The 111,440-nt window shown below is 70.9% G+C and carries 110 protein-coding genes, 2 pseudogenes and 1 riboswitch (1 of these 113 only partly in view); of the genes and pseudogenes, 68 read left to right on the top strand and 44 right to left on the bottom strand.

Annotated features, from left to right (window positions below; all coding sequences use genetic code 11):
• Positions 1-180: 180 nt before the first annotated feature.
• The gene (locus P8A20_RS32750) at positions 181-603 is read right to left on the bottom strand and encodes a secondary thiamine-phosphate synthase enzyme YjbQ (RefSeq protein ID WP_147962602.1); all 423 of its coding nucleotides are present in this window, start codon (positions 601-603) and stop codon (positions 181-183) included.
• Positions 604-676: 73 nt separating this feature from the next.
• Here P8A20_RS32750 and P8A20_RS32745 point away from each other — a divergent pair, with 73 nt between their 5' ends.
• Complete coding sequence (locus P8A20_RS32745) at positions 677-1,753, top strand: NAD(P)-binding domain-containing protein (RefSeq protein ID WP_147962601.1); 1,077 nt, start codon at positions 677-679, stop codon at positions 1,751-1,753.
• A 160-nt stretch (positions 1,754-1,913) separates the two neighbouring features.
• On the opposite strand, the gene P8A20_RS32740 is transcribed toward P8A20_RS32745, so the two are convergent.
• Positions 1,914-3,749, bottom strand: coding sequence for an ABC transporter ATP-binding protein (locus tag P8A20_RS32740; protein WP_147962600.1), 1,836 nt, complete (start codon positions 3,747-3,749; stop codon positions 1,914-1,916).
• Between the two features lie 171 nt (positions 3,750-3,920).
• Here P8A20_RS32740 and P8A20_RS32735 point away from each other — a divergent pair, with 171 nt between their 5' ends.
• From P8A20_RS32735 to P8A20_RS32710, 6 genes are all read left to right on the top strand, one after another.
• Complete coding sequence (locus P8A20_RS32735; RefSeq protein WP_147962599.1) at positions 3,921-4,367, top strand: MarR family winged helix-turn-helix transcriptional regulator; 447 nt, start codon at positions 3,921-3,923, stop codon at positions 4,365-4,367.
• A 46-nt stretch (positions 4,368-4,413) separates the two neighbouring features.
• Positions 4,414-7,359: an FAD-binding and (Fe-S)-binding domain-containing protein gene (locus P8A20_RS32730; protein WP_306104794.1), complete on the top strand. Its 2,946-nt coding sequence runs from the start codon at positions 4,414-4,416 to the stop codon at positions 7,357-7,359.
• Positions 7,360-7,854: 495 nt separating this feature from the next.
• A complete protein-coding gene (locus P8A20_RS32725; protein ID WP_147962598.1) occupies positions 7,855-9,315 on the top strand; it encodes a Gfo/Idh/MocA family protein in 1,461 nt (486 codons plus the stop codon).
• A 181-nt stretch (positions 9,316-9,496) separates the two neighbouring features.
• On the top strand, positions 9,497-11,335 hold the full coding sequence (locus P8A20_RS32720) for an ABC transporter transmembrane domain-containing protein (RefSeq protein ID WP_147962597.1): 1,839 nt from the start codon (positions 9,497-9,499) through the stop codon (positions 11,333-11,335).
• On the top strand, positions 11,332-13,113 hold the full coding sequence (locus tag P8A20_RS32715) for an ABC transporter ATP-binding protein (protein WP_147962596.1): 1,782 nt from the start codon (positions 11,332-11,334) through the stop codon (positions 13,111-13,113). The genes P8A20_RS32720 and P8A20_RS32715 overlap by 4 nt, the downstream gene beginning before the upstream one ends.
• A gap of 154 nt (positions 13,114-13,267) precedes the next feature.
• Positions 13,268-14,629 carry an NAD(P)/FAD-dependent oxidoreductase gene (locus tag P8A20_RS32710; protein WP_147962595.1) on the top strand — a complete coding sequence of 454 codons (1,362 nt, stop codon included), beginning with the start codon at positions 13,268-13,270 and terminating at the stop codon, positions 14,627-14,629.
• Between the two features lie 91 nt (positions 14,630-14,720).
• Here P8A20_RS32710 and P8A20_RS32705 read toward each other — a convergent pair whose 3' ends face one another.
• Both P8A20_RS32705 and P8A20_RS32700 read right to left on the bottom strand, forming a co-directional pair.
• On the bottom strand, positions 14,721-16,256 hold the full coding sequence (locus P8A20_RS32705) for an ATP-dependent DNA ligase (RefSeq protein ID WP_147962594.1): 1,536 nt from the start codon (positions 16,254-16,256) through the stop codon (positions 14,721-14,723).
• Positions 16,257-16,311: 55 nt separating this feature from the next.
• Positions 16,312-17,103: a metal-dependent hydrolase gene (locus P8A20_RS32700; RefSeq protein ID WP_147962593.1), complete on the bottom strand. Its 792-nt coding sequence runs from the start codon at positions 17,101-17,103 to the stop codon at positions 16,312-16,314.
• Between the two features lie 156 nt (positions 17,104-17,259).
• Here P8A20_RS32700 and P8A20_RS32695 point away from each other — a divergent pair, with 156 nt between their 5' ends.
• Both P8A20_RS32695 and P8A20_RS32690 read left to right on the top strand, forming a co-directional pair.
• The gene (locus P8A20_RS32695; RefSeq protein WP_306104793.1) at positions 17,260-19,773 is read left to right on the top strand and encodes a DEAD/DEAH box helicase; all 2,514 of its coding nucleotides are present in this window, start codon (positions 17,260-17,262) and stop codon (positions 19,771-19,773) included.
• A gap of 34 nt (positions 19,774-19,807) precedes the next feature.
• A pseudogene (locus tag P8A20_RS32690) lies at positions 19,808-20,682 on the top strand (acyl-CoA thioesterase).
• A 14-nt stretch (positions 20,683-20,696) separates the two neighbouring features.
• Here the strand turns inward: P8A20_RS32690 and P8A20_RS32685 are convergent.
• Positions 20,697-20,927 (bottom strand): DUF6011 domain-containing protein, encoded by a 231-nt coding sequence (locus P8A20_RS32685; protein WP_147962590.1) that lies wholly within the window; start codon positions 20,925-20,927, stop codon positions 20,697-20,699.
• Positions 20,928-21,250: 323 nt separating this feature from the next.
• Between P8A20_RS32685 and P8A20_RS32680 the strand changes: the two genes are divergently transcribed.
• The 3 genes from P8A20_RS32680 to P8A20_RS32670 all read left to right on the top strand — a co-directional run bounded on the left by P8A20_RS32680 (position 21,251) and on the right by P8A20_RS32670 (position 25,236).
• Positions 21,251-22,201 carry a DUF389 domain-containing protein gene (locus P8A20_RS32680; RefSeq protein WP_306104792.1) on the top strand — a complete coding sequence of 317 codons (951 nt, stop codon included), beginning with the start codon at positions 21,251-21,253 and terminating at the stop codon, positions 22,199-22,201.
• 137 nt (positions 22,202-22,338) lie between these two features.
• Entirely contained in the window at positions 22,339-23,769 is a 1,431-nt protein-coding gene (locus P8A20_RS32675; RefSeq protein WP_147962588.1) for a DUF2252 domain-containing protein, read from the top strand.
• 135 nt (positions 23,770-23,904) lie between these two features.
• On the top strand, positions 23,905-25,236 hold the full coding sequence (locus P8A20_RS32670; RefSeq protein ID WP_147962587.1) for a chloride channel protein: 1,332 nt from the start codon (positions 23,905-23,907) through the stop codon (positions 25,234-25,236).
• On the opposite strand, the gene P8A20_RS32665 is transcribed toward P8A20_RS32670, so the two are convergent.
• Positions 25,193-25,624 carry a DUF7144 family membrane protein gene (locus P8A20_RS32665; protein WP_147962586.1) on the bottom strand — a complete coding sequence of 144 codons (432 nt, stop codon included), beginning with the start codon at positions 25,622-25,624 and terminating at the stop codon, positions 25,193-25,195. The genes P8A20_RS32670 and P8A20_RS32665 overlap by 44 nt on opposite strands.
• A gap of 143 nt (positions 25,625-25,767) precedes the next feature.
• On the opposite strand from P8A20_RS32665, the gene P8A20_RS32660 reads away from it, so the two are divergent.
• From P8A20_RS32660 to P8A20_RS32650, 3 genes are read left to right on the top strand one after another with little or no spacing between them, the layout of a single operon-like run.
• Positions 25,768-26,343 (top strand): helix-turn-helix domain-containing protein, encoded by a 576-nt coding sequence (locus P8A20_RS32660; protein WP_306104791.1) that lies wholly within the window; start codon positions 25,768-25,770, stop codon positions 26,341-26,343.
• A gap of 19 nt (positions 26,344-26,362) precedes the next feature.
• Positions 26,363-26,902, top strand: coding sequence for a GNAT family N-acetyltransferase (locus P8A20_RS32655; RefSeq protein WP_147962584.1), 540 nt, complete (start codon positions 26,363-26,365; stop codon positions 26,900-26,902).
• Positions 26,903-26,945: 43 nt separating this feature from the next.
• Positions 26,946-27,434, top strand: coding sequence for a glutathione peroxidase (locus P8A20_RS32650; RefSeq protein ID WP_147962583.1), 489 nt, complete (start codon positions 26,946-26,948; stop codon positions 27,432-27,434).
• 56 nt (positions 27,435-27,490) lie between these two features.
• Here P8A20_RS32650 and P8A20_RS32645 read toward each other — a convergent pair whose 3' ends face one another.
• Positions 27,491-28,717, bottom strand: coding sequence for an acyl-CoA dehydrogenase family protein (locus P8A20_RS32645; RefSeq protein WP_147962582.1), 1,227 nt, complete (start codon positions 28,715-28,717; stop codon positions 27,491-27,493).
• A gap of 173 nt (positions 28,718-28,890) precedes the next feature.
• Between P8A20_RS32645 and P8A20_RS32640 the strand changes: the two genes are divergently transcribed.
• Positions 28,891-29,541, top strand: coding sequence for a TetR/AcrR family transcriptional regulator (locus tag P8A20_RS32640; protein ID WP_147962581.1), 651 nt, complete (start codon positions 28,891-28,893; stop codon positions 29,539-29,541).
• A 20-nt stretch (positions 29,542-29,561) separates the two neighbouring features.
• On the opposite strand, the gene def is transcribed toward P8A20_RS32640, so the two are convergent.
• Complete coding sequence (gene def, locus P8A20_RS32635; RefSeq protein ID WP_147962580.1) at positions 29,562-30,116, bottom strand: peptide deformylase; 555 nt, start codon at positions 30,114-30,116, stop codon at positions 29,562-29,564.
• A gap of 114 nt (positions 30,117-30,230) precedes the next feature.
• Here def and P8A20_RS32630 point away from each other — a divergent pair, with 114 nt between their 5' ends.
• The 5 genes from P8A20_RS32630 to P8A20_RS32610 all read left to right on the top strand — a co-directional run bounded on the left by P8A20_RS32630 (position 30,231) and on the right by P8A20_RS32610 (position 34,730).
• On the top strand, positions 30,231-31,469 hold the full coding sequence (locus P8A20_RS32630; protein ID WP_014157625.1) for a Mur ligase family protein: 1,239 nt from the start codon (positions 30,231-30,233) through the stop codon (positions 31,467-31,469).
• A 34-nt stretch (positions 31,470-31,503) separates the two neighbouring features.
• Positions 31,504-32,232, top strand: coding sequence for a type 1 glutamine amidotransferase (locus P8A20_RS32625; RefSeq protein ID WP_147962579.1), 729 nt, complete (start codon positions 31,504-31,506; stop codon positions 32,230-32,232).
• A gap of 184 nt (positions 32,233-32,416) precedes the next feature.
• On the top strand, positions 32,417-33,442 hold the full coding sequence (locus P8A20_RS32620) for a 6-phosphofructokinase (protein WP_147962578.1): 1,026 nt from the start codon (positions 32,417-32,419) through the stop codon (positions 33,440-33,442).
• A gap of 111 nt (positions 33,443-33,553) precedes the next feature.
• Positions 33,554-34,504: a cytochrome c oxidase assembly protein gene (locus P8A20_RS32615; RefSeq protein ID WP_147962577.1), complete on the top strand. Its 951-nt coding sequence runs from the start codon at positions 33,554-33,556 to the stop codon at positions 34,502-34,504.
• A gap of 67 nt (positions 34,505-34,571) precedes the next feature.
• Complete coding sequence (locus tag P8A20_RS32610) at positions 34,572-34,730, top strand: hypothetical protein (protein WP_107103313.1); 159 nt, start codon at positions 34,572-34,574, stop codon at positions 34,728-34,730.
• A gap of 8 nt (positions 34,731-34,738) precedes the next feature.
• On the opposite strand, the gene P8A20_RS32605 is transcribed toward P8A20_RS32610, so the two are convergent.
• Positions 34,739-35,287, bottom strand: a complete 549-nt coding sequence (locus P8A20_RS32605) for a 2'-5' RNA ligase family protein (RefSeq protein ID WP_147962576.1) — start codon at positions 35,285-35,287, stop codon at positions 34,739-34,741.
• 180 nt (positions 35,288-35,467) lie between these two features.
• Here P8A20_RS32605 and P8A20_RS32600 point away from each other — a divergent pair, with 180 nt between their 5' ends.
• From P8A20_RS32600 to P8A20_RS32585, 4 genes are all read left to right on the top strand, one after another.
• On the top strand, positions 35,468-35,731 hold the full coding sequence (locus tag P8A20_RS32600; RefSeq protein ID WP_147962575.1) for an HU family DNA-binding protein: 264 nt from the start codon (positions 35,468-35,470) through the stop codon (positions 35,729-35,731).
• Between the two features lie 6 nt (positions 35,732-35,737).
• On the top strand, positions 35,738-36,124 hold the full coding sequence (locus P8A20_RS32595; RefSeq protein ID WP_371606620.1) for an SRPBCC family protein: 387 nt from the start codon (positions 35,738-35,740) through the stop codon (positions 36,122-36,124).
• A gap of 610 nt (positions 36,125-36,734) precedes the next feature.
• The gene (locus P8A20_RS32590) at positions 36,735-37,445 is read left to right on the top strand and encodes a lysophospholipid acyltransferase family protein (protein ID WP_147962574.1); all 711 of its coding nucleotides are present in this window, start codon (positions 36,735-36,737) and stop codon (positions 37,443-37,445) included.
• Positions 37,446-37,510: 65 nt separating this feature from the next.
• Positions 37,511-38,560: an NAD-dependent epimerase/dehydratase family protein gene (locus tag P8A20_RS32585; protein ID WP_306104790.1), complete on the top strand. Its 1,050-nt coding sequence runs from the start codon at positions 37,511-37,513 to the stop codon at positions 38,558-38,560.
• Positions 38,561-38,659: 99 nt separating this feature from the next.
• On the opposite strand, the gene P8A20_RS32580 is transcribed toward P8A20_RS32585, so the two are convergent.
• The 8 genes from P8A20_RS32580 to P8A20_RS32545 all read right to left on the bottom strand — a co-directional run bounded on the left by P8A20_RS32580 (position 38,660) and on the right by P8A20_RS32545 (position 45,709).
• A complete protein-coding gene (locus P8A20_RS32580) occupies positions 38,660-40,237 on the bottom strand; it encodes an alpha/beta hydrolase (protein WP_187282341.1) in 1,578 nt (525 codons plus the stop codon).
• 153 nt (positions 40,238-40,390) lie between these two features.
• Positions 40,391-41,176 (bottom strand): urease accessory protein UreD, encoded by a 786-nt coding sequence (locus P8A20_RS32575; RefSeq protein WP_306104789.1) that lies wholly within the window; start codon positions 41,174-41,176, stop codon positions 40,391-40,393.
• A complete protein-coding gene (ureG, locus tag P8A20_RS32570; RefSeq protein WP_147962571.1) occupies positions 41,173-41,850 on the bottom strand; it encodes an urease accessory protein UreG in 678 nt (225 codons plus the stop codon). The genes P8A20_RS32575 and ureG overlap by 4 nt, the downstream gene beginning before the upstream one ends.
• A 73-nt stretch (positions 41,851-41,923) precedes the next feature.
• Positions 41,924-42,589, bottom strand: coding sequence for an urease accessory protein UreF (locus P8A20_RS32565; protein WP_147962570.1), 666 nt, complete (start codon positions 42,587-42,589; stop codon positions 41,924-41,926).
• A gap of 17 nt (positions 42,590-42,606) precedes the next feature.
• A complete protein-coding gene (locus P8A20_RS32560; RefSeq protein WP_147962569.1) occupies positions 42,607-44,328 on the bottom strand; it encodes an urease subunit alpha in 1,722 nt (573 codons plus the stop codon).
• Complete coding sequence (locus P8A20_RS32555) at positions 44,321-44,632, bottom strand: urease subunit beta (protein ID WP_147962568.1); 312 nt, start codon at positions 44,630-44,632, stop codon at positions 44,321-44,323. Before P8A20_RS32555 ends, P8A20_RS32560 begins: the two co-directional genes overlap by 8 nt.
• 14 nt (positions 44,633-44,646) lie before the next feature.
• Positions 44,647-44,949 (bottom strand): urease subunit gamma, encoded by a 303-nt coding sequence (locus P8A20_RS32550; RefSeq protein ID WP_104790628.1) that lies wholly within the window; start codon positions 44,947-44,949, stop codon positions 44,647-44,649.
• A gap of 139 nt (positions 44,950-45,088) precedes the next feature.
• Complete coding sequence (locus P8A20_RS32545) at positions 45,089-45,709, bottom strand: TetR/AcrR family transcriptional regulator (RefSeq protein ID WP_306104788.1); 621 nt, start codon at positions 45,707-45,709, stop codon at positions 45,089-45,091.
• Positions 45,710-45,818: 109 nt separating this feature from the next.
• On the opposite strand from P8A20_RS32545, the gene P8A20_RS32540 reads away from it, so the two are divergent.
• Positions 45,819-46,814 carry an ABC transporter permease gene (locus P8A20_RS32540; protein WP_306104787.1) on the top strand — a complete coding sequence of 332 codons (996 nt, stop codon included), beginning with the start codon at positions 45,819-45,821 and terminating at the stop codon, positions 46,812-46,814.
• A 294-nt stretch (positions 46,815-47,108) separates the two neighbouring features.
• Here P8A20_RS32540 and P8A20_RS32535 read toward each other — a convergent pair whose 3' ends face one another.
• Positions 47,109-47,408 carry a type II toxin-antitoxin system Phd/YefM family antitoxin gene (locus P8A20_RS32535; protein ID WP_147962565.1) on the bottom strand — a complete coding sequence of 100 codons (300 nt, stop codon included), beginning with the start codon at positions 47,406-47,408 and terminating at the stop codon, positions 47,109-47,111.
• 85 nt (positions 47,409-47,493) lie between these two features.
• Between P8A20_RS32535 and P8A20_RS32530 the strand changes: the two genes are divergently transcribed.
• From P8A20_RS32530 to P8A20_RS32520, 3 genes are all read left to right on the top strand, one after another.
• Positions 47,494-48,129, top strand: coding sequence for an ATP-dependent Clp protease proteolytic subunit (locus tag P8A20_RS32530; protein ID WP_306104785.1), 636 nt, complete (start codon positions 47,494-47,496; stop codon positions 48,127-48,129).
• 7 nt (positions 48,130-48,136) lie between these two features.
• A complete protein-coding gene (locus P8A20_RS32525; protein ID WP_147962563.1) occupies positions 48,137-48,445 on the top strand; it encodes a hypothetical protein in 309 nt (102 codons plus the stop codon).
• Between the two features lie 434 nt (positions 48,446-48,879).
• Positions 48,880-48,958: riboswitch (cyclic di-AMP (ydaO/yuaA leader) on the top strand.
• A gap of 28 nt (positions 48,959-48,986) precedes the next feature.
• Positions 48,987-49,457: a C40 family peptidase gene (locus P8A20_RS32520; protein WP_147962562.1), complete on the top strand. Its 471-nt coding sequence runs from the start codon at positions 48,987-48,989 to the stop codon at positions 49,455-49,457.
• Positions 49,458-49,740: 283 nt separating this feature from the next.
• On the opposite strand, the gene P8A20_RS32510 is transcribed toward P8A20_RS32520, so the two are convergent.
• Complete coding sequence (locus P8A20_RS32510) at positions 49,741-50,172, bottom strand: ATP-binding protein (protein WP_306104784.1); 432 nt, start codon at positions 50,170-50,172, stop codon at positions 49,741-49,743.
• A 233-nt stretch (positions 50,173-50,405) separates the two neighbouring features.
• Here P8A20_RS32510 and P8A20_RS32505 point away from each other — a divergent pair, with 233 nt between their 5' ends.
• Together P8A20_RS32505 and P8A20_RS32500 are read left to right on the top strand one after the other, a co-directional pair.
• Entirely contained in the window at positions 50,406-51,359 is a 954-nt protein-coding gene (locus P8A20_RS32505) for a helix-turn-helix domain-containing protein (RefSeq protein ID WP_306104783.1), read from the top strand.
• Complete coding sequence (locus P8A20_RS32500; protein ID WP_147962559.1) at positions 51,296-51,502, top strand: DUF397 domain-containing protein; 207 nt, start codon at positions 51,296-51,298, stop codon at positions 51,500-51,502. Before P8A20_RS32505 ends, P8A20_RS32500 begins: the two co-directional genes overlap by 64 nt.
• On the opposite strand, the gene P8A20_RS32495 is transcribed toward P8A20_RS32500, so the two are convergent.
• Positions 51,495-52,643 carry an 8-amino-7-oxononanoate synthase gene (locus P8A20_RS32495; RefSeq protein WP_147962558.1) on the bottom strand — a complete coding sequence of 383 codons (1,149 nt, stop codon included), beginning with the start codon at positions 52,641-52,643 and terminating at the stop codon, positions 51,495-51,497. The two genes, P8A20_RS32500 and P8A20_RS32495, sit on opposite strands and share 8 nt — an antisense overlap.
• 144 nt (positions 52,644-52,787) lie before the next feature.
• On the opposite strand from P8A20_RS32495, the gene bioB reads away from it, so the two are divergent.
• From bioB to P8A20_RS32475, 4 genes are all read left to right on the top strand, one after another.
• On the top strand, positions 52,788-54,005 hold the full coding sequence (bioB, locus tag P8A20_RS32490) for a biotin synthase BioB (RefSeq protein ID WP_306105224.1): 1,218 nt from the start codon (positions 52,788-52,790) through the stop codon (positions 54,003-54,005).
• Positions 53,998-55,302: an adenosylmethionine--8-amino-7-oxononanoate transaminase gene (locus tag P8A20_RS32485; RefSeq protein ID WP_306104782.1), complete on the top strand. Its 1,305-nt coding sequence runs from the start codon at positions 53,998-54,000 to the stop codon at positions 55,300-55,302. The genes bioB and P8A20_RS32485 overlap by 8 nt, the downstream gene beginning before the upstream one ends.
• A gap of 1 nt (position 55,303) precedes the next feature.
• Positions 55,304-55,993 carry a dethiobiotin synthase gene (gene bioD / locus P8A20_RS32480; protein WP_147962556.1) on the top strand — a complete coding sequence of 230 codons (690 nt, stop codon included), beginning with the start codon at positions 55,304-55,306 and terminating at the stop codon, positions 55,991-55,993.
• Positions 55,994-56,092: 99 nt separating this feature from the next.
• Complete coding sequence (locus P8A20_RS32475) at positions 56,093-56,788, top strand: class I SAM-dependent methyltransferase (RefSeq protein WP_306104781.1); 696 nt, start codon at positions 56,093-56,095, stop codon at positions 56,786-56,788.
• 19 nt (positions 56,789-56,807) lie between these two features.
• Here P8A20_RS32475 and P8A20_RS32470 read toward each other — a convergent pair whose 3' ends face one another.
• Positions 56,808-57,179 (bottom strand): hypothetical protein, encoded by a 372-nt coding sequence (locus P8A20_RS32470; RefSeq protein ID WP_014157596.1) that lies wholly within the window; start codon positions 57,177-57,179, stop codon positions 56,808-56,810.
• Positions 57,176-57,403: a hypothetical protein gene (locus tag P8A20_RS32465; RefSeq protein WP_014157595.1), complete on the bottom strand. Its 228-nt coding sequence runs from the start codon at positions 57,401-57,403 to the stop codon at positions 57,176-57,178. The genes P8A20_RS32470 and P8A20_RS32465 overlap by 4 nt, the downstream gene beginning before the upstream one ends.
• A gap of 114 nt (positions 57,404-57,517) precedes the next feature.
• Here P8A20_RS32465 and P8A20_RS32460 point away from each other — a divergent pair, with 114 nt between their 5' ends.
• From P8A20_RS32460 to P8A20_RS32445, 4 genes are all read left to right on the top strand, one after another.
• Positions 57,518-57,937, top strand: a complete 420-nt coding sequence (locus tag P8A20_RS32460) for a GNAT family N-acetyltransferase (protein ID WP_147962554.1) — start codon at positions 57,518-57,520, stop codon at positions 57,935-57,937.
• Positions 57,938-58,145: 208 nt separating this feature from the next.
• The gene (locus P8A20_RS32455; protein ID WP_147962553.1) at positions 58,146-59,483 is read left to right on the top strand and encodes a hemolysin family protein; all 1,338 of its coding nucleotides are present in this window, start codon (positions 58,146-58,148) and stop codon (positions 59,481-59,483) included.
• Complete coding sequence (locus P8A20_RS32450) at positions 59,480-60,499, top strand: hemolysin family protein (RefSeq protein WP_147962552.1); 1,020 nt, start codon at positions 59,480-59,482, stop codon at positions 60,497-60,499. Before P8A20_RS32455 ends, P8A20_RS32450 begins: the two co-directional genes overlap by 4 nt.
• Positions 60,500-60,660: 161 nt before the next feature.
• On the top strand, positions 60,661-61,497 hold the full coding sequence (locus P8A20_RS32445) for an SGNH/GDSL hydrolase family protein (protein ID WP_147962551.1): 837 nt from the start codon (positions 60,661-60,663) through the stop codon (positions 61,495-61,497).
• Between the two features lie 178 nt (positions 61,498-61,675).
• On the opposite strand, the gene P8A20_RS32440 is transcribed toward P8A20_RS32445, so the two are convergent.
• From P8A20_RS32440 to P8A20_RS32430, 3 genes are read right to left on the bottom strand one after another with little or no spacing between them, the layout of a single operon-like run.
• Entirely contained in the window at positions 61,676-62,023 is a 348-nt protein-coding gene (locus P8A20_RS32440) for a hypothetical protein (protein ID WP_261988918.1), read from the bottom strand.
• Entirely contained in the window at positions 62,020-62,652 is a 633-nt protein-coding gene (locus P8A20_RS32435; protein ID WP_306104780.1) for an Asp23/Gls24 family envelope stress response protein, read from the bottom strand. The genes P8A20_RS32440 and P8A20_RS32435 overlap by 4 nt, the downstream gene beginning before the upstream one ends.
• Positions 62,649-63,239 carry an RNA polymerase sigma factor gene (locus P8A20_RS32430; protein ID WP_147962549.1) on the bottom strand — a complete coding sequence of 197 codons (591 nt, stop codon included), beginning with the start codon at positions 63,237-63,239 and terminating at the stop codon, positions 62,649-62,651. Before P8A20_RS32430 ends, P8A20_RS32435 begins: the two co-directional genes overlap by 4 nt.
• Positions 63,240-63,447: 208 nt before the next feature.
• Here P8A20_RS32430 and P8A20_RS32425 point away from each other — a divergent pair, with 208 nt between their 5' ends.
• From P8A20_RS32425 to P8A20_RS32405, 5 genes are all read left to right on the top strand, one after another.
• On the top strand, positions 63,448-63,951 hold the full coding sequence (locus P8A20_RS32425; RefSeq protein ID WP_306104779.1) for an Asp23/Gls24 family envelope stress response protein: 504 nt from the start codon (positions 63,448-63,450) through the stop codon (positions 63,949-63,951).
• Positions 63,952-63,998: 47 nt separating this feature from the next.
• Positions 63,999-64,184: a DUF2273 domain-containing protein gene (locus P8A20_RS32420; protein WP_147962547.1), complete on the top strand. Its 186-nt coding sequence runs from the start codon at positions 63,999-64,001 to the stop codon at positions 64,182-64,184.
• On the top strand, positions 64,181-65,260 hold the full coding sequence (locus P8A20_RS32415; protein WP_306104778.1) for a DUF6286 domain-containing Asp23/Gls24 family envelope stress response protein: 1,080 nt from the start codon (positions 64,181-64,183) through the stop codon (positions 65,258-65,260). The genes P8A20_RS32420 and P8A20_RS32415 overlap by 4 nt, the downstream gene beginning before the upstream one ends.
• On the top strand, positions 65,257-65,853 hold the full coding sequence (locus P8A20_RS32410) for an Asp23/Gls24 family envelope stress response protein (protein WP_306104777.1): 597 nt from the start codon (positions 65,257-65,259) through the stop codon (positions 65,851-65,853). Before P8A20_RS32415 ends, P8A20_RS32410 begins: the two co-directional genes overlap by 4 nt.
• Positions 65,854-65,997: 144 nt before the next feature.
• The gene (locus P8A20_RS32405; protein WP_147962544.1) at positions 65,998-66,729 is read left to right on the top strand and encodes a CBS domain-containing protein; all 732 of its coding nucleotides are present in this window, start codon (positions 65,998-66,000) and stop codon (positions 66,727-66,729) included.
• A 54-nt stretch (positions 66,730-66,783) separates the two neighbouring features.
• Here the strand turns inward: P8A20_RS32405 and P8A20_RS32400 are convergent, their stop codons facing one another.
• Positions 66,784-67,356, bottom strand: a complete 573-nt coding sequence (locus P8A20_RS32400) for a DUF4383 domain-containing protein (RefSeq protein WP_147962543.1) — start codon at positions 67,354-67,356, stop codon at positions 66,784-66,786.
• Positions 67,357-67,778: 422 nt separating this feature from the next.
• Between P8A20_RS32400 and P8A20_RS32395 the strand changes: the two genes are divergently transcribed.
• Entirely contained in the window at positions 67,779-69,341 is a 1,563-nt protein-coding gene (locus P8A20_RS32395) for an SDR family oxidoreductase (protein WP_306104776.1), read from the top strand.
• 73 nt (positions 69,342-69,414) lie between these two features.
• Here P8A20_RS32395 and P8A20_RS32390 read toward each other — a convergent pair whose 3' ends face one another.
• Both P8A20_RS32390 and P8A20_RS32385 read right to left on the bottom strand, forming a co-directional pair.
• The gene (locus tag P8A20_RS32390; protein ID WP_306104775.1) at positions 69,415-71,553 is read right to left on the bottom strand and encodes a glycosyltransferase family 4 protein; all 2,139 of its coding nucleotides are present in this window, start codon (positions 71,551-71,553) and stop codon (positions 69,415-69,417) included.
• 247 nt (positions 71,554-71,800) lie between these two features.
• On the bottom strand, positions 71,801-72,814 hold the full coding sequence (locus P8A20_RS32385) for a MerR family transcriptional regulator (RefSeq protein ID WP_306104774.1): 1,014 nt from the start codon (positions 72,812-72,814) through the stop codon (positions 71,801-71,803).
• A gap of 146 nt (positions 72,815-72,960) precedes the next feature.
• Here P8A20_RS32385 and P8A20_RS32380 point away from each other — a divergent pair, with 146 nt between their 5' ends.
• From P8A20_RS32380 to mug, 3 genes are all read left to right on the top strand, one after another.
• Positions 72,961-73,563 (top strand): RNA polymerase sigma factor, encoded by a 603-nt coding sequence (locus P8A20_RS32380; RefSeq protein ID WP_147962540.1) that lies wholly within the window; start codon positions 72,961-72,963, stop codon positions 73,561-73,563.
• 262 nt (positions 73,564-73,825) lie between these two features.
• A complete protein-coding gene (gene purB / locus P8A20_RS32375; RefSeq protein ID WP_147962539.1) occupies positions 73,826-75,268 on the top strand; it encodes an adenylosuccinate lyase in 1,443 nt (480 codons plus the stop codon).
• A 19-nt stretch (positions 75,269-75,287) separates the two neighbouring features.
• Positions 75,288-75,848: a G/U mismatch-specific DNA glycosylase gene (mug, locus tag P8A20_RS32370; protein WP_306104773.1), complete on the top strand. Its 561-nt coding sequence runs from the start codon at positions 75,288-75,290 to the stop codon at positions 75,846-75,848.
• Between the two features lie 340 nt (positions 75,849-76,188).
• Here mug and P8A20_RS32365 read toward each other — a convergent pair whose 3' ends face one another.
• The 3 genes from P8A20_RS32365 to P8A20_RS32355 form a co-directional block, all read right to left on the bottom strand.
• Positions 76,189-76,626, bottom strand: coding sequence for a hypothetical protein (locus P8A20_RS32365; RefSeq protein WP_147962537.1), 438 nt, complete (start codon positions 76,624-76,626; stop codon positions 76,189-76,191).
• Positions 76,627-77,020: 394 nt separating this feature from the next.
• A complete protein-coding gene (locus P8A20_RS32360) occupies positions 77,021-77,758 on the bottom strand; it encodes an ABC transporter permease (RefSeq protein ID WP_187282363.1) in 738 nt (245 codons plus the stop codon).
• A gap of 10 nt (positions 77,759-77,768) precedes the next feature.
• Positions 77,769-78,707, bottom strand: a complete 939-nt coding sequence (locus P8A20_RS32355) for an ATP-binding cassette domain-containing protein (RefSeq protein ID WP_306104772.1) — start codon at positions 78,705-78,707, stop codon at positions 77,769-77,771.
• 107 nt (positions 78,708-78,814) lie between these two features.
• Between P8A20_RS32355 and P8A20_RS32350 the strand changes: the two genes are divergently transcribed.
• The 3 genes from P8A20_RS32350 to P8A20_RS32340 all read left to right on the top strand — a co-directional run bounded on the left by P8A20_RS32350 (position 78,815) and on the right by P8A20_RS32340 (position 81,927).
• On the top strand, positions 78,815-79,987 hold the full coding sequence (locus P8A20_RS32350; protein WP_306104771.1) for a sensor histidine kinase: 1,173 nt from the start codon (positions 78,815-78,817) through the stop codon (positions 79,985-79,987).
• Positions 79,988-79,991: 4 nt separating this feature from the next.
• Positions 79,992-80,642, top strand: a complete 651-nt coding sequence (locus P8A20_RS32345; protein ID WP_147962533.1) for a response regulator — start codon at positions 79,992-79,994, stop codon at positions 80,640-80,642.
• Between the two features lie 127 nt (positions 80,643-80,769).
• On the top strand, positions 80,770-81,927 hold the full coding sequence (locus tag P8A20_RS32340; protein ID WP_147962532.1) for an ROK family protein: 1,158 nt from the start codon (positions 80,770-80,772) through the stop codon (positions 81,925-81,927).
• A gap of 178 nt (positions 81,928-82,105) precedes the next feature.
• Here P8A20_RS32340 and P8A20_RS32335 read toward each other — a convergent pair whose 3' ends face one another.
• Both P8A20_RS32335 and P8A20_RS32330 read right to left on the bottom strand, forming a co-directional pair.
• Positions 82,106-82,873: a GntR family transcriptional regulator gene (locus P8A20_RS32335; protein WP_147962531.1), complete on the bottom strand. Its 768-nt coding sequence runs from the start codon at positions 82,871-82,873 to the stop codon at positions 82,106-82,108.
• A 307-nt stretch (positions 82,874-83,180) separates the two neighbouring features.
• The gene (locus tag P8A20_RS32330; protein WP_306104770.1) at positions 83,181-84,089 is read right to left on the bottom strand and encodes an RNA polymerase sigma-70 factor; all 909 of its coding nucleotides are present in this window, start codon (positions 84,087-84,089) and stop codon (positions 83,181-83,183) included.
• Between the two features lie 144 nt (positions 84,090-84,233).
• Here P8A20_RS32330 and P8A20_RS32325 point away from each other — a divergent pair, with 144 nt between their 5' ends.
• The 3 genes and pseudogenes from P8A20_RS32325 to P8A20_RS32315 form a co-directional block, all read left to right on the top strand.
• On the top strand, positions 84,234-85,064 hold the full coding sequence (locus P8A20_RS32325) for an alpha/beta fold hydrolase (protein WP_306104769.1): 831 nt from the start codon (positions 84,234-84,236) through the stop codon (positions 85,062-85,064).
• A 588-nt stretch (positions 85,065-85,652) separates the two neighbouring features.
• The gene (locus P8A20_RS32320) at positions 85,653-87,233 is read left to right on the top strand and encodes an alkaline phosphatase D family protein (RefSeq protein ID WP_147962528.1); all 1,581 of its coding nucleotides are present in this window, start codon (positions 85,653-85,655) and stop codon (positions 87,231-87,233) included.
• 223 nt (positions 87,234-87,456) lie between these two features.
• Positions 87,457-88,827, top strand: a pseudogene (locus P8A20_RS32315) (GNAT family N-acetyltransferase); the annotation flags it as partial.
• On the opposite strand, the gene P8A20_RS32310 reads toward P8A20_RS32315, so the two are convergent.
• Positions 88,778-90,082: a trans-sulfuration enzyme family protein gene (locus tag P8A20_RS32310; protein ID WP_147962527.1), complete on the bottom strand. Its 1,305-nt coding sequence runs from the start codon at positions 90,080-90,082 to the stop codon at positions 88,778-88,780. The pseudogene P8A20_RS32315 and the gene P8A20_RS32310 overlap by 50 nt on opposite strands.
• A gap of 59 nt (positions 90,083-90,141) precedes the next feature.
• Between P8A20_RS32310 and P8A20_RS32305 the strand changes: the two genes are divergently transcribed.
• The 3 genes from P8A20_RS32305 to P8A20_RS32295 all read left to right on the top strand — a co-directional run bounded on the left by P8A20_RS32305 (position 90,142) and on the right by P8A20_RS32295 (position 93,372).
• The gene (locus P8A20_RS32305) at positions 90,142-90,663 is read left to right on the top strand and encodes an Lrp/AsnC family transcriptional regulator (RefSeq protein ID WP_147962526.1); all 522 of its coding nucleotides are present in this window, start codon (positions 90,142-90,144) and stop codon (positions 90,661-90,663) included.
• Positions 90,664-90,740: 77 nt separating this feature from the next.
• A complete protein-coding gene (locus P8A20_RS32300) occupies positions 90,741-92,426 on the top strand; it encodes a DUF885 domain-containing protein (protein ID WP_306104768.1) in 1,686 nt (561 codons plus the stop codon).
• Positions 92,427-92,499: 73 nt separating this feature from the next.
• Complete coding sequence (locus tag P8A20_RS32295) at positions 92,500-93,372, top strand: ATP-grasp domain-containing protein (protein ID WP_306104767.1); 873 nt, start codon at positions 92,500-92,502, stop codon at positions 93,370-93,372.
• 27 nt (positions 93,373-93,399) lie between these two features.
• Here P8A20_RS32295 and P8A20_RS32290 read toward each other — a convergent pair whose 3' ends face one another.
• Complete coding sequence (locus tag P8A20_RS32290; protein ID WP_147962524.1) at positions 93,400-93,885, bottom strand: rhodanese-like domain-containing protein; 486 nt, start codon at positions 93,883-93,885, stop codon at positions 93,400-93,402.
• 93 nt (positions 93,886-93,978) lie between these two features.
• Here P8A20_RS32290 and P8A20_RS32285 point away from each other — a divergent pair, with 93 nt between their 5' ends.
• Positions 93,979-94,425 carry an Lrp/AsnC family transcriptional regulator gene (locus P8A20_RS32285; RefSeq protein WP_147962523.1) on the top strand — a complete coding sequence of 149 codons (447 nt, stop codon included), beginning with the start codon at positions 93,979-93,981 and terminating at the stop codon, positions 94,423-94,425.
• Here the strand turns inward: P8A20_RS32285 and P8A20_RS32280 are convergent.
• The 3 genes from P8A20_RS32280 to P8A20_RS32270 form a co-directional block, all read right to left on the bottom strand.
• On the bottom strand, positions 94,415-97,453 hold the full coding sequence (locus P8A20_RS32280) for an AAA family ATPase (protein ID WP_306104766.1): 3,039 nt from the start codon (positions 97,451-97,453) through the stop codon (positions 94,415-94,417). The genes P8A20_RS32285 and P8A20_RS32280 overlap by 11 nt on opposite strands.
• Positions 97,450-98,616, bottom strand: a complete 1,167-nt coding sequence (locus tag P8A20_RS32275) for an exonuclease SbcCD subunit D (protein ID WP_306104765.1) — start codon at positions 98,614-98,616, stop codon at positions 97,450-97,452. Before P8A20_RS32275 ends, P8A20_RS32280 begins: the two co-directional genes overlap by 4 nt.
• A 131-nt stretch (positions 98,617-98,747) precedes the next feature.
• Positions 98,748-99,374 (bottom strand): YigZ family protein, encoded by a 627-nt coding sequence (locus tag P8A20_RS32270; RefSeq protein WP_306104764.1) that lies wholly within the window; start codon positions 99,372-99,374, stop codon positions 98,748-98,750.
• A gap of 82 nt (positions 99,375-99,456) precedes the next feature.
• On the opposite strand from P8A20_RS32270, the gene P8A20_RS32265 reads away from it, so the two are divergent.
• The 3 genes from P8A20_RS32265 to P8A20_RS32255 all read left to right on the top strand — a co-directional run bounded on the left by P8A20_RS32265 (position 99,457) and on the right by P8A20_RS32255 (position 101,509).
• Complete coding sequence (locus P8A20_RS32265) at positions 99,457-99,873, top strand: CoA-binding protein (RefSeq protein ID WP_147961334.1); 417 nt, start codon at positions 99,457-99,459, stop codon at positions 99,871-99,873.
• 48 nt (positions 99,874-99,921) lie between these two features.
• Positions 99,922-100,731 carry an AAC(3) family N-acetyltransferase gene (locus P8A20_RS32260; RefSeq protein ID WP_306104763.1) on the top strand — a complete coding sequence of 270 codons (810 nt, stop codon included), beginning with the start codon at positions 99,922-99,924 and terminating at the stop codon, positions 100,729-100,731.
• Positions 100,732-100,822: 91 nt separating this feature from the next.
• On the top strand, positions 100,823-101,509 hold the full coding sequence (locus P8A20_RS32255) for a hypothetical protein (protein ID WP_147961335.1): 687 nt from the start codon (positions 100,823-100,825) through the stop codon (positions 101,507-101,509).
• Positions 101,510-101,518: 9 nt separating this feature from the next.
• Here the strand turns inward: P8A20_RS32255 and P8A20_RS32250 are convergent, their stop codons facing one another.
• The 3 genes from P8A20_RS32250 to P8A20_RS32240 all read right to left on the bottom strand — a co-directional run bounded on the left by P8A20_RS32250 (position 101,519) and on the right by P8A20_RS32240 (position 103,760).
• On the bottom strand, positions 101,519-102,073 hold the full coding sequence (locus tag P8A20_RS32250) for a YbaK/EbsC family protein (protein WP_147961336.1): 555 nt from the start codon (positions 102,071-102,073) through the stop codon (positions 101,519-101,521).
• Between the two features lie 31 nt (positions 102,074-102,104).
• Entirely contained in the window at positions 102,105-102,689 is a 585-nt protein-coding gene (locus tag P8A20_RS32245) for a helix-turn-helix domain-containing protein (protein ID WP_306104762.1), read from the bottom strand.
• Between the two features lie 192 nt (positions 102,690-102,881).
• Entirely contained in the window at positions 102,882-103,760 is an 879-nt protein-coding gene (locus tag P8A20_RS32240; protein ID WP_371606804.1) for an MBL fold metallo-hydrolase, read from the bottom strand.
• Between the two features lie 281 nt (positions 103,761-104,041).
• Here P8A20_RS32240 and P8A20_RS32235 point away from each other — a divergent pair, with 281 nt between their 5' ends.
• The 4 genes from P8A20_RS32235 (at position 104,042) to P8A20_RS32220 (ending at position 106,764) form a co-directional block, all read left to right on the top strand.
• Positions 104,042-104,248, top strand: a complete 207-nt coding sequence (locus P8A20_RS32235; protein ID WP_147962518.1) for a hypothetical protein — start codon at positions 104,042-104,044, stop codon at positions 104,246-104,248.
• On the top strand, positions 104,235-105,626 hold the full coding sequence (locus P8A20_RS32230; RefSeq protein WP_306104761.1) for an amidase: 1,392 nt from the start codon (positions 104,235-104,237) through the stop codon (positions 105,624-105,626). The genes P8A20_RS32235 and P8A20_RS32230 overlap by 14 nt, the downstream gene beginning before the upstream one ends.
• Before the next feature lie 109 nt (positions 105,627-105,735).
• A complete protein-coding gene (locus tag P8A20_RS32225) occupies positions 105,736-106,296 on the top strand; it encodes a TetR/AcrR family transcriptional regulator (protein WP_306104760.1) in 561 nt (186 codons plus the stop codon).
• A gap of 78 nt (positions 106,297-106,374) precedes the next feature.
• Positions 106,375-106,764: a hypothetical protein gene (locus P8A20_RS32220; protein WP_306104759.1), complete on the top strand. Its 390-nt coding sequence runs from the start codon at positions 106,375-106,377 to the stop codon at positions 106,762-106,764.
• 158 nt (positions 106,765-106,922) lie between these two features.
• Here P8A20_RS32220 and P8A20_RS32215 read toward each other — a convergent pair whose 3' ends face one another.
• Complete coding sequence (locus tag P8A20_RS32215) at positions 106,923-107,621, bottom strand: TetR/AcrR family transcriptional regulator (RefSeq protein WP_147962515.1); 699 nt, start codon at positions 107,619-107,621, stop codon at positions 106,923-106,925.
• A gap of 89 nt (positions 107,622-107,710) precedes the next feature.
• Here P8A20_RS32215 and P8A20_RS32210 point away from each other — a divergent pair, with 89 nt between their 5' ends.
• Positions 107,711-108,625 carry an SDR family oxidoreductase gene (locus tag P8A20_RS32210; RefSeq protein WP_306104758.1) on the top strand — a complete coding sequence of 305 codons (915 nt, stop codon included), beginning with the start codon at positions 107,711-107,713 and terminating at the stop codon, positions 108,623-108,625.
• A gap of 56 nt (positions 108,626-108,681) precedes the next feature.
• Entirely contained in the window at positions 108,682-109,353 is a 672-nt protein-coding gene (locus P8A20_RS32205) for a Rossmann-fold NAD(P)-binding domain-containing protein (protein WP_306104757.1), read from the top strand.
• 47 nt (positions 109,354-109,400) lie between these two features.
• Here P8A20_RS32205 and P8A20_RS32200 read toward each other — a convergent pair whose 3' ends face one another.
• Entirely contained in the window at positions 109,401-110,150 is a 750-nt protein-coding gene (locus P8A20_RS32200) for an acyltransferase (protein ID WP_147962513.1), read from the bottom strand.
• A gap of 147 nt (positions 110,151-110,297) precedes the next feature.
• Between P8A20_RS32200 and P8A20_RS32195 the strand changes: the two genes are divergently transcribed.
• Positions 110,298-110,831: a gamma carbonic anhydrase family protein gene (locus P8A20_RS32195; RefSeq protein WP_147962512.1), complete on the top strand. Its 534-nt coding sequence runs from the start codon at positions 110,298-110,300 to the stop codon at positions 110,829-110,831.
• 32 nt (positions 110,832-110,863) lie between these two features.
• Here the strand turns inward: P8A20_RS32195 and P8A20_RS32190 are convergent, their stop codons facing one another.
• Positions 110,864-111,440 carry the 3' portion of a DedA family protein gene (locus tag P8A20_RS32190; protein ID WP_147962511.1) on the bottom strand. It continues 86 nt past the right edge of the window, so the window shows 577 of its 663 coding nt (coding positions 87-663); its start codon lies off the right edge, out of view; its stop codon occupies positions 110,864-110,866.

The following is a 111,440-nucleotide window of genomic DNA, read 5'->3' as shown; positions in this document are numbered from 1 at the left end:
TGGCAGTGAACCGGGCAACACGGTGGCAGCCTGTGGCGGCAACACGACGTCCGGTTGCGGCGTCGACCAAATCGCTCTCGCACTCAACCGTGGCCGGCGGACCGGTGGGCATCCGTTCCGTTCGTACCAATCGGTTGGCACGGCCGGAATCCCCCTCTACATTCCCGCCGGAGCAACGCGCTATCCGAGGAAGCTCAGCCGCACCTGACGGTCCGTATTGTCGACGTTCGTGTCCACCAGACACACCGACTGCCACGTCCCCAGCTCCAGCCTCCCCCCGACCACCGGCAGCGTGGCATGCGGGGGTACGAGTGCCGGGAGTACGTGGTCGCGGCCGTGGCCGGGGCTTCCGTGGCGGTGGCGCCAGCGGTCGTCGGCCGGGAGGAGGGTCTGCAGGGCGGTCAGGAGGTCGTCGTCGCTGCCGGCCCCGGTCTCCAGGATCGCGATCCCGGCGGTGGCATGGGGTACGAAGACGTTGAGCAGGCCGTCCCTGCCGTGCGCGGTTCGGGCGAGGAACTGTGCGCAGTCCTCGGTCAGGTCGGCGACCGTTTCGGTGCGTCCCGTGGTGACGCTCAGCAGGTGTGTGGCAAAGGTGGCGGGCATGACCCCATTCTCCTGTCTCCGGGGCTGAACGCCCGCCGGGAAGATCCGGGGTGCGGCCAGGGTTGGTAGAAGCGTGAACAACTTTGGGACGCGTGAGCTGGACGTGGTCGTCATCGGCGCCGGGCAGGCCGGGCTGTCCGCCGCCTACCACCTGCGCCGCGCCGGCCTCGGGCCCGACCGGGAATTCGTCGTGCTGGACCACGCGCCCCGGCCCGGCGGCGCCTGGCAGTTCCGCTGGCCTTCACTGACGTACGGCAAGGTGCACGGGATGCACTCCCTGCCCGGTATGGAACTGACCGGTGCGGATGACAGCAGGCCCTCGTCAGAGGTGATCGGGGGCTATTTCGACGCCTACGAGCAACGTTTCGGTCTGCGCGTGCACCGCCCCGTCGAGGTGAGCGCCGTACGCGAGGGCGCAGATGGCCGACTGCTGGTCGAGACCTCCGAGGGCGTGTACGCAACGCGCACCCTGATCAACGCCACCGGCACCTGGGACCGGCCGTTCTGGCCCCGCTACCCCGGCCAGGAGACCTTCCGTGGAAGGCAGTTGCACACTGCGAACTACCCGGGGCCCACGGAGTTCGCCGGCCTGAGGGTGATCGTGGTCGGCGGCGGCGCGTCGGGCACCCAGCATCTGATGGAGATCGCCGAGGTGGCGTCGGAGACGTACTGGGTGACTCGGCGCCCTCCGGTCTTCCGGGAGGGGCCGTTCGGCGAGGTGCAGGGGCGGGCAGCGGTGGCCATGGTCGAGGAGCGCGTACGCCGCGGGCTGCCGCCGCAGAGTGTGGTGAGCGTGACCGGGCTGCCGCTGAACGACGCCGTGCGGCGTGCACGCGATGAGGGAGTACTCGATCGGCTCCCCATGTTCGAACGCATCACGCCGGAAGGCGTGGCCTGGCCCGACGGCCGCACGGTGGAGGCCGATGTCATCCTCTGGGCGACCGGCTTCCGGGCCGCCGTCGATCATCTCGCGCCGCTGAGACTCCGCGAGCCCGGCGGCGGCATCCGTGTCGAGGACACCCGGGCCGTGCGGGACGCGCGCGTCCATCTCGTCGGGTACGGCCCGTCCGCCAGCACGATCGGCGCCAACCGGGCAGGCCGGGAGGCGGTCCGTTCGGTGACCCGGTTGTTGGACGGCGTACCGGCCTGAGCCTTGCTCCTCCTTCGGGCCGGCGTCCCGGGGAGTTCCACTCCGGGCAGTGCTCTCATGGGCGGCGAGCATGCCGCACGCCAGGCGGCCGGATCTGCGGACGATCCCCGGACGACCACCGGGCTCATGTGGCTGCCGCAGCCATACGGCCGCGCCGGGTTCACGTGGCTGCCGGGGCCAGGTGGCTTTCGCTCGTGGCTGCCGGGGCCGGATGGCTGTCACGGCGGATCAGGGCGGCGTAGCGTCCGTCCTGCGCGAGCAGTTCCTCGTGCGTGCCACGCTCTGCCACACGGCCGTCGTCCAGGACGATGATCTGGTCCGCGTCCCTGACGGTGGAGAGCCGGTGCGCGATGGTGAGCGTGGTGCGCCCCTTCGACAGGGCGTCGATGGCCTGCTGTACAGCGTGTTCCGTACGGGTGTCGAGGGCGCTGGTCGCCTCGTCGAGGATCAGCACGGGCGGGTCCCGGAGAATGGTGCGGGCGATGGCCAGCCGTTGCTTCTCGCCACCTGAGAACCGGTACCCGCGTTCGCCGACCAGGGTGTCGTAGCCGTCGGGGAGCCCCGCGATGTGGTCGTGGATCTGCGCGGTGCGGGTCGCGGCCTCGATCTCCTCGTCGGTGGCGTCCGGCTTGGCGAAGCGGAGGTTCTCCGCGACCGAGGCGTGGAAGAGGTACGTCTCCTGGGAGACCACGCCGACGGCGCGGGCGAGGGTGTCGAAATCGAGGTCGCGCACATCGACCCCGTCGATCGTGACCCGGCCCCCTGTGACGTCGTACAGCCTCGGCACCAGATAGCTGAGTGTGGACTTGCCCGAACCCGTGGGTCCGACGACGGCCAGGCTGTTCCCCGCGGGCACGGTCACGTCGACGCCGCTCAGGGTCGGGCCGCTCTTCGCGTCGTAGCTGAAGGTGACGTCCTCGAAGGCGACCTCACCGCGGATCTTCTCGAGCCGGACAGGCTTCTCCGGTTCGGTGATGTCCACTTCGAGATCGAGGTACTCGAAGATGCGGGCGAACAGGGCGAGGGAGGTCTGCATCTGCACACCGGTGGAGAGCAGGCTCACGGCGGGACGGAACAGGCCCTGCTGGAGCGAGACGAAGGCGACCAGTGTGCCGATGGAGACAGCGGTGACGCCCGACTGGAGGGTGAGGCCCGCTGCCCAGTAGATGACGGCAGGCATGGCGGCCATCACGATCCCGATGGTGGACATCCTCCAGCGCCCCGCCATGCTGGAGCGCACCTCGAGGTCGACCAGGCGCTCCGACTCCTCGGAGAAACTCTGGGTGAGGGAGTCCGAGCGGCCCATGGTGCGGCCGAGCAGGATGCCGCTGACCGAGAGTGATTCGGTGACCGTGGCTGCCATCGCGGCCATCTGCTTCTGGCGCTGGGTGGTGATTTTCTTGCGTTCCCGGCCGACACGGCGGCTGATCCAGACGAAGACGGGCAGCAGGAGCAGCGAGACGACGGTGAGCCGCCAGTCCAGGGCGAGCATGGCGACCACGGTGGCGACCACGGAGGTCAGGTTGGAGACCAGGGAGGTCGCGGTGGAGGTGACCGTCGCCTGCATTCCGCCGATGTCGTTGGCGATGCGGGACTGGACCTCGCCGGTGCGGGTCCGGGTGAAGAAGGCGAGCGGCATCCGCTGGAGCTGGGTGTAGACGGCGGTGCGCAGGTCGTGCATGACGCGCTGTCCGACCGTCGTGGAGATCAGGGTCTGCAGGACACCGAAGACGCTGGTCATCACGGCCGTGAGGATCATGCCGAGTGCGAGCAGCGTGAGGAGACCCGTGCGGCCCTGGGGGATCGCGGTGTCCAGGATCTCGCGGAGCAGGAACGGTGAGGCGACCGACACCAGGGAGGAGGCGCCGACCAGCAGGCCCACCACGGTGAGTCTGGCCCGGTACGGACGGAAGAGACGGAAGATGCGGCGCAGCTCGGCAGGCGGCTGGCCGGAGTCTGCGGCTGGAGGTGTCCAGGCGGGTTCGTCGGGTTTCATGGGCTCCTTCGAAGGCGCGTGGGGAACAGGGACGAAAAAGGGACGCGAAAGGGGCTCGGGCTCACGGCAGCGGACACAGAGGTCTCGGAGGTGAAGGGCGAGCCGACCTTTGAGAGCTTAGCTCATTGTTACCCATCTTCACAATGAACCAGGTCCTGATATTGTTCCCTCATGGACTCCCCCGACTCCGACGGCATGCTCGCCGAGCAGCTCCTGCGACTCACGCGCCGCCTCCAGCGCATCCAGAGCCGCCAGCTGGAGCCGATCGGCATCACTCCGGCCCAGTTCCGCCTGCTGCGCACGACCGCGCACTACGAGGGCGCGCCCCGGATGGCCGATCTCGCCGAGCGGCTCGACGTCGTCCCCCGGGCGGTGACCACTCTGGTCGACGGCCTGGAGGCGAGCGGCAGGGTGCGGCGTGCCCCGGATCCGACCAACCGCCGGGTGGTCCGTATCGAGATCACGAAGGAGGGCCGGGAGGTGCTCCGTTCGATGCGCGCCGCGCGGAAGGCGGCCGCGGAGGAGATCCTGGCTCCATTGACCGCCGAACAGCGTGAGGTGCTCGGCGGCCTGCTCACCGCTCTGGTCGACGGGATGCCGGAGCGCCGCCGCTGCTGAGGCAGGCGGTGCGGCCACCGCACCGCGCCGTCGAGGGGACCCTGACATGCCGCTGCTGGAGCCGAAGCCGGAAGCCCTGCGCCCCGGTACGGCACGTGCCCCGTCCCCCGATCGGGTGCCCGGCTGGAAGGCGTCGGGGAGCCCGGCGGAACTGCGGGCCGGCCTGACCGCCCTGCTCGGTCCGGAGAAGGTGCTCTGGCAGATCTCGGACCTGGTGCGGTATGCCTCCGATGCGAGCCCGTACCGCTTCCTGCCGCAGGTCGTCGTGGTCCCCGAGGACCTGGACGACATCTCGGCGATCCTCTCCTACGCGCACGGCAACGGCCGCGGTGTCGTCTTCAGGGCCGCCGGCACCAGCCTCAACGGCCAGGCGCAGGGCGAGGACATCCTCGTCGACGTACGCCGGCACTGGACGGGGGTCGAGGTCCTCGACGGCGGTGCCCGGGCCCGGATCCGGCCCGGGACCACCGTCATGCGGGCCAATGCCGCGCTCGCCCGGCACGGGCGGGTCCTTGGCCCCGATCCCGCCAGTGCCATCGCCTGCACCGTCGGTGGGGTCGTGGCCAACAACGCCTCGGGCATGACCGCGGGCACCACCAGGAATTCGTACCGTACGGTCTCCTCGCTGACCTTCGTCCTGCCGAGCGGCACGGTGGTCGACACGGGTGAGGCGGACGCCGACGAGCTGCTGCGCCACGCGGAACCGCACCTGTGCGACGAGCTGCTGGCGCTGAAGGCCGAGATCGAGGCCGACGAGCGGCTCACCGCCCGGATCCGTGCCAAGTACGAGATCAAGAACACCAACGGCTACCGCCTCGACGCGTTCCTGGACGGATCGACCCCGGTGGAGATCCTGCGGGGCCTGATGGTCGGCTCCGAGGGCACCTTCGGATTCATCTCCGAGGTCGTCTTCGACACCCTGCCCCTGGACCGCCACGTCTCGTCCGCGCTCCTGTTCTTCCCCTCCCTCTCGGCGGCCGCGGCGGCCGTGCCCCGCTTCAACGAGGCGGGGGCCACCGCCGTGGAGCTGATGGACGGCAACACCCTGCGCGCCTCGGTCCGGGTCGAGGGCGTTCCCTCGGACTGGGCGGGGCTCCCGCAGGGGACGACCGCGCTGCTGGTGGAGTTCCGCGCCCCGGACGAAGACGCGCTGACCGTCTGCGAGCGGGCCGCGGCCTCGGTCGTCGACGGCATCGGTCTCGTGGCTCCTGCGGTCTCCGTCACCAACGAGTTCACGCGCGACCCCGGCGCCGTCTCGGGGTACTGGAAGGCGCGGAAGGCGTTCGTCACCGCCGTAGGCGGCTCCCGTCCCGCGGGCACGACCCTGATCACCGAGGACTTCGCAGTCCCCCCGTCCCGGCTGTCGGAAGCCTGCGAGGCGTTGCTCGCCCTGCAGGCCGTCCACGGCTTCGACGCCGCGGTCGCGGGTCACGCGGCGCACGGAAACCTGCATTTCCTGCTGGCCTTCGACGCCGCGGAGCCGGCCGACGTCGAACGCTACGCCGCGTTCATGGAGGAGTTCTGCACGCTCGTCGTCGACCGCTTCGACGGGTCGCTGAAGGCGGAGCACGCCACGGGACGGAACATCGCGCCGTTCCTGGAGAGGGAGTGGGGTCCCACCGCGACCGCTCTCATGTGGCGCACGAAGGAGGCCATCGACCCGGACGGGGTCCTGGCCCCCCGGATCGTGCTGGACCGGGATCCGGCGGCGCATCTGCGCGGGCTCAAGACCATCCCCAAGGTCGAGCCGGTCGCCGACCCGTGCATCGAGTGCGGCTTCTGCGAGCCGACCTGTCCCAGCGAGGACCTCACCACCACGCCGCGCCAACGGATCGTGCTGCGCCGGGAAATGATGCGCCAGCCGGACGGCTCCCCGGTGGAGGCCGGCCTGCTGGACGCCTACGGCTACGACGCCGTGGACACCTGCGCGGGCGACTCCACCTGCAAGCTCGCATGTCCCGTCGGCATCGACACCGGCGCGATGATGAAGGACTTCCGCCATCGTCGTCACTCCGCCCGTGAGGAGCGGGTGGCAGCTCTGACCGCGCGGCACTTCGGGTTCGTGGAGGCGTCGGCCCGGGTCGCCCTCGGTGTGGCCGACGTCGTGACCCGCCGTGCCGGCGACCGGCTGCTGGAGGCCGTGACCCGGCTCGCCCGCAGGGCCGTGCGTCCGGACCTGGTGCCGGAATGGCTGCCGGAGATCCCCGGCGCCGCGTCCCGCGCCCTGCCGCCCACCTCCCGGTCCGGTGCGCGCGCCGTCTACTACCCGGCCTGCGTGAACCGCATCTTCGCCGGACCCGGCGAGGACGCCGGAGCGCTGTCGCTCGCCGAGTCCGTCGTCTCCCTCTCCGCGCGGGCCGGCAGACCCGTATGGATTCCCGAGGACGTCTCGGGCACCTGCTGCGCGACGATCTGGCACTCCAAGGGATATGACGTCGCCGACGCGATCATGGCCAATCGCATCGTGGAGGCCGCCTGGGGCTGGACCGGAGGTGGTTCTCTGCCGCTGGTCGTCGACGCGTCGTCGTGCACCCTGGGCCTGGCCCACGAGGTGGTTCCCCATCTCACGGAGGACAACCGGGCGTTGCACCGGGAGATGACGTTCGTCGACTCCCTCGTCTGGGCCGCTGACGAGCTGCTCCCCCATCTGACGGTGTTCCGCCGGGCGGGTTCCGCCGTCCTGCATCCCACCTGCTCGATGGAGCATCTCGGCGACGTCCCCCACCTGCGCACGGTGGCGGAGGCCTGCGCCGAGGAGGTCGTCGTGCCCGACGACGTCGGCTGCTGCGGGTTCGCGGGCGACCGGGGCATGCTGCACAAGGAGCTGACGGACTCGGCGACCGCCAAGGAGGCTGCGGAGGTCAACACCCGTCCGTACGACGCCTATCTGTCGGCGAACCGTACGTGCGAGATCGGGATGGACCGTGCGACCGGCCACCGTTACCACTCGGCCCTCATCGAGCTGGAGCGGGCGACCCGGCCGGTCCTCTGAAGGCGGGTCAGCGGCGCGTCGCCGCAGGGGGATACGTCTGCCCCCGGGCGCCGGGCCGGGACCTCGCCCCCTCCTACCGGCCGGACGGCAGCGTCCCCCGCCGTCCCCTCGCCCACCGAGCCGGCTGCGGGTCCTGCCCGATCCTGCCGCCCGCCCCGCCCGGCCTGCCCGTCCCGCCCGATCCTGACCGCCCTGCCCGTCCTCGTGCGGCTCACCGTCGGCCGCCCGGAGCACCGCGTCATGGGACTGCCGCAGGGCCGTGGTCCACAAACGCACGGCGCGGGGGCCCTGCACGGACGCCGTGGTTCGTCGAAGCCCCGTTCACGGACGCGGTAGTCCGTCGGGGCCCCACACTGACGCCGTAGTCCGATCACTGCCTCTTGCGCAACACCAGCCCCACCCACCAAGGTCCTTGACGAGGTTCGGGGACCCGCCGTGTCCACGCGGGCCCCGGGAACCGTACGCGCACCGTCGACTCCCCTCTCTGGAGGCCAGATGAATGACGACGCACCACAGGACCGGAATTCGTGGGACCAGGACCCGCAGACCACGGACGACAGCTCGCTGAGCCGTCGTTCCGTCCTTCGCACCACAGCCGGCGCGGTGGGAGTCGCGGGCACCGGACTCGGACTCGGGGCGCTCGGCTCCGGCTCGGCATCGGCCGCCGAGCACCCCGCGGACTCCGAAGCCCTGTCCGTTCCGGCCCGCAGGGGCGCCACCATGGCCGGGGTCCGCTTCGACCGTCGTTCGACCGTGCGCGTCGGCATCGTGGGGCTCGGCAACCGCGGCGGCAGCATGATCGACCTCTTCCTCGCCGTCGACGGGGTGCGGGTCGTCGCCGTCTGCGATCCGGTGAAGGACAAGGCCGAGCGAGCAGCCGCGAAGGTCACGGCCGCGGGTCAGCCCGCACCCGCCGTGTACACCAAGGGGGAGGACGACTACGCGAACCTCTGCGCACGCGGAGACATCGACTTCGTGTACGTGGCGACGCCCTGGGACTTCCACTTCGAGATGGCCAGGACGGCCATGCTGAACGGCAAGCACGTCGGTGTCGAGTGTCCGATCGCACTGCGGCTGGACCAGCTCTGGGAGCTGGTCGACCTCTCCGAACGGACCAGGCGCCACTGTATGCAGCTGGAGAACTGCTGTTACGGGCGCAACGAGATGCGGGTGCTGCGGATGGCGCACGCCGGTCTGTTCGGTGATCTGCTGCACGGGGCGGGCGCCTACAACCACGACCTGCGCGGCCTGATGTTCGACCCGGACTACTACGAGGGCCCCTGGCGGCGGTTGTGGCACACGCGGCTGCGCGGTGACCTGTACCCCAACCACGGCTTCGGCCCGGTCTCCAACTACATGGACGTCAACCGCGGCGATCGCGCGGTCAGCATCACGAGTGTCGGCACGCCCTCGCTCGGTCTCGCCGCCTACCGCAAGGAGCACATGCCTGCCGGCGACGCGAGCTGGAAGGAGACCTACATCGAGAGCGACCGGACGATCAGTCTCGTCCAGACCGCCAAGGGCCGGGTGATACGCCTGGAGCACGACGTGTCGACACCTCACCCCTACTCGCGGATCAACAGCCTCGGCGGCACGAAAGGGGTGTTCGAGGACTACCCGGAGCGGATCTACCTCGAACCGGACCACTCGAACGACGAGTGGGCCGACTTCGGCGCGTACGCCGACTGGGACCACTGGCTGTGGAAGGAACACTCCGACCCGCCGGGAGGCCATGGCGGGATGGACTACATGATGGTGTTCAGGCTGATGCAGTGCATGCGGCTCGGGCTCGCCCCCGACTTCGACGTGTACGACGCCGCCACCTGGACCGCGCCCGTGCCGCTCAGCCACCTGTCGATCAAGGCCAAGGGTGCGCCGCAGCAGATCCCCGACTTCACCCGGGGCGAGTGGAGGAAGGCACGTTCCGGCGTGGACTCCGACCGACCCACCGAATAGACGGCCCACGCCCCGTCACCACGGCCGGTGGCGGGGCTCCTCCACCCACGGTGGAACCGGCCGTCCCGCCGGAATAAATCGGTTGCCCCGGACAGGGTCAGGAAGCGAACCTTGCACGGTTTGGTCCCCCACTGTTCCACGAGATCCACGACGGATCTCCGCTTCCGATCCTTGGGACGTCATGCAGATTCGCGATCTTCCGTACACGGATCCCGGCGATCCCGATGTACGGTCCGGCCCCCGCTTCCTGTTCTGGCTCGGGCGAAGTCAGCTCAACGGCCAGCTCAAGTCCCTCTCCTGGGGGCTGCTCCACCACTGCGCGATCGCCGGCCTCCCCCTCGCGGTCGGCCTGTCGGTGCAGGCCGTCATCGACCGTTCCGGCCGGGACCTCGTGACGGCCGGCGTCCTCCTCGTCGTCCTCGGCGTCCTCATCTCCGTCGGCGACACCATGCTCCACCGGACGGCGGTCACCAACTGGATCACCGCCGCGGCCCGGGTGCAGCAGCTGCTTGCCCGCAGGACGGCGGAGCTGGGATCGGCGCTGACCCGCAGGGTGGCCGCCGGAGAAGTGGTCGCGGTGTCCACCGGCGACGTCGAGAAGATCGGATGGTTCGTCGAGGCGCTGTCGCGCTTCCTGGCCGCCGCGACCGCCCTCGTGCTGATCTGTGTGGGCTTGGTCCTCTACCTGCCCTCGCTGGGCGTGCTGGTCGCGATCGCCACCCCGGTGCTGGCGCTGGCCGTCCTGCCGCTGCTACCCCGGGCCACCCGCCGGGCGGATCTCCAGCGCGAGAAGGCGGGACGCGCCACGGAGCTGGCCTCCGACACGGTCGCCGGGCTGCGGGTGCTGCGCGGCATCGGCGGCGAGGAGCTGTTCCTCGGACGCTACCGGCGTGCCTCCCAGGAGGTCCGTGAGGCCGCCGTGCGCAGTGCCCGGATGTGGTCCCTCATCTCGGCGATCCAGGTGTTCCTGCCGGGAGTTCTGCTGATCTCTCTGGTCTGGTACGGGGCGACGCTCGCCCGGGACGGCCGGATCGACGTCGGTCAGCTGGTCACCGTCTACAGCGCGGCGACCCTGATGCTGTTCCCGCTGCGCAACGTGGAGGAGATCGCCATGGCGTACTCCTTCTCGCGGCCCTCCGCGCAGCGCGCGGTCCGTGTGCTGTCCCTGCGTCGCAGCGTCCGCCCCCCGACGGCGGACGCCGAGGCGCCTCTGGGCGATCTGTACGACCCGGCGACCGGGCTGATGGCGCCGCAGGGCGTGTTCACCGCGGTGGTCTGCGGCGATCCCGACGAGGCCGGGCGGCTGGCGGAACGGCTCGGCGGACACGCCGAGCAGGACGAGGCGTCCCCACCGGTTCCCTCGGTGCTGCTGGGCGGGGTGGCGCTGGACGAGCTGCCGCTCGACACCGCGCGGACCGCGGTGCTCGTGCAGGACAAGGACCCGGTGCTGCTCTCCGGGACACTGCGGGAGCTGCTGGACGTGCCGTCCTCGGGCGAGGTGACGGCCCGGGACGCGCTCGCCGCAGCCCGCTGCGACGACGTGCTCGACGCGCTGGCCCAGGCCTCCGTCGACGCGGACGGCGACCCGATGAACACCCGGATCACCGAGCGCGGCAGGTCTCTGTCGGGCGGTCAGCGCCAGCGGCTCGCCCTGGCCCGTTCCCTGGTCACCGACCCGCAGGTGCTCGTGCTCGACGAGCCGACGTCCGCAGTGGACTCGCACACGGAGGCCAGGGTCGCCGCCGGCATCGAGCAGCTGCGCCGGGGCCGTACGACGGTGGCCTTCGCCTCGTCACCTCTGCTGCTCGACCTCGCCGACCGCGTCGTCCTCGTTCGCGGGGGCACCGTCGTGGCCGCGGGGACACACCGCGGACTGCTTCGGCACGAACCCCTGTACCGGGCCGTCGTGACCCGCGAGACCGAGGAAGAGGCCGTGGAAGCGGCCGCACAGGACGGGCTCGCCACGGTCGACGGTCTCCGGCCGGCCCGTGCGGCCGAGGAAATCGAGGAGCGCGCATGATCGGCCTGGCACCACCGGAGTACGACCCGGCCGCACCGGAGTCGGCGACGACCCTGCCGGTCGGCACGCCGACGACCGTGCGGGCGTACGTGAACGCCCTGCTGCGGCGTCACCGCAGACCCTTCACGGTGCTCGTCGCGGTCAACGCCGTCGCGGTGATCGCGTCGATCACCGGCCCGTACCTGCTCGGCGGACTGGTCGAGGACCTCTCGAACGGGGTCACCGACCTCCACCTGGAGCGCACCGCCGCGGTGTTCGCTCTGGCGCTCGTCGTGCAGACCGTGTTCACCCGGACGATGCGGTTGCGCGGGGCCATGCTCGGCGAGGAGATGCTCGCCGACCTGCGCGAGGACTTCCTCGTACGGTCGGTCGGGCTGCCGCCCGGGGTCCTGGAACGGGCCGGTACCGGGGACCTGCTGTCCAGGATCACGACGGACATCGACCGGCTGGCCAACGCGATGCGTGAGGCCGTTCCGCAGCTGGCGATCGGTGTGGTCTGGGCCGGGCTGCTGCTCGGCGCGCTGACCGTGACCGCCCCGCCGCTGGCACTCGCGGTGCTGATCGCGCTGCCGGTGCTGGTCGTCGGCTGCCGCTGGTACTTCCGGCGTGCGCCCTCCGCTTACCGTTCGGAGGCTGCCGGGTACGCGGCGGTCGCGGCCGCCCTCGCCGAGACCGTGGACGCCGGGCGGACCGTCGAGTCCCACCGGCTGGGGGCCCGGAGGGTCGCCCTCTCGGACCGGCGGGTCGCGGAGTGGACCGCCTGGGAGCGGTACACCCTGTTCCTGCGTTCGGTGCTCTTCCCGGTCATCAACACCACGTACGTGACGATTCTCGGCGCGGTGCTGCTGCTCGGCGGCTGGTTCGTGATGGAGGACTGGATCACCGTCGGGCAGCTGACGACCGGGGCGCTCCTGGCGCAGATGATGGTGGACCCGATCGGTCTGATCCTGCGGTGGTACGACGAGTTGCAGGTGGCCCAGGTGTCCTTGGCCAGGCTCGTCGGCGTACGGGAGATCGAGCCCGACGCGGGGGACGACCTCGTCGGCCCGGACGGCCGGGAGGTGAGGGCCGAGGAGGTGCGCTTCGGCTACCGCGCGGGCGTCGACGTCCTGCACGAGGTGTCGCTGGACGTGGCGCCCGGGACACGGCTGGCACTGGTCGGGCCGTCGGGCGCGGGCAAGTCCACGCTGGGCAGGCTGCTGGCGGGTATCTACGCGCCCCGTGCGGGTTCGGTGTCGCTGGGCGGCGCCGAGCTGTCGCGGATGACGGCGGAGCGGGTGCGGAAGCATGTGGCTCTCGTCAACCAGGAGCACCACGTCTTCGTGGGTTCGCTCCGCGACAACCTCCTGCTCGCCCGTACGGACGCCGAGGACGCGGAGCTGTGGGCCTCACTCGCCGCGGTGGACGCGGACGGCTGGGCCGAGGCCCTCGACGACGGCCTGGACGCGGAGGTCGGCTCGGGCGGTCTGGCCCTCACCCCGGCGCAGGCGCAGCAGATCGCCCTGGCCCGCCTGGTCCTGGCTGACCCGCACACGCTGGTCCTGGACGAGGCGACCTCGCTGCTCGACCCCCGGGCGGCCCGTCATCTGGAGCGTTCGCTGGCGCGGGTGCTGGACGGTCGTACGGTGGTGGCGATCGCCCACCGGCTGCACACCGCGCACGACGCGGACGTGATCGCGGTGGTGGAGGACGGCCGGATCAGCGAACTGGGCAGCCACGACGAGCTGGTGGCCGCGGACGGCGCGTACGCGGCGCTGTGGCGCTCCTGGCACGGCTGAGCGGCGGTTCCCCGCTCCTCCTCCTGTGCGGCGGCCCGCCGGCCGTCGCACAAGAGGCGGACTCCGTCCCCTGCGGTGAGGATGAGGGAGTGACTGGCTCCGGATACGGGGCAGGCGAGCGATGACCGCGTAAGCCCGAGAAGGGACGCACACCGTGGCACGACCCAGGATTCTCGTTGTCGGCGCCGGCTTTGCCGGGGTCGAGTGCGTGCGCCGACTGGAGCGCAGCCTCGCTCCCGGCGAAGCGGACATCGCGCTCGTCACCCCGTTCTCGTACCAGCTCTACCTGCCGTTGCTCCCACAGGTCGCCTCCGGGGTGCTCACCCCCCAGTCGGTCGCCGTGTCCCTGCGCCGCAGTCGGCGCCACCGCACCCGGATCGTGCCCGGCGGGGCCATCGGGGTGGACACGAAGGCGAAGGTCTGTGTGGTCCGGAAGATCACGGACGAGATCGTCAACGAGCCGTACGACTACATCGTGCTGGCCGCCGGCAGCGTCACCCGGACCTTCGACATCCCGGGGCTGGTCGACAACGCACGGGGTATGAAGACCCTGGCGGAGGCCGCCTACATCAGGGACCACGTCATCTCCCAGCTCGATCTGGCCGACGCCAGTCACGACGAGGAGGAACGCGCGTCCCGGCTGCAGTTCGTGGTGGTGGGCGGCGGGTACGCCGGCACGGAGACGGCCGCGTGTCTGCAGCTGCTGACCAGCAACGCCGTCAAGCACTACCCCCGGCTGGATCCCAGGCTGATCAAATGGCATCTGATCGACATCGCGCCGAAACTGATGCCGGAGCTCGGCGACAAGCTCGGTCTCAGCGCCCTGGAGATCCTGCGCAAGCGCGGTATCGAGGTCTCGCTGGGTGTGTCCGTGGCGGAGGCGGGGCCGGACAAGGTGACGTTCACGGACGGCCGGGTGCTGCCGTGCCGCACGCTGATCTGGACCGCGGGGGTCGCGGCGAGTCCGCTGATCGCCACCCTCGACGCCGAGACCGTGCGGGGACGGCTGGCGGTGACCCCGGAGATGAGCCTGCCCGGTGCCGACGGGGTGTTCGCTCTCGGTGACGCGGCCGCGGTACCGGACCTGGCGAAGGGCGACGGGGCGATCTGCCCGCCGACCGCCCAGCACGCCATGCGCCAGGGCCGCAAGCTGGCCGACAACATCATCGCGTCCCTGCGTGGCCGGCCGCTGGAGTCGTACGTCCACAAGGACCTGGGTCTGGTCGTGGACCTCGGCGGCAGGGACGCGGTGTCGAAGCCGCTGGGCATCGAGTTGAAGGGCCTGCCCGCCCAGGCCGCGGCTCGCGGCTACCACTGGGCCGCACTGCGGACCAACGTCGCCAAGACCAGGGTCATGACCAACTGGCTGCTGAACGCGATCGCCGGTGACGATTTCGTGCGGACGGGCTTCCAGGCACGTAAGCAGGCGACCCTGCGCGACTTCGAGTACACCGACGCCTATCTCACGCCGGACGAGATCCGCGCCCACACGGCGGGCGCGGACACCCGCGGCTGAGCCGCTCTTCCCGGCCCCCTCCCCCGGCCCACGCCGTGCGGGCGGGGGCCGGCGTCAGGCGGGGCGAGGAGTCGGGCGACGCCGTGACGGCTCATGCCCGGCGGGACAGGACCGTGCCGACCGTGTCCGCGTCCTCGGCGTTCTTGTCCTCGCGGTAGCGCAGGACGCGGGCGAACCGCAGCGTGACGCCCTCCGGGTAGCGGGTGGAGCTCTGGAGCCCGTCGTAGGCGATCTCCACGACCAGTTCCGGGCGCACCGTCACCACATGCCCGTCGTCGCCGGTGGCCAGTTCCCGGAGACGTTCCGTCTGCCAGCTGAGCATGGTGTCCGTGAGCCCCTTGAAGGTCTTGCCCAGCATCGCGAACGTGCCGTCGTCCCTGCGCGCCCCCAGATGCAGGTTGGAGAGTCTGCCGGTGCGTCTGCCGTGCCCCCATTCGGCAGCCAGCACCACCAGGTCCAGGGTGTGTACGGGCTTCACCTTCAGCCAGGAGGCGCCGCGCCGGCCGGCGCTGTAGGGCGCCGCGGTGCCCTTGACCACGACGCCTTCGTGGCCACGGGCCAGGGTGTCCTCGGAGAACGCCACCGCGGCGGCCCGCCGGGACTCGTCCCCGGGGTCGTCCACGACGAGGCGGCGCACCCGCATCGGCTCGGGGACAAGATCGGCCAGCGCCCGGTGGCGTTCGGTGAGGGGGAGGTCGAGGAGGTCGCGTCCGTCCACGGACAACGCGTCGAAGAAGACGGGGACCACGGGGACGGCGTCAGCCGCGCCGGCGACGTCGCGCCGGGATCCCACCCTGCCGGCGGTCTCCTGGAACGGCCTGGGCCTCCCGCCGGGTCCCAGGGCGATCACCTCGCCGTCGAGGATGAACCGTTCGTCGCGGAAGCCGGTCACCGCTTCCGCGAGCTCGGGGAGCCGGTCGGTGATGTCGTCGAGCGCGCGGGTGTAGACGCGCACCTGCGGTCCGTCCCGGTGCACCTGGACGCGGATGCCGTCGAGCTTCTCCTCGACGACGCAGGGACCGAGCCGGTCGATCGCTTCGACGACGGAGCGGGCGGTGTGGGCGAGCATGGGCTGGACCGGACGGCCGACGGTGAGGCGGAAGGCGGCGAGCGCCGCCGGGCCCTCGGACAGCAGCGTGCGGGCGACGGGCACCGACGAACCGGCGAGCATGACGGCACGCCGTACCTCCGCGCGCTGCGCCCCCGCGGCGTCCGCCAGGGCGTCGACGGCGAGGGAGTCCAGGGCTCCCTGGCGGACCTCTCCGGTGAGCAGCCCGCGCAGGAAGTACTGTTCGTCCGCGGTGGCCGCGCCGAGCAGGCGGGTCAGGCGTTCCCTGCGGGCTGCCTGCGAGCCCGTGCCGCTCAGGGCGCCGATGGCGCTGAGTTCGGCGTCCGTCCCCGCCACGGTCAGCGTGGGTTCGCCGGCGGGGGTGACCGGGACGCGCAGGGTGCTCCACCCGATCCCGAGCCGCCCCTGCGGGAGCCGGCCGGCGAGGTAGGGGATCACGACCGGGACGTCGTCCGGCTCGGCGTCCCGGAAGAGTCCGGCCAGCAGGGCGGTCTTCCGGGTCCGGGCCGAGGTCGCGGCGACCTCCAGGGACACGAGGGCGATCCTGGCGAGCAGCATGCGGCCATCGTGCTACGTCGAGGGGTTCGCCGCCCCCCGGGCGGTTCGAAGGCCGTCAGATGACGTTGAGGGCCGCGGCGGCGCCCACTCCCCCGAGGATCATGAAGACGGGCATCAGCACCTTGATCTCGACCCAGCTGCCGGCCCGGAAGCGCATGAACTTCGGCGGACCGAGGGGGTACCAGCGCTTGCGGCCCATCGGTATGGGCCACAGGATCGGGCAGCCGGAGACCGTGAGCGCGTCACCGATGTCGTGCACGAGGGCGCCGAGGACGATGGGCAGTCCGAGCCACATGTACTCCTGGCCGGGCGCGTCGAACAGCCAGCCGGAGCCGTTGCCGGGCTGGTCCAGCACGCCCGCCAGGATCCATGCGCTGGTGGCGCCGAGCAGCCAGACCAGGACGTCGCTGGAGACGCGGGCCGCGCGCCACAGCAGGCCCTCGACGGCGAGCACGAGGTGGACGAAGAGGATGGCCAGGACCGCCCAGCGGCCGCCGGTGATCGCCGCCACGGAGCAGCCCGCGCCTATCAGCACCGCCCACAGCCACGTATGGGTGAGGGTGCGGTGACCGCCGGTCCTGCGCGGGTCCCCGGCTCCCTTGGTCGCCTTGTAGACGGCGTAGGAGAGCTTGTCGACGACTTCGCAGAGTGTCTTGGAGACGGGGCCGAAGGCGCGCGAGATCGTGGCCGACTTGTGGTCGAGGTCCGGGGCGAGCGCCGCGCCTGCGGTGATCAGGGCCCCGACGACCAGGACGGGCCAGGGCATCGTGTGGCCCGCGGCGGCGGCCGCGGCACCCACCCCCAGCCAGGCTGCCGCCCCTGACAGTGAGTGTGCCGGTCCCATCATGGTTCTTCCCGCCCCCATCGTGATTCGGCCGGGCGTTCCGGCCGGGCCGCCATAGTCTTTGTGATGCGGCCGAGTTGAGTGGGCAGCGTATCGTCCGTGATCTTCAGCGGATGCTCCGGTTCCCTCATCCGGGCAGGAGGCAGGCAAGATGGGGGCGTGACCCTTATCGATCAGCTCCCGCCGACCGCCGACCCGGACGCCCTCTTCGAGGCCTTCTCGTCATGGACCGAATCGCAGGGGATCACCCTCTATCCGGCTCAGGAGGAGGCGCTGATCGAGGTGGTCTCCGGGGCCAACGTGATCCTTTCCACCCCCACGGGCTCCGGAAAGAGCCTGGTCGCCGCAGGGGCGCACTTCACGGCGCTGGCCCAGGACAAGGTCACCTTCTACACCGCCCCGATCAAGGCCCTCGTCTCGGAGAAGTTCTTCGACCTGTGCAAGCTCTTCGGCACGGAGAACGTCGGCATGCTGACCGGCGACGCCTCGGTCAACGCCGACGCCCCGGTCATCGCCTGTACCGCCGAGGTCCTCGCCTCGATCGCGCTGCGGGACGGCAAGTACGCCGACATCGGCCAGGTCGTGATGGACGAGTTCCACTTCTACGCGGAGCAGGACCGCGGCTGGGCCTGGCAGATCCCGATCCTGGAGCTCCCGCAGGCCCAGTTCGTCCTGATGTCGGCGACCCTCGGTGACGTCAAGATGTTCGAGGAGGACCTGACCCGCCGCACCGGCCGCCCCACCTCCGTGGTGCGCTCGGCGACGCGCCCGGTGCCGCTGAGCTACGAGTACCGGCTGACGCCGATCACGGAGACGCTCACCGAACTTCTGGACACCCGGCAGTCGCCCGTCTACATCGTGCACTTCACGCAGGCCGCGGCAGTGGAGCGGGCGCAGTCGCTGATGAGCATCAACATGTGCACGAAGGAGGAGAAGGAGAAGATCGCCGATCTGATCGGCAACTTCCGCTTCACCACCAAGTTCGGGCAGAACCTCTCCCGCTACGTGCGCCACGGGATCGGGGTGCACCACGCGGGGATGCTCCCCAAGTACCGGCGGCTCGTGGAGAAGCTCGCCCAGGCGGGCCTGCTGAAGGTCATCTGCGGGACTGACACGCTGGGCGTCGGCGTCAACGTACCCATCCGCACGGTGCTGTTCACCGCCCTCACGAAGTACGACGGCACCCGGGTGCGCACGCTGCGCGCCCGTGAGTTCCACCAGATCGCGGGCCGCGCCGGCCGGGCCGGCTTCGACACGGCCGGTTTCGTCGTCGCGCAGGCCCCCGAGCACGTCATCGAGAACGAGAAGGCCGTCAAGAAGGCGGGCGACGACCCCAAGAAGAAGCGCAAGGTGGTCCGTAAGAAGGCCCCCGAGGGATTCGTCGCCTGGTCGGAGACCACCTTCGACAAGCTGATCCAGTCCGATCCGGAGCTGCTGACCTCGCGCTTCCGGGTCACCCACACGATGCTGCTCTCGGTGATCGCCCGCCCGGGCAACGCCTTCGAGGCGATGCGGCATCTGCTGGAGGACAACCACGAGCCGCGCCGTGCGCAGCTGAGGCACATCCGCCGCGCCATCGCTATCTACCGGTCGCTGCTCGACGGCGGCGTCGTGGAGCAGCTCGACACGCCCGACGCCGAGGGCCGGATCGTGCGGCTCACGGTCGACCTCCAGCAGGACTTCGCGCTCAACCAGCCGCTGTCCACCTTCGCGCTGGCCTCCTTCGACCTGCTGGACGCCGAATCGCCGTCGTACGCCCTGGACATGGTGTCGGTCGTCGAGTCGACGCTCGACGACCCCCGGCAGATCCTGGCCGCCCAGCAGAACAAGGCGCGGGGTGAGGCCGTCGGGCAGATGAAGGCGGACGGCGTCGAGTACGAGGAGCGGATGGAGCGGCTCCAGGAGGTCACCTATCCCAAGCCGCTGAGCGAGCTGCTCTGGCACGCCTACGACGTGTACCGCACCAGCCACCCGTGGGTCGGTGACCACCCGGTGTCGCCGAAGTCCGTGATCCGGGACATGTACGAACGGGCCATGACCTTCACGGAGTTCACCTCGAACTACGAGCTGGCCCGTACCGAGGGCATCGTCCTGCGGTATCTGGCGAGCGCCTACAAGGCCCTCGAGCACACCATCCCCGACGACCTGAAGTCCGAGGACCTGGAGGACCTGATCGCCTGGCTGGGCGAGATGGTGCGCCAGGTGGACTCCAGTCTGCTGGACGAGTGGGAGCAGCTGGCCAATCCCGAGGTGGAGACGGCCGAGCAGGCGCAGGAGCGGGCCGACGAGGTCAAGCCGGTGACGGCCAACGCCCGCGCCTTCCGGGTGCTGGTGCGCAACGCGATGTTCCGCCGGGTGGAGCTGGCCGCTCTGGACCGGGTCCGTGACCTGGGTGAGCTGGACGCCGACGCGGGCTGGGACGAGGACGCGTGGGGCGAGGCGATGGACGCCTACTGGGACGCGCACGAGGAGCTGGGCACGGGCCCGGACGCGCGCGGCCCGAAGCTGCTGAAGATCGACGAGGACCCCGGGCACGGTCTGTGGCGGGTGTGGCAGGCGTTCGCCGACCCGGCCGGGGACCATGACTGGGGAATTCGTGCGGAGGTCGATCTCGCGGCCTCCGACGAGGAGGGCCGGGCGGTCGTCCGGGTCACGGCCGTGGGCCAGCTGTGACGGCACGCCGGCCAGGAGAGTGGAGAAGAACCGCATGACGAACCCCGCCGACAGCCTGGTCGATCTGCTCGACCTGGAGCGGATCGAGGTCAACATCTTCCGCGGCCGCAGTCCCGAGGAGTCCCTGCAACGGGTCTTCGGCGGGCAGGTCGCGGGCCAGGCGCTGGTGGCCGCCGGCCGTACCACGGACGGCGACCGTCCGGTGCACTCGCTGCACGCGTACTTCCTGCGTCCGGGCCGTCCGGGCGTGCCGATCGTGTACGACGTGGAGCGGGTGCGGGACGGCCGGTCCTTCACCACACGCCGGGTCACGGCCGTGCAGCAGGGCCGGACCATCTTCAATCTCACGGCGTCCTTCCACCGCCCGGAGGAGGCCGGATTCGAGCACCAGCTGCCGCCGGCCGTGTCGTGCCCGACCCGGCCGAGCTGCCGACGGTCGCCGACGAGGTGCGTGAGCACCTGGGCGGCCTGCCGGAGTCGCTGGAGCGGATGGCCCGCCGCCAGCCCTTCGACATCCGCTACGTCGACCGGCTGCGTTGGACGCGGGAGGAGATCAAGGACGCGGACCCCCGCAGCGCGGTGTGGATGCGCGCGGTCGGACCACTGGGTGACGACCCGCTCGTGCACACCTGTGCGCTGACGTACGCCAGCGACATGACGCTGCTGGACGCGGTACGGATCCCCGTCGAGCCGCTGTGGGGACCGCGCGGCTTCGACATGGCCTCGCTGGACCACGCCATGTGGTTCCACCGGCCGTTCCGGGCCGACGAGTGGTTCCTCTACGACCAGGAGTCCCCGATCGCCACGGGCGGCCGGGGACTGGCCAGGGGCCGGATCTACGACCGCCAGGGGCAGTTGCTGGTGTCCGTGGTCCAGGAGGGCCTCTTCCGCCGTCTCGACGGCGCGTAGGCCTGTCCTGGGGGTCAGGTACCGGGCAGCGTGTCCTGGTCGACCTCGTGACGGCGGGTCCGGATGTCCGGGCCCGCCGGATGCAGTTTGGCGTCGCAGGCGGGGCCGAGCCCGGTACGGCGCGATTCCGCGCCGGTGAGGGGCCGCCCGCACAGGGCGCACCGCACCGTGCGGCGGGTCCCACGGCGGCCGGCTTCCGGCTGCGGTGCGGAGAAGAGTTCGGGAAGGGGCTCGGAGGATTCCACGTACGGATCCTCTCAAGCGTGACGGTCATGCTCTCTGCCGGTCGAGCGCCTCGGCGAGGGTCCGGGCGGCCGTGATCCAGCTGGAGCTGCCCCGCGGCGGCGTTGCCCGGTCTCGCGGGGTGCGAGCCGCGGTAGCCCTCCAGGTGCCGGTCGACGACACCCTGCGCGGAAACGAGCGCGCTCGTCCGCAGGTCGCCCATCAGACCGTGCGCCGCCGTGGGAGCGTATCGATCCATGACCGCCCGAACTCTGGCATACCCCCGCGAAAGCCACTGTCCGACAAGCCGCTGCCGCCCGCTTCCCCGGCCCCGCGGGGGCGGCGCGTGGACGTGATCCATGTCCGCGCGGTCAGCCCGCCGGAGCTCACGGAGCGGGTCGAGGAGTTCCTCGCCGGCGATCCGTACGTCCTGAACCTGATCGTGAGCCGTGGCGCCGCGCGCAGCCCCGACGGCGACTCCGTGGCCTGCGACGTGTTGGCGGGAGCCGCCAATGAGGTGCTGCGCGGCTTGCGGGACCTGCGGGTCGACGTCGACGGGTCGCTCGTGATCCAGCCGGTCGACATGGCGTTCCCCGGGCGTGCCTCGGAGGCCGCGAGCCGGCGGCTCGGGGCGCTCACCGGCGCCCCGGTCTGGGAACAGGTGGAGGCACGCATCCGGTCAGGGGGGAGGTACGCGCCGAGCTTCTACCTCTACCTGGTCGTCGCGGGCCTGATCGGCTCGGTCGGCATCGTGACCAACTCCCAGATCCTCATCGTCGGCGCGATGGTCGTCGGCCCCGAGTACGGGGCGATCGTCTCCGTGGCACTGGGCATCGACAGACGCGACGGCGGCATGGCCCACCGAGGGCTGAACGCGCTGTTCAAGGGCTTCCTGCTGACCATCACGGTCACGTTCCTCTTCAGTCTGCTGATCCGCGGGTTCGGCTTCGAGTCGCGGGCCTTCAAGCAGGGGCTGCGCCCCGTCTCCGACCTGATCAACACGCCCAACTTCTTCTCCTTCGCCGTCGCGGCCCTGGCCGGCGTCGTCGGCATCGTGTCGCTCACCGAGGCCCGCACCAGCGCCCTGCTCGGGGTCTTCATCTCGGTGACGACCATCCCGGCGGCCGCGGCCATCAGCGTCTCCACGGCCTTCAGCAGCTGGTCCGAGGCATGGGGTTCCCTGATCCAGCTCCTGGTCAACATCGCGGTGCTGATCACGGTGGGCGCCCTGGCCCTCAGGTCCCAGCGCGCCATCTGGCGGCACGTGGGCCGGAAGCAGGAGGCGCGGAGCGGTTGACGCACCGGAGGCCGCAACGCCTCCCCCGGCCGGCGGGCAGGCGCGGGGCCGCCCGAGCGGCCGGAACGGGGCCGGGCCGGGATGATGGGAGGCAGGGGGCCGCCCGCACGGACCCGCACGCAGTCAGGAGGGCCGCCATGCCCCAGGAACGCATCTCGCCGCTCCGTGCCGTACCCGGCGCGACACCGCAGGAGCGGGCCGCTCTCGGCAAGGCGGCCCGCCGACGTGTCCCCAGGTCCAGCCATCACGCGTACGAGCCGCCGGCCGGGCGTCCGGACCCGCTGGCCCTCCTGGAGGCACAGTCCGCGGCCAGGGTGCCGGAACTCGTCCCGATCCGGTACGGGCGGATGACGGAGTCGCCGTTCCGCTTCTACCGGGGCGCCGCGGCGATCATGGCCTCCGATCTGGCCGGGACTCCGGCCTCGGGGATCAGGGCCCAGCTGTGCGGCGACGCCCACCTGCTGAACTTCAGGCTGCTCGCCTCTCCCGAGCGCCATCTGCTCTTCGACATCAACGACTTCGACGAGACGCTGCCGGGGCCCTGGGAGTGGGACGTCAAGCGGCTGGCCGCCAGCCTCGTCATCGCGGGGCGCGCGAACGGCTTCACGGACAAGGAGCGCGCCCGGATCGTAAGGGCCACAGTGCGGTCGTACCGGGAATCGATGATCCGGTTCGCGGACATGCGCAATCTCGACGTCTGGTACGCGAAGACCGACGAGGAGCGCCTGAGGGCCGTGGCAGCCGGAAAGCTGGCAGCCGCGGGCCGCAGGCGCGTCGCCAGCGCGACGGCGAAGGCCCGTACCAGGGACAGCCTGCAGGCGTTCGCCAAACTCACCGAGGTGACCGACGGGCGGCTCCGCATCGCACCGGACCCGCCTCTGGTCGTGCCGCTCGGGGACCTGCTGCCCGATGCGGAACGGCGTGTGACCGAGGAGCGGTTCCGCAAGCTCCTCCGGGGCTACGCCCGCAGCCTCCCGTCCGACCGGCGTTCCCTGCTCGCGGACTTCCGGCCCGTGGACATGGCCCGCAAGGTCGTGGGCGTGGGAAGTGTCGGTACCCGCTGCTGGATCTTCCTCCTGATGGGCAGGGACGGTGAGGATCCGCTCTTCCTCCAGGCGAAGGAGGCGGACACCTCGGTACTGGCGCCCTTCGCGGGGGCGAGTGCGTACCGGAACCAGGGCGAGCGCGTGGTGGCGGGCCAGCGGCTGATGCAGGCCGCGGGCGACATGTTCCTGGGCTGGGAGCGGGTCGACGGGTTCGACGGGAAGCGCCGGGACTTCTACGTGCGGCAACTGCGCGACTGGAAGGGCATCGCCGCACCGGAGCAGATGGTGCCGCGCGGCATGGCCGCGTTCGGGGAGCTGTGCGGGACGACGCTGGCGCGTGCGCACGCGCGGTCCGGCGACCGCATCGCCATCGCGGCCTATCTCGGCCACGGCGACGTGTTCGACCGGGCGCTGGAGACGTTCGCCGAGCGGTACGCCGACCAGAACGAGAGGGACCACCGGGCGCTCGTCGACGCGGTGGCCGCGGGCCGCCTCCAGGCAGCCGGGGCCGGCGAGAGGTAGGGCCGGGGCACGAAGGCCCTGTATTCATCACTCGCACACAGCGGGTACTTCACGGACATAACCGGACATCGTGGTATCACCGTGTGGACCCCGGCCGACGCCCCGGCGGGACACCACCCCGAGGAGACCATGACCATGTCGGCCGAACCGGTCGGAGCACCCGGCACCGAGACCCCGGATCCGCTCACGGTGATCCGCACCCGGGGATACGCGGTCCTCCTGGTCATGGTGGCGGCCCTCGGCGTCCCCGTCTCCGCCGCGGCGTTCGGCTTCCTGGCGCTCGTCCACGAGCTGGAGGACCTGACCTACGAGGACCTGCCGCACGCTCTGGGTTTCGGGAGCACCCCGTCCTGGTGGCCGGTACCGCTGCTCGCCGTTGCGGGCCTGCTGACCGCGCTGACCATTCGCCACCTCCCGGGGACGGGCGGGCACAGGCCGGCCGAAGGCTTCGTGAACACGGGGGCTCCGACTGCCGCACAGCTGCCGGGCATCGCGCTCGCCGCCCTGACGACCCTCGGGCTCGGTGCGGTCCTCGGCCCGGAGGCACCCCTGATCGCCCTCGGCGGAGGGCTGGCCGTGTGCGCGGCACGGCTGCTGAAACCGGGCATCGCGCCCGGCGCGAGCGCCATGGTCGCGGCGGCGGGCAGCTTCGCCGCCGTCAGCGCCCTGCTGGGCTCGCCGCTCCTCGGCGCCTTCCTGCTGATGGAGGCGTCCGGCCTCGCCGGGATGACGCTCGGCCTGGTACTCGTGCCGGGACTGCTCGCCTCCGGCATCGGATCACTCATCTTCATCGGCCTGGGGTCGTGGACGGGTCTGGGTACGTATTCCCTCACCCTCCCCCATGTGCCGCACACGCCCCAGCCCACCGTCGCCGAGTTCGGCTGGGCCGTCGTCCTGGGTGTTGCCGCGGCCCTCGCGGGCACGGGCGTCAAGAGGCTTTCCCTGTCCTTGCAGGAGTGGGTCGAGCAGCGGCGGGTGATCGCGACCGTGGCGATGGGCCTCACCGTCGGCGTCCTCGCACTCCTCTACGCCGAGAGCACGGGCAGGAACGCGTCCGAGGTGCTGTACTCCGGCCAGAGCGCCCTCGGCGGCCTGCTCGCCGAGGACGCCACGTACGCGGTCGGGTCACTCCTCGTGCTGATCGTCTGCAAGGCACTGGCCTACGCGGCGTCCCTGAGCGCCTTCAGGGGCGGCCCCATCTTCCCGTCGATGTTCCTGGGAGCGGCGGGCGGGCTGGCGCTGTCGCACCTGCCCGGCCTGAACGCCACCTCGGGTTTCGCCATGGGCATCGGAGCCATGTGCGTGGCCATGCTCAGACTGCCGATGACATCGGTGCTCTTGGCCACGCTGCTGCTGGGATCCGAGGGCATCACCGTCATGCCGCTCGTGATCGTCTCCGTGGTGGTCTCCTACGTGCTGGTGCTCAGGCTCGAGCGTCCTTCTGCGGCGAACACAGCGCCCAGATGACGAAGATGTTGATCGCGATGAGCACGATCGACCAGAACGGGTAGTACGGGAGCCACAGGAAGTTGGCGACGACCAGGAGCCCCGCCAGCACGACCCCTACCGCGCGCGCCCAGAGGGCCCCGGTGAAGAGCGCGCAGCCCGCGAGGACGACGACGATCCCCAGGATGAGGTGCACCCAGCCCCAGCCCGTCAGGCTGAACTTGAAGACGTAGTTGCTCGTGGTGACGAACAGGTCGTCCTTGGCGATGGCGGCGATGCCCTCGAGGATCGCCATCGCCCCACCGAAGATCATCATCACTGCCGCGAAGACGGTCCAGCCGGACGCGGCGGCTCCGCGCCCTCCGGCGGTGTCGTGATGCGTACGCGACCCACTCACACTTCCAGCCATGTCGGCCTCCTCGGTTGTGCAGCCGATGCGCGACACCGCGTGTCGGCAGTGCGGCTTATGCGCCTTTTATCAGACTTACACGCTGCCATCCGGACGGCATGCGGATCATCAGTTCCTCTCCATGCTGAGATATGGTCCCGGATATGAGAGACGAGGCCGATCCGCAGTCCGTCGACGCCCGGCTCGCGGCGCGCCTGGGACTGCTGCGCACCGAGCACGGCTGGTCGCTCGACGAGCTCTCCCGACGCACCGGCGTCAGCCGCTCGACGCTGTCGCGGCTGGAGCGGGGCGAGCTGAGCCCCACGACCACGGTGCTGGGACAGCTGTGCACGGTCTACGGCAGGACGATGTCGAACCTGCTGATGGAGGTGGAGGCGGAGCCACCGCAGCTGGTGCCCCTCGTACGGCAACAGGTGTGGCGGGACGAGCGGTCCGGATTCACGCGCCGCTCCGTCTCACCGCCGCACACCGGCCTGCGCGCCGAGATCATCGAGGGCACACTCGACGCGGGCGCGGACGTCTCGTACGAGAACGCGCCGGTACCCGGCGTGGAACAGCACATCTGGGTACTCGAAGGCACGGTCGAGATCACCGTCGACGGCACGGTGCACACCGTGCGCGAGGGCGACTGCCTGCGCTTCCGGCTGCGCGGCCCCTCGCACTTCCGCTGTCCGGGCCCGCAGCGGGTCCGCTACGCACTGATGGTTGTTCTGCCGTGAACGTGAAAGGACCCGCCTCATGACCGAGATCGTCCCCGTGTCCGGACCCGAACTGGTCACGTACGCCGATGAACTCGCCGCACTGATGATCGAGGCCGTGGAGGACGGCGCCTCCGTCGGCTTCCTCCTCCCGCTGGACCGGGAGGCGGCCGCCGTCTGGTGGCGCGAGCGGGCCGCCGCGGTCGAGGCGGGGAGCCAGCGGGTCTGGATCGCCCGGGACGACGAACGGGTCGCCGGCACGATCGGTCTGACCAGGGCTGCCCTGCCGAACGCCCGCCACCGCGCGGAGGTCGCCAAGCTCATGGTCAGGCCCTCGGCCCGCGGCAGGGGAATCGGCCGGGCCCTGCTCACGGCCGTCGAGCGGTCGGCGGCCGAGGAGGGGCTGTCCCTGCTGGTCCTGGACAGCGAGACGGGAAGCGACGCGGAACGCCTCTACCGCTCGGCGGGCTGGACACCGTGCGGCTCCGTCCCTGCCTACGCGGCGGACCCGTACGGCACGCTCCGGGGTACCACGTTCTACTACCGTTCCCTCGACCGGCCGGAAAACTCCGGGCGGTGAGCGTCACAATGGGGGCGACGCCCCACCACCGAGGAGATCTCGAATGACGCTGCACGACATCCCGCTCCGGACACTCGACGGCGAGCCGACCACGCTGGGGGCCTACGCGGGCTCTGCGGTCCTGCTGGTGAACGTCGCCTCCAAGTGCGGGCTCACCCCGCAGTACGCCGGACTGGAGAAGCTCCAGAAGGCGTACGCGGACCGCGGGTTCACCGTCCTCGGCGTGCCCTGCAACCAGTTCGCGGGTCAGGAACCGGGCACCGCGGACGAGATCCGGACGTTCTGCTCGACGACGTACGGGGTCAGCTTCCCGCTGCTGGAGAAGATCGACGTCAACGGCGAGGGCCGGCACCCGCTCTACACGGAGCTGACGAAGCTCGGCGACGCGGAGGGCGCCGCCGGCGACGTCCAGTGGAACTTCGAGAAGTTCCTGATCTCCCCGGCCGGAGAGCCCGTCGCCCGGATCCGCCCGCGCACCGAGCCGGACGCACCCGAACTGGTGGCGGCCATCGAGGCGCAGCTGCCGCGCTAGCGGGACGGCAGCACGCGGGGCCGGACCGGCGTACGGCCCGGCCCCGCGGCACGCGACTAGCGGATGGGCATACCCGACAGGGTGCGGGCGATCACCAGGCGCTGGATCTCGCTCGTGCCCTCGAAGATGGTGTAGATCGCGGCGTCCCGGTGCATGCGCTCGACCGGGTACTCACGGGTGAACCCGTTGCCGCCGAGGATCTGTACGGCCTGGGCGGTGACCGACTTCGCCGTCTCGCTCGCGTAGAGCTTCGACATGGAGCCCTCGGCCGCGGTGAACGGCTTGCCGGCGCTCGCCATCCAGGAGGCACGCCAGACGAGCAGACGCGCCGCGTCGATCTGGGTCCGCATGTCGGCGAGCTGGAAGGCGACACCCTGGTTGTCGATGATCGGGCGGCCGAACTGGGTGCGGGTCTTCGCGTAGTCGAGCGCGACCTCGTAGGCGGCGCGGGCGGTGCCGACGGCCATGGCCCCGACAGCCGGACGGGAGGCCTCGAAGGTGGCCATCGCCGCGTTCTTGACCCGCTCGCCGCCGGACCTGGCGCGCTCACGGGCCCGGGCGAGGCGCTCGTCCAGCTTCTCCTTGCCGCCGAGCAGGCAGTGACCGGGGACGCGGACGTCCTCCAGGACGACCTCGGCCGTGTGCGAGGCTCGGATGCCGTGCTTCTTGAACTTCTGCCCCTGCGAGAGACCGGGGGTGGCCGGCGGGACGATGAAGGAGGCGTGGCCCTTCGAGCCGAGCTCCGGGTCCACGACCGCGACGACGACGTGGACGTTGGCGATGCCGCCGTTCGTCGCCCAGGTCTTGGTGCCGTTGAGCACCCACTCGTCCTTGGCCTCGTCGTAGACCGCACGGGTACGCATCGAGGCGACGTCCGAGCCCGCGTCCGGCTCCGAGGAGCAGAAGGCGGCGACCTTCACGTCGGCGGCGTCGCCGTACATCTGGGGGATCCAGGTGCCGATCTGCTCCTCGGTACCGTTGGCGAGGACACCGACCGCCGCCAGGCCCGTACCGACGATCGACAGGGCGATGCCCGCGTCACCCCAGAAGAGCTCCTCCATGGCCATGGGGATGCCGAGGCCCGTGGGGTCGAAGAACTGCTGGGCGTAGAAGTCCAGGGAGTAGATGCCCACCTTGGCGGCCTCCTGGATGACCGGCCAGGGCGTTTCCTCACGCTCGTCCCACTCCGAAGCGGCCGGCCGGATCACCTCGGCGGCGAATCCGTGCAGCCAGTCACGGACCTGCTTCTGGTCGTCGTTGAGCTCGAGCGTGAACTCGGCCATGTTCCCTCCATGCACTTCCGGATAACCCCGTTACTATCGGTAACAACAGTCTGTTACCAGCAAGTAGCCCCTGTCAACCGGACAGCGACGGATCCGCGGGTGGCGGACCAGGGTGTTACGTTGCCCGGGCGTGACGAGATCGCAGGACAGCCGGGTGGGGCGGGAGAGACAACATGGAGACCACACGAGGGGCCGGACGGCAGCGGACAGCGGCGGAACGCCGCCGCCGGGAGCTGCTCGAAGCCGCGGACCGGGTGGTGCTCAGGGACGGCCCGCAGGCGTCCATGAACGCGATCGCCGCGGAGGCCGGGATCACCAAGCCCATCCTCTACCGGCACTTCGGCGACAAGGGCGGCCTCTACCGCGCGCTCGCCAAGAGACACACCGACGCCCTGCTGAGCGCCCTGCGGGCCGCCCTGGACGCCCCCTCCGAGCGCCGCGAACGGGTCGAGGCGACCCTGGACACCTACCTCGCGGCGATCGAGGCACGCCCGCAGGTCTACCGCTTCCTGATGCATCCGTCGGACGACGCGGCACCCTCGCCCGAGCAGGGCTTCGACGTCGGCCGCCACTCCGCACCGCTGCTCCGCCGCCTGGGCGAGGAACTGGGCAAGGTGATCGTGGAGCGGGTCGATCTCGGCCCGGAGAGCGAGCAGATGGCGCGCATCTGGGGCCACGGCATCGTCGGCATGATGCACGCGGCCGGTGACTGGTGGCTGGGCGACCGGCCGTGCTCGCGCGAGCAGCTGGTGCGCAGCCTCGCCGACCTGCTGTGGGGCAGGCTCGCCGACGCGGGCGACCTGCCGGGCGGCCAGGGATTCTGAGGGCGGCCCCGCCCGCCGGGTCAGCCGGCGGGCGCCGTACGGGCCCACGGCGCCCGCCGGGCCGCGCGCAGCGCCCTGGAACGGCGCAGTCCGGTCAGCCGGTCGGTGTACACCCGGCCGTCGAGGTGGTCGCACTCGTGCTGGAGACAGCGGGCGAACCAGCCGGTGCCGGTGATCCGCACCGGCTCCCCCGCGATGGTCCGGCCCTCGACCACCGCACGGTCGAAGCGCGGGGTTCCGGCCTCGATCCCCGGGAGCGAGAGACAGCCCTCCGGCCCGCGTACGGTGTCCCCGTCCGCCTCGATCAGTACCGGGTTGACGAGATGGCCCAGGTGCCGGACCTCGTCGTCGTCCGGACAGTCGTATACGAACACCCTGAGCGGTACGCCGATCTGGTTCGCGGCGAGCCCCACACCGTTCGCGGCGTACATGGTGGCGAACATGTCCTCCACCAGCCGGGCGAGGGACGGGCCGAAGTCGGTGACGTCGTCGCACGGGCTGTGGAGCACCGGGGCGCCGAGCAGACTCATGGCTCGAACGCGTCCGGTACTGCCGGGGATCGGGCGGTTTCGCATGCCCGGAAGCGTACGTTGCACGTGACCTCCACGTTCCCCGTGGTGCCGAGGTGCGGTCGGCACCGCGGACATCGATAGGCTGGGCACGGACTTACGCAAGGAGGATCTAGGACGATGGCAGGCAACACGGAGCCGTTGTCGCCGCGGGCCAAGCTCGCCGTGACGGCGGGCAAGGCCGCGGCGGCGGTGTCGCGCGCCGCGGGGCGCGGCAGCGGATCGGTGATCGGCGGCCGGGTGGCGCTCAAGCTCGACCCCGACCTGCTCGGGCGGCTGGCGCAGCACCTGGACGTGATCCTCGTGTCCGCGACGAACGGCAAGACGACGACGACCCGGCTGATCGCCGAGGCGCTGAGGGCCGCGGGCCCCGTCGTGTCGAACGCGCTCGGGGCCAACATGCCGGCGGGGATCACCTCCGCGCTGGCAGGGGGCTCGGACGCGCGCTACGGCGTGATCGAGGTGGACGAGAAGTACCTGGCCGGTGTGGCACGCGACACGACGCCGAAGGTGATCGCGCTGCTCAACCTCTCCCGCGACCAGCTCGACCGCGCGGCGGAGACCCGGATGCTGGCGGAGAAGTGGCGTGAGGGCCTGTCGGGCTCGAAGGCCGTGATCGTGGCCAACGCCGACGACCCTCTGATCGTCTGGGCCGCCTCCTCCTCCCCCAACGTGGTGTGGGTCGCGGCGGGACAGGCGTGGAAGGACGACGCCTGGTCGTGCCCGTCCTGCGGTGGTGTGATGCAGCGCCCCGGGGACGACTGGTTCTGCGGGGAGTGCGGTTTCCGCCGCCCCGCCCCCAGCTGGGCCCTGAACGGCGACTACGTCCTGGACCCGCACGGTTCGGCGTGGCCGATCCACCTCCAGCTTCCGGGCCGGGCCAACAAGGCCAACGCGACGAGCTCCGCCGCCGTGGCCGCGGTCTTCGGCGTACCGCCGCAGGTCGCCCTGGAGCGCATGTACCAGGTGCAGGCCGTGGCCGGCCGCTACGACGTCGTCAGCTTCCTCGGCCGTGAGCTCCGGCTCCTGCTGGCGAAGAACCCGGCGGGCTGGCTCGAGACGTTCTCCCTGATCGACCCGCCGCCCACGCCGGTCATCCTCTCGGTGAACGCGCGCGGCGCCGACGGCACGGACACCTCCTGGCTGTGGGACGTCGACTACACCCAGCTCTACGGTCACCCGATCTTCGTGCTCGGCGACCGCAAGCTGGACCTGGCGGTCCGGCTCGAGGTCGCCGGACTCGACTTCCGTGTGTGCGAAACCCTGGACGAGGCCGTCCAGATGGCGCCGCCCGGTCGCATCGAGGTCATCGCCAACTACACCGCCTTCCAGGATCTGCGCCGTCGTGTCGGCAACTGACCCCCGCGCGGGCAACCCCCGGAGAGGACGAAGCATGAGCAACAACAGCCTGCGGCTGGTGTGGGTCTACCCCGACCTCCTCAGCACCTACGGCGACCAGGGCAACGCCCTGGTGGTGGAGCGCCGGGCACGCCAGCGCGGTCTCGACGTGTCGCGCGTGGACGTGCGCAGCGACCAGCCCATCCCGACGTCGGGCGACATCTACCTCATCGGCGGCGGTGAGGACCGGCCGCAGCGCCTCGCGGCCGAACGGCTGCGCCGTGACGGCGGGCTGAGCCGGGCCGCGTCCAACGGCGCGATCATCTTCTCGGTCTGCGCGGGCTACCAGATCCTCGGCCACGAGTTCATCAACGACCTCGGTGAACGGGAGCCCGGCCTCGGGCTGCTCGATGTGGTCTCCACCCGCGGCGAGGGTGCGCGGTGCGTCGGTGACGTGCTCGGGGACGTCGATCCGAACCTGGGTCTGCCGCCCCTGACCGGCTTCGAGAACCACCAGGGCGTCACCCACCTCGGCCCGTCCGCGCGCCCGTTCGCCCGGGTGCGGCTCGGCCGCGGCAACGGCACGGGGGACGGCACGGAGGGCGCGTACAACGACACCGTGTTCGGCACCTACATGCATGGCCCGGTCCTGGCTCGCAACCCGCTGATCGCGGACCACCTGCTGAAGCTGGCGCTGGACGTGAACGCACTGCCGCCGAACGACGACCGGTGGTACGAGGCGCTGCGCGCCGAGCGGATCGCGGCCGCGACCCAGCCCGCCTGACGCATCGCGTGGACCGGCCCTCCCGGGGGCCGGTCCACGCGTGTGTGTGGCCTGTGTACAACCGGTGGACGTCCAGCAGTCGGACAGTGGGTTCGGTCCGGCCACCCCACGCCGGTAAGGTGACGGGGATCCAACCGGACGACGTGGTCCGGGGTCGGCCCACGTTGCAAAGGTTTCCCGGGCAATGCGAATTGGTGTGCTCACCTCCGGCGGCGACTGCCCCGGCCTCAACGCCGTCATCCGTTCCGTCGTGCACCGCGCGGTTGTCGACCACGGCGACGAGGTCATCGGCTTCCACGACGGGTGGAAGGGCCTCCTCGAGTGCGACTACCGCAAGCTCGACCTCGACGCCGTCGGGGGGATCCTCGCCCGCGGCGGCACGATCCTCGGCTCCTCCCGCGTCCAGCCCGCGCATCTGCGTGACGGTGTGGAGCGCGCGAAGGGTCACGTCGCCGACCTCGGTCTGGACGCGATCATCCCGATCGGCGGCGAGGGGACCCTGAAGGCCGCCAACCTGCTCTCCGAGTCGGGTCTGCCCATCGTCGGTGTGCCGAAGACCATCGACAACGACATCGCCTCCACCGACGTGACGTTCGGTTTCGACACGGCTGTCGGGGTCGCCACCGAGGCGCTGGACCGGCTGAAGACGACCGCGGAGTCGCACCAGCGCGTGCTGATCGTCGAGGTCATGGGGCGGCACACCGGCTGGATCGCGCTGCACTCCGGCATGGCGGCCGGGGCCCACGCCATCGTCGTGCCCGAGCGGCCCTTCGACATCGCGGAGCTGACCGAGGTCGTCGGCCGGCGCTTCTCGGATGGCAAGAAGTTCGCGATCGTCGTCGTGGCGGAGGGCGCCAAGCCCCGGGAGGGCTCCATGGAGTTCAACCAGGGCAAGACGGACATCTACGGCCACGAACGCTTCGCCGGTGTGGCGACGCAGCTCTCCGGTGAGCTGGAGCAGCGCCTCGGCAAGGAGGCCCGCCCGGTGATTCTCGGCCATGTCCAGCGCGGCGGTACCCCGACCGCGTACGACCGTGTCCTGGCCACCCGCTTCGGCTGGCACGCCGTGGAGGCCGCTCACCGCGGCGAGTTCGGCATGATGACGGCGCTGCGCGGCACGGACATCACGATGGTCCCGCTGGCGGCGGCCGTGGAGACCCTGAAGACGGTCCCGGCCGAGCGCTACGCCGAGGCGCAGGTCGTGCTCTGACCCTCCCGACACTCCCTGGACCGCCCCCGGCCGCAACCGCTGCCGGGGGCGGTTCTAGTCTGGACCGGACAACCGGCACGAAACGGGGACGTCCCCAGCGGGAGTGAACAGATGGATCACAGCGGGCACGGCATGAACATGGATCTGCCGCCGTTCACGCTGGGACGTGGGCTCGAGTTCTCCGCGGACCCGTTCTTCCTGACCGGCTGCGTCGTCGCTCTCGTCCTGTACGGCTACGGAGTGGCGAGGCTGCGCGGCCGGGGCGACGGCTGGCCGGTCAACCGGACCGTCTTCTTCGTCCTCGGCATACTGTCCATCGCCCTGGTGATGTGCACGGGACTCAACGACTACGGCATGGTCATGTTCAGCGTGCACATGGTGCAGCACATGGTCATCAGCATGGTGTCGCCGATCCTGCTGCTGCTGGGCGCCCCGGTGACGCTGGCGCTGCGGGCGCTGCCCGTGGCGGGACGGACCCGTACGGGTCCGCGCGAGCTGCTGCTCAAACTGCTCCACAGCCGCTACATGAAGATCATCACCCATCCGGTGTTCACGATCCCGCTGTTCATCGCGAGCCTGTACGGGCTCTACTTCACGCCTCTGTTCGACTTCCTGATGGGGTCGAAGACGGGGCACATCGCGATGATGGTGCACTTCCTGGCGGTGGGCCTGGTGTTCTTCTGGCCGATCATGGGCGTGGACCCGGGCCCGCACCGGCCCGGTTACGTGATGCGGATGCTGGAGCTCTTCGCGGGGATGCCCTTCCACGCGTTCTTCGGGATCGCGCTGATGATGGCGAGCCAGCCGATGGTGAAGGCCTACGAGAACCCGTCGGCCTCGCTCGGCATCGACGCCCTGAGCGACCAATCCGCGGCCGGTGGCATCGCCTGGGCGTTCAGTGAGATCCCGTCCGTGCTGGTGCTGATCGCCCTGGTCTTCCAGTGGTACCGCTCCGAGCAGCGGACCGCCAAGCGCTCCGACCGGGCCGCAGACCGGGACGGCGACCAGGAGCTGAAGGCGTACAACGCCTATCTCGCCTCATTGCAGACGCGCGGACAGTAGCGGTGAGCACACCCCTGGGGTGACCATGGCTTCAACGGCCGTGCGGCCGGGTGAGGAGCGTGCGCTCATGCCTGGATCCACGAAGACGATGGGAGTGCTGACCGTCGGCGCGCTGGTCGCGGTGACGGCGTACACCGTGGCGCTGGGGAGCAACGGCTGGCTGTGGTTCGGCTGGGTGGTCCTCGGACTCGCCACTCTGGGAATGCTCGCCACACGCGACACCTGAGGCGTGGGTCAGCCGGTCCAGGGGCCGAGGCGGCCCGTGGTGCGGGTGAGCGAGTCGTAGGAGCGGGCGCCGGTCCACCGGCCGGTGAGGACGCCAGGAGGCGTGCCCGGTACCAGTGGGAGCGGCTCGGGCGGGACGGCCCGGCTGTGGTCGCCTCCGCGGCCGAGGGTGATGTGCGGGACCCAGCGCCCGGGGTCGTGGAGCGGGTTCGGGCGGCCGCTCCCCGGTGCGTCGCGCAGGGTGCGCCACACCGACCTGTGCAGGCGCAGCAGGGCGTCCTCGGGCCGGACGGCCCAGGCCAGCACGTGTCTGCGGCCCCGGAACCGTACGAGCCCGTCGAGGGCCAAGGGCAGAGGCAGGGCTGCCTCCAGCGCGTCGTCCAGCAGCGCCCGGGTCTCCGCGGAGAGGGTGTCCGCGGTGGCCAGGGTGAGGTGCGGGCGGTTGGTCGGATGCCGGTGCGCCGCCAGGCTGGGCAGACCGGCGCGCGCCAGGCGCTCCCACGCCTCACGGACGGCACGCTCCGTCGCCCGGTCGGGCAGCAGTTCCACACTGTGCACGCGGGCAGCCTACGGCGGTGCGCCGCCGGGTGCCTGTCGCGTGGCTCCGGCGCAACTCTCGCGTGCGAGCGCGCCCGGGCGGTGCCAGCATGGTGAGGTCACCCAGTGGTGCGGCTGTCCTGATCCGGCGTACAGCCCCGGCCGGCCGCGGGTCCCGAGATCGAGAGGTGGGTGCTCGGCATGGACAGGTCCACGCTGATCGAGGCGGTGGGACGCAGGACGGCGGGCGGCGGTGAGCTGTCGGCCGACCAGATCGGGCGGGTCGTCGACGCACTGTTCGGAACCGTCGCGGAGGCCGGTGCGATCGCCGAGACGCTCAGGGCGGGTGGCGCGGTCACGCTGGTGGGCTTCGGCAGCTTCCACCAGGAGGACGGGGAGGCGGCTCTGCGGCCGGGCAAGGCGCTCAACGAGTTCGTCAACGACGAGGTCGGGCGAGCCGGGTAGCGAGTCATGCCGGTCATGACGCTGCGGGCCTCAGGACGCGCGGAGCCCGAGGACGTCTGGCTCCGCTACGCCGATCCGCGGCGCTGGCCGAGCTGGTCGCCGCAGATACGGGCGGTGCACGCCGACGGTGAGCGCATCACCGCGGGCATGCGGGGCGAGGTCGTCTCGCTCCTCGGTGTCACCGCCGCGTTCGTGGTCGAGTCCGTCGACGACGAACGGTGGCACTGGGTGTGGCGGGTCGCCGTCGGTCCCGTGCGGCTGCGGCTGTGTCACCGGGTGTTGCGGCGGCCCGGCGGATCGGCCACGGAACTCGTCGTCGAGGGCCCCGCTGTCGTACTCGCCGCGTACGCGGCACCCGCGCGATGGGCGCTGGGCCGACTGGTGCGCGGCTGACGGTCCGACGCGGGAGGGGTTTCGCTCCCCCGCGGAGCCATGGCCACCCGGTCGCCGACCGCCCCGGACTGCACCCTCGAGGCCGCCGCACCGGCGACGCCGACCGACGCGTCCGCCGTCGTGGTCCCCCTGGGCGGCTGTTCGTCCTCGTCGTCCCCTTCCTGTCGGCCCGACTGATCGCGCTGGGCGTCTTCCAGGGCTTCGGCCTCTCCCTCGGCCCGGGTACGGACATCCACCGGGACCGACCGTCGCGGAACGAACCAGGGGCGTGCGATCCGAAGGACCTTCCGGAACGTTTCCGAGGGAGCCCTACGGTCGCCCGGGCACACAGCCGGGAGCGGGAAGGCGCCTGACCACGCGGTCCTGTTCCACGCGACATCGCGGGCCCACCGGAATCACGGCTACGATCGACCGCCGGAAGGGAGCGACGAGTTCGCACCCACAGTCGGCTGATGGCGCGTCAGGTGAGGTGGCGGGAAGCGGGTACCAGTCCTGAGGAAGGCACGGCCGCCCTCGGGCCGCACCGACGAGTCGGCCGAGCGCGACAACAGCATGTGCGACCTGGCAGAACGTGGCCGCCGGCCCGGTCCGGAAGACTAGGAGAGAAGCCGTGTTCTATTACGTCCTGAAATACGTCGTACTGGGTCCCCTGCTCCGGCTGGTGTTCCGGCCGCGCATCGAGGGACTTGAGCACATCCCCGAAGACGGTGCCGCCATCGTCGCGGGCAACCACCTCTCCTTCTCCGACCACTTCCTGATGCCGGCGATCCTCAAGCGCCGCATCACGTTCCTCGCGAAGGCCGAGTACTTCACCGGCCCCGGCATCAAGGGCAAACTGACCGCGGCGTTCTTCCACAGCATCGGGCAGATCCCGGTGGACCGCTCCGGCAAGGAAGCGGGACAGGCAGCGATCCGCGAGGGGCTGGGGGTGCTGAGCAAGGGTGAGCTGCTGGGCATCTATCCGGAGGGCACCCGCTCGCACGACGGACGGCTCTACAAGGGCAAGGTCGGCGTCGCGGTGATGGCGATCAAGGCCGGGGTCCCGGTCATCCCCTGCGCGATGGTCGGCACGTTCGAGATCCAGCCGCCCGGACAGAAGGTGCCCAAGGTCAAGCGGGTCACGATCCGCTTCGGTGAGCCGCTGGACTTCTCCCGCTACGCCGGCCTGGAGGACCAGAAGGCCGCCATCCGGGCGGTCACGGACGAGATCATGTACGCCGTCCTCGGTCTCTCCGGGCAGGAGTACGTCGACGAGTACGCGGTCAAGGCGAAGGCGGCGCAGGCCGGGGAGTCCGAGAAGTTCCCGCGCCGGGCACGCTGAGCGGGGAATCTGCTGTCGGCCGATAACCCTGGTCCGGCCGCCGGGGCCACCGTAGCGTCCTGCGCATGAGCAGAGGACGAGCATTCGTGCTGGGTGCGACGGGACAGATCGGCCGGGCCGCGGTGCGGGCCCTGTCCGGGGACGGCTGGGAGGTGACCGCGGCATCCCGGGGAGGCGGCCGCGACAGCACCTGGGACAGCGGGGTCCGCACCGTCGCACTCGACCGCGAGGAGGAGGGCGCTCTGCCGGCCGCGCTCGGCGAGGGCTGCGACGTCCTGGTCGACACGGTCGCGTTCGGGCGCGGCCACGCGGCGCAGCTGACGGGACTGGCGGGGCGTGCCGGGTCCGCGGTCGTCATCTCCAGCGGCGCGGTGTACGAGGACGGGCGGGGCCGCAGCTTCGACACCCAGGGCGAACCGGACGGCTTTCCCGCGTATCCCGTGCCGGTCCCGGAGACGCAGCGCACGGTCCCGCCCGGCGACGCGACGTACGGCACACGGAAGATCGCGCTGGAACAGGACCTGCTGGCGGCCGGGGGCGCGCTGCCGGTGACGCTGCTGCGGGCCGGCGCGGTACACGGGGAGCACTGCCGCACACCGCGCGAGCTGTACTTCGTCAAGCGTCTGCTGGACGGGCGCAGGCGGCGTGTCCTGGCCTACGGCGGGGAGAGCCGCTTCCATCCGGTCCACGTGTCCAACGTCGCCGAGCTCATCAGGCTCGCCGCTCAGCGGCCCGCGTCGCGCGTGCTCAACGCGGCGGACCCACAGGCACCGACCGTCGCCGAGATCGGTGCGGTCGTCGACGGCGTGCTCGGCCTGGAGACCGAGACCGTGCTGATACCGGGCGCGCCGCCCGAGGGCGGAATCGGCGAGACCCCCTGGAGCGGTGCGCACCCCGTCGTCTACGACATGTCCGAGGCCGAAAGGCAGTTGGGCTACCGCCCGGTGACGGGCTATGCGGAGTCGCTGCCCCGGACGGTGGAGTGGCTCGCCGAGCAGCTCGACGGACATGACTGGAAGCAGGCGTTCCCGAAGATGGTGCGCAACTACGGCGGGACGTTGTTCGACTACGCGGCGGAGGACGCCTGGCTGGAGCGGTACGGGCGGACGGTGTGAACGTGCCGCGGCCACATCGGAGGTGGGCGCGACGCCACGCCGGAGGGTGAGCGGGCGGCCGCCGGAAGACATCGGCCGCCCGCTCACGTCAGGGGGTGGCTACGGCTTCGGTGTGGCGTGCGGGGTGCACGTCACATCGCGCCGGTCGGTCTTCCCCGTCAGCAGGTAGGTGTCCACCCGCTCGTTGACGCAGGGGTTGACCAGGCCCGTGACACCGTGAGAGCCGGCGCCCTTCTCGGTGATGAGACGGGAGCCCTTGAACCGCTTGTGCAGCTCGACGGCGCCTTCGTACGGGGTGGCGGCGTCACGCGTGGACTGGACGATCAGCACCGGGGGCAGCCCCTTGCCTGTACGGACGTCCAGCGGCGTCCGCTGCTTGGACTGCCAGGTGGCGCACGGCAGGTTCATCCAGGCGTTGGCCCAGGTCATGAACGGGTACTGCTGGTGCAGCCGGGTGTTGTCGCGGTCCCACTTCTTCCAGCTGGTGGGCCACTTGGCATCCGCGCACTCGACCGCCGTGTACACGGCGTTGCCGTTCTCCGAGCTGATGTTGCCCGCGGTGTCCGACAGGTCGGGTGCCGCGGCGTCGATCAGCGCCTGGGTGTCGCCGCCCAGGTAGTCGCTCCAGATCCGGGCGGTGGGCGCCCAGGCGGAGTCGTAGTACGGCGCACTCTGGAAGAAGCCGATGAGCTCGGCGGGGCCCACGACGCCGCCGATCGGGTTCTTCTTGGCGGCTGCCCTCAGCGTCAGCCAGGCCTGCTCGACCTTCTCGGGCGTGTCACCGATGTGGTAGGCGGCGTCGTTCTCGGCGACCCATGCCTTCCAGTCGTTCCAGCGGGTCTGGAAGGCGATGTCCTGGTTGAGGTTGGCCTCGTACCAGATGTTGTCCTTCGCGGGGTTGACCACGCTGTCGACGACCATCCGGCGCACGTGCGACGGGAAGAGCGTGCCGTAGACCGCGCCCAGGTAGGTGCCGTAGGAGACACCGAGGAAGTTGAGCTTCTTCTCGCCGAGCGCGGCGCGGATGACGTCCAGGTCGCGTGCGGTGTCGGGCGTGGTCATGTGCGGCAGCATCTCGCCGCTTCGCTCGGCGCAGCCGTCGGCGTACTCGGCCGCCAGCTTGCGCTGGGCGCGCTTGTCGGCCTCGCTGTCCGGCACCGGGTCGGCCTTCGGGGCCTTCACGAACTCCTGCGGGTCGATGCAGGAGATGGGCGCCGAGTGGCCGACACCGCGCGGGTCGAAGCCCACGAAGTCGTACGCCTTCGCGGCCTTCGTCCAGAGCGGGTTCTTGGTGACGATGCGCTTCGGGAACGCCATGCCCGAGCCGCCGGGGCCGCCGGGGTTGTAGACGAGCGCGCCCTGGCGCTCGCTCTTCGTGCCCGTGCTGACGTGCCGGTCGACGGCGAGCTTGATCTGCTTGCCGTTCGGCTTGCCGTAGTCGAGCGGAACGCTCACCCAGCCGCACTGGATGGGCGCGGCGATCGCCCAGTCGGCCGGGCAGTCCGCCCAGTCGATTCCCGTCCTCGCGGCCCGGGCCGCGGCGATCTGCACGCCACGCGCCTCCTGGTCGCCGTGGTGCCGGCTGTCGGCACCTGCGGCCGGTGCGGCTATCGCCCCCGCTATGAGCGTGCCCGCGATCAGAGTGCCGGCCGAACCGAGCACCGCTGTGCGTCTCAAGTGGAACCTCCCCCTGCGTGATGCGCCGCCGGTGGCGGCGCGTTGCTTCATGCGTCCAGGAGGATCCTTTCGTCTGTGAGGTTGCTGAGAACAGGGCGTACGCGTGTTTCTTTACCGAACCAATAACCGGTGTCGTCGTCCCGCTGAGCGAACTCAGGGCTTCCTGAGGGCCTTCGACTCCTTCAGCAGGCCCTCCAGCGCCTCGTCCAGCACCGCTCGCAGCAGCCGGGCGTCCGCGGCGAGCGCCGTCACCAGAACGGCGGGGCCGGCCAGCGGGGTGAGCGCCGCGGTGGGACCGAGCAGGCGTGGGGCGGGGAGGCCGCGGTCGAACGCGGGGTCGACCAGGAGCAGTTGCCCGACGGCCCGGTGACCGCCCAGGACGGCCGCGCCGTCCCAGCCTCCGGGCGCTCCCGGCCCGTACGCCAGTTGCTGGTCGAGCAGCGGCCGTCCGGCTCGGCGCACCGTGAGGCGGGTCGAGAGCCTTCCGGTGGGTTCGCCGTGCCGGCCCAGGACCTGTTCCTCGCGGAGCACCAGACGGGCGGTGGGGGCGAGGTCGGCCCGGGTGGTCATGTCGAGTTCACTGCCGCGGGCGGAGACGAGCTGTTCGGGGAGCCAGCGGAGCTCGGCCCCCTCCCCCGCGCTCAGCCGTACGGCGTACGAAGCGGGGCCGGCGTCCGGACCCGCCCCCGGCAGCGCGACGGTGGCGGCCGCGGCGTCCACCGTCACCCGGGCTCCGTCCTCGGCACGCACCTCGACGGCGAGCCGGTCGCCGCCGAGGGGCGCGCTCATCGCGCCGACCACGGTGACGCGTGCATACCCGGTGTCCGGGGACCTGGTCCGGCGCAGGGCGAGCGGACCGTCGCTCTCCAGCACCGGAAGCGCGGTGGAGCCCCGCCCGTCGGCGACCGCGGTGATCCGGGCGGTGGCAGTGACGCTCATACGGCCCAGTCCGCGAGCCGCGCCCGCACCCAGTCGGCGACGGGGGCGACGCCGTCGGCGCCGGTGAGGGAGGTGAACACCACGGGGAGTTCGCCACGCTGGTCCGCGGCGTCGCGGGCCATCCGGTCCAGGTCGGAGCCGACGTAGGGGGCGAGGTCGGTCTTGTTGACGACGAGCAGGTCCGCGGTGCTGACACCGGGGCCGCCCTTGCGCGGGATGTCGTCACCACCCGCGACGTCGATGACGAAGATCTGGGCGTCGACGAGCCCCTTGGAGAAGGTGGCCGTCAGATTGTCGCCGCCCGATTCGACGAGGATCAGATCGAGCGGCCCCACGGAGTCCTCCAGGTCCTCGACCGCTTCGAGGTTGGCGGAGATGTCGTCGCGGATCGCGGTGTGCGGGCATGCGCCGGTCTCGACGGCCTGGATGCGCTCCGGCGGGAGCACCGCGTTGCGGAGCAGGAAGGCGGCGTCCTCGCGGGTGTAGATGTCGTTGGTGACGACGGCGATGGACACACGGTCACGGAGGGCGCGGCAGAGGGCCGCGACGGTGGCTGTCTTGCCCGAACCGACCGGGCCGCCCAGGCCGATGCGCAGCGCGCGGCGGGTGCCGTCGGGGCGGGCGGCGTCGGCGCTGACGGCCGCGGGGCCGCTGTGGGTGTGGTCGAGGTGCATGGGTGCGGCTCCAGGTGAGGACGGATGGTGCGGGGGCTCCCGCCGGTCGGGGGGGGCGGGTCGGGATCGGGACTCAGGAGGCGAACAGGCGGACCGGCCAGGCCGCGTGGGCTTCGGCCGTGATGTCGAGCAGCGGGGCGGAGGCGGCGGGCAGCGCCTCGATGCCGTGCCGTGCCGCTTCGGCCGCCTGTTCGGCGACCTCGTCGAGTGCGGGTGCCAGCCGGGCGAGGACCGCGGTGGCCTCGAAGGGGTCCAGGGACAGCAGACGGACCACCGCGGTGGCGGGGCCGCTGACCGTTTCGTAGGCGACGCAGTGTGCGGCGTCGGCGGGCCCGAGGCCGGCGGCGCGGGCGGTGAGCCCGAGGACGACCGGCTGGTGGGCGCCACGGGGCCGGGCTTCGGCGAGCGCGGTCAGTTCGGGGCTGGGCCAGGTGGCCCGCGCCGCCCTCATCAGCTGTCGGCCCAGTTTGCGGGCCACGCCTCTGAGTGCGGGCGAGGGTGTACGGGCGTCCGCGGCCTCGTCGAGGGCGAGCGGGTCGATGCCATGGGCCGCGGCGGCCGCGAGGGCGGCCGAGGTGAGCCCGGTCGTGTGGAGCCTGCCGAGGCAGAAGCTCGCCAGGTCCTGGGCGTTCCTGATGTGTCCTGCCTTGACGGCCGGTTCGGCGCCACCGGAGTGGGCGTGGCCACCGGCGGGGAACCGGCCGTCGGCGAGGACGAGCAGGGCTGCGCGCGTCGTCATGAGGTGCTGTCCCGTCCTCAGAAGAGGAAGTAGCGCTGGGCCATGGGGAGTTCCGCGGCGGGGGCGGGGACGACAGGATCACCGTCGATGGTGACGGCGAAGCTGTCGGGGTCGACGTCGACCCGGGGCAGGGCGTCGTTCTCGCGCATGTCCGCCTTGGTGACGCCACGGGTGCTGCTGATCGGCACGAACCTCTTGCCGAGTCCGAGGTGTTCCGGCAGCCCTGCCTCGATGGCCGCAGAGGAGACGAAGTTGAACGAGTTCGCGGCGGGCGCCCGCCCCACGGCCCCGAACATCGGACGCGGCATGACCGGCTGCGGCGTGGGGATGGAGGCGTTGGCGTCGCCCATCTGGGCGTACGCGATCTGGCCTCCCTTGATCACGGTCTGCGGCTTGACGCCGAAGAACGCCGGGTCCCACAGCACGAGGTCGGCCAGCTTGCCCGCTTCGACGGAGCCGATCTCCCGGTCCAGTCCCTGGGCCACCGCTGGATTGATGGTGTATTTGGCGACATAGCGACGTGCGCGGTGGTTGTCGGCGGCCCCGTCGCCCGGCAGCGCGCCGCGCCGCCGCTTCATCACATGGGCGGTCTGCCAGGTGCGCAGGATCACCTCGCCGATGCGGCCCATCGCCTGGGAGTCCGAGGAGATGATCGAGATGGCGCCGAGGTCGTGGAGGATGTCCTCGGCCGCGATCGTCGAGGGCCGGATGCGCGACTCGGCGAAGGCGAGGTCCTCCGGCACGGTGGGGTTGAGGTGGTGACAGACCATCAGCATGTCGAGGTGTTCCTCGATCGTGTTGACGGTGTGCGGCCGGGTCGGGTTGGTGGAGCTGGGCAGGACGTAGGGCTCCGAGACCACGCTGATGATGTCGGGAGCGTGTCCGCCTCCCGCGCCCTCGGTGTGGTACGCGTGGATCGAGCGCCCCGCGATGGCGGCCAGCGTGTCGGCGACGAATCCGGCCTCGTTGAGCGTGTCCGTGTGGATGGCGAGCTGGGCACCGGTCTCCTCACAGACGCTCAGACAGGCGTCGATGACGGCGGGGGTGGCTCCCCAGTCCTCATGGATCTTGAAGCCGAGGGCCCCGGCGCGCAGCTGGGAGTGCATGGCCTCGCGCGACATCGTGTTGCCCTTGCCGAGCAGGCCGATGTTGACGGGGTAGCCGTCGAGCGCCTCGAACATCCGGGCGAGATGCCAGGGGCCCGGGGTGATCGTGGTGGCCTTGGTCCCCTCGGCCGGGCCCGTGCCTCCGCCGACGAGTGTGGTGATCCCGGAGGAGAGAGCCTGGTCGATGAGGGTCGGCGAGATGAAGTGGACGTGCGCGTCGATGGCACCGGCGGTGACGAACTTGCCGTTGCCCACGATGATCTCGGTCTCGGGTCCGATGACCAGCTCGGGGTGGACGCCGTCCATCGTGTCGGGATTCCCGGCCTTGCCGATCCCGGTGATCCGGCCGTCGCGGATGCCGATGTCGGCCTTGACGATGCCCCAGTGGTCGATGATGACGGCGCCGGTGATCACGGTGTCGGGGGCGCCCTCGGCGCGGGTGGTCCGCGCCTGGCCCATCGACTCACGGATCACCTTGCCGCCGCCGAAGACGGCCTCGTCCCCGGCCAGCCCAGGACCGCCGGACCGGTCCTCCTCGATCTCGACGACGAGATCGGTGTCGGCGAGCCGGATGCGGTCACCGACGGTGGGCCCGAACAGATCGGCGTACACGGGTCGGCTGAGCTCAGGCATCGAGGGGACCTCCGGTGTCGCCGCGCAGTCCGGGGACGATGCGCAGACCTGCGAGCGGGACGAGTTCGACGTCGACGGGGATACCGGGCTCGAAGCGCACAGCGGTTCCGGCGGCGATGTTCAGCCGCAGGCCGTGAGCGGCGCCGCGGTCGAACTCCAGGCCGGTGTTGGCCTCGGCGAAGTGGTAGTGCGAGCCGACCTGGACGGGCCGGTCGGCGGCGTTGAGGACGGTGAGACGGGTGACGGGACGGCCCTCGTTGAGGGGCACCGGGCTCTGCGCGTAGAGGATCTCTCCGGGAATCATCGGCTGCTCCCCCGTCAGACGATCGGCTCGTGGACGGTGACCAGCTTGGTGCCGTCCGGGAAGGTGGCCTCGACCTGCACGTCGTGGATCATTTCCGGGATGCCGTCCATGACGTCGTCACGGGTGAGCACCTTCCGGCCGGAGGCCATGAGTTCGGCCACGGTCCGGCCGTCGCGGGCGCCTTCCAGAAGGTGCGAGGTGATCAGCGCGATCGCCTCGGGGTGGTTCAGCCGCAGACCGCGCGCCCTGCGCTTCTCTGCGACATCGGCCGCCACGTGGATGAGCAGGCGTTCCTGTTCGTGCGGAGTCAGTTGCACGCTTCCACCCTCTTCGTCTACCGCCCGGTACCTGCCCCGGGCGCAGCGGGACCCTATCCCGCCTTCAACACTCTGTTGAACGATGAAGAGGATTCCGCGACCAGGTATTGCACGTTAGGGCGGAAGTTTTTCCGGCGCGTTAACTGATCTTTTGCAGATCCATGGACATCAGCGCGCGCAGGCCGTTCTCCAGGACCTCGGGCTCGACCCCGCCGAACAGAGCCTCCTGCGCGATGAACCCCTGGGCGGTCGCGATCAGGGTCCGGGCGACGTCGTCGGCCGGCACACCGGAGGGCATCAACCCGGCCGCGCGGTAGGCCTCCACCAGCTTCGCCCAGGCCACGCGCATGCCCGCGTAGCCCTCACCGAGGGTCTCGGAGAGCCGGTCGTTCCGCAGGGTCTCGGCCCACACCTGGACGACGAGCGCGGCGCACGCGCGGCGCTCCAGCCCGTACATCTGCCCCTCGAAGACGCCCCGCAGCACCCTGCCGAGCAATACGTCGGGCGTCGGCGGCGGAGTCGATTCGGCGGCCTCCTCGAACGCCCGGCGGATGCCGCCGAACGCCTCGTCGGCGATGGCCGCGATCAGGTCCTCCTTGCCGGCGAAGTACCGGTAGACGGCCCCCGCCGACAGACCGACCTCCTTCAGCACGTCCTGCATCGACGCGCTGTGGAAGCCGTTGCGCGCGAAGCAGTGGGCGGCGCCGGAGAGGATCTGCCGGCGGCGGGCGTCGAGGTGCTCCTGGGATACACGTGCCATGGCGACAATCTAAAACGAACGTTCCTTCTTGACAAGCGCACGGGGCGGGGAGACAGTGTCCGCATCCCGTAAAACGAACGATCCTTCTCTTTGAATTGAGGCAGTCGTCATGCCTGCTGCGCCGAACCGCCGCGCGGTCGCCGTCATCCTGCTGGTCCCGTTGATCGTGACACTCAGCCTCTGGGCCTTCTCGTGGCCCGCGGCCCGGATCGCCCCGCGCGACCTGCCCGTGGGCGTCGCGGGTTCCGCCCCGGCGGCCGATCAGCTGCAGAAGGCGTTCGAGCAACGCGAGGGCGCCTTCGAGATCCATCGGTACGCCGACGCCGAAGCGGCCCGCGCGGCGATCGAGGACCGGGTCGTATACGGCGCCGTCGTCGCCACCGGCAAGGGGCCGCAGCTGCTCACGGCGTCGGCGGCGAGCCCTGTCGTCGCCCAGTTGCTGACCGAGGCCGTGAAGGGGGCCGCGCCCGCCGGAGCGGCCGTACCGGTCACCGACGTCGTCGCCGCACCGAAGGCGGATCCACGCGGCGCCGCCCTGGGCGCGAGCATCCTGCCCCTGGCTCTCGCCGGCGTCGCCGCGGGGGCGATGGTGACCCTCTTGGGGCTGCGAGGCTCCCGGGCGGCCCTCACCCTTGTCGGCGCGGCCGGACTGGTGGGCATGGCGGCCACGGCGATCGCCCACAGCTGGCTGGGTGTGGTCACGGGCGACCGGTGGACGGAAGCGGGTGTCATCGGGCTCACCGTGCTGGCCATCGCGTCGGCCGTCGCCGGGCTCGCGGCACTGCTCGGCACGAAGGGAATCGGCCTGGGCGCGCTGCTGATGGTACTGCTCGGCAATTCCTTCTCCGGTGTCACGAGCGCGCCCGAACTCCTCCCCGAACCGGTCGGAGCGGTCGGCCAGTGGCTCCCGCCCGGCGCCGGCGGCTCACTGCTGAGGTCAGCGGCGTTCTTCGACGGGGCCGCGGCGAGTGGAGCCGCGCTGATCCTGGCGGCGTGGGCCGTGGTGGGCCTGATCGCCGTGCTGATGGGCGGACGCGGGAAGGCGGGGGCGGAAGATGCGGCGGCGGCCCCCGATCACGCTCGCGAACCGGCCCTCACGGGCTGACGGCCCACCGACCGGACGAGCCGTGCCCCCACCGGGATCAGGTGGGGGCACGGCTCTTGGCGCTCTCCCACGGGCGCTTCCACGGGCGTCCCCACGGGCGCTTCCACGGGCGTCCCCACGGGCGCTTCCACGGGCGTCCCCACGGGCGCTTCCACGGGCGTCCCCACGGGCGCTTCCACGGGCGTCCCCACGGGCGCTTCCACGGGCGTCCCCACGGGCGCTTCCACGGGCGTCTCCGCGGGCGGCGACGCCCCCCGCGCCCCTCGGAGCGTCCGCGACAGGCGGTGCGGAGCGTCAGCGTTCCCGCTCCTCGTGGCCCCGGTGCTCGGCGGCGATACCGAAGCGGTGCCGTTCGCCCGTGGCGGACGGGAGCGAGCGCAGCGAGGACACCGAGCTGATCACCTGTTCCTCCGCCACGGCCTCCTGCGCCTCGACCTCTTCGTTCTCGAGTCGCTGCAGGTCAGCGGCGGATACCAGGGCGACCAAAGGCTTCCCGTGCCGCGTCACCACCACACGCTCACCGCCGTACACGACGCGGTTGATCAGTTCGGCGAGCTCCGCCCGGGCTTGCGTCACCGGAATCTCGTAGGCCATGGCCCCATTCTAACCTCCTGTACGTCCTGTACATTTTTTACGTACTTCGAATTCATGCAGTCCGAGGTCCAGGAGAGGCACCGCCATGTTCCGTCCCGCCGCCCGCTACGTTCTGCCCGAGTTCACCGAGCGCACCGCCCACGGAACCCGGAACACGGATCCGTACGCGAAGCTGCTGTCCGAGCGGATCGTCTTCCTCGGTACGCCTGTCGACGACACCGCGGCGACCGACCTCGTCGCCCAGTTCATGTATCTGGAGCACGCGGACCCGGACCGGCCGCTTTCCCTGTACATCAACTCGCCCGGGGGCTCGTTCCACGCGATGACGGCGATCTACGACACCATTCAGTTCCTCGCCTGCGAGGTGGAGACCTTCTGTCTCGGGCAGGCGGGGGCGGCCGCCGCCGTGCTCCTCGCCGCCGGCTCACCGGGACGCCGACATGCCCTGCCTGGCGCCCGGGTACTCATCCAGCAACCCGTTCTGGACGAGCCGGTGCAGGGCCAGCTGTCCGATCTCGACATCCGAGCCCGCGAGTTGACGCGCGAGCGCGAGCTGCTCACGGCCATGCTGGCCCGCCACACGGGTCGTTCCACGGGCCGGATCGCCGCCGACATCGAACGGGACACCATCCTCGACGCCGAGGCCGCCCTGGCGTACGGACTGGTGGACCACGTCGTGGAGAACCGCACGCCGCCCCAGCCGCCGCACTCGTCGAGGTGAACGCCCGATGCTCCCACCCCAGTTCCCGCAGCTTCCCGCACTGACCCGCGCCGAGGCCGAGTTCATCGACTGCTATCTGGAGGTGCTCGACCAGGTCGGGCGCATCAATCCCGCCCGGGGCAGCGACACCTACGGAGCGCTGCGGGCGGCCCAGGCCCTCGCGTCGCGGGCGGTGGCCTTACGGGACGCACTCGTGCTGATGCATGAGCGGGGTGAGTCGCAGATCCATGCGGACACCCTGGCCAGGGCGTTGCGACTGCTGGACGGAGAGCGCCGGGCGGGCCGGGTGGCCCTGCCTCAGGAGCCGTCGAGTTGACCGTGTTCACCACCGACTCGCCGATCACACCGGCCCTTTCGGCACACGTGTACGACACGCCCGGCAGGCCGATGAGTTTCCCTCGCTCGATCGGCGTAGAAGGTCCCCCGCCCGAGGGACAGCCCAACTTGCGCATCCGACGCGGACACTGAACGTAATACGTCGTTCCACCGCTGGTACACGGCTGGTCAGGTCCGGCCGCCGCGGCTCCGCGCACGCGGCGTCCACTCGATCGGATCAGTCGTGACGACTCTCACATACCGCCACTTCAGACAGGAAATCCGGCGGCGCGTAGGTAAAGATCCCTGGGACGACAAGCCCCCGCCGCCGCGGCGGGGCGGTCCGGGCGGACGCCGAGTCCTGCCGCCGTCCGGATGCCTGGTCGACAGGAGTGGATCGGCAGGAGTGGAGGACCCGAGCACAACGGGCCGGCCGGAGATCCGGACGGCCCTCGGGGTGAAGCCGCTGCACGCGGCCGGGCAACTTCGCCAGCCCGAACCCGACAGGTCATCCTTCACAGGCGGCTGACGAAGGGTTGCGCATGACTGCGCAGGTTCATGTCCCGTCTCTGTTCGCCCGGGTCGGTACGGCCTCGGTTCTGACCTTCGCCGTAGGCACCACCGTGCTGGCCCCGGGCTTCGTGGACGAAGCCGAGGCCGCCACCCACTCGACGAAGGCACTCAAGATCGCCGCCTCGAAGAAGGGTGCCCCTTACAGATGGGGAGCCACGGGCCCCTCCCGGTTCGACTGCTCAGGGCTCACGCTCTATTCGTTCAAGAAGGCCGGAAAAAAACTCCCCCGCACGGCGCAGCAGCAGTACAACAAGACCCGCCATATCTCCAGGTCGCAGCGGAAACGCGGCGACCTGGTCTTCTTCCACGCGGGCCGCAGCGTGTACCACGTCGGGATCTACGCCGGCAGCGGGAAGATCTGGCACTCGCCCAAGGCCGGGGCCGTGGTCCGGCTGGAAAAGATCTGGTCCGGGAACGTCTGGTACGGGAGGGTCCGCTGACACTCCTCCCCAGCAGGTTCGGCGCAGCAGGGGACCGGTCACCAGCACGAGCCCCGACGCGGTGAGTGCCGTGCCGCTGCCGCCCTTGATCGCACGGGCGGTACGCGGCCGGCGCAGCCGACGGCCGCAGCCGGGCCGCGTCCGGATGTCCGCGCCGGTCGGCGTGGTCCTCGGCCTGTCGGTGGTGCCGGAGGTGGTCGTCGGCGATGTCTCCGTCACCGCCCGCCGTCCGACGCCCGGCCTCCGCCGGGTGAGACCTCTCCCGGTCACGCGTGCGACAGCGTCACGCCTGCGCGGGAACCGGCCAGGGAAGGGCGATCGACACGGTCTTCCCCCCGTCCGGGGTGGGGCTGACGCCGAGCCTGCCGCCGTGCTCCTTCGCCAGGGCCCGGATGATCGCCATGCCGCGCCCGTTGTCCTGCCGCACCGCGGCGGGCAGCCGTTGGGGCCGGCGAGGGTGGCTGTCCGTCACACCCAGGTAGAACTCGACGTCCCGGTCGAGCCGGAGATCGACGGTGAAGGTGGGCGACTGCCCGAAGGTGTGCTGGACGGCGTTGGTGGCGAGTTCCGAGACGATCAGCCGGATGGTGTCGGCGGTGTCGCCGTCCTCGGCCAGGCCCCAGTCCGTGACCACTTGGGCCACATATCTCCGCGCCGCGGAGACCGAGACCGGATCGCTCGGCAGAGTGACGGTTGCTTCCTGATGGTCTGCCATGGCGACGCCGTCCCTTTCCCACCCGACCGGCCCACGGCCGGCCTGGATTGTGCCTCGCGCCAGACTGCCACCGTTGCCGCCCTCCATGACGGCGATCCACCAAGATATGCATATATCTATCGCCCAATACGGTGAACTCCGCCGCCCGGGCCGTGTGCGGACGCGACACTTGCCCCTTTCCGGGCCGGCCCCCGCTTGGGTACGGCCCTCCGTGACAACGGGAGGAGGCCGTCATGCGGAACGGCCCTGCTGTACGCCGTCGCAAGCTCGGGGAGGAACTGCGCGCTCTTCGCCACACATCGGGACTCACGAGCCGGGACGCCGCCGCACTGCTCGGCTGGCACCAGTCGAAGGTGAGCCGGATCGAGACGGGGGCGAGCGGGGTGACACCGGGTGACGTGACCCGGCTGATGGAAGCGTACGGCGTGGACGACCGGCAGTTGCGTTCCCTGCTCCGGACGCTCGCCGGCTCCGCGGGGGGCGGCGGGAACGGGTGGTGGCACGCCTACCGTGGGCTCATCCCGCCCCAGTACCGCGACTTCATCAGCCTGGAGTCGCAGGCCTTCGCCGCGCGCACGCTGGAGACCTCGGTGGTCCCGGGACTGCTGCAGACCGCCGACTACGCGCGGGCAGTGACCCGGTCCTCACTGGACGGGCTGCCGCCCGCCCAGCTCGATTCGCTGGTCGAGGTCAGGCTCGCCCGGCAGAACGTCCTCCACTCGCCCCGGCCGCTGCGGCTGAGCGTCGTGATCGACGAAGCGGTACTGCGGCGGAGCGTCGGCGGGCCCGGGGTGATGGAGGGACAGCTGCGCCATCTGACGGAAGTGGCTCAATTCCCGCACGTGATGCTCCAGTTACTGCCATTTTCCGCGGGGAGCTATATCGGCCTCACCGGGCCGTTCGTTATCTTCTCTTTTTCGACCACTTTCGATCTGGATGTGATCGTTCTCGATCACTTGACGAGCAGTCTCTACCTGGAGCGGAGAGAAGACCTTGAGGCGTACAGCTCGGCCTTCCGCACGATGCAGGAGCACGCGCTGTCGCCGGAGCATTCGCTGGACCTCATCGCCGCTCTGAGCCGCGGCGATCAGGCGGAACCTTCAGACTGCCCGAGGGGGGCACGATGTCCGACCGTCCCGTACAGCCCGCACCGAGGTGGCGGCGCAGCAGCCGCAGCACCGGGATGAACAACTGCGTGGAAGCCGCGTCGCTCGGCGACGCCCGTCTCGCCGTGAGGGATTCCAAGAACACGTCGATGCCCGCGCTTCGCTTCTCGGCGACGGCATGGACGTCGTTCGTGGCCGGACTGCGCGACCACCCGGTCAGCTGACCGGCAGCGGCGCCGTCGTCAGGATCGTGTCCACGGCCGCTCCGATCTGCTCCTGGGTCAGGTCGGCACGGGCGGTCAGCCTCAGCCGCGAGATCCCGTCGGGCACCGAAGGCGGCCGGAAGCACCCCACGGCGAGCCCCGCCGCACGGCAGTCGGCGGCCCAGCGCACCGCCGACTCGGCCGAGGGAGCACGGACCGACACGACGGCGGCGTCGGGACGCACGGCGGTCAGGCCGGCCGCCACCAGCCGTCCGTGCAGTTCCAGGGCGACCTCCCCTGCCCTCTCCGCGCGTTCGGGTTCGCGGCGCAGCAGACGCAGCGCGCCCAGGGCCGCTCCGGCGGCCGCCGGTGCGAGTCCGGTGTCGAAGATGAACGTACGGGCCGTGTTGACCAGGTGACGGATGACCCGGGCTGGGCCGAGGACCGCTCCGCCCTGGCTGCCGAGCGACTTGGAGAGCGTGAGAGTGGCCACGATTCCCTCGCCGCCTGCGAGCCCGGCGGCCGCGAGCGCCCCGCGCCCGCCCTCGCCCAGCACCCCGAGTCCGTGCGCGTCGTCGACCACGAGGGGCGCACCCGCTTCGCGGCAGACACCGGCGAGTCCGGCGAGCGGGGCGGCGTCGCCGTCCACCGAGAAGACGGAGTCGGTCACGGCCAGCGCCCGCCCGCCGTGCGTCCGGAGCGCCTTCCGTACGGCCTCGGGGTCCGCGTGCGGTACGACGGCGGTGGCGGCCCGGGAGAGCCGGCAGCCGTCCACGATCGAGGCGTGGTTGCCCGCGTCGGAGACGATCAGCGAGTCGTGTCCGGTCAGCGCCGTGAGTGCGGCGAGGTTCGCCGCGTAGCCGGAGGAGAACACCAGGGCGGCCTCGAACCCGCAGAAGGCGGCCAGTTCGTGTTCGAGTGCGGCGTGCAGCGCGGTGGACCCGGTGACGAGCCGCGACCCGGTGGCACCCGCGCCCCAGGTCCGTGCCGCCGCCGCTGCCGCTGCTGTCACTTCGGGGTTGCGGCTCAGCCCCAGGTAGTCGTTGCTGGCGAGGTCCAGCAGTTCCGTCTCCGCGGCCCGGGGGCGCAGCGTCCGGACGAGTCCGGCGGCGGCTCGGCGCCGGGCCTCGTCGTCGATCCAGTCGAAGGGGGCGTAGGACATGAGCGGGTCCCTTTTTGTAGGCAGCTCACAGACCTTAGCCGGGTGCGCAACCGGCCAGGGTGTGGCAATACACACAGCATCGACCGGACGTACTGTCCGGTTCCTCCTTGGCCGATGGCGGTGCCGTACGTCAGGATCAAGGCCATGGACCTGCTGAACACGCTGGTGGACAAAGGGCTGCGGCGCGAACTGCCGACCCGGGACGAAGCGCTCGCCGTACTGGCGACCTCCGACGACGAACTGCTCGACGTGGTGGCCGCGGCCGGAAAGGTGCGCCGCCAGTGGTTCGGCCGGCGCGTCAAACTCAACTACCTGGTGAACCTGAAGTCCGGGCTCTGCCCCGAGGACTGCTCGTACTGCTCGCAGCGTCTCGGCTCCAAGGCCGAGATCCTCAAGTACACCTGGCTGAAGCCCGACGAGGCGCGGAAGGCCGCCGCCGCGGGCGTGGCCGGCGGCGCCAAGCGGGTGTGCCTGGTGGCCAGCGGCCGGGGGCCGACCGACCGCGACGTCGACCGGGTGTCGCAGACGATCGAGGCCATCAAGGAGCAGCACGAGGGCGTCGAGGTGTGTGCCTGCCTGGGTCTGCTGTCGGAGGGCCAGGCCGACCGGCTGAGGTCGGCGGGGGCCGACGCGTACAACCACAACCTCAACACCTCGGAGGGGACGTACGGGGACATCACGACCACGCACACGTACGCCGACCGGGTGGACACCGTCCAGCAGGCGCAGGCCGCCGGACTCTCGGCGTGCTCCGGGCTGATCGCGGGGATGGGCGAGACCGACGCCGACCTGGTGGACGTCGTGTTCTCCCTGCGTGCGCTGGATCCCGACTCGGTGCCGGTGAACTTCCTGATCCCCATGGAGGGGACACCGCTCGCGAAGGACTGGCATCTGACTCCGCAGCGGTGCCTGCGCATCCTGGCGATGGTCAGGTTCGTCTGCCCGGACGTCGAGGTGCGGCTCGCGGGCGGTCGCGAGGTCCATCTGCGCTCGATGCAGCCGCTCGCCCTGAACCTGGTCAATTCCATCTTCCTCGGTGACTATCTGACCACTGAGGGCCAGTCGGGCCAGACCGATCTCGACATGATCGCGGACGCCGGTTTCGAGGTCGAGGGAGCGGACACCACCACCCTCCCCGGGCACCGCGCCCCCGCGGCCGCGGACTGCGGCTCGCACGAGGGCGGCGCTTCCGGTACTCACGAGGGCGGCGGGTGCGGCTCGCACGTCGGCGGCTGCGCTCCGTGCGGCGAGGGCGCCGGTGCGGCTGCCGTTCCGGAGCCGTCGGAGGCCCTGACTGCGCGCAACGACCTGGTGGCGGTCCGCCGCCGAGGCGCCGGGACGGACCTCGCACCCAATGCCTGACCGGATCGGCCCGGCGGAACTCCGCGCCCTGGACAGGGCCCACGTCTGGCACCCCTACGGCCCGATGCCGGGCCGGCAGGAGCCGCTGGTCGTGGAGTCGGCGTCGGGGGTACGTCTGCGGCTCGCCCAACCCGCCCACGGTCAGCTCGAACTGGTGGACGGCATGTCGTCCTGGTGGTCGGCGGTCCACGGTTACAACCATCCGGTGCTCAACGATGCCGCACGCGGCCAGCTGGACCGGATGAGCCATGTGATGTTCGGCGGGCTCACGCACGAGCCCGCCGTCCGGCTGGCGACACGGCTGGTGGAGATCACTCCCGAGCCCCTCCAGCACGTCTTCCTCGCCGACTCGGGGTCGGTCTCCGTCGAGGTCGCGGTGAAGATGTGTCTGCAGTACTGGCGTTCGGCGGGGCGGCCCGCCAAGCGCCGGCTGCTGACGTGGCGCGGCGGGTACCACGGGGACACCTGGCAGCCCATGTCGGTGTGCGACCCCGAGGGCGGGATGCACGAGCTGTGGTCGGGTTCGCTCCCCCGGCAGGTCTTCGCGGACGCCCCGCCGGACGGCTTCGACGCCGCACCCGACGACGCCTACGTGAGGCATCTGCGCGAGCTGGTGGCCGCCCACGCCGACGAGCTGGCAGCGGTGATCGTGGAGCCCGTGGTGCAGGGTGCGGGCGGAATGCGTTTCCACTCCCCCACCTACCTGCGGGTGCTTCGTGAGGCGTGCGACGAGCACGACGTGCTGCTGGTGTTCGACGAGATCGCGACGGGGTTCGGCCGGACCGGGCAGTTGTTCGCGGCCGGGCACGCCGGGGTCTCCCCGGATGTCATGTGCGTCGGCAAGGCGCTGACCGGCGGGTATCTGACGCTGGCGGCGACGCTGTGCACCTCACGGGTGGCGGAGGGCATTTCGAGCGGCGACGTGCCGGTGCTGGCGCACGGTCCGACGTTCATGGGCAACCCACTGGCCTCGGCGGTCGCCTGCGCGTCCGTGGACCTCCTGCTGGGCCAGGACTGGGAGCTGGAGGTGAAGCGGATCGGCGCGGGACTGCGACGCGGGCTGGCGGAGGCCGCCGGCGTTCCGGGCGTACGCGATGTCCGGGTGCTGGGCGCCATCGGGGTCGTGCAGCTCGACCACGAGGTGGACATGGCGGCAGCGACACGGGCCGCGGTCCGCGAGGGCGTATGGCTGCGCCCGTTCCGTGATCTCGTGTACACGATGCCGCCCTATGTGACCGGCGACGACGATGTGGCACGGATCTGCCGGGCCGTGTGCGCCGCGGCGAAGGAGGGCTGAGATGACGATCCTCGTGGTGACCGGCACGGGCACCGAGATCGGCAAGACGATCGTGACCGCGGCGGTGGCGGCGGCGTACCGGGGCCTCCGGGTCGCGGTGCTCAAGCCGGCCCAGACGGGGCTCGCCCCGGGCGAACCGGGGGATGCCGCCGAGGTGGCGCGCCTCGCGGGCGCGCATGTCACGGCGGTAGAACTGGCCCGTTTCCCGGATCCGTTGGCGCCCGGGACGGCGGCACGCCGAGCCGGCCTCGCACCCGTACGCCCGTACGAGATCGCCGAGGCCGCCCAGAAGCTGACGACGGAGCACGACCTCGTGCTGGTCGAGGGCGCGGGCGGGCTCCTCGTGCGCTACGACGAGGAGGGGGCCACGCTCGCGGACGCCGCACGGCTGATGGAGGCGCCCTTGCTGGTGGTGGCACCCGCGGGTCTCGGAACCCTCAACGCCACCGCGCTGACGACGGAGGCCCTGCGGACCCGGGGGCTCTCCTGTACCGGAGTCGTGGTGGGGAGCATGCCGGCCGATCCGGACCTGGCCTCGCGGTGCAACATCGACGACCTTCCGGTCGCGGCGGGCGCCCCGCTGCTGGGCGCGGTGCCGGCCGGGGCCGGAGCGCTGGAACCGGCCGACTTCCGGGCCCGGGCGAGGAGTTGGCTGGCACCCGAACTGGGCGGGGACCGTCCCGCCGGCTGAGCGGCCGTACGGGCCCGCGCCGCGGGGTCCCGGCGGGCCCGTACGGGGGGGAGAATCGAAGGAGAGGCGTGTTCACATGCCCTCCGAGGAGGCCCGATCATGCGACGGCGCAGCACACCCGTCCCCCGGGACGCGGTACACCACCCGGTTTTCGCCCGTTTCTACGCCCGGCTGAGCGTGACCGCCGATCTCAGGGGAGGGCTGGCGGGCCGTCGTGACGAACTCCTCGACGGGCTTTCCGGCCGTGTCATCGAGATCGGCGCGGGAAACGGCCTCAATTTCGCCCACTACCCGGGGGCTGTCTCCGAAGTGGTGGCGATCGAGCCCGAGCGCAGTCTGCGACGGCTGGCGACCGGGGCGGCGATGCGTGCGGAGGTGCCGGTCGACGTCGTGCCGGGGACGGCCGAGGCGCTGCCGGTCAAGAGCGAGGCGTTCGACGCGGCGGTGGCCTCGCTGGTCCTGTGCACCGTGAGGGACCTGCCGCAAGCGTTGTCGGAGATCAAGCGGGTGCTGCGGCCTGGCGGTGAGCTGCGCTTCTTCGAGCACACCCTGGCACCCGAGGGGACGCTCGCGACGGTGCAGCGGGCGGCGGACCGCACACTCTGGCCGCTGCTCTTCGGGGGCTGCCACACGGCACGGGACACGGTCACGGCGATCGAGGCGGCCGGCTTCGAACTGGGGATGTACCGACGGTTCCGTGTCCCCGAGAAGGGCGTGCGTCTGCCGAGCTCCCCGTGCGTGATCGGCGTGGCCCGCCGGTCCGTCGTGGTGGACCGCCCGGCCGGGAGGGGCTGAGGAGCCCGGTCACCCCCGGTCACAGGCTCCAGCGGCGCAGTTCGTCGGCGATGGCCCTGACATCGGCCTTGCCCTCCTTCACCAGCCGGGCCAGGTCGCGGACCTGCTCGGGTGAGGTGATGACCTTCAGGCCGGACGCGACGAGGTAGCCGTAGGCGACGGCGGAGGCGAACATCGCGTTGGAGTGTTCGAGCGCGGGCACATGGAGGAGCAACTGGAGCAGGGCGGCCGCCCTGGAGTGCGGATCGCTGTAGACGGGGCTGCCGAAGATCTCCGCCTCGTGCCGGCTGACGGCGGCGACGAGCGCGCCCCAGTCGACGACCTGTGGATCACCGGGCGTCTTGTGCTCGGCGACCATGAGCAGCCAGGAAAGGTCGATCTGCAGGTTCAACGGGTGCCTTCGCGCTCCGGGCCGAACTCCTCGGCGAACACCGACTCGTACTGCTTCATGAAGTCGGCCGCGGCCTCGACGAAGGTGTGTCCCACCTCGCCCGCATCCTGTTTGACGAGTTCCTCTATGTAGCGGTTCACGCTCATCCCCCGCTGGAGGGCACGCTGCCGCGCTGCCTCGGCGGTGGCCTCGTCCACTCGAACGTTCAGCTGAGTCTTGGGCACGCCATCACGCTAGCGCGTACGCGCTAGCACTCGCAAGGGGAACGGCGGCCATGCCTCGGAGACTGCGCGGGAAAGCGGTCGCCCCGCACCTGAGCCCTCTGGTTGGCTCCTGTCATGACTGATCTCGACATCCGCCACGCCGGTCACCCGGACATCGCCGCCGTCCTGCGGTTCTGGCGTGAGGCGGCGGAAGGCACCAGCATCACCGACGACGACGCCGGAGTGGCCCAGTTGATCGCACGGGACCCCGGGGCCCTGATCCTCGCGGAGCGCGACGGCCGGATCGCCGGAACCGTCATAGCCGGCTTCGACGGATGGCGGTGCTCCGTGTACCGGCTGGCCGTGCACCCCGACTGCCGGCGACAGGGCATCGCCACGGCGCTGACGGACGCCGCGGAGCAACGATTCCTCGCCCTGGGCGGGCGGCGGATCGACGCCATGGTGCTGGAGGCGAACGAGCAGGCGCATCACACATGGGGCTCGGCTGGCTACCATCGCGAGGACCACTGGCGGCGATGGGTCAAGCCTCTCTGAACCAGGCCACGACCGCCAGAGGCCTGCGAACAGCAGCAAACCGCACGCCGGACAGGGCTTTTTGCCGATCCTTTACTATGGATCCTCGACCGTCCGACCCTTTCGAAAGGTGTGAGCGTCCGCCCATGGGCGAGCCCCCCAGTAGTCGACACCGCCGACATCGCGCGATCCTTCCGCCCCTGCCCGATCATGGGACGGAGGTGAACCGATGACCGAAGTGCTCCTGCTCCTCGTGGCGCTGCTGCTTTCCCTCGTCTGCGGGGTTTTCGTGGCGGCCGAGTTCTCTCTGACCACCGTGGAGCGCGGCGAGCTCGAGGAATCCGTCGAGCGTGGGGACCGCGGCGCGGCGGGAGCGCTCAAAGCCGTACGTAGCCTCACCTACCAGCTCTCCGGCGCGCAGCTCGGCATCACCGTCACCAACCTGGTCGTGGGCATGCTCTCCGAGCCGTCCATCTCCAAGCTCATCCAGGGACCGGTGGAAGCGACCGGTCTGTCGCCCGGTGTGTCCTCCTCGCTGGCCCTCGTCATCGGTACCGCACTGTCCACCGTGGTCCTGATGGTGGTCGGTGAGCTCGTCCCGAAGAACTGGGCGATCTCCTCACCCCTGACCGTGGCCCGGGCCGTCGCCACACCGCAGCGCGCGTTCACCGCGGTCTTCCGGCCCTTCATCAGCCACCTCAACAACACCGCCAACCGCATCGTGCGGCGCTTCGGCCTGGAGCCGGCGGAGGAGCTGGCCACGGCCCGCAGCCCGCAGGAACTGGTGGCCCTGGCGCGCCACTCCGCGAAGGAGGGCGCGCTCGAGGCGGACACCGCCGAGCTCTTCGTACGCACCCTCAACCTGTCCGAACTGACCGCGGAGAACGTCATGACCCCCCGCGTCCAGGTCACCGCCCTCGAGGTGCAGGCGACCGCCGAGGACGTCGCGAACGCGACGCGGGCGACCGGTCTCTCCCGGTTCCCCGTCTACCGGGGCAGCCTGGACACGGTCGTGGGTGTCGCGCACATCAAGGACGTACTGGCCGTTCCCGCGGAGCAGCGGCCCCGCAAGCGGGTGTCGGACATGCTCCGCGAGCCGCTGCTCGTGCCGGAGACCCTCACCGTGGACCGTCTGCTGGACCGGCTCTCCGGAAAGCTGGCCATGGCGGTCGTCATCGACGAGTACGGCGGCACGGCGGGCGTCGTGACGCTGGAGGACATCGTGGAGGAAGTCGTCGGCGAGGTACGGGACGAACACGACCCGCACGAGACCCCCGACCTGGCGGCCGCGGGCGAGGACGCCGACGGGCGCACCCTGTGGTCCGCCGACGGCGCCGCCCGCACCGACCAGCTCCGCACCATCGGGCTGCGGGTGCCGGACGGCCCGTACGAGACGCTGGCCGGACTGATCGCCACGGAGGTCGGCCGCATTCCGGTGGTGGGCGACACCGTGGAGCTCACGGGCTGGCGGATCGACGTGGTGGACGCCTCGGGGCACCGTGCCGCGCGTGCCCTGCTGCACGCGCCGCTGCCCGGTGACGACGAGCCGGCGGAGGACGAACGATGACCGCCGTCCAGCTCTTCATCGGCCTTCTGACCCTGGTGGTCAACGCCTTCTTCGTCGGTGCGGAGTTCGCGCTGATCTCCGTGCGCCGCAGCCAGATCGAGCCCGCGGCCGAATCCGGGGACCGGCGGGCCCGCAGTGTCATCTGGGGTCTCGAGCACGTCTCGGCGCTCCTCGCTGCGGCGCAGCTGGGCATCACGCTCTGCACCCTGGTGCTGGGCATCGTCGCCGAACCCGCCATCGCCCATCTGCTGGAACCCGTCTTCGACGCGGTGGGCGTACCGCACGGGCTCGTGCACCCCATCTCGTTCGTCATCGCGCTGACCGTGGCGACGTACCTGCACATGCTGCTCGGTGAGATGGTGCCGAAGAACATCGCACTCGCCGAGCCGGCCCGCACCGCGCTGCTGCTCGGCCCTCCCCTGGTGACTCTCGCCCGGGCACTGAAGCCGGTGATCTTCGCGATCAACGCGTTCGCGAACACGCTGCTGAAACTGTTGCGGGTGGAGACCAAGGACGAGGTCTCAGCGACCTTCTCCGACGACGAACTGGCGCGCCTCGTCAAGGACGCCGAGGACTCGGGTCTCGTCGACGACCGCTCGGCGGACCGCCTGCGGCACGCGCTGGAGCTGGGACGGCGCCCGGTCCGGGACGTGCTGCTCCCGGTCGACCGGGTGCTGTACACCAGGGTCGGCACGACCCCCGAGGAACTGGAACGGCTCTCGCACGAGTCGGGCTTCTCGCGCTTCCCGGTGATGGACAGCGAGCAGCGCATCATCGGGTACCTGCACGTGAAGGACGCGCTGGACGCCACGCCACGCGACGTTCCCTTCCCGGTGACGGCGCTGAGGCCGATCGCCCGGGTGCGTGCGGCGACACCGCTGGACGATGTGCTGACCGCGCTGCGGCGCAGCCGGACACATCTGGCGGCCGTGCTCGACGAGGACGGCAGGCTGGCCGGCATGATCACGATGGAGGACGTGCTGCGCGAGCTGGTGGGCAGGCACCAGGCCCGCTGACATGTGACACAGCGAGGGGAGGAGGGGTGCGGCTTCGGTCGCGCCCCTCCTCCATGTCGTGTCCGCCCCGCAGCCCGGTACCGCCCCCGGCTGCGGGCCCCTCCCTCATTTCCTCCGCGGTCCCGGCCGTGTGCCGCTGTCGCGGTACGATCGGCATCGCCATGGAAATGAATGCCTCCTACACCAGTCTTGTCGCGGTCGGCGACTCGTTCACCGAGGGCATGTCGGATCTGCTGCCCGATGGTTCCTACCGCGGCTGGGCCGACGTCCTCGCCTCCCGCCTCGCGGCCCGCACGCCCGGATTCCGGTACGCCAACCTCGCCGTCCGGGGCAAGCTCATCGGCCAGATCGTCGACGAGCAGGTCGCGGTCGCCGCGTCACTGCAGCCGGATGTGATCACACTCGTCGGCGGGCTCAACGACACCCTGCGGCCGAAGTGCGACATGGGCATGGTCCGCGGCCGGCTCGAGGAGGCGGTGGAGCGCCTCGCGCCGTCGTGCAAGACCTTGGTGCTGATGCGCAGCCCCGGCCGGAACGGTCCGGTGATGGAACGCTTCCGCCCGCGCATGGAGGAGCTGTTCTCGCTGGTCGGTGATCTGGCCGACCGCCACGGCGCCGTGGTGGCCGATCTGTACGGCGCTCCGTCGCTGGGCGATCCACGCATGTGGGACGTCGACCGGCTCCACCTGACGGCCGAGGGGCACCGCAGGGTCGCGGAAGCGGTCTGGCAGGCGCTGGGGCTGCCGGCGGAGAGCGACTGGCGGACCCCGATGCCCGCGTCCGTACCCGCTCGGTGGGCGCAGCGGCGGATCGATGACGTCCGTTTCGCCCGGCAGCACCTGATGCCCTGGATCGGGAGGCGCCTGACCGGGCGCTCGTCCGGCGACGGCCGGGCCGGCGCGCAGTTCGACGCGGGACTCGGGCAGGCGTTCTGGATCACCCCCGAGGACGGGGCGGTCCCCGGCCCGGTGGCAGGCTGGCGTCGGCTCGACGGCTGACGGCTGACGGCTGACGGCTGACGGCTGACGGCTGACGGCCGGACGGGGCCACGGACCGGAGAGCGACACGGACCCACGGAAACCGTTGGTCCGCGTCACGGCCCTGGCCCTCGCTCGGGGCCGAAGGAACCCGGGCCGATCACCGGTGCCGAGCCCGCGGGCTTCCCCGGCGGGGCGCTCACACCAGTCCTGTCACCGTCACGGTGATGTGCGCCGGTGCGGTCTCTCCGGGGAACCTCCTCGTCAGACAGGCCGCGACCGCCTTCCGCGCTCCTCTGGCGACGTCGACGGCCCGTGCCTCACCCAGCACCACGATGTGCACATCGACGTCCCACGGACGCTCCCGTCCCCCGGCGTTCCGGCTCATCCTCAGCCCAGGAGCACGCGTCGCACCCGGCTGCCTCGTGCCGGACAGCGCGGAGCGCACCTGCTGCGCCACTCCCGGCTTGAGGAAGGCGACGCCCTCCACGGCCAGCACCGCTCGGGCCACTTCCTCGATGAGCGCCGTGGGCACCGTTCCGGTCACCGACCCTCCCCTCCCCCGGGTCCGTCAGCCGCGTCGAGCAGATCGGTGATCCGGATGTCGATCTCGTTCAGGGTCAGCCCCAGGGTGCTGTCTGCAGCGCTCAGGACGCGGTGGCGGACCTGTTCGGCCAGATCCTGCAACTGGGCCGAGGCGGGTGCGTGGATCTCGAGACGTACGTCGACGCACGGCGCTTCCCGTTCAGGGAGGCGCTCGACGCTGATCCTGCAGGATCCCGCGCGTACCCCCTCGACGGTCTCGGCTGCCGCGCGGACCGTCCTGGCTGCCGCTGATTCCACGATCCACAGGTCTTCCTCCGGCTCGCCCAGGGGCAGCGGGCGCCCGGGCCGCAGTTCCAGGCGAACGACGTCCATGATCCGCTGAGTCAGGGCACGGGCGTCGTAGAACTCGGCGGTGGCCGACCGTTCGCGCAACTGGCGCACCGAGGTCTCCAGGGCCGCGAGCTCACCGACCGCCTGCCGGCAGTGGGGGCAGTCGGTCAGATGCGGGTCGTCCTTCTCCTGTTCCCAGAGGTCCCAGACGTCGGAGAGCGAACGGCCGCAGGGCAGTTGTTCGTCGTCTCCGTCGCCGTCGTGCTGCGACCGGTCGGGAGGGTCGGTGCGGGCAGTCATCGCCAGGCCCCCAGTTGTTGTGTGAGAGATCGTCGGGCGCGGAAGACCCGGGCACGGACGGCCTCCTGGCTGATTCCGACGGCCTGCGCGATGAACTCGTAGGACTGGCCGTCCAGTTCTCGGAGCACCCAGCAGGCACGCTGTTCGGCCGACAAGGTGGTCAGCGCCGTCTGGAGCTCGTCGACCGCCGCGTGCGACTCCGCGATCCGTGCCGGTGAGACGGTGTGCTCCGGTGCTGCCAGATGGTCCGCGGCGTCCAGGTGGTCGACGGGTCTGCGGGATCGCAGCACGTTCAGACAGCGGTTGGTGACGATGCGGTAGACCCAGGTACGGAACGTCGACTGCATCTGGAACTGCGGCAGTTTGCGCCAGGCACTGATGAGGGCGTCCTGTACGGCGTCCTCCGCTTCCGGCTCGTTGCCCAGCATGCGCGTGGCCATGCGTACCAGTGTGGGGGCGTGGAGGCGTACGAGGACGGCGAAGGCTTCCTCGTCCCCCTCGGCCGCCCGCACGACCAGCAAGGCGTCGTCGGTGTCGCTTCGGTCCTCACCGACCGCTGACACGGCCTGTTCGGGGGCGGGCGGCACGGGTGACTCCTTTCGTTCGCTCTCTTCCGGTTGGACACACGACCGCGTCTCCCTGTTACGCAGCACGGGACGGGTGCGTACGGCATGCCCTGCTCGTGGCCGGAGTGACGACGGTGGAAAGGAATTCCTGAGCCCGGCGTCACGGAACGCGTCCGGGCGGTTCTACAGGTGTGAGATCAGTTCGCACACCGTACAAGGAGGATCTGCCATGACTACGCAGACGGCCCCGGTCACCAAGAGCGCTTCCGTCCCGCACAGCGCGAGGGGCGAACAGGGCACGACGGCTCTCACGGGTGGTGCCACCGGCGCGAACGAGCCTGCCGCCACCCGGGGCAGGACATCCATCGCGGACGTCGTGGTCGTGAAGATCGCCGGCAGTGCCGCCAGGGAGATCCCGGGTGTTCACGACATGGGCGGCGGGCTCTCGCGCACACTCGGTGCCGTTCGCGACCGGGTGCCGGGCGGCCGCCCCAACGTCGGCCGTGGCGTCAAGGTCGAGGTCGGCGAACGGCAGACCGCCATCGACGTCGACCTGGTCGTCGAATACGGAGTGGCGATCGCGGACCTGGCCCGTGACGTGCGGGAGAACGTGATCGCCGCCGTCGAACGCATCACAGGCCTGGAGGTCGTCGAGGTCAACGTGACGGTGAACGACGTGCATCTGCCGGACGAGGACGGCGACTCCACCTCGACCGATTCCAGGGTGGAGTGACCGGCAGCCGGAACCGGGGCCGGGCAGTCGTTCGAGAGGTGGAGAAGATGAGCAGGCCGGTGGTCGGGACGGGGGCGGGTATGGCCCTGGCGTTCGCCGCGTACTTCGGAGGTTTCGGCGCGTTCCTCCTCGTCGCCTCCCTGGGAGCAGTGGGCGCCTTCGTCGGTCACCGGCTCGACGGTGGGGGTGTGCCTGACGCGCTCAGGGACGCGTTCGAGCGGAACCGCCGATGATCACACCGTCGCAACGAGGCACCACCACGGTGTCGGAGAAGGCCGTCCGCAGGATCGCCCGGCGTGCCGTCACGGAGTCCCTGCCCGGCCGGGGCGTCGCGGCCACGAGCGTCTCGGCGACCGTCAGGGGGGACCGGGCGAGGGTGTCGTTGGATCTTGCCCTGCCCTACCCGGTGCCCGTGGCCGACTCCGTGAGGCTCGTCCAGGACCACGTCGCCGCACGCACCCGCCGGCTGAGCGGGCTCGATGTCCCACGGGCGGAGGTGAGCGTCCGTGCGCTTCACGCCGACGCCCCGCTCCTCCGGGCCGATCCGTCGGGTCCGTCCGGAGGAGGACCTGTCCGGCCGGGCGCACGCCGGTGGTGGTCTTCCCGGCGTCTGCCCACGGCCGCTGTCACAGGCGGGGCCACCCTGGCCGGCGGCGCTGTGGTTTTCGACGTCGCGCGGGTGCACCTGCTGGGCCGTCCACCCGCCCGGTGGCGCGGCGGTGCCGTGGACTGGCTTTCCACCCACGGGGCGGGTGAACTGCCCGTCGTCCTGGGGGGCGCCGGTGCCGTCCTGATGGGCCTGGTACTGATCGTCCTGGCGGTCACACCCGGGCAGCGCCACCTGCTGTCCCTTTCGCCGCCCGTGGACCAGCCGGTCTTCGCCCTCGACCGCTCGGCGGTCTCCGCACTGGTCCGGGAGGCGGTGTCGGACGTCGCAGGCATCGGCAGGGTGAGGGTCCGGGTGGGGCGTCGGCGCGTCGTGGTCCGGGCCCGACTGTCGTTCGGTGACCGTGCGGCCGCGCGCGGCGACGTACAGGCTGCGGCCCGCCTCGCCGTCGGTGGGTGCGCGCTGCGGCGCGCCCCGCGTCTCCGCATCACGCTCGATCCCGACCCGACCTGGCGGCAGCCACCGGCCGTGGGCCCCGCACCGGCACCGGCATCGGCACCCGCATTGGCACCGGCGCCTCGGCCGCAGTCGCAGTCGCAGTCGCAGTCGCAGTCGCAGTCGCAGTCGCAGTCGCAGTCGCAGTCGCAGTCGCAGTCGGCCGAGAAGGCGCCTGCCTCGCCCCCGACGCAAGGACGCACATGATGACACCCTCGCACCGGACCTCCGGCCGCATCGCGCTGGGTGCCCTCGGTCTGGTACTCGTATCGGCCGGTGCGCTGATCACGGGGACGGAGGCGTCCATCGCCGACCGGCTTCCCTCCTGGTGGCCCGACGGCCTGCCGGGAGCGGTACTGGTGAGCCCGGAACGGCTTTCGGACCTGCGTGGGTCTGCCTGGTGGACCACCTCGGTCATCGTCCTCGGCACGCTTCTGACGGCGTTCTTCGCACTGTGGTTCATCGGTCTGTACGGCGGTGGTGTGCGGTCGGGCCGCGTGCGCCTGCCTGCGCCCGGCGGGGATCTCCGTCTTCGGGCCCTCCGCGACGTGCTGACCCGGCGGACGAGCTCGGTGGACGGCGTGGCTCGGTGCGAAGTCCGCATCCGGGCGAAGGGCCACCACCTGCACATTCGTACACGCGTGTGGATCCACCCGCACATCGCCCCGGCCTCGGTCCTGCCCTCGCTGTCCACCGTGCTCACCGAGGCCAGGGAGTCCCTGCAGCCCCATGCCGTGAGCGGCGGAACACGGATCAGCACCACCACCCGCAGGCACTCAGGCGTTCGCCAGGAGCGATGACCACCCACGCGACCGGTAGGTCCGAACAGCACGCCGGAACCTTCTCGGCGGGGCGAAAGTTACACAAAGGGAGCGTGTTCTGTCCGGAGGTCGAGGAAAGCATGACTCACCCACGCTTCCAGTCATGCCGGTAGGGGTCGAACGATGGGACAACTCACCGTCGCCGATCTGATGACGCCGTCGGTCATCAGCATCCAGCGCGGCACCACTTTCAAGGAGATCGCCCGTCTGCTCAGTGAGTCGGCCGTCACCGCTGTGCCGGTCGTGGACGACGCGGGGCGTCCGGTCGGCGTCGTCTCCGAGGCCGATCTTCTGCGCAACCGCACCACCGGCGCCGCACGGGACGCCGGCGCGCTGATGAGCCATCCTGCCGTCACCGCCGAGCCCCGGTGGAACGTCGTGCACGCCGCTCGGGTGATGGAGGAGCACCGGGTCAAGCGGCTCCCCGTCGTCGACGGTCAGGGCCGTCTGGTCGGAGTCCTGAGCCGCAGCGATCTCCTTCAGGTCTTCCTTCGCCGGGATCGCGCGATCCAGGAGGAGATCCTCGAAGAAGTGGTGACCCGGACGCTTCGGCTCAGTCCGTCCTCGTTGAACGTGGAGGTGTCCGAGGGGCTCGTCACGTTGAGCGGCACCGTGCGCGGCCGTGACACCGTGCAGGTCCTCCTGCGTCTGTGCCGGAGCGTCGACGGTGTGGTGGATGTGGTCGACCATCTCTCGCGCGACGCTCACGTCGTCGACCACCTTTCGCACGGTGCTCGTGCTGTCGACCGTCTCTCGCGCGACGCGCACGTGGACATCCGGCCCGGCCTCACGCCGGTCACGGCCGGCGGGGAGAAGGGCGCCCCCGCTCACGCCGAACAGCGGGAACGGTCATGACCGGGGGGCCACGGCGGCGCCGTGGCCCCCCGGAACACGTACCCCTGGGGCATGTCACTCGTCGTCGGGCTCCCGGCCCGTGACGCCGGGTGTCCGACCTGCGGGCAGCAGGCCCGGGTCGAGTCCCTCGCGCAGGTGACGGACCGAAGCACCCTCGTGCCCTGCCTGTTCGGGGTGCCTGCGTCGCCAGTACGGGTTCTCGTGGGACAGGCGGCTGGTGACCCTGCCGTACATGCCGAACGTCGCGATGACCAGTCCCATGACAAAGCTGAACATCACGTTGGCCATGCCGAAGTCGAGGAAGTTGGCGGACCGGTCCAGCACGAAGATGTGGACGAATCCGCTCAGGACGAACAGTCCTCCGACCGTCATGTTGAGGGTGGAGGCGAAGTTGCCTCCGATGACGGCCCCGATGAGGAGGGCCAGTCCCACCACCGTGGAGATCACACTCAGCGTGGTGTTGGTGGTCATACCCGCGACCGTGTCCCCGGCCGTGTCGAACGGGGTGAGGGCATCGGCGAAGCCCAGTGCGGCGAAGGCGAGCAGGACGAGGCCGCAGACGGCGGCTCCGTAGCGGTAGACGGTCGCCAGGTGGTGATCGACGGGAAGTTCGTCTCGAAGCTTCATGGTCCTTCTTCTGCCGGAGCCGCGCGTACGGATGCCGGTACGGCCCCCTGTCACCCGTACGCCCCCTCGCCCGGCCGGGGAGAGGGAGGGGCTGCCGGACCACGCGTAAGACCGGCCGAGCCGTTTTGCGCCTTGTGCATCCATCTGCCTGCTCCGGCCGGAAGTAGGTGTGGGGCGGATCCGACCGCCCGACGCACACGGCAGGAGACGCCCATGCACCACGCCGCGACGGAAGCGACACCCATGGCCCCGGTCCCGTCACACAGCGGCGCCGCGACGGAAGCGACACCCATGGCCCCGGTCCCGTCACACAGCGGCGCCGCGACGGAAGCGACACCCATGGCCCCGGTCCCGTCACACAGCGGCGCCGCGACGGGGCGTCTCGCAGCGCGGTACCGGGCCGAGCGCGAGGAGAAGCGCTCGTGAACACCGACGGGCGTGGGCCGAAGACGGCTGAGCGGCTGAACTGCCTGGTCACCGGCGCGTCCGGGTACATCGGCGGGCGTCTCGTGCCGGAACTGCTGGAAGCGGGCCACACTGTGCGGTGTCTGGCCCGCTCGCCGGGCAAACTGCGTGACCACCCCTGGGCACAGGAGGTCGAGCCGGTCGCCGGGGATGTCACCGACGCCGCGTCCGTCGCTGCGAGCATGCGGGGAATCGACGTGGCCTACTACCTGGTGCACGCCCTCGGAACCGGTTCCGGTTTCGAGGACACCGATCGCCGAGCTGCACGGATCTTCGCCGAGCAGGCACACGCCGCCGGGGTGCGGCGCATCGTGTACCTGGGCGGGCTCACCCCGAGCGGGGTCCCGGAACGGGAACTGTCACCGCATCTGCGCTCCCGTGCGGAGGTGGGACGCATCTTCCTGGAGGCGCCCGTTCCGGCCACCGTGCTGCGGGCGGCGGTGGTCGTGGGCTCCGGATCGGCCTCCTTCGAGATGCTGCGCTACCTCACGGAACGACTGCCGGTCATGGTGACCCCGAGCTGGGTGAGCACCCGCACACAGCCCATCGGGGTCCGCGATGTGCTGCACTACCTGGTCGGCTCGGCCACCATGCCGGCGGATGTGGACCGCGCGTTCGACATCGGCGGACCTGACGTTCTCACGTACCAGGAGATGATGCGCCGGTACGCCGAGGTCGCCGGGCTCCGGCGACGCCTCATCGTGCCCGTGCCGGTCCTCACTCCGAGGCTGTCCAGCCACTGGGTCGGCCTCGTCACCCCGGTGCCCGCTTCGATCGCCCGGCCACTGACCGAGTCGCTGCGTCACGAGGTCGTGTGCGACGAACACGACATCGCCCGCTACGTCCCGGACGCACCGGGTCGGCCACTGCCGTTCGAGGAGGCCCTGGATCTCGCGCTGCGCCGAGTCCGTGAGGCCGAGGTCACCACACGCTGGTCGTCCGCCGCCGTGCCGGGGGCGCCCAGCGACCCTCTGCCCACCGATCCGGAGTGGGCCGGCGGCAGCCTCTACCAGGACGAGCGGCAACTCACGGTGGACACGTCCCGCGAGTCACTGTGGAAGGTGATCGAGGGCATAGGCGGGGACAACGGCTGGTACTCCTTCCCGCTCGCCTGGGCGGTCCGGGGCTGGCTGGACCGTCTGGTCGGCGGTGTGGGACTGCGCCGCGGACGCAGGGACGCCGAACGCCTGCGTGTGGGCGACTCACTGGACTTCTGGCGTGTCGAAGAGATCGAACCGGGCCACCTGCTGCGACTGCGCGCCGAAATGCGCCTGCCCGGCCTCGCCTGGCTGGAGATGTACGCCGAGACGTGCGACGGAAAGCTCACCCTCTACCGCCAGCGTGCCGTCTTCCATCCTCGCGGCCTGCTCGGTCACGTCTACTGGTGGTGCGTCTCCCCGTTCCACGCGGTGGTCTTCGGTGGGATGGCCCGGAACATCACGCAAGCCGCCGCCAAGGGGATGTGCGCGCACGCGAACAAGGCCCGCACCGGCCCGTCGGCGTCGCGCTCCCGTCCGTGACGACATGCGCAGCCACACCTGACGGTGACCGGCAGCACGCCTGGTCGACCACGCCGCTGCCCGGGCGGCTGCCTCACCGCGCGATGTCGTCCCGGCCGTCGGGCCAGGGTTCGGGCCGCCTGCCACGGCCGGCGACTCCGTAGGTGTCGAGCAGGGACTCGGCCATCGCCGCGATCGAATACCGGCTGGTCACCACATCCCGGCCGACGGCCGCGAGCCGATGGCGGTCCGGCGCGGGGAGAGTGATCATGCGGAGCAGCCCCTGGGAGAGTTTCTCCTCGGAGGAGGTGTCCAGGAGGACTCCGCTGACGCCGTCGTGGAGGTACTGGAGCACACCGCCCTGACGGGGGCCGGCCGTGGGCATGCCCGCCTCCATCGCCTCGAGCAACGCGAGCCCCAGGTCCTCCTTGACGCTGGGACACACGTACCACGGGGCGAGGACCCCGTGGCTCGGGTCGGTCAAGGCGTGCTGGAGGCGCCGCACCGTGCGGTTGGGCAGCGCGGGCAGAACGGCCGAGCGGGCGGCAGCCGTCGGATGGCCGGCCAGTGCCGCCCGAATGCGGCGCCGCATGTCCTGCTCGTACGCGTTCTCCGTGGTCGCCGCCCCACCCACGAGGACCAGGGTCGACCGCATGCACAGGCCGGATTCGACCCAGGCGCGTACGAGCATGTCCTGCTGCTTGTCGGGGTGCATGCGGCCCACGCACAGGAACAGGGGCAGCTTCCTGTCCTCCGGGCCCAGGGAGTCCTCGCTGTCCGCACGCGCGAACAGAGCGGAGACCAGTTCCCTTCGGAGGTTCTGCTCGTCCTTTCCGGGCCGGTAGGGAGTGATTCCCTCCGCAGGTGCGGCCGGTCCGGTCCCGCCGTTTATCTTGGCGAGCTGGGGAAAATGACGCACCAACTCGTCCGCGCCGCAGTGCCCCGCGACACCGATCACGGTGTCGGCACGCTCCACCAGCCGGTCCCCGACGAAGATGCGGTGCAGGTCACCGCGCAGTGGCCCCAGCTCTCCCGGCCCGTGGCCCGTGTCCTCCGTGGCAAGCCGGTCCGCCACCTGCCGGTGCGGATCGGAGGTGGCGCTGAACACCACGCGTGATCCGAGGCGCTCGGCGGCTTCGGCCAGAGCGAGGCTGCCGTCGTCCGTACAGCGCAGGTGCATCACCTGCGGCCGACGGGGCAGGGCGCCCAACAGCCGCTCCGCCCACCAGGCGAGCGCGGGCCGGTGAAGGTGCATCTGCGACGAGTCCGGAAAGCCGCGCGCGTCCACGGGCAGGCGCACGATCCAGTGACCGGGGGCCCGCTCGTACACGGTTCGTCCGTCGTCGGCCAGGGCGTCAAGGCCCGCCAGAACCACCGTGACCACCGACGCGATGTCGTCGAGGCCGGCCAGATGGTCTCCCAGGCCGCCGACGAGGACTCCGAGTCCGCCGCTCGTTCCCTCACCGGGCGCTTCCAGGTCGCCGAGCAGCATCGCCTGGGCCACGACCGCACCCTCACCTGCCGGTGACGTGATGTAGGGGCGCCCGGCGAGCAGCAGGTGCTCGTAGGCGTCCGCCGCTCTGTCGGGACCGGGCAGCAACGCGGCTCCTCCGGGCAGGGCGTGCAGGTGGCGCCACGCCGCGTGCCGCCCGGCACGGCTGCCGCAGTCAGCGGCGAGTCTCGCCGTCTCGACAGAGCTCAGGGGACGCAGTGCCGCCGCAGTCGCCAGATCCAGCAGCAACGCCGTGGACGGTTCGTCGAGGTCAGGACGGTTCAGCAATGACCTCAGCGCCGACTCCGCACGCCGTGTGCCGTATCGGCTGACCGATCCCGGCCACATCTCGGCCACCACGGCGCCCCCTCGGAGGCCGGCGTTCCGGTGGGCGAGCAGGAGCTCGGGGACGACCGGCACGGACAGCCGGCACGCCCGGCGCAGGGAGGCCGTCAGATGGTCGGACCGGCTGAGGCGGGCGGCACTGCCGGCGGGACCGGGATCAGTATCCGACTGGGTCTCGTCGAGGTGCGTTCCCGCGCCTGGTGGCGCGGCCGTGGACGAGTGTCCGTACTCCGCCTCCAGGAGGCATTCCGCGTACGACGGCTCGCTCAGCCCCCGTCCTGCGCGCGCCCCCCTCCAACCGTGGCCCGCGAAGAAGGCGGTCCGGGCGTCCACCAGCGGATTCCGTGCCCTGAGGACGGGCGGGGCGGCCAGATCGGAAGCGAAGGACACAGACATCTCCTGTCGAGCGGGTTCGACAGTGATTCGCCCGCCACCCCTCGTTCGGATGCACCTGGGCCGGTCGATGTTTCGGGCCTGTCGCGCTCGGTACTGCCGCACCCCACAGCCGCTGTCCGCTCGTCCCCTCGATCGACGGGACATCGAGGACGCGCATCGCCGTGCGCAGCTGAGGCAGAGACGTGGTGAGCAGGCCTTTGTGGCTTCGCAGGCGTCGTTCCCGGCTCGCCCGACGTGTGAAGCCGGGCTACCTGGCCACGAACGACTCCACAGCTCTGACGGCCTCGGCAAGCCCCGAGGGGTGCGGGAGCCCCCTCACGGTCTGCCCTGCCCAGCCGGGCCCGAGGGTGAGCACGACCGGTTTCCTGCGGGCACCCCGTACACCCCACTCGATCGCGGAGACGTGCTGGGCCAGCGGCACACTCGCAGTGGTGCGCGACTGCGCCCACAGTCCGACCGCCACCGGCCCCGTTCTCCGTACCGCGGCGACGAGCGACTCGACGGGCACCGCGGCCCCGAACATGCGGACGGGCAGGCCGCGTTCGGTCAGTGCGGCGGTGAGCACCTCCAGGGGCAGTGTGTGGTTCTCCCCCGGTGCACAGGCAAGGATCGTGGTTGCGCCGCGGGTGCCCGGGGCGATCTTCGGAGCGTGCCGTCGCAGTGCTCCGGAAACGTGCCAGGAGAGGAAGTGCTCGACCTCGACGTACCTCTCACCGGAGGTCTCCCACTTGCGGCCGACAGCCTGCAGCGTCGGCATGATGAGTTCCGTCCATGCCTCGACCAGACCGTGTTCCTCGATCGCCCCGCCCAGCGTCTCGTCCAGGGCTGCCGCATCGAGACGCAGGGCCGCGCGGGCCATTCCCTTGCACTCCTGGCGTACGTCGCCCAGCCGAAGTCCGCTGCCCGCACGACTCCGCCCGGGTGCCCGTGGCGAGAGGGGCTGAGGCTTGGACTGCGGCGACGGCGCAAGGGGACGGGAGTCGTCGAGCGCCAGCCTGGCGGCCTCCGCGGGAGGCAGTCCGGCCCCTGTCAGGGCGCACATCCTCCGCAGTCGCGCGAGATCCGGACCGGTCCAGCGGCGGTGTCGGCCGTCGGCACGCGTGCTGGGACCGAGCCCGTAGCGGCGGTCCCACGACCGGATAGTGGTGGGGGCGACACCGAGGCGCCTCGCCACCTCGCCGGTGGTCAGACCGCCGTCGCGCAGGGCATCGTCGCTCTTGTCGCTGCCCCTGCCGCCGTTCCTGTCCCTGTCCGCTCCCACTTGCGCATCATACGACGCACAAACGACGCATGTTGTGTGCCTCGATCGGGCTCCCCAAGATGGTGGGAGCCAGGCGGACTCCACAGCTGAGCACCCGCCGACCGGGGCCGGCTCGGCGTTGGCCCTGGGCGCCGGGAGGAACAGGCATGAGCACGTGCACGCGATCCGACGCTCCCTCACCGTCCGCTGCACCGCCCCCGCAGGAGGACCGGCCGCTCCCCGGCCGACGCCTGACGGAGGAGGAGGCGTTCGCGGCCGTGTACCGGGGGTGGCGTTCACTCATCCACGCGATGGCGACCCGTTCCCTGGGTGACACGCACGAGGCGGAGGACGTGACCCAGCAGGTCTTTCTCGGCGCATGGCGTGGACGAGCGGGCTTCCGCCCGGATCGAGGCCCTTTCGGAGCCTGGCTCGTCGGAATCGCACGCCGGAAGATCGCCGATGCTCTGGCAGCGAGGAGCAGGAGGCTGAACCTGATCGACTCGGTGGCACACGCCGTCGCCCCACCCGGGTTCCGGCAAGGACCGGACGACGTCCTGGACCGGATGCTCGTGGTCGACGCGCTGTCCCGCCTGCCTCGTCACCAACGCCAGGTGTTGTGTCTGGCCTTCTACGAGGACCTGACCCAGGCACAGATCGCCGAGTGGACCGGGATGCCGTTGGGCACGGTCAAGAGCCATGCGCGGCGAGGACTGCACCAGCTGCGCGAGGGAGCCGAGATGAACCCCGCCGACCAGGACCCGGCGTAGGCGCATGCGGCCGCCCTCCACTCGCGGCGCGGTGCCGACCTGACTCATTCGCCCGCTGTCGCGTACGCCCGTGCGTCCGCGCCGCAGCGGCATGATCAGGACATCCCTGGGGCTCCGGTGCGGTGACACACGCTGGATCGGCCCTTGGCGCCCGTCTCGCGGACCGGATGCGGCCCGGGCTGCGGATCACGTCTGACCTGGAGCTTCCTACATCAGGTGGACGGTTCGGAACTCGTATGGACGCCCGGTAAGCTCGGGACACGTGACTGCTGTGTCTGCGAAGCCTCGCATCCCCAATGTCCTGGCCGGCCGCTATGCCTCTACGGAGCTGGCCGTCCTCTGGTCCCCCGAGCAGAAGGTGAAGCTGGAACGTCAGCTGTGGCTGGCGGTGCTGCGCGCTCAGAAGGACCTCGGGATCGAGGTTCCCGACACGGCGCCGGCCGACTACGAGCGTGTGATCGACCAGGTCGACCTCGCCTCGATCGCCGAGCGTGAGAAGGTCACCCGGCACGACGTGAAGGCCCGGATCGAGGAATTCAACGCCCTCGCCGGCCATGAGCAGGTCCACAAGGGCATGACATCCCGGGACCTCACCGAGAATGTGGAGCAGCTGCAGATCCGGCTTTCGCTGGAACTGATGCGCGACCGCACGGTGGCTGTTCTCGCACGGCTGGGCAAGCTCTCGGCGGAATACGGCGAGCTGGTCATCGCGGGCCGCTCGCACAACGTCGCCGCGCAGGCGACGACGCTCGGCAAGCGCTTCGCCACCGCCGCGGACGAGCTCCTGGTGGCCTACGGCCGGCTGGAAGACCTGCTGGGCCGCTACCCGCTGCGCGGCATCAAGGGCCCCGTCGGCACTTCCCAGGACATGCTGGACCTGCTCGGTGGCGACGCCGGAAAGCTCGCCGATCTGGAGCAGCGCATCGCCGGTCACCTCGGTTTCGCGCACGCCTTCACCTCGGTCGGCCAGGTCTACCCCCGTTCCCTCGACTACGACGTGGTGACCGCGCTGGTGCAGCTGGCCGGAGCACCCTCCTCGGTCGCCAAGACCATCCGGCTGATGGCCGGGCACGAGCTGGTGACCGAGGGCTTCAAGCCGGGCCAGGTCGGCTCGTCGGCCATGCCGCACAAGATGAACACCCGCTCCTGCGAGCGCGTGAACGGCCTGATGGTGATTCTGCGCGGCTACGCCTCCATGACGGGCGAACTGGCCGGTGACCAGTGGAACGAGGGCGATGTGTCCTGCTCCGTGGTCCGCCGGGTGGCGCTGCCGGACGCGTTCTTCGCGTTCGACGGCCTGCTGGAGACCTTCCTCACCGTTCTCGACGAGTTCGGCGCCTTCCCCGCAGTCGTGGCCCGTGAGCTGGACCGTTACCTTCCCTTCCTGGCCACGACCAAGGTCCTGATGGGTGCGGTACGCGCGGGGGTCGGGCGCGAGCTCGCGCACGAGGCCATCAAGGAGAACGCAGTCGCCTCGGCGTTGGCCATGCGGGAGCAGGGCGCGGAGCGCAACGAACTGCTGGACAAGCTGGCCGCCGACGAGCGGATCCCCCTCGACCGAGGGGAGCTCGACGGCCTGATGGCGGACAAGCTCTCGTTCACCGGTGCGGCGGGCGACCAGATCGCCGCTCTGGTGTCCAGGATCGAGGAGATCATCAAGCAGCACCCCCAAGCCGCCGCTTACGCTCCCGGCTCCATCCTCTGACGGCCGGTTCCGTCACCGGATGACACCCGAAGAACTCCTGGCCGCCCGCGACCGCGTCGTACCCGACGTGGTCGCGGGCGGTTTGCGTGTGCTGTTCTGCGGAATCAATCCGAGCCTCATGACTGCCGCTACGGGGCACCATTTCGCCCATCCGGGCAATCGCTTCTGGCCTGTTCTGCATCTGTCGGGTTTCACGCCCAGGCAGCTGAAGCCATCGCAACAGGACGAACTCCCGGGGTACGGCCTGGGCATCACCAACGTGGTCGCCAGAGCCACCGCACGGGCGGACGAGCTGGCCCCGGATGAGTTCCGTGAGGGCGGGAGGCTGCTCTCGGCGAAGGTGGAGACATTGGGCCCGTCATGGCTGGCGATCGTCGGTGTCACCGCCTATCGCACCGCCTTCGGTGATCGCCGCGCACGGATCGGCCCGCAGGAACGGACCATCGGCGGCGCCCGTGTGTGGGCACTGCCCAATCCCAGTGGCCTCAACGCACACTGGAACGTGCGCAGCATGGCGGACGAGTACGCACGCCTCTTGGCGGCAGTCGGCGGGGACGGCTCCCGAAGGACCACTCGATAGCGCAGGAGCCTCGCCGCCACGGCACGGCCGTCGTACGGACGGTTTTCGAGCACACCGCCCTGCGGGCATCGCCACAACAGCTCAGGGGCGCCGGTGGGTCCGCCCGCAGTGATCAGGATGGGTGCACACGGTGACCGCGGAAGGTCCCGGCCCGGTCACCAGGACAAGTCCACCCTGGTGACCGCGGAGAGTCCCGGTCCGGTACCAGGGCAGGCCCACAACGGTCACCGCGGAAAGTCCCGCCCCGGTCGTCAGGGTGGGTCCACCACTGCGACCGCGGAAAGTTCGCCACAGTCGTCAGGGTGGGTCCACCACTGCGACAAGAGTCTCGCCACAGTCGTCAAGGTGGGTCCACAACTGTTACCAGAACGCCCAGCTCGCAGCCCGGCCCGTCATCCTCGAGGTAGAGCACCACGGCCGTCCAGCGGTCCCCCGTCCGCCACAGCAGGAGATGCTCACAGCTAGCCACGGCGTCGGCCCAGGGCTCGGCCATCACCTCCCCCGCCAGCATCCGCTCCTGTGCGCTCCAAAGGCTGACCATCTGGGGCTCACCCCATCGCAAGGTCAGAAGCGCAAGCAGAACATCGTGTTCCGCCATGCGACGTGCGCGTAGTTCGAGGCGGTCTCCCTCATCACCCTCACTCCGTTCGTCCTCGCCGAGGAGGAACGTCGTGTGGTAGCCCGGTCCGCTGATTCCCGAGCCCGACGAAACACGTTCCAGGGGGAATTCCTTGGTGCGCATCCCGTCGATGAGGCGGAGGTAATGTGCGGTGGTCATACCGTCAGTAAACCGCTCCGCACTGACACATGGCGCCCCGCGAGTTGGTACGGGCTCCCACGAAGCCGTGCGGCCCCGAGCCTGCCGGCGGTCGACGGTACGTCTGAAGCCAGTCTCCTGACGTCGCGGTATGCAGGGCCGCCCTCTCGACACACGGCACCCAACCACGCCCGCCGCCCACCTGCTGGCTCCTGGCTCCTAGCACCCCGCCTCCTGACTCCTGCCGTCCACCGCCCAGCTCCTGACTCCTGGCTCCTACCGCACGCCGCCCAACTCCTGACTTCTACCGTCCGCCGTCCAACTCCTGACTTCTACCGTCCGCCGTCCGCCGAACCGCTCCTGCCGACCGCGCCCACGGCCCACGCCCTGCACGAGGCCGCACCGTCGCCATGTCTCAGGCATCCCTCGTGCGCAGGCTCCACCAGCCGGCCCCGAGAGCGAGGGCCGCCCATGCGGCCGTCACCGTCAGCCCTGTCCAGGGACCGAGGTCTCCGTCCGGGTTCTGATGGAGCACCAACTGCCCAGCCTGGTCGGGCAAATACTGCGCCGCGCCACCGGCTACATCCCCCACCACGAACGAGACGATCAGCAGGAAGGGTATGAGCACGCTCAGTGCGGCGACGGCACTCCGCAGAAGGGTCGTCAGTCCTGCGGCGAACAGGGCGATCAGTGTGAGGTAGACACCACCGCCGAACGCGGCGCGAAGCGCACCGGTGTCCCCCAGGCCTATGGCGTACTCACCCATGAACATCTGCCCTGCCAGAAGTGTGGCGAAGCTGGTGATCAACCCGACCGCAAGAGCAAGTCCCCCGACCACCGACACTTTGGCGGCGTAGAGAAGGCCTCGTCTCGGGACGGCTGTGAGCGAGATCCTGAGTGCGCCGTTCGTAAACTCAGAAGATATGGCGGTCGCCCCGAAACTGATGGCCGCGATCTGACCGAAGTTCAATGCATAGAAGGCCGAGAACAAGGGTTCGTGGTCCGCGCTCCCCGCTTCTGCCTGACCCACGGTGGCTGACGTAAGCACGGTGACGGCGAGCGTGACGGCGAAGACCGCCATCAGCGAGAACGAGACGGACCGCACGGATCTGATCTTGATCCACTCGGAGCGCAGTACCGCAGTCGTCGACATGTCCACGATGTCAGGCCTCCCGGTGTGCAGCGGATGCGAACGAGGTCGCGGTGAACTGTGATGCGCCTGACGTCAGATCGAGATATGCCTCCTCCAGCGTGGCGTGCAGCTCGGTGAGTTCCAGCAGAGGGATCCCTTCACCTGCTGCTGCGGTGCCCACTTCCTCGGCCGTGACATCCTCGACCGTCCAGCGCCCGTCGTCGCCCAGCACCGGCTGAAGCCCTCTGCGGACGAGAACGTCGTGGAGCCGACCAGGTTCGCCGGTGCGGAGCCGGACGCCGGACCGGCGGTGGGAGTCGAGAAACTCCCGCATCGGCAGATCCGCGAGAAGCCGTCCTCCGCCGAGGACGATCAGGTGGTCGGCAAAGGAGGAAGTCTCGTTCATCAAGTGGCTGGAGACGAGGACGGTCCGCCCCTCGCGGGCCATGCCGCGCATCAGCTCGCGGATCCAGATGATGCCCTCGGGGTCCAGCCCGTTCGACGGTTCGTCCAGCATCACCACCTCCGGCTCACCGAGCAGTGCCGCCGCGATACCGAGGCGTTGACGCATTCCGAGGGAGAAGGTCTTGATCCTTCGCCTCCCGACGGATGCGAGGCCGGATTCGTCGAGGACCGTCTCGACCCTGCTGCCGGCTATGCCGTTACTTGCGGCGAGAGCGAGCAAGTGACTGCGTGCGGTGCGGGACCCGTGAGCCGACTGGGCATCCAGCATGGCGCCCACCCTGCGCAGCGGGTTCGCCAGCGAGACGTAGGACTGGCCTCCCACGGTGGCGGTCCCGGAGGTGGGCCGGTCCAACCCGAGAACGAGCCGCATGGTGGTGGACTTGCCGGCGCCGTTGGGGCCGAGAAATCCCGTCACGCGGCCGGGCCTCACGCTGAACGTCAGGTGGTCAACAGCGCGTGTGGTTCCGTAGTCCTTGGTCAGTTCGTGCACGTCGATGCTGGTCATGGGCACAGCCTGGCTCGCTGCAGCGGCCTGCGGCCTCCCCCGCCCGGGTGGTTCGTCTCCCTCGCTCGGGGGAGCCGTCCCCGTCCCCGCGCTGACACGATGAATCCATGCGCAACCTCCTCGGGCCGCTGGCCGCACCCGTCACATACAGCCGCTGGCTTCATCTGCTCATTCCGTCAGCGGTCGTCAGCCTGTGGATGTTCATCTCCATCGACACTCCGTGGATGCCCTGCCTCTTGGCCGTGCCGGTCGGACTGCTGCCCTCGATCCGCCTCGCGGAAGGCGTGCAGGCCCAGTTACTCCTCACTCCCGGGGAGCGCGGCAGAACGGACGCCTCGATCTCCGCCGCACCTGCCGTCACGTGGGGGGACCGCTGGCGCACCGTGGCGTGGCTCGAGGTCAGGCTCCTGCTCACAGCCGCGGCGGGCTTCGCCACGGTCTGGCTGCCGGCGACGACGTTCGACCTGCTCAGTGTCTCGCTCGGTGCGGAACCGGGCATGAACTGGCTGACCGGAGCCGTCGAAGCACGGTGGCTGTGCGCGCTGTTCTCGCCCTTGCCGATCCTGATACTTCTCGGGCTGGTCGTCCTCTGCGGCGAGGTGGCCACGGCAGCGGCCCGCGGGCTGCTGGGTCCGTCGCCGACCGAGCGGATGACAGCGCTGGAGGAGCGCACCGAGCAGCTTCTGGAGCGGAACCGGATAGCGCGCGAGCTCCACGACTCGATCGGACATGCGCTGACCGTCGCTGTCGTGCAGGCAGGTGCCGCCAGAACTGCGGGCAACCCGGAGTTCACCGCGCGGGCACTCGCCGCCATCGAGGAGACGGGACGCAACGCGCTCGACGATCTGGAACGGGTCCTGAGAGTGCTCCGGGAGTCGGACCTGCCCGCCGGAGTGCATCCGACTCTGATCGAGGCCGACCGGTTGCTGGAATCGGCACGCGTCTCCGGCGCCGAGGTCCATGTGGAGATGACCGGGCCACTCGACCTGGTCCCCGGGCCTGTGTCCCGTGAGGGCTATCGAATTCTTCAGGAGTCGCTCACCAACGTGCTGCGTCACGCCGGCGCCGGTCCCGTACGGGTGAGGATCGTCGTGGTGAAGGAACGACTGGAGCTGGAGGTGACCAACCCCCTCGCGGGATCGAGGCGCGGCCCTGGCGGCGGCAGCGGCCTGAGAGGAGTACGGGAGCGGGCAGCTCTGCTGGGGGGCAAGGCCACGACGGGCCCGCACGCAGGGGATTGGAGGGTGTACGCAAGCCTCCCGTTGGACCGCATACGCTGACCCGATGCCGGTTACCGTTCTTCTGGTCGACGACGAACCACTGGTGCGTGCGGGGCTCCGCGCGGTCCTGGATGCGCAGGACGACATCGAAGTCGTGGGTGAGGCCGCCGACGGTGCGGCGGTGATCCCGCTCGTCCGCAGGCTCCGGCCCGATGTCGTAGCCATGGATGTGCGTATGCCGCTGATGGACGGCATCGAGGCGACACGGGTGGTGCTGCGCACCGTGGCCGATCCGCCGAAGATCCTGGTGGTCACCACATTCGAGAACGACGAGTACGTGTACGAGGCACTGCGCGCGGGGGCGGACGGGTTTCTGCTGAAGCGTGCCCGGCCGGCCGAGATCGTGCATGCCGTTCGGCTCGTGGCAGAGGGCGAGACACTGCTTTTCCCTGCCGCGGTCCGGCAACTGGCCGCGGAGTACGGCACGAGCAAAGCTCGGACCACGATGGACCGGGCAGCACTCACCACCCGAGAAGCAGCGGTACTCCGCCTGATGGCGCGGGGCCTGTCCAACGCGGAGATCGCCGCCGAGCTCGTCGTCGGCGTCGAGACGGTCAAGACACATGTCAGTTCGGTCCTTGCGAAACTGGGCGCCCGGGACCGCACACAGGCAGTTATCGCCGCGTACGAGTCCGGCTTCGTCGCTCCCGGCTGACCGTTGTCACGCGGGTCCGGCCCGGCCCGGCAAGGGTTCCGAATGCCTCCTTCCGGGCGCTGCTCGCCGCAGCAGGGGCCAGCGAGTACGATCCGGCAGACACGCGCACGACCTGGGAGGACACACGGTGGGCAGGCTGACCGGTGGGGACCCGTCTCTGCTGCGGAGGATCAATTCCGCGGTGGTGCTGCACGCTCTGCGAGGGGCGGATTCGCCCACGCTGACGGATCTGACCCGGATCACAGGTCTGTCGCGTCCCACGGTGGAAGGCGTCGTCGAAGGGCTCTTCGGGGCCGGACTCGTGGTGGAGGCACTGCCCGACGAGAGCGGGGCCAGACGCCAGGGCCGTCCCGCCAGGCGTTTCAGGTTCCGTGCGGAGGCCGGATATCTGCTGGGCGTGGAGATCGGCTCGCACCGAGTCTCTGCCCTGCTGTCCGGCCTGGACGGCCGGATCGTCGGCGCGGGCTCGCGCGATGTCTCCGAGTCCGCGTGTGCCGACGACAGGCTCGAACAGGTCAGAGCGGTGATCGCCGATGTACTGCGGCGTACCGGGGTGGCTCGGAGCAGCTTGCGTGCTGTCGGAGTCGGCAGCCCCGGCATCGTCGAGGCGGACGGCACCGTGCGGCTGGGTACGGCGTTGCCGGACTGGACGGGGCTCGCACTCGGCGAGAGGCTCCGTCGCTCCTTCAGGTGCCCTGTCCTGGTGGAGAACGACGCCAACGCCGCCGCGGTGGCCGAACACTGGAAGGGTGCGGCAACCGAGTCCGACGACATCGTGTTCGTTCTGGCAGGCCTGAGCCCTGGGGCGGGTTCGCTGATCGGCGGACGGCTGCACCGCGGCTTCGGTGGCGCCGCGGGGGAGATCGGCGCTTTGCACCTCCTGGGCCGCGATGTCACGCCGGAACACCTGCTCTCGACGACGGACACACCTCTCGACCCACTGGACGAGCGGGCGGTCGCCGCGGTCTTCGCGAAGGCCAGGGGCGGAGATGCCGGGGCACAGGCCGCCGTCGCGCGGTTCATCCAACGGCTGGTGCACGACGTCGCAGCGTTGGTGCTGGCGCTCGATCCGGAACTCGTGGTCGTTGGCGGGTGGGCCGCCGGTCTGGACGGAGTCCTCGATCCGCTTCGCGACGAGCTCGCCCGCTACTGCCTGCGGCCTCCCCGCGTGACCTTGTCGCTCCTCGGCGAGGCAGCCGTCGCCACCGGCGCGCTGCGCCTTGCACTGGACCACGTCGAGGAGCAGCTCTTCGCCGTGGACGGAACGGTGACGGCCCGCCGCTGACAGCGACGGGCCGTACGGACGGTCCGCAGTGTGACGCCGGGTCGGCGAACGGGCGCGAGCGGCTCCGTCAGGAGCAAAAGGCTGGAGCGGAAAGCCGGAACGGAAGCGGGAGAAACGACCGGGAGACGGATCCCCAAGCCGTACTCCGGTGAACCCCGTGGAAAGACCCTCCGGAGAGTCAGGACGCCTGGCGCTCCTGCTCGTCGTGGCTGATCTCCAGCGCTCCTGAATCCCCGAAGGTCAGCCGGCAGGTGTCTGCCCGATAGGTGGCGACAGACACGGCTGCCGTACCGGCAGCGGAGAGATACCGGGTGGTGACCACCAGAACGGGGGCACCGGGGAGCCGGTCGAGCTCCTTCGCGTCATCGGCACGGGCCGACCCGAGTTCGACCGAGCGGTCCTGGCCGTCGAGGCCGAGGCGGCGCAGTTCCCTCACGACGCTGCGGGCCCGGGCAGGCCCTGACGGCGCTTCGATGGCGGAGAGTTCGGGCACGGACGAGGTGGGAACGTAGAGGAGTTCCGCAGCCAGAGGCTGTCCTTGGGCGACGCGGATGCGGCGCACCACGTGCACGGGCTCCCCTGCGTCGATGTCGAGCATGAGAGCTACTGCGACAGGAGCCGTAGCCGTGGTGCACTCGAGCGGCTGCCATGCCTCGTCCGCGTCGCCTCCCGCCCCACCCTGTCGATCGGTGGTGACGGCGACGCCGACACGAGGCGGGGCGACGGTCGTTCCCACGCCGCGGCGTCGTTGCAGCCTTCCTTCGAGTTCCAGCTGCTCCAACGCTTGACGGAGCGTCGCCCGGGCGACGCCGAAGCGCGCCGCGAGGTCCCGTTCGTTGGGCAGCACTTCCCCCACCGCGAAGTCCGAGTCGAGTGCCTCACTGAGCACGGTCCTGAGGTGCCAGTACTTCGGCTCCTGCACCGATTCCAGCTGCGTGGTCCCCACCCTGTCCTCCGCATCCGCCCGGCGGCTTGTTTTCCGCGACGTTATTTATTAAAGGTTCCTGCCTTATCGTTCAGACCTTAGGGCGGCGAACCACCTTGGTCAAGACCAATCCTCTCTCCGTGACGCTGCGGAACGGTCCCCTGCCGCAGAGCGTTCACGGGACGTTCGCGAGACGGTGAACGCAGGCAACACGAGACCCCACGGCCGACACCACCGGCAGGGTTCGTGGGTCGCATGGGGCACACATGCCCATGGGGGATCTGGGGGGGGGCATGGGGAACCTGTGGCACGACGATCAGCAGATGCGTCACTCGACCCGCAGGCCAGGCCCTTGCCCCAGGTGCACACCTGCCAGTTTGTCCGGGTTGCGGATGATGTAGACACGCCGGATGACTCCACCCTCGGTCTCGACCTGCAACACCGTGTCCACCTTGCCGTCCACGCTGAACACCAGGGCGGGGCCGCCGTTGAGCTCAAGTAGGTGCGCGTCCGCCGCGGTGGACCAGTCGTGTGCGACGGCGAGAAGGAAACGGCCGACCTTGTCCGAGGTCTCGATGATCCGCCGCGGAGCCTTCGCCTTGCCTCCGCTGTCACTGACGAGGCGGATGTCCGGAGCCAGCAGGGCGAGCAGCTTCTCCAGGTCCCCGCCCGACGCCGCGGCAAGAAATCGCTCGGTGAGATCTCGCCGCACGGCCGGATCCACCTCGTACCGCGGCTTACGCTCCTCCACATGGCGCTTGGCACGGCCGGCGAGCTGCCTCACGGCGGCCTCGGACCGGTCGAGGGTGGCGCCGATCTCCGCGTACGGGAACCCGAAGGCCTCGCGCAGGACGAAGACCGCACGCTCCAGCGGGGAGAGCGTTTCGAGGACGACGAGCACGGCGAGGGACACGGTGTCGGCGAGCACCACGCGATCCGCGGAGTCGGGTACGGCGGCGCCGAATTCGGTGACCACGGGTTCGGGCAGCCAGGGCCCCACGTACGCCTCGCGCCGGGAACGCAGATGGCGCAGCCGGTCGATGGCCAGCCGGGTGGTGATGCGCACGAGGAAGGCCCTCGGCTCCCGCACTTCCTCACGCCCGGCCGACGACCAGCGCAGCCAGACCTCCTGGACCACGTCCTCGGCGTCGGCGATCCGGCCGAGCATGCGGTAGGCGACCCCCGCGAGGAAGGGCCGGTGTTCTTCGAAGAGATCGGACACGGTGTCGGCAGTCACTCAACCATCCCAGCCGACGCCCTTGAGCGTGTCCAGCGGGAATCGCGCCCGACCCTTGAACTACAAGCTACCCAACGGTAATCATTGTTGACGAGGTGTCTCGCTGCAGTCGTCCCGCCCGGCAGGTTCTTCCCGAGGAGCAGCATGGCCAGCACGGTCTCGTTCGCAGTCGACTCCCCCGGCGGTCGCCGTACGGTCGAGGTGTCCTACGAGCGGACGGGGGTGGGCGCACCGCTCGTCCTGCTGCACGGCATCGGCCACCACCGTCAGGCGTGGGATCCGGTCCTGCGGATCCTCGCGGCCGAACGGGACGTCATAGCGGTGGATCTGCCCGGCTTCGGCGCCTCACCGGCGCTGCCCTACGGGCTGGCTCATGACCTGCGGACCATGGTCCCGGTGCTCGGTTCGTTCTTCGAGACGCTCGGTGTGACCAGGCCGCATGTGGCCGGGAACTCCCTGGGGGGCCTGCTGGCACTGGAGTTGGGCCGCGAGAGGCTGGTGCGTTCGGTGACTGCGCTGTCCCCCGCAGGTTTCTGGACGCCGAGCGAGCGCCGTTACGCGTTCGGCGTGCTACGGGCGATGCGTGGAGCGGCCCTCGCGATGCCGATGCCGCTGATCGAGCGGCTCTCGCAGAGTTCACCGGGCCGCACTGCGTTGACCAGCACCATCTACGCCCGTCCCGGTCGGCGTTCACCGGCTGCGGTCGTGTCGGAGACCGTCGCGCTGCGCAAGGCCACCGCCTTCCGTCAGACCCTCGAAGCCGGCCTGCAAGCCACGTTCGCCGACGATGTCCCGGACGTACCGGTCAGCATCGCCTGGGGCAGCAAGGACCGTCTGCTCCTGCGCCGGCAGGGGATCCGGGCCAAACACGTGATCCCGGGCGCCCGACTCGTCCGCCTCCCGGGTTGCGGCCACGTCCCCATGAACGACGATCCTGCCGCCGTGGCGCGCGTCATCCTCGACACGAGCCGCTGAACGCCGGCTGAACGCGGCCCCAGCATGCCTGAGGCCGGAATCGCGCGGCCCCAGCATGCCTGGGCCCAGAGCCGCTCCGAGACCCACCAGGAGGCTCCGCGCCCCCTGACCCAGGCCTCACTTCCCCGGTGCCGGCCAGTGGTGCGGTCAACACGGCCGATACGGGGATCAGCCCGGAGGGGAGCGTGGAGCGCTCGGCGCCGACGCGCCGCATACCGCTGTACCAGCAGAGGAAGCCGACAGGAGCCCGGCACGGCACCGCGGGCTCCGCCGCCCGTTCCGCTCGGTCACGCCCATATGGCGCCGGGCACCTTGGGGCACGGCGTACGTCTGCCGGCCGAGGCCGTGCGCAGGGGCTCGGCGGACGAGGCGTAGGACGGGGAGAACGCAGGGGTCCGCAGGCCGGCCGATCCGGTTGTTCATCTGCGGTTGGCGTGGCCGCCGCCACCGGGGACTACGTATGGGTCTGCACTTCTGCCTGCACTTCTGCCTGTACCGAACCCCGTACCGGACCCGGTACCGGACCCTGTTCCGAACCCCGCACCGAACCGCTGTTCCGGCAGCCCTTCCGCCCCTGGAGACGCATCGATGTCCAACCGTCCGCTGATACCCGCCCCGGGGCGCCGCACCGTGCTTCGCGGCTCGCTCCTCGCCTCGGCCGCGATCGCCGTGCCCGCGGCGGTCACCACCGCACCGGCCTTCGCGCTCCCGGGCCGGCCGAGCGCCGCGTGGGGCGTACAGGTCGGGGACGTGACGGCGTCGTCCGCCCTGGTGTGGGTACGTTCGGACCGCCCCGCGCGGATGGTGGTGGAGACGTCCGCGACGGAGTCCTTCCGGCGCGCCCGGACGTGGCACGGCCCCCTGGTCGACGCCCGTACGGACTTCACCGGCACGACCCCGCTGTACGGGCTGTCGGCCGGCGAGCAGGTGCACTACCGGGTCACCCTCGTGGATCCGCACGATCCCCGGCGCACCGGCAAGCCCGTGCACGGAACCTTCCGCACCGCTCCGGCAACCCGCCGTGACGGGGTGCGATTCCTCTGGTCCGGCGACATCGCGGGGCAGGGGTGGGGCATCAACCCGGACATCGGTGGCTACCGGGTGTACGACGAGATGCGGCGTCTGGACCCGGACTTCTTCCTGTGCAGCGGCGACAACATCTACGCGGACGGTGTGCTGGAGCCCAGCGTGACGCTGCCCGACGGACGGGTCTGGCACAACATCACGACCCCGGAGAAGTCCAAGGTCGCCGAGACCCTGGACGAATACCGCGGCAACTTCCGGTACAACCTGCTCGACGACAATCTGCGGGCTTTCAACGCGCAGGTCCCGTCCATCGTCCAGTGGGACGACCACGAGGTCCGCAACAACTGGTATCCGGGGCAGATCCTCGACGACGCCCGCTACACCGAGAAGGACGTGGACGTGCTCGCGGCGCGTTCGATGCGGGCATTCCGTGAGTACTTCCCGGTCCCCACGCTGCAGGGCGCCCCGCAGGAGAGGCGCATGCACCGTGTGGTGCGGCACGGTCCACTGCTCGACGTGTTCGTGCTGGACATGAGGTCCTTCAGGAACGCGAACTCGCCGGGCCGTCAGCCCGACGACACGACGGGCATTCTCGGCGCGGAGCAGCTGAGCTGGCTGAAGCGGGAACTCTCCAGGTCGCGTGCCACGTGGAAGGTGATCGCCGCCGACATGCCCCTGGGGCTGGTGGTCCCGGACGGGGCCACGGACTTCGAGGCGGTCGCGCAGGGCGATCCCGGCGCGCCGCTGGGCCGGGAGCTTCAGATCGCCGAGTTGCTGCGCCACATCAAGCACCGGCGAATCACCGGAACTGTATGGCTGACGGCCGATGTGCATTACACCTCCGCTCAGCACTACGCCCCCGAACGCGCGGCCTTCAAGGACTTCGCGCCGTTCTGGGAGTTCGTCTCGGGCCCGCTGGCGGCAGGCGGCTTCCCCGCGAACGCGCTGGACGGCACGTTCGGCCCGGACCAGGTCTTCGTCCGGGCTCCGGACCGGGCGAACGTCTCCCCCATGGAGCAGCCGCAGTTCTTCGGCGAGGTGGACATCGACGGCGGGAGCGGGGAACTGACGGTACGGCTACGGGCCCAGGGCGGCACGGTCCTGTTCACCAAGGTGCTGCAGCCCGGTCGTACCGGTCAGTGAACAGGGCCGGTACACGTCGGCGGAGCCGGTGCCCGGCCTCGGGGACCGAGACGTGCGACCGGATGGAGAGCGGCCGCGAGCGGTCTCGACGCCGACATGCAGGCCGACATGGAAGCCGGCATGGAAATGGTGCTGAAGACGATCAGATCCACACGTAACCCATCAGTCACAATGCGTTCGTGATCAGGCAACACCGTTCGGTCACAGTGAGGGCATGACTGATGTGACATCCGCGAAGAGTGCCCGCCGTCCGCACCACTGGCGGCGGGACCTGATCGAGCTGGCCGCCCTGTTCACCGCCGTGGCGGTGGCCGACGCGATCGCCAATCTGATCGGGCACCAGCCCGACGGCCCCTATCTGCTCGTGGCCTCGGCCGTGGCCCTGGTCGCCACGGCCGCCTTCCACACCTGGTGGGCACGGCGTCACAGCCACGCGCCGCCGCCGGGCACCGATACCGGCGGCGCCGACGCGGAGCTTCCCTCCGTCGGCGCCGACGAGGCGGTGGAGACGGTGCTGTGGCGGATGCGGACGACCGTGCAGGACGCACCCGGAACCCTGGCCGCCCTGTGCACCGCCCTTGCCCGTCACCGGATCGACATCCTGACCCTGCAGACCCATCCGCTGGCCGAGGGGACGGTCGACGAGTTCCTGCTGCGTGCGCCGGCGGCGCTGCCGGCCCAGCAGCTCACCCGGGAGGTCTCCGCCGCCGGCGGGTCCGCCACCTGGATCGAGCGCGCCGACGCACACGACCTGGTGGACACGCCCACCCGGGTTCTCGGCCTGGCCACCCGCACGGCGCTGGACGCGGCCGAACTCCCGCTGGCCCTGCGTCAGCTCCTGGGCCGGTGCACCATCCACTCGCTGCCCGCCCTGTCGATCACCGGCCGCCCCACCGGGGAGAGCGCACCCGTGGAAGGGGTCCTGGAGGAAACCGTGATGCGGCTGCGCGACCCGTCGGGCGGTGTCATCACCGTGGAGCGCCCCTATCTCCCCTTCACCCCGACGGAGTTCGCCCGTGCCCGGGCCCTGGTCGAACTCGACGCACGGCTCGGCCCGCGCGTCCCGCGCAGTGAGGACGTCCTCACCCTCCCCGAGGGCAACGAGATCACCGTGCGCCGCGCGGACCGGAGCGACCTGGACGCGGCCCTGGCCATGCACGGCCGCTGCTCCGAGCGCACCCTGGGCCTGCGTTACCACGGCCCGGTCCGTGACGCCGACCGCTATCTGGACCACCTGCTGAGCCCCCGCTTCGGCCGCACACTCGCGGTGCAGACGCCCTCCGGCCGAGTGGTGGCGCTCGGCCATCTGCTCTGGGACGGGGACGAGACCGAGGTCGCCCTGCTCGTCGAGGACGACTGGCAGCGCCGCGGCATCGGGACGGAACTGCTCGGCCGACTGGTGGCCCTGGCCGCCGAGGCGGGATGCGAGAGCGTGTACGCGGTGACGCAGGCCCACAACACGGGGATGGTGGCCGCCATGCGGGCGCTCTCGCTGCCTCTCGACTACCAGATCGAGGAGGGCACCCTGGTCATCACCGCCAGGCTCACCGCGGCTCCCGCGCAGCAGTCCGCACGGCCGACGGAACCGCTGCCCCGCTCAGGGGCGCAGTCGCAGCCGTCGCCTCCCCTGGCCGAACAGCTTCCCCGGACCGAGACGCTCGCCCCGGCCGACCAGCCGGAACAGCACCTCCGTCGCTGAGCGCCTGACACAGATCCGCCCAGAGGTCCTCGACGTCCTCCAGGCCGACCGACATGCGCAGCAGCCGGTCACCGACGCCCGCGGCCCGCCGGTCTCCCTCATCCACGATGCGGTGGCTGATGGAGGCCGGGTGCTGGATGAGTGTGTCCACACTGCCGAGGCTGACGGCGGGCGTGATCAGCCGGACGCCCGCGATGATCCTGTGGGGGTCCCCGAAGACTTCGAAGGACACCATCGCACCGCCCACCTCCGGGTAGTGCACCCGTGCGACGCGGGGATCGGCCGAGAGCCTCCGGGCCAGTTCGGCCGCGGAGGCGGACGCCGCCCTGACCCGCACGGGCAGGGTGGACAGCCCGCGCAGCAGCAGATAACCGGCCATGGGATGCAGTACGCCCCCGGTGGCGAACCGGACCTGCCGCAGGGTCGCGGCGAACTCCTCGTCGCAGGCGACGACACCACCCATCACGTCACCGTGACCGCCCAGGTACTTGGTGGCGCTGTGCAGCACGATCCGCGCGCCGTGTTCGAGCGGCCGTTGCAGCACGGGCGTGGCGAAGGTGCTGTCGACGAGGAGGGGCACGGAGCCGCAGGAGTGCGCCACGGCCCGGATGTCGATCTCGGCCAGCGTCGGGTTGGCGGGCGTCTCGACCATGACGAGTCCGGTGTCCGGGCGGATCGCCTCGGCGATGCCCGCCGGATCCGTCCAGGTCACCTCGGTGCCCAGCAGCCCGGCGCCGAGGAGGTGATCGCTGCAGCCGTAGAGCGGCCGCACCGCGACGACATGGCGCAGCCCCAGGCTCGCCCGGGCCAGCAGGACGCCGGTGAGCGCGGCCATCCCGCTGGCGAAGGCGACTGCGCTCGCTGCGCCCTCGAGCCGGGCGAGTGCCGTCTCGAAGCGGGCCGTCGTCGGGTTGTCCAGCCGTGCGTAGACGGGCGGGCCGTCGGGTCTGGCTCCCGTGGTGGCGAAGGCGTCGATGCGCGCGGCCTCGCCCCGGGAGTCGTACGAGGGATAGGTGGTGGACAGATCGATCGGCGCGGCGTGCAGACCCTGAGAGGCGAGATCATCGCGTCCGGCGTGCACGGCTTCGGTGGCGAGCGCTCTGGACCGGAAGGAGGGCTGGGGTGTCAGCGAGATGGCTTCGGTGTCCATGTCACCAGACTGAACAGTGACCGGCCGGTAGCGCCCGTACGCCGTGCTACGTTCGCCCGATGTCTGAATCCGTCGCTCTCGATCCGGTTGATCTGCACATTCTGCGGCTCCTGCAGAACGATGCGCGGACGACGTACCGGGAGCTCGCCGCGGAAGTCGGAGTGGCCCCGTCCACCTGTCTGGACCGGGTGGCACGGCTGCGCCGGTCCGGTGTGATCCTCGGGCACCGGCTGCGGCTCGATCCGGCGCGGCTGGGCCGCGGCCTGGAGGCGCTCCTGCTGGTCCAGGTCCGGCCGCACCGCAGGGAGCTCATCGGCCCGTTCGTCGACCGGATCAGGGCGCTCCCGGAGTCCCGGGCGTTCTTCCACCTCACCGGACCGGACGACTACCTGGTGCATGTGGCCGTCGCCGACCCGACCGATCTGCAGCGTCTGGTGCTGGACGAGTTCACCTCACGCCGTGAGGTGGCACGGGTGGAGACCCGGCTGATCTTCCAGCAGTGGGAGTGCGGCCCGTTGATGCCGCCCACCGCGGACGGGCGGAATCCCGCCACCGGCTCCGGGACACGTCCCGGCTCCTGAGGGCAGCGGCGTACCTCGTCCGGCCGAAGTCCGGTACCCCCGTGACGTGAAGGGCCTCGGCGTAAGAGGATGTCCACATGTCAGACACATCGAGCAGCGCACTGCCGCGCCAGGTCGCCGACGCCTACGTCGACGCGTACATCGATCTCGACCCGATCACCGGTACCTATCTCGGTGTCGCGGAAAGCTCCCGTCGGCTGCCCGATTTCTCGCCCGCCGGTCAGGAGGCCACGGCCGAGCTGATCCGCAGGACCCTCGTGGAACTCGACGCCGCGGAGCAGGTGCCGGGCGCGGACACCGACGAGGAGAGGCGTTGCGCACGGCTGCTGCGCGAACGCCTCACGGCCGAACTCGCCGTCCACGAGGCCGAGGAGGGCCTCCGGGCGGTTTCCAACATTCACTCCCCGGCGCACAGCCTCCGTGAGGTGTTCACGGCGACGCCGACGGCGACGGAGGAGGACTGGGCCGCGGTCGTGGACCGTCTGCGGGCGGTGCCCGCCGCGCTGGAGGGCTACCGCGCCTCGCTCGCACTGGGGCTGGAGCGGAAGCTGTACGGCGGCCCGCGCCCGACGGCTACGTTCATCGGTCAGCTCGGCGCCTGGGCCGGGGAGAACGGCACGGGATTCTTCGAGGACTTCGTGGCAGAGGGACCCGCCACGCTGCGCGCGGAGCTGGACGGAGCGGCAGGGGAGGCATCCGCCGGCCTGGTCGCGCTGCGGGACTGGATGAGGGATGTGTACGCCCCCGCCGTCGAGGGTGCTCCCGACACCGTCGGCAGGGAGCGCTATGCCCGCTGGGCACGCCAGTTCAACGGTACGGACCTGGATCTCGACGAGGCGTACGCCTACGGCTGGTCCGAGTACCACCGGCTGCTGGCCGAGATGAGGACCGAGGCGGACAAGATCCTGCCGGGCGCCGGCCCTTGGGAGGCGCTGGCCCATCTCGACGTGCACGGCAAGCACATCGAGGGCGTGGACGAGGTCCGGGTCTGGCTGCAGAACCTGATGGACGAGGCCATCGAGGCGCTCGACGGCACCCACTTCGAACTGGCGGAGCGCGTGCGGAAGGTGGAGTCCCGGATCGCCCCCGCGGGCGGTGCCGCCGCCCCTTACTACACGGGCCCCTCGGAGGACTTCTCGCGGCCGGGCCGTACCTGGCTCCCCACCATGGGCGAGACCCGCTTCCCCGTCTACGACCTGGTGTCCACCTGGTACCACGAGGGCGTGCCGGGCCATCACCTGCAGATCGCGCAGTGGACGCACGTCGCCGCGAGCCTCTCGCGCTACCAGGCCTCGGTCGGCCAGGTCAGCGCGAACGCCGAGGGCTGGGCTCTGTACGCCGAGCGGCTCATGGACGAGCTGGGATTCCTGCCCGACGCGGAGCGCCGCCTGGGTTACCTGGACGCGCAGATGATGCGCGCATGCCGGGTGATCGTCGACATCGGCATGCACCTGGAGCTGGAGATCCCCGCGGACTCGCCGTTCCGCCCCGGCGAGCGGTGGACGCCTGCTCTGGCCCAGGAGTTCTTCGGCAGCCACAGTGGCCGGCCCGCCGACTTCGTGGAGAGCGAGCTGACCCGCTATCTGTCGATGCCGGGACAGGCCATCGGCTACAAGCTGGGCGAAAGGGCATGGCTGCTGGGCCGGGAGAACGCCCGGAAGGCCCACGGCGACGCGTTCGACCTCAAGGCCTGGCACATGGCGGCCCTGTCGCAGGGGTCGCTCGGCCTGGACGACCTGGTGGACGAGCTGTCCAAGCTCTGATCACGGTGGGGGCCGGTGCTGCCGTCACCGGCCCCGGCCCTCTCCTCCTGACGGCCCGAAGGACGACTTCCGCATGACTTCGCCCGGCTTCCTGTTCTGCTGCGACCCGTTGCGGCCGACGCGTACGGATTCCGTGTTCGCCGAGGAGGAGGGCGCGGCACGGCGCGTGGGCGCCCGGACCGCCCTTGTCGATCACGACGCACTGCTCGCCGGGGATTGCGAGACCGCCGTACGCCGGGTGCCGCGGGGCTCGGGGCCGTACTGGTACCGGGGCTGGATGATGCCGGCCGCCCGTTACGCGGACTTCGAGCGCGCCCTCGCCGCTCGTGGCTGCGCACTGCTCACCGACGCCGCCGCGTACCGCCGTGCCCATGAACTCCCCGGGTGGTACGAGGCGTTCACCGGGCTCACGCCGCGAAGCGTCTGGCGCTCCCTGTCCGCAGGGGAGCTTCTGCCCGGTCCCGCCGCCGGGCTCGCCGAGGATCTCGGCTCGGGCCCCGGCATCGTCAAGGACTTCGTGAAGTCCCGTAAGGACGAGTGGCACGAGGCTTGCTTCGTGCCGGAGCTGAAGGACGTGGACCGGCTCGCCGCCGTCGTCGGCCGGTTCGTCGAGCTGCAGGGGGAGTTCCTGGCCGGAGGAGTGGTGCTGCGGGCGTACGAGCCGTTCGTGCCGGGCGGCGAGGCGCGGGTGTGGTGGGTGGACGGCGAGGTCGCACGGGTGACGGCGCATCCGGACACGCCGGACCGGCTGCCCGCGCCGGACCTCGGCGCCGTCGGCGAGGCCGTGCGCGCACTCGACTGCCGCTGGGTGGCCACCGACATGGCGCTCCGGGAGGACGGGGCCTGGCGGGTGGTGGAGGTCGGCGACGGTCAGGTCAGCGGCCTGCCCGCCGGCGACGACGGCGAGGCCCTGTTCCGTGCGCTCCTCGGGCCGTCCGCCCTCTGAACGCCGCCCGCCGAAGGTCCCGCCGGTTCAGCAGCCGCAGTCGTCGGCGTCCACGGGCGCGGTGAGCGCGTCGGCGGAGCGCCGCTCCGAACCCTCCCAGGTCTCGTACGCGAATCCCTCGCGTACCCAGTACTCGAACCCGCCGAGCATCTCCTTGACCTGGTAGCCGAGTTCGGCGAGCGCCAGTGCGGCCTTGGCCCCTCCGTTGCAGCCCGGCCCCCAGCAGTACGTGACCACGGGAACGGCCGGGTCGAGGAGGCCGGCCGCCTGCTCCGCGACGAGGGCGGTCGGCAGGTGCACCGCACCGGGGACGTGCCCCTGGTTCCAGGAGGCGGTGGAGCGGGAGTCGACCACGACGAATCCGGGGTCGTCTCCGGGGTCCAGGGCTGTGGCCACGTCGGACACGTCCGCGTGGAAGGCCAGCGAGGCACCGAAGTACGCGGCCGCCGCTGCCGGAGAGGCGGGCGGGACGCGGAGGACGGGGTTTCGGGTGGTGATCACCTGTGAGGTCATGGCCAAAAATCTACGGTCGACTCGCCCGCACTTGAAGTAGTGATCCACGGCACTTCGCTTGATCGGCGGAGGATTCCCCTGTTGTCTGGCGCCATGACCGAGTATTCCCCGGACGCCACGGACTGGCTCATCCTCGATGTCCTCCAACGCGACGGACGTGCGACGTTCGCCGAACTGGCCCGCGCCGTATCGATGTCCCCCAGCGCCGTCACCGAGCGGGTACGCCGCCTCGAAGAGGTGGGGGTGATCAGCGGATATGCCGCGGTGGTGGACCCGGAGCGGCTGGGTCTGCCGATCCTCGCCCTCGTACGGCTGCGTTACCCGAACGGCAACTACAAGCCGTTCCACGACCTGACGGCCTCCACACCGGAGATCCTGGAGGCCCACCACGTCACCGGGGACGACTGTTTCGTCCTCAAGGTGACCGCGAGGTCGATGCGTCACCTGGAGGAGGTCACGGGGAGGATCGGCACCCTCGGCTCCGTGACCACCAGCGTCGTCTACTCCTCCCCGCTCCCCCGCCGGGCCATCAGCCGCTGAGCGCACCGGCGGTCCGGTGGACGACGGCCGACCCGTGCCTCTCCTTCACCACCTCGAGCTGGGCGGGGATGCGGCGGCGCAGGTCGCCCACGTGGCTGACGATGCCGACGCTGCGGTCACGTTCCCGCAGCGAGTCCAGGACGTCGAGCACTTCGTCCAGTGTCTGTTCGTCCAGGCTGCCGAAGCCCTCGTCGATGAAGAGCGTGTCAAGGCGTACGCCGCCCGCCTCGTCCGTCACCACATCGGCCAGGCCGAGAGCGAGGGCGAGCGAGGCGAAGAAGGTCTCCCCGCCTGACAGGGTCGCCGTGTCGCGCTCCCGTCCCGTCCAGGAGTCGACGACGTGCAGACCGAGTCCCGCCCTGCGGCCCCCGCTGCGGTCGTCGGAGTGGACCAGCGTGTAGCGGCCCCCGGACATCCGCCGGAGGCGGACCGTCGCCGCGGCGGCAACCTGTTCGAGGCGGGCCGCCAGTACGTACGCCTCCAGCCGCATCTTCCGCTCGTTGTCCGCGGAGGTGCCCGCCGTCAGCCCGGCGAGACGGGCGACCCGCTCGTACTCCTGCCGCACCGGCCCCAGCGCGCGCACCTCGTCCTCCGTGCGACGGGAGAGCCGGCCGAGCTCCGTGCTGCGCTCCTGCGCGGCGGAGTGCGCGGCGGCGCTCTCGCGCAGGGCCCGCACGGACAGGTCGTACGCGGCCTGCGCCTCGTCCGGCGTGGCGGCCGGCCTTCCCGCGGCATCCTTGGCGTCCTCCTCCGCGAGACGGTCGGCGACAGTGGCTGCCTCCGTCTGCCAGGCGTCGACGCGGTGCTGGAGCTCCCGCTGCGCGGCGTCCCCGAGGATCTTCGCGGCGGCGGCCTGCGGCGTGTCGAATCCGGCCCGGAAGGCGGCGTCGGAGAGCCTGCCGTCAGCCTCCTTGAGGCGCTCGGCGGCTCCGTGTTCGGCGCGGAGGGCGTCGGCCGCGCAGGCCAGCAGTCCGGCCCGGCGCTCCAGCAGTCCGGCGTGCTCGGCCACCGAGGCACTGGCGCCCCGGGCCTTGGCCAGTTCGTCCTCCAGCGCGGCCTGTTCACGGTCGAGCGCTTCCCGCTGCGACGTGCGGGCAGCCGTACGCCGCTCCGCCTGCTGCAGGTCGTCGAGCCTGCCGAGGTGCTCACGCTCCGCGGAGGCCAGTGCCTCCCGGGCCACGTGCGACTGCACGGCCAGGCGGTGCGCTTCCGCGTGCTCCCGGGTCAGGCGGTCGACCACGTCACTCAGTCCGGCCACGGAGACGGACGCCCGGCCTGTCGAGCCGGACCCACCCGGGTCCAAGGCCTCCGCACGCGCCGTCGCGAGGCGTTCGCGCAGGACTCCCAGCCGGCCCTCCGCCTCCGTGCGGGTCCGCTCGGCCCGCTGATGGGCGGTGAGCGCCGCCTCCTCAGTGGCCCGGTCCACATGCCCCGCCTCCGCGCGGGCCGGCTCGGGGTGCTCGGGCGAGCCGCACACCGTGCAGGCGACACCGTCGGCCAGCTGACCGGCCAGTTCCGCCGCGACGCCGCGCAGCCGCTGTTCGCGCAGGGCCAGCCACTTCTCGTGCGCGCCCACCGCGCTCTCGCGTGCCGCGGTCAGGGCCGCCGCCGCGGTCTCCTCCTGGCCACCGAGGGCGTCACGCCGTCGTGCCGCCTCCAGCCTCCTGCGGGCGGGGTCGAGCCGGCCGGCCAGCTGCTCCGCCCGGGTCGCGGCGTCCTGTGCGGCCTCCACGTGTTCCCTGAGGCTCCGGTGGGTGCTGTCCCAGCCGGCCAGCCATTCCGCCGCCTCCTGGATCAGTTCGTCGTCCGAGCGGGACTGACGCTCCAGGCCGGCCCGTTCGACGTCGATCTCCCGGCTCCGCCGCTCGGCACGGCGTGCGGATCCGAGCGCGCCCAGCTCCGCCCGGAGACCGCGTTCCCGGTCGGCCAGTTGATCGAGGCCCGCCTCGGCCAGTTCGAACGGCAGACCGGCGCGGGACCGTGCCAGCGCCGCGACAGCCGTGCGGTGGGCCCGCTCGGCCTCGTCGCGCAGATCGAGAGCCGGGGCGACCAGGTCCGCCTTGCGGGCACGGGCCAGCTGCTCGTGGCAGCGGTCCCGTTCCGCGCGGCGGTCCTCCAGCCCGGCGGCACGGCGGCGGGTCTCCTCGTACCGCTGCTGGAGCCGGGCCAGTTCCCGTTCGGCCTCGAACCTGCTGCGTGCGGCGTCGCTCCGCTGTTCCGCCGCGGTCAGCGCCCAGCGGGCGATGTCGAGCCGTTCAAGGGCACCGCTGCGCGCCACGGCCGCCCATCGCAGGACCCCCTCGGCGAGCCCGGGCTCGCCCGGCCGTTCCTCGGGAGCCGGCTCCTCCGCGGCCGGGCCGGCCGCCTGAGCGAGGCGGTGGGCCAGCGCGAGGATCTGTTCGTCCCCGGTCCTGACCCGTGCTTCGGCCGCCCGCCGCTGCTCGGCCAGGCGCTCCTCGACGGCGGCGAACCGGCGGGTGTCGAAGAGACGGCCGAGAAGCTTTCCACGCGCCTCCGCGTCGGCCCGCAGGAACCGGGCGAAGTCACCCTGGGGCAGCAGCACCACCTGGCAGAACTGGTCCCGGCTCATTCCGACGAGCCCGCCGATCTCCTCCCCGATCTCCTGGTGGGAGCGGCTCAGGGCCTTCCAGCCGTGCTCGGGGTGGTACTCCCGCAGCCAGCTCTGCGCCTTCTCGGTCGTGAATCCGCCGCCCCTCTTCTTGGGGCGGGGCTGGGCCGGCCGCCTGGTGACCTCCAGTCGGCGCCCCCCGACCGTCAGTTCGAGGCGCACCTCGGTCGGCCGGTCCACCGGGGCGTGGTCACTGCGCAGCGAGGTGCCGGGGCTCTGCCGGGCGCCGGGCACGGCCCCGTACAGGCCGTAGCAGACGGCGTCGAGAACGGAGGTCTTGCCCGCACCGGTGGGGCCGTGCAGCAGAAAGATCCCGGCCGACGACAGGGCGTCGAAGTCGACCTCCTGAGTGGCGCCGAACGGGCCGAACGCGGTCAGGGTGAGCCTGTGCAGCCTCAACGGGACACCTCGCCGAGCACGTCGTCGACCCGTACCTCGTCGAGCACGGCGCGCAGCACCCTGCGCTCCTCGTCGCTGGGTCCGCTGCCACCGCGTACATGGGCCACGAAATCCTCCGCCACCTGCTGGTCGTCACGTCCCGCGAGTCGCTGCGCGTAGGAGGCGAGGGGGTCCTGCGGGGCACGTTCGGGGTCGAACACCAGGCTGAGCGTGTGCGGGAAGCGTTCCAGGAGGCGGGCCATGGGCTCGTCCGGCCGCGCGGTGTCGGTCAGGGTGGCCTCCACCCAGGATTCCCGGTGTCCTTCGAGGGCCGGGTCCTCCAGCAGTGTGTCCAGGCGGCCGCGGAGCCGCGCGAGCGGGCGCGGTACGGGGCAGTCGAGGCGTTCGGCGGCGACCTCCCCGCCGGGGGCGAGATCGATGAGCCACATCGTCTTGCGGTGCGCGTGCTCGGAGAAGGAGTACGCCAGCGGCGATCCGGAGTACCGGACGCGGTCCGTGACCCTCTGGCAGCCGTGCAGGTGGCCGAGCGCCACGTAGTCGACGCCGTCGAAGACTCCCGCCGGGACGGCTGCGACACCTCCGACCGTGATGTCGCGTTCGCTGTCGCTGGGTGCACCGCCCGCCACGAACGCGTGAGCCAGGACCACCGACCGGGTGCCCTCGGGCCGGAGCGAGAGGTCGGCCCGTACGCGGGCCATCGCCGCCGTGAGGACCGCCTCGTGCCCCGCCTTGGTGGCACCGAGCGCGTCCTTGACGAGCGCGGGCTCCAGATAGGGCAGTCCGTAGAACGCCACCTCACCGTGCGCGTCGTGGAGCACGACCGGCGTCGCGCAGTCGTCGGGATCCGTACGCAGATGGATCCGGGCCCGTGCCATCAGCCCGGCACCGACACCGAGCCTGCGGGCCGAGTCGTGGTTGCCGGAGATCATGACGGTCGGCACCCCGGCGGCGGCGAGCCGGTGCAGTGCGTCGTCGAACAGCTGGACGGCCGACAGGGGCGGAACAGCCCTGTCGTAGACGTCGCCCGCCACCACGACCACGTCGACGGAGTGCTCGCGCACCGTCTCGACGAGGTGGTCGAGATAGGCGGCCTGGGCGTCGAGCATCGGTACACGGTGGAACGACCTCCCCAGGTGCCAGTCCGAGGTGTGCAGAATCCTCACGACGCCACTCCTACTGATTCGACCCGCACGTTCCCTGCCCTCTGCCGCCGGCCCCGCCGGGACCGGCATCCCCTCCGCCGCGGATCCGCACGGCCGACCGGGGACTTGAGTCCCCGCACGGCCCGTCCGATTCAGACATCCCCGTACGCCTCGCCGCCCAGTTCGAGCGTCGCGGAGCCCGCGGTGGCGTCCGCGAGCCAGGCCCTGAAGCCCTCGACGCCGGCGTCCGGCAGTCCGATCTCGATGGTCACCGCCTCCGCGTAGGTCACGCCGCGGACAGCCACACCGGTGGCGCGCAGATCGTTCTCCAGCTTGCCTGCGCGCTGGTGGTCCACCGTGACGGCGGCGAGGCGGAAGCGGCGGCGGGTGGTCGTGCCCAGCGAGTCGAGCGCCTGACCGACCGCCCCTCCGTACGCCCGGATCAGTCCGCCCGCTCCGAGTTTCACGCCGCCGAAGTAACGGGTGACGACGGCGACGGCGTAACGCACCTCCCGGCGCATCAGCATCTGCAGCATGGGGACGCCGGCCGTCCCGCCGGGCTCCCCGTCGTCGCCGGCCTTCTGCACCGAGGCGTCGGCGCCGATGACATAGGCGAAGCAGTTGTGGTTGGCGGTGGGGTGCTCCTTGCGGACGCGCGCGACGAACTCCTGCGCCTCCTGCTCGGTGGCGGCGGGGGCGAGCGCGCAGAGGAAACGCGACCGGCTGACCTCGGTCTCGTGCACACCCTCGCCGGCGACTGTCCGGTACTCCTCCTGCATCCGTCCACCCTATGCGCCGCTCCGTCCCGCACTTTCACCCTCCCGTGGGGAATGACCGGGCGGGACCGTCCGTTGTCCGGGCATGTACGCAGACGACGACACGGTTCGCAGGATCCTCCAGGACACGGGCGACACCTGGGCGGTGGTCGGCCTGTCCACCAACAGGTCACGCGCCGCGTACGGGGTGGCGGAGGTCCTCAGGCGCTTCGGTAAACGCGTGGTGCCCGTCCACCCCAAGGCGGAGCCGGTCCACGGCGAACAGGGATACGCCTCGTTGGCGGACATACCCTTCCCCGTCGACGTGGTGGACGTCTTCGTCAACAGCGAGCTGGCGGGCGCTGTCGCCGACGAGGCGGTGGCGGCCGGGGCGAAGGCCGTCTGGTTCCAGCTCGGCGTGATCGACGAGCAGGCGTACGAGCGCACCCGTGCGGCAGGCCTGGCCATGGTCATGGACCGCTGCCCGGCGATCGAGATACCCCGCCTGAGCCCCCTCCGCTGAGTTCTGCCGCTGGAGGCGTGGTGTCGCGGTAGACCCCGGGCGGGGAGAATGTCCGCCGTGACACAGCATCTCCTGCTCGGCGGCGAACGTGCCGCCACCCAGCTGCACGAGCTCGGCGTGCGACGGGGTGGTGTCCTGCTGGTACACGCCTCGATGCGTGCCGCGGGCGGTTGTGCCGGGGACGTGGTGCACGCGTTGCACCGGACTCTGGGGCCGACGGGGACAGTGGTCGTCCCCTCCTTCACCCCGGAGAATTCCGACACCTCCCGCGCCTACCTGGACATTGTCCGCGGCCTGAGCGAGGAAGCCGGGGCGGCCGTGCGTGCGGCGATGCCCGCGTTCGATCCGGATGTGTCTCCCGCCCCCACCATGGGCGCTCTCGCCGAGCTGGTGCGCCAGGCGCCGGATGCGCGGCGCAGCGGCCACCCGCAGACCTCGTTCGCCGGGCTCGGCCCGGCGGCGGCGCGGCTGCTCGCAGGCCACCGCCCGGACTGCCACCTGGGCGAGGACTCCCCCCTCGCCCGGCTGTACGAGGCCGACGCACAGGTCCTGCTCCTGGGCACGGGCTTCGGCCGCTGCACCGCCTTCCACCTCGCGGAGTACCGCCGCCCGGCCCCGCCCCGCCGCCTCTACCGCTGTGTGGTGGCGTCGGAGGGGCGACGCCACTGGTGGGAGTACGAGGACATCGCTCTGGACGACAGCGACTTCGCCCGCCTCGGCGAGGACTTCGCCCGCGCCCGGCCCGAAGCGGTCAGCACCGGCCGGGTGGGGGCGGCGCCCAGTCGGTTGTTCCCTCTTCGCGCGGCCGTGGACTTCGCCGTGGGCTGGATCACGGAGCACCGGGCCGGTAGCAGCTGAACGTTCGGGCCGTGACGCGCCCTGTCGCTCTCGGCGGCCAGTCCCTACAGTGGCGCCCGCGAACAGAGTGAACAGTGGGGGGCTGCGAACTATGGAATCCGCACAGCGCGTGGTGGGGAAGAACAGACTGTTCTCAAGGCTGGTGACGACGCTCGTCTTCGTCTCCATGGCCTTGCTCTGTTACAGCGTGTGGCGCGAGAACGCTCCGGCTCACCTGACCAGGGCCTGGCCCTGGAAGTTACGCCTGCTTGACCTGCAGAGTGCCACCACCGCGGCTGTCGGCAGCCTCGGCGCGGCACTCGCCCGGGGACAGTACGCCAGAGCGGTCAGACCCGCACTCGGCTACCACGGGCGGGTGGTCGCGGGACTGGCCCCCGACGGACGCCTCACCTGGGCCTGCTACCTCATCAACGCGGCGCAGGACGTCGCTGTCATGGATCGCGTCGACTATCACGTCGCGCGCCACTCCCCGGACGCCGGAGGCCGTCCGGCAGGCACCCTGCGGTGGTCGAACCGTGAGGAGGCGATGCGGCTCGTCGCCGCGCGGGGCCTCGTGGCCGACACCGATTTCGATCTCATACATATGGGCGCGGGTCTGCCCATCCCCACCCAGAATCTGCTCATCGGCTGGCTGACGGAGGCCGCGATGGGAGAGATCGACACGGTTCTCGTCAGAGTACGGGTGACGGACCGCGTGGGCGACGTGCACGAACGCACGATCAGCATGCTCAAAGGAGCTGTCCGTGCTCCCCTGCGCCCCGGCCCTCCCCTGACCTGACAGTGCTTCTCAGACCCCGAGGCCGTCGAGCAGAACCGCTCCCGGCAGTGCCGCCAGCGCCTTGCCGGGGACGATGAGCTTGCCGCGGCGGCGGCCGCTGCCGATCAGGACCCACTCCGTGTCCGCCACCGCCGGGTCGACGAGGAGCGGCCAGGCCGCAGGCAGGCCGATGGGCGTGATGCCGCCGTACTCCATGCCGGTCTCACCGACCGCCACGTCAATCGGGGCGAAGGACGCCTTACGGGTCCCGAGGTGCTTGCGCACGACCCCGTTCACGTCGACGCGGGTGCGGGAGAGCACCACACACGCGGCCAGCGTGGTGTCGGCGCCCCGCTTGCCCACCACCACCACGCAGTTGGCGGACGCGTCGAGCAGTGCGGGGCCGTGGTGCTCGACGAAGGCGGCCGTGTCGGCGATCGCGGGGTCGGTGTCGACGAAGACGACGGACTCGGCGGGAGTACCGCCCCAGCCGGCCGCGACGGCCTCGGCCACGGGCGGAGTGAGCAGGTCCAGCCGGTCGGCTGCGGGAGAGGCGTCACTGAAGTCGCCCAGAGGTGCGCGCATGCCGCTCACGCTACAGCCGCCCGCGAACCGTTCACCTGCCCTCCCCACGGACCGGCGGGATCGACACGGCCATCGTCAGGTCGGCGGGCTCGGAGCCGTCGTTCCGGTAGATGTGCGGCACATGGGCCTCGAACGTCGCGGAGGTACCGGCGGGCACCACGTGGGCCTCACCGTCGACGACCAGCGTCAGCTCACCCGAGGTGACGTGCAGGAGTTCCACCGTTCCCTCGGGGTGCGGGTCGGAGGCGCTGCTGTCGCCGGGCATCAGGTGCCAGGACCAGAGCTCGATGGGGCCGCGGGCCTCGGTGCCGACCAGCAGCGTGTTCGAACTGCCGGCCTCCGTGGACCACAGGCGCACCGCCTGGCTCGCGGGCACGAGCCGGACCTGGGACCCCTGTTCGTAGTCGAGCAGTGTCGTGATGCTGACACCCAGCGCGTCCGCGAGCTTGACGGTGGTGCCGACACTCGGGTTCGTGCGCGCCTGCTCGATCTGGATGATCATGCCCCGGCTGACCCCCGCTCGGGCCGCGAGAGCGTCCAGGGTGAACCCGCGCTCACCTCGCCAGCGCTTGAGATTCCGCGCGAGCGACTGGGTGAGCTGGTCGAGGTCAGTCACATTCAGTCCAATATCCAGGATGAAATAGTTGAGAATACTGCACTGCGGCGTGGTGCACCCACCCGACCGACGCACTGTACTTCGAGGCACCCGACGCCAGCACCGTTCGCCCTTGCCGCGGGCCCTGCCAGGCGGGCGGGCGGGCGGGCCGGCCGACTTCGGTCGGGGCCTGTCGCGGCGCCGGTTCTCGGTTCAGCCGCGGACCACACCACCCCCGGGCGCGGCCGGCGCCAGCCGGTACGCGCCGCCCTCGTGTCGCACGTGACCGGCGGTCGGCGGCGGGAAGTGGCTTCCGAACAGCAGGGTCGAGGTGCCGGCCAACGAGTCGAGTATCCGGTGTCGGGTCCTGGCGGCGAGTTCGGGTGCGATGTCCACGCAGCTGCCGAGTTCCGGATGTCCCATCTGGACCGGGTGGTGGATGCTGTCGCCGGTGATGAGCGCCGTCTCCCCCTCGCTGCTCAGCTCCACCGCCACCTGGCCCGGAGTGTGGCCGGGGACCGGCAGCAGGCGCAGGCCCGGTGCGATGTCCGCGCCCACGTCAGCGACGTCCACGAGGTCGAAGAGGCCCGCATCCCGGACGGGGTGCACCGAGTCCCGGAACATCTGCCGCCGTGCCTCATCCATCTCGACACCGGCCCAGTAGTTCCATTCGGTCCGAGACGTGACGTAACGCGCATTGGGGAAGGTGGGAACCCAACTTCCACCTGCCGAGCGCGTATTCCAGCCCACGTGATCGGTGTGGAGGTGGGTCAGGATGACGAGGTCCACGGCCTCCGGCGCGAAGCCCGCCGCCGTCAGCCGCGCCTCGTAGTCGCTGTCCAGGTCGTGCCAGGCAGGGTTGGCGCGCTGCTTCCCGTTTCCGATTCCGGTGTCGACCAGCACCCGCAGCCCGTCCGCCTCGACCGCGAAGCTGTGGCTCGCCAGCCGCAGGACACCCTCTTCGTCGGCGAAGTCGGGACGCAACCACGCGGTCCGGTCGACGACGTCCGCGGTCGCCCCGGGCAGCAGCCATGGGCCGGTCGCGGCGGGGAGGGCTGTCTCATCGATACGCCGCACTGTGTGATGACCCACCGACCACGCGGGGGCCTGCACCGAGGCGGGGGCATCGCGCCTCGGAGTTCGAGGCTCGGTCTGAATCCGGGTCTGGGTCTGCTTCTGGGTCTGGGTCTGGGTCTGCTTCTGCTTCTGGGTCTGGGGCACGTCGGACTTCCCTCGCATCACTTAAAGCTATTGGTTTGCCTTAAGCGACCGTAGGGGGCTACCGTCCCGTAAAGCAAATGATTCGCTTTAGTTGGTCTCGGGCCGCGGACGGTTCCGGGACCGATGTACCGCACCGAGCTGGAAAGGCACTCATGACCAGCGAACTCACTCCCCAGCAGGCGGCTCACGGCGCCCTGCGGGCGGGACTCGCCCTCGGGGGCGACCGGCACGAAGGCGTGGCTGCGGCCGCCAACCACATCCACTCCGTCATCTCGACACTGCGCGAACTCGACTTCGCCGACACGCCTCCCGCAGGCTCGTACCGGGCCGGACAGGAGCATGCCGATGCAACCCTTTGAGCTGTCCCTCACCGACGCGGCCCGTGCGGTGCACGCACGGGAACTGTCCCCGGTCGAGCTCACCGAGTCCGTGCTGGCCCGCATCGCCGCCGTCGACGGAGGGCTCAACGCCTACGTCACCGTCGCGGCGGAGACCGCTCTGGCCGCAGCGGTTCGCGCCGAGCGGGAGATCTCCGGATCCGGACCACGCGGCCCGCTGCACGGGATCCCCATGGGCCTCAAGGACCTCATCGACGCCGCGGGCCTGCCCACCACGGCGAGCTCGGACGTCCGGGCAGGGCACGTCGCGGACCACGACAGCCAGGTGGCCGCACTCCTGAAGGACGCCGGGGCCGTTCTCCTGGGCAAGACACACACCCATGAATTCGCCTACGGCCTGACCACCCCGCAGACGAGCAACGCATGGGACCGGAACCGGGTCGCCGGAGGGTCGAGTGGCGGCTCGGCGGTGGCTGTCGCCGCGGGCGAGGCGACGTTCGCCATGGGAACCGACACGGGAGGTTCCATCAGGGTCCCCGCCGCTCTCAACGGCGTGGTGGGTCTCAAGCCGACCTACGGTCTCGTCTCCCGTTCCGGTGTGACCCCGCTGTCCTGGTCCCTGGACCATGTGGGCCCCATCACCCGCAGCGCACAGGACGCGGCTCTCGTACTGGCCGCGACCGCCGGGTACGACCCGCGTGACCCGGCGAGTGTGCCCGGCCCTCCGGCCGACCTCACCGGCAGCGGTGATCTGAAGGGGCTCAGGATCGGCGTTCCGCGCAATCACTACTTCGACAGGGTCTCGCCCGAAGTGGAGGAGGCCGTACGCCGGGCGATCGGACGGCTGGCGGAGCTCGGCGCGGAGCTCGTCGACGTGGAGATCCCGATGGCGCGCTACATCCAGGCCGTCCAGTGGGGGCTGATGGTTCCGGAGGCCACGGCCTACCACGAGCGGTCCTTGCGGGCCGCCCCCGAGCTGTACACCTCGGACGTACGCATCCTGCTCGAGGCCGGCGCACTCACATCCGCCGGCGACTACCTCCGTGCCCAGCGGGCCCGCACCATGATGCGCGACGACTGGGCCCGCATGTTCGGCGGTATCGACGTCCTTGCCGCCCCGACCGTGCCGATGACGGCCGCGAAGTCCGGCCAGGACACGGTCGAATGGGACGACGGGACCGTGGAAGCCGTCTCCGACAGCTACGTCCGCCTCTCCGCCCCGGCCGACATCACCGGTGTTCCGGCTCTCACCCTGCCGGTCGGGCACGATCACGCAGGGCTTCCCATCGGCATGCAGCTGATGGCAGGCCCCTTCCAGGACGCGACGGTGCTCCGCGTCGGGCGGGTGTACGAGGAGGCTGCCGACGGCGTGGGGCGGATCGCCCCGGTGGCAGCCTGAGGGCAGGCGGACGTCCCGGGTTGCTGGGGCGCGCGGACGACCCGGCTGTTCGCCCGCGGATCGGAATCGGGGCGGCCGGAAGCAACGTATTCGCATTAAGGTGGCACACATGAGCCCCAGGCCCGCGACCCGCCCCGGTGGGCGCAGCGCCCGTGTGCAGGAGTCCGTCCATGCCGCGGTCCGCGAGCTGGTCGGTGAGACGGGCCGCGCGGCGCTGACCGTCCCCATGGTGGCGGCCCGCGCCGGCGTGACTCCTTCCACCGTCTACCGGCGCTGGGGCGACCTGCAGGAACTTCTGTCCGACGTCGCGGTCGAACGGCTGCGCCCGGAGACCGACCCCGTCGATCTCGGCAGTCTGCGGGCCGACCTCGACGCCTGGGCGGAGCAGTTCCTCGACGAGATGGCCTCCCCGCCCGGGCGCGCGTACATCAGGGACGCGCTTCTCGGTGATCCGGACGGCACCAATGCCGGAAGGTGCTCCGCCTACGCCGCGGAGCAGATCGACGTCGTCCTGAACCGTGCGACGCGGCGCGGAGAGGAAGCGCCCGACACGGAACGGGTCATGGACCGGGTCGTGGCGCCGATGATGTACCGCATCCTCTTCCGCCCCGACCGCCTGGACGCCACGTACGCGCGCGAACTCGTGAGGAACGCCCTCGACGGGCCCTGAACGATGATGCGGTTCAGCCTGCCTGGGCTGCGTTCGAGCTCCGCAGACCCCCTTGGACCACACCACCAGGAGGAACCGGTGTCGCACCCGCATCTGCTCACCCCCGAGGAGAAGCTCGCCGACGCGAAGAAGCAGCTCGGCCTCCCGCGCATCGTCGTGATCTGTGGCTCCACCCGCTTCATGACCGGGATGTCCGAAGCAGATCTGCGGGAGACCGTAGCCGGAAGGATCGTCGTCAGACCGGGCTGCGACATGAAGTCGCCGCACGAGCTCTGGTCCGATCCCGTCGAGGCCGAGGCGCTGAAGGCTCGACTCGACGATCTGCACCGGGCGAAGATCCGGCTCGCCGATGATGTGCTCGTGGTCGGCGACTACATCGGAGACAGCACCCGGGCCGAAATCACCTACGCCCGGTCGCTGGGCAAGCCCGTGCGGTTCACGCACCCCGAAGTCGACCCCGAGGCCTGACCGCCCGCTGCCGCCTCGACAACCGGGGTCGGCAGCCCGCCGCCCCGTCTCCCAGCGGCAGCGCGGGACGGCGGCGCGACGATCATCCGGCTGGGCCGTCACCCTGCCGAGCTCGACACAAGGGCGGAAGGCGCTCCACCCATGTCCCCGCCGGACGATCAGGCAGGCCGAACGGCGTTCTCCCCATGCCCCCGCCGGGCCAGCAGGCCGGCGGCGGTCACCGCTGTCGTACGGCGCACGAGCTCGGTGAAGTCGATGCGCATGGCCGCCAGTTCCGGGTCGGAGGCGTAGACCGCCAGCATTGCCGTCGAGGGGCGGCTGCACTGCCAGGCCGACATGGACATCAGCAGGGTCGACTCCACCAGAGCGGCGGCGCCGTCGTTGCCGAGTTCGGGAAGGTGGCGCAGCACGAACTCGACCAGGGTCCGCAGGGATTGCCGGGCCGCGTGCTTGTGCCGGATGCCGACCTCGGTGGAGATGTTGCGCTCCAGGACAGCGCCCTGCGCGCCGAGCAGGTCACACAGCACCGGCCTTCGCGCCATGGATGTGGCCAGGATGTCGGCCAGCTGGTCCCCGCGTTCGCGTGCGGTGCCGTCGCCGGCCGTCGGCAGCTGCTGGAGCTCGGTGATCCAGTCCTGGACCTCGGTGTCGAGCAGATCGAGCAGCACCGCCTCCCGCGACTCGAAGTAGCGCAGCACGTTGGCCTTGGCCAGACCCACCCGGCGGCTCAGTTCGTTCAGGCTCAGCTTCGCCACAGGCATCTCGGTCAGCATCGCGGCCGCGGTGTCCAGAATCTGGCGTCGCCGCTGACTGCGCTGTTCATCGGTGCGGGCGCGTCGAAATGTCACGACCCCCATGTTACATACCGCCGGTACTTTGATTAGTTACCACCGGTCCGTTACGGTGGGCCGAGACAAGATACCGGCAGTACGTAATGGAGTCCGTCATGTACCAGGTCCCTGACCAGCACGGAAAACTCGCCGTGGTGACCGGCGCGAACAGCGGAACCGGGAAGGAGGCCGCCAAACGGCTGGCCGAAGCCGGTGCCCAGGTGATTCTCGCCGTGCGCACACCGGCCAAGGGCGAACAGGCCCGGGCGGAAATCCTCGCCGCGCACCCCGGCGCCCTGATCGACGTCCGCCCCCTGGACCTGGCCGACCGGAGTTCCGTCCGAAGCTTCACCGACGGCCTGATCCCCGACGGCAGGCCGCTGGACCTGCTGCTGAACAACGCCGGAGTCATGAACGTGCCCCGTCGCACGGAGACACCGGACGGCTTCGAGCTCCAGCTGGGCAGCAACTACCTCGGCCCGTTCGCTCTCACCGTCCGGCTGCTGCCCCTGCTGCTCAGCGCCCCCGCCCCCCGCGTGGCCACGATGAGCAGCGGCACCGCCAACCGGGCCCGCATCGACTTCGACGACCTGCAGTCCACCCGCGACTACAGCCCCACCCGGGCCTACGCACAGTCGAAGCTCGCCGACATGCTGATGATGCTCCACCTCGCCGACCTCGCCGTCCAGCACCACTGGCCCCTGCTGTCGGCCGGCGCGCACCCCGGCTACACCCGCACCAACCTGATGACCTCAGGCCCGACCCTCAACGGTGGTCGGCCCGGGCTGCTCGAATCGCTGCTGTACAGGATCGTGCCCTCCCAGGGGCCGGAGCAAGGCGCGGAACCCCTGCTGTACGCGGCCACGAGCCCTGACGCCACGAACGGCGGTTACTACGGCCCGCGCTGGTCCGTGGTCGGCCCCACCAAGGCCGTTTCCCTGCCGCGCAGCGCCCAGGACGGAGCTGTCGCTGCACGTCTGTGGTCCGAGGCCCAGAAACTCACCGGCGTCTCGGTGGCCGACGGTCTCTGAGTCCGACCGCACCGCAGCCCTGGAACGCCCGACGAACACGAACTGAGGAAACAACCGTGAAAACAGTCATCTTCGGCGGCAGCGGCCTCATCGGCGACGGCTTCCTCCAGGAGTGCCTGCACGCCGACGATGTCACCCAGGTCCTCGCCGTCGGACGGACACCGCTGGAGCTGACGCACCCGAAGCTGCGGCAGGTCGTACACACCGATTTCCTCGACTTCAGCTCGGTCGAGGACGACCTCGCCGACGCCGACGCCTGCTTCTGGGGCCTCGGCGTCAGCTCCACCGGCATGGAACCCGAGGCCTACGAACGCATCACCTACGGATACACCACCGCCGCCGCGCGCGCCCTCCACGAAGTCAATCCGGATCTGACCTTCGTCTACGTCTCCGGTGGCGGCACGGACAGCACCGGAAGCGGACGGCTTCGCTGGGCCCGCGTCAAAGGGCGCACCGAGAACGCGATCGTCTCCACCTTCCCCAACGGATACGCCCTGCGCCCCGGCTTCGTCCTGCCTGCCCACAAGGCCCGCTCCAAGACCACCGCCTATCGGTGGGCCGGCGCCGCGGCCACCCCGCTCGTACCGCTCCTGCGGCTCCTTCGTCTGGGACCGGCCCTGGTGACCGACACCGCCCAGCTCGGCCGAGCGGCACTGAACCTCACCCGCGGGGGACACGTCCGCCACGTCCTGGAGAACAGGGAAATCAACAGCGTGGCAGCCCTCTGACACCGGAGAGCACTCCCACCCTCCACGGCCCTTCGGTCGCGGGTCCGTCAGCTCCCCGCCGGGTCCTCCAGCAGCAGCGCCACGGCGGCCAGTTGCTCGGACGTGACGCCGTCGGGGATCGGCACGGGCGCGGGGGTGCGCAGCGGCGGCTGCCAGCCCTTCTCGGGGTCCCAGCTCCGCACCACCCTGGCGGGCGCTCCCGCCACCACCGCGTGGTCGGCGACCTCTCCGCGTACGACGGCTCCCGCCGCGACCACGACGTTACGGCCGAGCCTCGCCCCCGGAAGGATCACCGCTCCGGTGCCGATCCAGCACCCGGGCCCGATCACGACCGGTTCCATGCGCGGCCACTGCCTGCCCACGGGCTCGTCGGGATCGTCGTAGCTGTGGTTGGTGGAGGTGATGTAGACGTACGGGCCGCAGTAGGTGTCCGAGCCGATCGACACCGAGGTGTCCGCGATGACGTGGCTGCCGCGGCCGAGCACCACGCCGTCGCCCAGGGTCAGGACGGTCTCGGCCCCCAGATCCAGGTCGGGCATCAGGCCGGCCGTGAGTGTGACCTGTTCGCCGATGATGCAGTGGTCGCCCAGCTCGATCCACCGCTCGCCGAAGACCGTTCCCTGCGGGAAGGCGAGCCGGGTTCCCGTGCCGATGCGGCCGAAGCGGAGCCGGCCGGGGTGCGGCGCGGTGACCGCTCCGGTCTCCTGCACCCACGCCCAGACGCGGTGGACGGCTCGGGAGGTGACCTCACGCCGCCGGAGGGCCAGGGAGGAGAACAAGTTCCGGTTCTTCGGCACCCGCTCACGGTAGTCGGCCCGCCCCTGACGGATCGGCGTCGTGGGCTGTGATGTTCACCCCACCCGGCCGGGACGCGGGGCCGTCGTTTACGGTTCGTGCGGAGCACGGGGCGCCGCGCGCACCACACCCCACCCGAGGAGCAGGCGATGGCAGAGCAGGCGTTGGTCACCGGTATCGGCGGCAAGGAGCCGGACGTCGATCCGGACGCGTTCCTGGCGCCGACGTCGGTCGTCATCGGTGAGGTGTCGCTCGCCGCGGGCTCGAGCGTCTGGTACCAGGCCGTGCTGCGTGCCGACTGCGGCCCGATCTCCCTGGGCCCTGACAGCAACATCCAGGACAACTGCAGCGTGCACACCGACCCCGGCTTCCCGCTGACGGTCGGCGCCAGGGTCTCGGTCGGCCACAACGCCGTCCTGCACGGCTGCGTCATCGAGGACGACGTACTGGTCGGCATGGGCGCGACCGTGCTCAACGGCGCGCACATCGGTGCGGGTTCGCTGATCGCGGCGCAGGCCCTGGTGCCGCAGGGGATGCGGGTGCCGCCGGGCTCCCTCGTGGCCGGTGTGCCCGCCAAGGTCAAGCGGGAGCTGACGGCGGAGGAGCGTGAGGGCATCGCTTTCAACGCGGCGGGATACGTGGAGCTGGCGAAGGCCCATCGCTCGGCGCACCAGGAGGGCTGAAGGCCCGGGCCGGGTGCCCGGCGTCCACAGGATCAGTCGGCTGCGGGGACCGCGTCCGGCTCGGGCGCCGGCACCGGGCCGCCGGCCTGTTCCGCGGCCTTCTTGGCGCGGTTCTTCAGCACGAGCATCGAGATCACACCGATCAGTACGGCGGCCACGAGTCCCAGCCACGAGAAGCGCTTGAGCCACGCCTCGGCGACGACGCCCACCGAGTAGATGACGGCGGTGGTGCCGCCGGCCCAGAGGATGCCGCCGAGCACGTTGGCGATCAGGAACTTCCAGTACGGCATGCGCAGCACGCCGGCCAGCGGCCCTGCGAAGATCCGGAGCAGTGCGACGAAGCGGCCGAAGAAGACGGCCCACATGCCCCACTTCTCGAACGACCGCTCCGCCAGGGCGATCTGGGGCGCCCCGAAGTGCTTGGGGAATCTGCCGCCGAGCCAGGCGAGCAGCGGGCGCCCTCCCCTGCGGCCGATGGCGTAACCGATCGAGTCACCGATGATCGCTCCGGCCGTCGCGCAGGCGCCGAGCACCACGGGGTCGATGTCGCCGTGCTGGGAGGCCAGGAGCGCCGAACTCACGAGGATGATCTCGCCGGGCAGCGGGATG

Source organism: Streptomyces sp. Alt3 (assembly GCF_030719215.1).
GTDB classification, from domain to species: Bacteria; Actinomycetota; Actinomycetes; order Streptomycetales; family Streptomycetaceae; genus Streptomyces; species Streptomyces glycanivorans.
Note: the sequence above shows the minus strand (reverse complement) of the source record. Positions and strands in the feature narration are given on the sequence as shown.

Bases quoted from the DNA above. Each gene is read 5' to 3' on its own strand.
- P8A20_RS32750 (WP_147962602.1), bottom strand. From the start codon at position 603: ATGCCCGCCACCTTTGCCACACACCTGCTGAGCGTCACCACGGGACGC.
- P8A20_RS32740 (WP_147962600.1), bottom strand. From the start codon at position 3,749: ATGAAACCCGACGAACCCGCCTGGACACCTCCAGCCGCAGACTCCGGC.
- P8A20_RS32735 (WP_147962599.1), top strand. From the start codon at position 3,921: ATGGACTCCCCCGACTCCGACGGCATGCTCGCCGAGCAGCTCCTGCGA.
- P8A20_RS32730 (WP_306104794.1), top strand. From the start codon at position 4,414: ATGCCGCTGCTGGAGCCGAAGCCGGAAGCCCTGCGCCCCGGTACGGCA.
- P8A20_RS32725 (WP_147962598.1), top strand. From the start codon at position 7,855: ATGAATGACGACGCACCACAGGACCGGAATTCGTGGGACCAGGACCCG.
- P8A20_RS32720 (WP_147962597.1), top strand. From the start codon at position 9,497: ATGCAGATTCGCGATCTTCCGTACACGGATCCCGGCGATCCCGATGTA.
- P8A20_RS32715 (WP_147962596.1), top strand. From the start codon at position 11,332: ATGATCGGCCTGGCACCACCGGAGTACGACCCGGCCGCACCGGAGTCG.
- P8A20_RS32705 (WP_147962594.1), bottom strand. From the start codon at position 16,256: ATGCTGCTCGCCAGGATCGCCCTCGTGTCCCTGGAGGTCGCCGCGACC.
- P8A20_RS32700 (WP_147962593.1), bottom strand. From the start codon at position 17,103: ATGATGGGACCGGCACACTCACTGTCAGGGGCGGCAGCCTGGCTGGGG.
- P8A20_RS32675 (WP_147962588.1), top strand. From the start codon at position 22,339: ATGCCCCAGGAACGCATCTCGCCGCTCCGTGCCGTACCCGGCGCGACA.
- P8A20_RS32670 (WP_147962587.1), top strand. From the start codon at position 23,905: ATGTCGGCCGAACCGGTCGGAGCACCCGGCACCGAGACCCCGGATCCG.
- P8A20_RS32665 (WP_147962586.1), bottom strand. From the start codon at position 25,624: ATGGCTGGAAGTGTGAGTGGGTCGCGTACGCATCACGACACCGCCGGA.
- P8A20_RS32660 (WP_306104791.1), top strand. From the start codon at position 25,768: ATGAGAGACGAGGCCGATCCGCAGTCCGTCGACGCCCGGCTCGCGGCG.
- P8A20_RS32655 (WP_147962584.1), top strand. From the start codon at position 26,363: ATGACCGAGATCGTCCCCGTGTCCGGACCCGAACTGGTCACGTACGCC.
- P8A20_RS32650 (WP_147962583.1), top strand. From the start codon at position 26,946: ATGACGCTGCACGACATCCCGCTCCGGACACTCGACGGCGAGCCGACC.
- P8A20_RS32645 (WP_147962582.1), bottom strand. From the start codon at position 28,717: ATGGCCGAGTTCACGCTCGAGCTCAACGACGACCAGAAGCAGGTCCGT.
- P8A20_RS32640 (WP_147962581.1), top strand. From the start codon at position 28,891: ATGGAGACCACACGAGGGGCCGGACGGCAGCGGACAGCGGCGGAACGC.
- def (WP_147962580.1), bottom strand. From the start codon at position 30,116: ATGCGAAACCGCCCGATCCCCGGCAGTACCGGACGCGTTCGAGCCATG.
- P8A20_RS32630 (WP_014157625.1), top strand. From the start codon at position 30,231: ATGGCAGGCAACACGGAGCCGTTGTCGCCGCGGGCCAAGCTCGCCGTG.
- P8A20_RS32625 (WP_147962579.1), top strand. From the start codon at position 31,504: ATGAGCAACAACAGCCTGCGGCTGGTGTGGGTCTACCCCGACCTCCTC.
- P8A20_RS32620 (WP_147962578.1), top strand. From the start codon at position 32,417: ATGCGAATTGGTGTGCTCACCTCCGGCGGCGACTGCCCCGGCCTCAAC.
- P8A20_RS32615 (WP_147962577.1), top strand. From the start codon at position 33,554: ATGGATCACAGCGGGCACGGCATGAACATGGATCTGCCGCCGTTCACG.
- P8A20_RS32610 (WP_107103313.1), top strand. From the start codon at position 34,572: ATGCCTGGATCCACGAAGACGATGGGAGTGCTGACCGTCGGCGCGCTG.
- P8A20_RS32600 (WP_147962575.1), top strand. From the start codon at position 35,468: ATGGACAGGTCCACGCTGATCGAGGCGGTGGGACGCAGGACGGCGGGC.
- P8A20_RS32595 (WP_371606620.1), top strand. From the start codon at position 35,738: ATGCCGGTCATGACGCTGCGGGCCTCAGGACGCGCGGAGCCCGAGGAC.
- P8A20_RS32585 (WP_306104790.1), top strand. From the start codon at position 37,511: ATGAGCAGAGGACGAGCATTCGTGCTGGGTGCGACGGGACAGATCGGC.
- P8A20_RS32575 (WP_306104789.1), bottom strand. From the start codon at position 41,176: ATGAGCGTCACTGCCACCGCCCGGATCACCGCGGTCGCCGACGGGCGG.
- ureG (WP_147962571.1), bottom strand. From the start codon at position 41,850: ATGCACCTCGACCACACCCACAGCGGCCCCGCGGCCGTCAGCGCCGAC.
- P8A20_RS32565 (WP_147962570.1), bottom strand. From the start codon at position 42,589: ATGACGACGCGCGCAGCCCTGCTCGTCCTCGCCGACGGCCGGTTCCCC.
- P8A20_RS32560 (WP_147962569.1), bottom strand. From the start codon at position 44,328: ATGCCTGAGCTCAGCCGACCCGTGTACGCCGATCTGTTCGGGCCCACC.
- P8A20_RS32555 (WP_147962568.1), bottom strand. From the start codon at position 44,632: ATGATTCCCGGAGAGATCCTCTACGCGCAGAGCCCGGTGCCCCTCAAC.
- P8A20_RS32545 (WP_306104788.1), bottom strand. From the start codon at position 45,709: ATGGCACGTGTATCCCAGGAGCACCTCGACGCCCGCCGCCGGCAGATC.
- P8A20_RS32540 (WP_306104787.1), top strand. From the start codon at position 45,819: ATGCCTGCTGCGCCGAACCGCCGCGCGGTCGCCGTCATCCTGCTGGTC.
- P8A20_RS32535 (WP_147962565.1), bottom strand. From the start codon at position 47,408: ATGGCCTACGAGATTCCGGTGACGCAAGCCCGGGCGGAGCTCGCCGAA.
- P8A20_RS32530 (WP_306104785.1), top strand. From the start codon at position 47,494: ATGTTCCGTCCCGCCGCCCGCTACGTTCTGCCCGAGTTCACCGAGCGC.
- P8A20_RS32525 (WP_147962563.1), top strand. From the start codon at position 48,137: ATGCTCCCACCCCAGTTCCCGCAGCTTCCCGCACTGACCCGCGCCGAG.
- P8A20_RS32520 (WP_147962562.1), top strand. From the start codon at position 48,987: ATGACTGCGCAGGTTCATGTCCCGTCTCTGTTCGCCCGGGTCGGTACG.
- P8A20_RS32510 (WP_306104784.1), bottom strand. From the start codon at position 50,172: ATGGCAGACCATCAGGAAGCAACCGTCACTCTGCCGAGCGATCCGGTC.
- P8A20_RS32505 (WP_306104783.1), top strand. From the start codon at position 50,406: ATGCGGAACGGCCCTGCTGTACGCCGTCGCAAGCTCGGGGAGGAACTG.
- P8A20_RS32500 (WP_147962559.1), top strand. From the start codon at position 51,296: ATGTCCGACCGTCCCGTACAGCCCGCACCGAGGTGGCGGCGCAGCAGC.
- P8A20_RS32495 (WP_147962558.1), bottom strand. From the start codon at position 52,643: ATGTCCTACGCCCCCTTCGACTGGATCGACGACGAGGCCCGGCGCCGA.
- bioB (WP_306105224.1), top strand. From the start codon at position 52,788: ATGGACCTGCTGAACACGCTGGTGGACAAAGGGCTGCGGCGCGAACTG.
- P8A20_RS32485 (WP_306104782.1), top strand. From the start codon at position 53,998: ATGCCTGACCGGATCGGCCCGGCGGAACTCCGCGCCCTGGACAGGGCC.
- bioD (WP_147962556.1), top strand. From the start codon at position 55,304: ATGACGATCCTCGTGGTGACCGGCACGGGCACCGAGATCGGCAAGACG.
- P8A20_RS32475 (WP_306104781.1), top strand. From the start codon at position 56,093: ATGCGACGGCGCAGCACACCCGTCCCCCGGGACGCGGTACACCACCCG.
- P8A20_RS32460 (WP_147962554.1), top strand. From the start codon at position 57,518: ATGACTGATCTCGACATCCGCCACGCCGGTCACCCGGACATCGCCGCC.
- P8A20_RS32455 (WP_147962553.1), top strand. From the start codon at position 58,146: ATGACCGAAGTGCTCCTGCTCCTCGTGGCGCTGCTGCTTTCCCTCGTC.
- P8A20_RS32450 (WP_147962552.1), top strand. From the start codon at position 59,480: ATGACCGCCGTCCAGCTCTTCATCGGCCTTCTGACCCTGGTGGTCAAC.
- P8A20_RS32445 (WP_147962551.1), top strand. From the start codon at position 60,661: ATGGAAATGAATGCCTCCTACACCAGTCTTGTCGCGGTCGGCGACTCG.
- P8A20_RS32435 (WP_306104780.1), bottom strand. From the start codon at position 62,652: ATGACTGCCCGCACCGACCCTCCCGACCGGTCGCAGCACGACGGCGAC.
- P8A20_RS32425 (WP_306104779.1), top strand. From the start codon at position 63,448: ATGACTACGCAGACGGCCCCGGTCACCAAGAGCGCTTCCGTCCCGCAC.
- P8A20_RS32420 (WP_147962547.1), top strand. From the start codon at position 63,999: ATGAGCAGGCCGGTGGTCGGGACGGGGGCGGGTATGGCCCTGGCGTTC.
- P8A20_RS32415 (WP_306104778.1), top strand. From the start codon at position 64,181: ATGATCACACCGTCGCAACGAGGCACCACCACGGTGTCGGAGAAGGCC.
- P8A20_RS32410 (WP_306104777.1), top strand. From the start codon at position 65,257: ATGATGACACCCTCGCACCGGACCTCCGGCCGCATCGCGCTGGGTGCC.
- P8A20_RS32405 (WP_147962544.1), top strand. From the start codon at position 65,998: ATGGGACAACTCACCGTCGCCGATCTGATGACGCCGTCGGTCATCAGC.
- P8A20_RS32400 (WP_147962543.1), bottom strand. From the start codon at position 67,356: ATGAAGCTTCGAGACGAACTTCCCGTCGATCACCACCTGGCGACCGTC.
- P8A20_RS32390 (WP_306104775.1), bottom strand. From the start codon at position 71,553: ATGTCTGTGTCCTTCGCTTCCGATCTGGCCGCCCCGCCCGTCCTCAGG.
- P8A20_RS32380 (WP_147962540.1), top strand. From the start codon at position 72,961: ATGAGCACGTGCACGCGATCCGACGCTCCCTCACCGTCCGCTGCACCG.
- mug (WP_306104773.1), top strand. From the start codon at position 75,288: ATGACACCCGAAGAACTCCTGGCCGCCCGCGACCGCGTCGTACCCGAC.
- P8A20_RS32365 (WP_147962537.1), bottom strand. From the start codon at position 76,626: ATGACCACCGCACATTACCTCCGCCTCATCGACGGGATGCGCACCAAG.
- P8A20_RS32360 (WP_187282363.1), bottom strand. From the start codon at position 77,758: ATGTCGACGACTGCGGTACTGCGCTCCGAGTGGATCAAGATCAGATCC.
- P8A20_RS32355 (WP_306104772.1), bottom strand. From the start codon at position 78,707: ATGACCAGCATCGACGTGCACGAACTGACCAAGGACTACGGAACCACA.
- P8A20_RS32350 (WP_306104771.1), top strand. From the start codon at position 78,815: ATGCGCAACCTCCTCGGGCCGCTGGCCGCACCCGTCACATACAGCCGC.
- P8A20_RS32345 (WP_147962533.1), top strand. From the start codon at position 79,992: ATGCCGGTTACCGTTCTTCTGGTCGACGACGAACCACTGGTGCGTGCG.
- P8A20_RS32325 (WP_306104769.1), top strand. From the start codon at position 84,234: ATGGCCAGCACGGTCTCGTTCGCAGTCGACTCCCCCGGCGGTCGCCGT.
- P8A20_RS32320 (WP_147962528.1), top strand. From the start codon at position 85,653: ATGTCCAACCGTCCGCTGATACCCGCCCCGGGGCGCCGCACCGTGCTT.
- P8A20_RS32310 (WP_147962527.1), bottom strand. From the start codon at position 90,082: ATGGACACCGAAGCCATCTCGCTGACACCCCAGCCCTCCTTCCGGTCC.
- P8A20_RS32305 (WP_147962526.1), top strand. From the start codon at position 90,142: ATGTCTGAATCCGTCGCTCTCGATCCGGTTGATCTGCACATTCTGCGG.
- P8A20_RS32300 (WP_306104768.1), top strand. From the start codon at position 90,741: ATGTCAGACACATCGAGCAGCGCACTGCCGCGCCAGGTCGCCGACGCC.
- P8A20_RS32295 (WP_306104767.1), top strand. From the start codon at position 92,500: ATGACTTCGCCCGGCTTCCTGTTCTGCTGCGACCCGTTGCGGCCGACG.
- P8A20_RS32290 (WP_147962524.1), bottom strand. From the start codon at position 93,885: ATGACCTCACAGGTGATCACCACCCGAAACCCCGTCCTCCGCGTCCCG.
- P8A20_RS32285 (WP_147962523.1), top strand. From the start codon at position 93,979: ATGACCGAGTATTCCCCGGACGCCACGGACTGGCTCATCCTCGATGTC.
- P8A20_RS32270 (WP_306104764.1), bottom strand. From the start codon at position 99,374: ATGCAGGAGGAGTACCGGACAGTCGCCGGCGAGGGTGTGCACGAGACC.
- P8A20_RS32265 (WP_147961334.1), top strand. From the start codon at position 99,457: ATGTACGCAGACGACGACACGGTTCGCAGGATCCTCCAGGACACGGGC.
- P8A20_RS32260 (WP_306104763.1), top strand. From the start codon at position 99,922: ATGTCCGCCGTGACACAGCATCTCCTGCTCGGCGGCGAACGTGCCGCC.
- P8A20_RS32255 (WP_147961335.1), top strand. From the start codon at position 100,823: ATGGAATCCGCACAGCGCGTGGTGGGGAAGAACAGACTGTTCTCAAGG.
- P8A20_RS32250 (WP_147961336.1), bottom strand. From the start codon at position 102,073: ATGCGCGCACCTCTGGGCGACTTCAGTGACGCCTCTCCCGCAGCCGAC.
- P8A20_RS32235 (WP_147962518.1), top strand. From the start codon at position 104,042: ATGACCAGCGAACTCACTCCCCAGCAGGCGGCTCACGGCGCCCTGCGG.
- P8A20_RS32230 (WP_306104761.1), top strand. From the start codon at position 104,235: ATGCAACCCTTTGAGCTGTCCCTCACCGACGCGGCCCGTGCGGTGCAC.
- P8A20_RS32225 (WP_306104760.1), top strand. From the start codon at position 105,736: ATGAGCCCCAGGCCCGCGACCCGCCCCGGTGGGCGCAGCGCCCGTGTG.
- P8A20_RS32215 (WP_147962515.1), bottom strand. From the start codon at position 107,621: ATGGGGGTCGTGACATTTCGACGCGCCCGCACCGATGAACAGCGCAGT.
- P8A20_RS32210 (WP_306104758.1), top strand. From the start codon at position 107,711: ATGTACCAGGTCCCTGACCAGCACGGAAAACTCGCCGTGGTGACCGGC.
- P8A20_RS32195 (WP_147962512.1), top strand. From the start codon at position 110,298: ATGGCAGAGCAGGCGTTGGTCACCGGTATCGGCGGCAAGGAGCCGGAC.